This is a genomic window from Candidatus Ponderosibacter sp. Uisw_141_02, assembly GCF_048087665.1.
In the GTDB taxonomy this organism is placed as follows: Bacteria; Pseudomonadota; Alphaproteobacteria; order Puniceispirillales; family Puniceispirillaceae; genus UBA3439.
This window is the reverse complement of the sequence record NZ_CP159807.1, coordinates 1,091,565-1,206,907: the sequence shown is the minus strand read 5'-3', so window position 1 is coordinate 1,206,907 and position 115,343 is coordinate 1,091,565. Positions and strand designations below refer to the sequence as shown.

109 protein-coding genes, 5 tRNA genes and 2 pseudogenes (2 of these 116 cut by a window edge) are annotated in these 115,343 nt (G+C 49.2%); 87 read left to right on the top strand and 29 right to left on the bottom strand.

All coding sequences use genetic code 11. The features are described from left to right. Positions 1–1,411: the 3' portion of a trimethylamine methyltransferase family protein gene (locus ABXT40_RS06130; RefSeq protein WP_443644750.1), read on the top strand. 155 nt of this gene lie to the left of the window's left edge; only the last 1,411 of its 1,566 coding nucleotides appear in the window; its start codon lies beyond the left edge, outside the window; it ends in the stop codon at positions 1,409–1,411. Between the two features lie 16 nt (positions 1,412–1,427). On the opposite strand, the gene ABXT40_RS06125 is transcribed toward ABXT40_RS06130, so the two are convergent. After that, positions 1,428–2,447: a threonine ammonia-lyase gene (locus tag ABXT40_RS06125; protein WP_443644749.1), complete on the bottom strand. Its 1,020-nt coding sequence runs from the start codon at positions 2,445–2,447 to the stop codon at positions 1,428–1,430. A 243-nt stretch (positions 2,448–2,690) separates the two neighbouring features. On the opposite strand from ABXT40_RS06125, the gene dapA reads away from it, so the two are divergent. Further along, entirely contained in the window at positions 2,691–3,593 is a 903-nt protein-coding gene (gene dapA, locus ABXT40_RS06120) for a 4-hydroxy-tetrahydrodipicolinate synthase (RefSeq protein ID WP_443644748.1), read from the top strand. A 40-nt stretch (positions 3,594–3,633) separates the two neighbouring features. Then, positions 3,634–4,104 (top strand): SsrA-binding protein SmpB, encoded by a 471-nt coding sequence (smpB, locus tag ABXT40_RS06115; RefSeq protein WP_443644747.1) that lies wholly within the window; start codon positions 3,634–3,636, stop codon positions 4,102–4,104. A 53-nt stretch (positions 4,105–4,157) separates the two neighbouring features. Here smpB and ABXT40_RS06110 read toward each other — a convergent pair whose 3' ends face one another. Then, positions 4,158–4,706 (bottom strand): LabA-like NYN domain-containing protein, encoded by a 549-nt coding sequence (locus tag ABXT40_RS06110; protein WP_443644746.1) that lies wholly within the window; start codon positions 4,704–4,706, stop codon positions 4,158–4,160. A gap of 183 nt (positions 4,707–4,889) precedes the next feature. Between ABXT40_RS06110 and folK the strand changes: the two genes are divergently transcribed. The 11 genes from folK to parC all read left to right on the top strand — a co-directional run bounded on the left by folK (position 4,890) and on the right by parC (position 15,493). Then, a complete protein-coding gene (gene folK, locus ABXT40_RS06105) occupies positions 4,890–5,450 on the top strand; it encodes a 2-amino-4-hydroxy-6-hydroxymethyldihydropteridine diphosphokinase (RefSeq protein ID WP_443644745.1) in 561 nt (186 codons plus the stop codon). 188 nt (positions 5,451–5,638) lie between these two features. After that, entirely contained in the window at positions 5,639–6,049 is a 411-nt protein-coding gene (gene rpoZ, locus ABXT40_RS06100; RefSeq protein WP_443644744.1) for a DNA-directed RNA polymerase subunit omega, read from the top strand. A gap of 74 nt (positions 6,050–6,123) precedes the next feature. Then, complete coding sequence (locus ABXT40_RS06095; protein WP_443646933.1) at positions 6,124–8,268, top strand: RelA/SpoT family protein; 2,145 nt, start codon at positions 6,124–6,126, stop codon at positions 8,266–8,268. 31 nt (positions 8,269–8,299) lie between these two features. After that, a complete protein-coding gene (locus ABXT40_RS06090) occupies positions 8,300–8,923 on the top strand; it encodes a DUF2062 domain-containing protein (protein ID WP_443646932.1) in 624 nt (207 codons plus the stop codon). Positions 8,924–8,975: 52 nt separating this feature from the next. Then, the gene (locus ABXT40_RS06085; RefSeq protein ID WP_443646931.1) at positions 8,976–9,737 is read left to right on the top strand and encodes a pyridoxine 5'-phosphate synthase; all 762 of its coding nucleotides are present in this window, start codon (positions 8,976–8,978) and stop codon (positions 9,735–9,737) included. After that, positions 9,734–10,147: a holo-ACP synthase gene (acpS, locus tag ABXT40_RS06080; RefSeq protein ID WP_443646930.1), complete on the top strand. Its 414-nt coding sequence runs from the start codon at positions 9,734–9,736 to the stop codon at positions 10,145–10,147. The genes ABXT40_RS06085 and acpS overlap by 4 nt, the downstream gene beginning before the upstream one ends. Further along, positions 10,147–10,881: a signal peptidase I gene (lepB, locus tag ABXT40_RS06075; RefSeq protein ID WP_443646929.1), complete on the top strand. Its 735-nt coding sequence runs from the start codon at positions 10,147–10,149 to the stop codon at positions 10,879–10,881. Before acpS ends, lepB begins: the two co-directional genes overlap by 1 nt. Then, entirely contained in the window at positions 10,881–11,561 is a 681-nt protein-coding gene (rnc, locus tag ABXT40_RS06070) for a ribonuclease III (protein WP_443646928.1), read from the top strand. Before lepB ends, rnc begins: the two co-directional genes overlap by 1 nt. Further along, entirely contained in the window at positions 11,558–12,517 is a 960-nt protein-coding gene (era, locus tag ABXT40_RS06065; protein WP_443646927.1) for a GTPase Era, read from the top strand. Before rnc ends, era begins: the two co-directional genes overlap by 4 nt. Next, positions 12,510–13,250 carry a DNA repair protein RecO gene (gene recO, locus ABXT40_RS06060; protein ID WP_443646926.1) on the top strand — a complete coding sequence of 247 codons (741 nt, stop codon included), beginning with the start codon at positions 12,510–12,512 and terminating at the stop codon, positions 13,248–13,250. The genes era and recO overlap by 8 nt, the downstream gene beginning before the upstream one ends. Before the next feature lie 20 nt (positions 13,251–13,270). Continuing rightward, positions 13,271–15,493, top strand: a complete 2,223-nt coding sequence (gene parC, locus ABXT40_RS06055) for a DNA topoisomerase IV subunit A (RefSeq protein WP_443646925.1) — start codon at positions 13,271–13,273, stop codon at positions 15,491–15,493. 92 nt (positions 15,494–15,585) lie between these two features. Here the strand turns inward: parC and ABXT40_RS06050 are convergent, their stop codons facing one another. From ABXT40_RS06050 to hemB, 4 genes are all read right to left on the bottom strand, one after another. After that, positions 15,586–16,404: a putative hydro-lyase gene (locus ABXT40_RS06050; protein ID WP_443646924.1), complete on the bottom strand. Its 819-nt coding sequence runs from the start codon at positions 16,402–16,404 to the stop codon at positions 15,586–15,588. Positions 16,405–16,433: 29 nt separating this feature from the next. Continuing rightward, positions 16,434–17,174 (bottom strand): arginyltransferase, encoded by a 741-nt coding sequence (locus ABXT40_RS06045; protein WP_443646923.1) that lies wholly within the window; start codon positions 17,172–17,174, stop codon positions 16,434–16,436. Positions 17,175–17,241: 67 nt separating this feature from the next. Beyond that, on the bottom strand, positions 17,242–18,459 hold the full coding sequence (locus tag ABXT40_RS06040; RefSeq protein ID WP_443646922.1) for a threonine ammonia-lyase: 1,218 nt from the start codon (positions 18,457–18,459) through the stop codon (positions 17,242–17,244). Between the two features lie 249 nt (positions 18,460–18,708). Beyond that, entirely contained in the window at positions 18,709–19,704 is a 996-nt protein-coding gene (gene hemB, locus ABXT40_RS06035; RefSeq protein ID WP_443646921.1) for a porphobilinogen synthase, read from the bottom strand. A 66-nt stretch (positions 19,705–19,770) separates the two neighbouring features. Here hemB and ABXT40_RS06030 point away from each other — a divergent pair, with 66 nt between their 5' ends. The 21 genes from ABXT40_RS06030 to ABXT40_RS05930 all read left to right on the top strand — a co-directional run bounded on the left by ABXT40_RS06030 (position 19,771) and on the right by ABXT40_RS05930 (position 42,537). After that, entirely contained in the window at positions 19,771–20,832 is a 1,062-nt protein-coding gene (locus ABXT40_RS06030; RefSeq protein ID WP_443646920.1) for an enoyl-CoA hydratase/isomerase family protein, read from the top strand. Positions 20,833–20,933: 101 nt separating this feature from the next. After that, complete coding sequence (proS, locus tag ABXT40_RS06025; protein WP_443646919.1) at positions 20,934–22,250, top strand: proline--tRNA ligase; 1,317 nt, start codon at positions 20,934–20,936, stop codon at positions 22,248–22,250. A gap of 57 nt (positions 22,251–22,307) precedes the next feature. Next, positions 22,308–23,564: a lipoprotein-releasing ABC transporter permease subunit gene (locus ABXT40_RS06020; RefSeq protein ID WP_443646918.1), complete on the top strand. Its 1,257-nt coding sequence runs from the start codon at positions 22,308–22,310 to the stop codon at positions 23,562–23,564. Beyond that, a complete protein-coding gene (locus tag ABXT40_RS06015) occupies positions 23,557–24,264 on the top strand; it encodes an ABC transporter ATP-binding protein (protein ID WP_443646917.1) in 708 nt (235 codons plus the stop codon). The genes ABXT40_RS06020 and ABXT40_RS06015 overlap by 8 nt, the downstream gene beginning before the upstream one ends. A 61-nt stretch (positions 24,265–24,325) precedes the next feature. Continuing rightward, positions 24,326–27,781 carry a DNA polymerase III subunit alpha gene (gene dnaE / locus ABXT40_RS06010; RefSeq protein ID WP_443646916.1) on the top strand — a complete coding sequence of 1,152 codons (3,456 nt, stop codon included), beginning with the start codon at positions 24,326–24,328 and terminating at the stop codon, positions 27,779–27,781. Positions 27,782–27,965: 184 nt separating this feature from the next. Continuing rightward, positions 27,966–28,784 (top strand): 30S ribosomal protein S2, encoded by an 819-nt coding sequence (gene rpsB / locus ABXT40_RS06005; protein WP_443646915.1) that lies wholly within the window; start codon positions 27,966–27,968, stop codon positions 28,782–28,784. 105 nt (positions 28,785–28,889) lie between these two features. After that, a complete protein-coding gene (gene tsf / locus ABXT40_RS06000) occupies positions 28,890–29,807 on the top strand; it encodes a translation elongation factor Ts (RefSeq protein WP_443646914.1) in 918 nt (305 codons plus the stop codon). A 90-nt stretch (positions 29,808–29,897) separates the two neighbouring features. Next, on the top strand, positions 29,898–30,584 hold the full coding sequence (pyrH, locus tag ABXT40_RS05995) for a UMP kinase (RefSeq protein WP_443646969.1): 687 nt from the start codon (positions 29,898–29,900) through the stop codon (positions 30,582–30,584). 56 nt (positions 30,585–30,640) lie between these two features. Next, positions 30,641–31,198 (top strand): ribosome recycling factor, encoded by a 558-nt coding sequence (gene frr / locus ABXT40_RS05990; RefSeq protein WP_443646913.1) that lies wholly within the window; start codon positions 30,641–30,643, stop codon positions 31,196–31,198. Positions 31,199–31,232: 34 nt separating this feature from the next. After that, on the top strand, positions 31,233–31,979 hold the full coding sequence (gene uppS, locus ABXT40_RS05985; protein WP_443646912.1) for a polyprenyl diphosphate synthase: 747 nt from the start codon (positions 31,233–31,235) through the stop codon (positions 31,977–31,979). Further along, positions 31,976–32,761 (top strand): phosphatidate cytidylyltransferase, encoded by a 786-nt coding sequence (locus tag ABXT40_RS05980; protein ID WP_443646911.1) that lies wholly within the window; start codon positions 31,976–31,978, stop codon positions 32,759–32,761. Before uppS ends, ABXT40_RS05980 begins: the two co-directional genes overlap by 4 nt. Positions 32,762–32,773: 12 nt before the next feature. After that, entirely contained in the window at positions 32,774–33,985 is a 1,212-nt protein-coding gene (dxr, locus tag ABXT40_RS05975) for a 1-deoxy-D-xylulose-5-phosphate reductoisomerase (protein WP_443646910.1), read from the top strand. A 66-nt stretch (positions 33,986–34,051) separates the two neighbouring features. Then, the gene (rseP, locus tag ABXT40_RS05970; protein ID WP_443646909.1) at positions 34,052–35,134 is read left to right on the top strand and encodes an RIP metalloprotease RseP; all 1,083 of its coding nucleotides are present in this window, start codon (positions 34,052–34,054) and stop codon (positions 35,132–35,134) included. Between the two features lie 142 nt (positions 35,135–35,276). Beyond that, positions 35,277–37,556 (top strand): outer membrane protein assembly factor BamA, encoded by a 2,280-nt coding sequence (gene bamA / locus ABXT40_RS05965; RefSeq protein WP_443646908.1) that lies wholly within the window; start codon positions 35,277–35,279, stop codon positions 37,554–37,556. 2 nt (positions 37,557–37,558) lie between these two features. Then, entirely contained in the window at positions 37,559–38,170 is a 612-nt protein-coding gene (locus tag ABXT40_RS05960) for an OmpH family outer membrane protein (RefSeq protein ID WP_443646907.1), read from the top strand. 9 nt (positions 38,171–38,179) lie between these two features. Beyond that, complete coding sequence (gene lpxD, locus ABXT40_RS05955) at positions 38,180–39,196, top strand: UDP-3-O-(3-hydroxymyristoyl)glucosamine N-acyltransferase (protein ID WP_443646906.1); 1,017 nt, start codon at positions 38,180–38,182, stop codon at positions 39,194–39,196. 67 nt (positions 39,197–39,263) lie between these two features. Then, on the top strand, positions 39,264–39,722 hold the full coding sequence (gene fabZ, locus ABXT40_RS05950) for a 3-hydroxyacyl-ACP dehydratase FabZ (protein WP_443646905.1): 459 nt from the start codon (positions 39,264–39,266) through the stop codon (positions 39,720–39,722). Between the two features lie 3 nt (positions 39,723–39,725). Further along, on the top strand, positions 39,726–40,520 hold the full coding sequence (lpxA, locus tag ABXT40_RS05945) for an acyl-ACP--UDP-N-acetylglucosamine O-acyltransferase (RefSeq protein ID WP_443646904.1): 795 nt from the start codon (positions 39,726–39,728) through the stop codon (positions 40,518–40,520). 46 nt (positions 40,521–40,566) lie between these two features. Further along, positions 40,567–41,388: an LpxI family protein gene (locus ABXT40_RS05940; protein WP_443646903.1), complete on the top strand. Its 822-nt coding sequence runs from the start codon at positions 40,567–40,569 to the stop codon at positions 41,386–41,388. Further along, on the top strand, positions 41,385–41,540 hold the full coding sequence (locus ABXT40_RS05935; protein ID WP_443646902.1) for a hypothetical protein: 156 nt from the start codon (positions 41,385–41,387) through the stop codon (positions 41,538–41,540). The genes ABXT40_RS05940 and ABXT40_RS05935 overlap by 4 nt, the downstream gene beginning before the upstream one ends. After that, on the top strand, positions 41,524–42,537 hold the full coding sequence (locus ABXT40_RS05930) for a lipid-A-disaccharide synthase (RefSeq protein ID WP_443646901.1): 1,014 nt from the start codon (positions 41,524–41,526) through the stop codon (positions 42,535–42,537). Before ABXT40_RS05935 ends, ABXT40_RS05930 begins: the two co-directional genes overlap by 17 nt. Positions 42,538–42,580: 43 nt before the next feature. Here the strand turns inward: ABXT40_RS05930 and ABXT40_RS05925 are convergent, their stop codons facing one another. Both ABXT40_RS05925 and gltX read right to left on the bottom strand, forming a co-directional pair. Further along, positions 42,581–43,888: a citrate synthase gene (locus tag ABXT40_RS05925; RefSeq protein ID WP_443646900.1), complete on the bottom strand. Its 1,308-nt coding sequence runs from the start codon at positions 43,886–43,888 to the stop codon at positions 42,581–42,583. A gap of 101 nt (positions 43,889–43,989) precedes the next feature. Then, the gene (gene gltX, locus ABXT40_RS05920; RefSeq protein ID WP_443646899.1) at positions 43,990–45,381 is read right to left on the bottom strand and encodes a glutamate--tRNA ligase; all 1,392 of its coding nucleotides are present in this window, start codon (positions 45,379–45,381) and stop codon (positions 43,990–43,992) included. Positions 45,382–45,443: 62 nt separating this feature from the next. Here gltX and ABXT40_RS05915 point away from each other — a divergent pair, with 62 nt between their 5' ends. Then, positions 45,444–45,719, top strand: coding sequence for a hypothetical protein (locus ABXT40_RS05915; protein WP_443646898.1), 276 nt, complete (start codon positions 45,444–45,446; stop codon positions 45,717–45,719). 329 nt (positions 45,720–46,048) lie between these two features. On the opposite strand, the gene lexA is transcribed toward ABXT40_RS05915, so the two are convergent. The 5 genes from lexA to trpD form a co-directional block, all read right to left on the bottom strand. Continuing rightward, positions 46,049–46,690: a transcriptional repressor LexA gene (gene lexA, locus ABXT40_RS05910; RefSeq protein WP_443646897.1), complete on the bottom strand. Its 642-nt coding sequence runs from the start codon at positions 46,688–46,690 to the stop codon at positions 46,049–46,051. Between the two features lie 137 nt (positions 46,691–46,827). Then, entirely contained in the window at positions 46,828–48,087 is a 1,260-nt protein-coding gene (locus ABXT40_RS05905) for a molybdopterin molybdotransferase MoeA (RefSeq protein ID WP_443646896.1), read from the bottom strand. Then, complete coding sequence (gene moaC / locus ABXT40_RS05900) at positions 48,077–48,553, bottom strand: cyclic pyranopterin monophosphate synthase MoaC (RefSeq protein ID WP_443646895.1); 477 nt, start codon at positions 48,551–48,553, stop codon at positions 48,077–48,079. The genes ABXT40_RS05905 and moaC overlap by 11 nt, the downstream gene beginning before the upstream one ends. 32 nt (positions 48,554–48,585) lie before the next feature. After that, positions 48,586–49,386, bottom strand: a complete 801-nt coding sequence (trpC, locus tag ABXT40_RS05895; protein ID WP_443646894.1) for an indole-3-glycerol phosphate synthase TrpC — start codon at positions 49,384–49,386, stop codon at positions 48,586–48,588. A gap of 4 nt (positions 49,387–49,390) precedes the next feature. Beyond that, positions 49,391–50,413: an anthranilate phosphoribosyltransferase gene (gene trpD / locus ABXT40_RS05890; RefSeq protein ID WP_443646893.1), complete on the bottom strand. Its 1,023-nt coding sequence runs from the start codon at positions 50,411–50,413 to the stop codon at positions 49,391–49,393. Positions 50,414–50,802: 389 nt separating this feature from the next. Between trpD and ABXT40_RS05885 the strand changes: the two genes are divergently transcribed. Further along, the gene (locus ABXT40_RS05885) at positions 50,803–51,144 is read left to right on the top strand and encodes a cupin domain-containing protein (protein ID WP_443646892.1); all 342 of its coding nucleotides are present in this window, start codon (positions 50,803–50,805) and stop codon (positions 51,142–51,144) included. Between the two features lie 40 nt (positions 51,145–51,184). On the opposite strand, the gene ABXT40_RS05880 is transcribed toward ABXT40_RS05885, so the two are convergent. Further along, on the bottom strand, positions 51,185–51,859 hold the full coding sequence (locus ABXT40_RS05880) for an anthranilate synthase component II (protein WP_443646891.1): 675 nt from the start codon (positions 51,857–51,859) through the stop codon (positions 51,185–51,187). A gap of 351 nt (positions 51,860–52,210) precedes the next feature. Here ABXT40_RS05880 and rplM point away from each other — a divergent pair, with 351 nt between their 5' ends. The 3 genes and pseudogenes from rplM to ABXT40_RS05865 form a co-directional block, all read left to right on the top strand. Next, positions 52,211–52,678 carry a 50S ribosomal protein L13 gene (gene rplM / locus ABXT40_RS05875; RefSeq protein WP_443646890.1) on the top strand — a complete coding sequence of 156 codons (468 nt, stop codon included), beginning with the start codon at positions 52,211–52,213 and terminating at the stop codon, positions 52,676–52,678. Positions 52,679–52,680: 2 nt separating this feature from the next. Beyond that, positions 52,681–53,190, top strand: coding sequence for a 30S ribosomal protein S9 (rpsI, locus tag ABXT40_RS05870; RefSeq protein ID WP_443646889.1), 510 nt, complete (start codon positions 52,681–52,683; stop codon positions 53,188–53,190). A 1,080-nt stretch (positions 53,191–54,270) separates the two neighbouring features. Beyond that, positions 54,271–54,933 (top strand): annotated as a pseudogene (locus ABXT40_RS05865) (SDR family oxidoreductase); the annotation flags it as partial. A gap of 490 nt (positions 54,934–55,423) precedes the next feature. On the opposite strand, the gene ABXT40_RS05860 reads toward ABXT40_RS05865, so the two are convergent. Then, positions 55,424–56,485 carry an FkbM family methyltransferase gene (locus ABXT40_RS05860; RefSeq protein ID WP_443646888.1) on the bottom strand — a complete coding sequence of 354 codons (1,062 nt, stop codon included), beginning with the start codon at positions 56,483–56,485 and terminating at the stop codon, positions 55,424–55,426. A gap of 301 nt (positions 56,486–56,786) precedes the next feature. Between ABXT40_RS05860 and ABXT40_RS05855 the strand changes: the two genes are divergently transcribed. The 9 genes from ABXT40_RS05855 (at position 56,787) to ABXT40_RS05815 (ending at position 67,387) form a co-directional block, all read left to right on the top strand. Beyond that, on the top strand, positions 56,787–57,047 hold the full coding sequence (locus tag ABXT40_RS05855) for a hypothetical protein (RefSeq protein ID WP_443646887.1): 261 nt from the start codon (positions 56,787–56,789) through the stop codon (positions 57,045–57,047). 14 nt (positions 57,048–57,061) lie between these two features. Next, on the top strand, positions 57,062–57,751 hold the full coding sequence (locus tag ABXT40_RS05850; RefSeq protein WP_443646886.1) for a WbqC family protein: 690 nt from the start codon (positions 57,062–57,064) through the stop codon (positions 57,749–57,751). A gap of 240 nt (positions 57,752–57,991) precedes the next feature. Beyond that, complete coding sequence (locus tag ABXT40_RS05845) at positions 57,992–58,471, top strand: hypothetical protein (protein ID WP_443646885.1); 480 nt, start codon at positions 57,992–57,994, stop codon at positions 58,469–58,471. A 918-nt stretch (positions 58,472–59,389) separates the two neighbouring features. Next, positions 59,390–59,608 carry a hypothetical protein gene (locus ABXT40_RS05840; RefSeq protein ID WP_443646884.1) on the top strand — a complete coding sequence of 73 codons (219 nt, stop codon included), beginning with the start codon at positions 59,390–59,392 and terminating at the stop codon, positions 59,606–59,608. A gap of 74 nt (positions 59,609–59,682) precedes the next feature. Continuing rightward, a complete protein-coding gene (locus tag ABXT40_RS05835) occupies positions 59,683–63,339 on the top strand; it encodes a hydantoinase B/oxoprolinase family protein (RefSeq protein ID WP_443646883.1) in 3,657 nt (1,218 codons plus the stop codon). A gap of 41 nt (positions 63,340–63,380) precedes the next feature. Beyond that, a complete protein-coding gene (locus ABXT40_RS05830; RefSeq protein WP_443646882.1) occupies positions 63,381–63,941 on the top strand; it encodes a winged helix DNA-binding protein in 561 nt (186 codons plus the stop codon). Between the two features lie 130 nt (positions 63,942–64,071). Further along, positions 64,072–65,379 carry a homoserine dehydrogenase gene (locus ABXT40_RS05825; protein WP_443646881.1) on the top strand — a complete coding sequence of 436 codons (1,308 nt, stop codon included), beginning with the start codon at positions 64,072–64,074 and terminating at the stop codon, positions 65,377–65,379. Beyond that, positions 65,379–67,190, top strand: coding sequence for a single-stranded-DNA-specific exonuclease RecJ (recJ, locus tag ABXT40_RS05820; protein ID WP_443646880.1), 1,812 nt, complete (start codon positions 65,379–65,381; stop codon positions 67,188–67,190). The genes ABXT40_RS05825 and recJ overlap by 1 nt, the downstream gene beginning before the upstream one ends. Before the next feature lie 121 nt (positions 67,191–67,311). Continuing rightward, a tRNA-Glu gene (locus ABXT40_RS05815) sits at positions 67,312–67,387 on the top strand. A gap of 655 nt (positions 67,388–68,042) precedes the next feature. Here the strand turns inward: ABXT40_RS05815 and ABXT40_RS05810 are convergent. Further along, positions 68,043–68,453: an iron-sulfur cluster assembly scaffold protein gene (locus ABXT40_RS05810; protein ID WP_443646879.1), complete on the bottom strand. Its 411-nt coding sequence runs from the start codon at positions 68,451–68,453 to the stop codon at positions 68,043–68,045. Between the two features lie 28 nt (positions 68,454–68,481). After that, positions 68,482–68,670, bottom strand: coding sequence for a hypothetical protein (locus ABXT40_RS05805; RefSeq protein WP_443646878.1), 189 nt, complete (start codon positions 68,668–68,670; stop codon positions 68,482–68,484). 228 nt (positions 68,671–68,898) lie between these two features. Between ABXT40_RS05805 and ABXT40_RS05800 the strand changes: the two genes are divergently transcribed. From ABXT40_RS05800 to ABXT40_RS05725, 16 genes are all read left to right on the top strand, one after another. Beyond that, positions 68,899–69,360 carry a Na+/H+ antiporter subunit E gene (locus ABXT40_RS05800; protein ID WP_443646877.1) on the top strand — a complete coding sequence of 154 codons (462 nt, stop codon included), beginning with the start codon at positions 68,899–68,901 and terminating at the stop codon, positions 69,358–69,360. Continuing rightward, positions 69,357–69,635 (top strand): monovalent cation/H+ antiporter complex subunit F, encoded by a 279-nt coding sequence (locus ABXT40_RS05795; RefSeq protein WP_443646876.1) that lies wholly within the window; start codon positions 69,357–69,359, stop codon positions 69,633–69,635. Before ABXT40_RS05800 ends, ABXT40_RS05795 begins: the two co-directional genes overlap by 4 nt. Then, the gene (gene mnhG / locus ABXT40_RS05790; protein WP_443646875.1) at positions 69,632–70,012 is read left to right on the top strand and encodes a monovalent cation/H(+) antiporter subunit G; all 381 of its coding nucleotides are present in this window, start codon (positions 69,632–69,634) and stop codon (positions 70,010–70,012) included. The genes ABXT40_RS05795 and mnhG overlap by 4 nt, the downstream gene beginning before the upstream one ends. After that, positions 70,012–70,656, top strand: a complete 645-nt coding sequence (locus ABXT40_RS05785; RefSeq protein ID WP_443646874.1) for a DUF4040 domain-containing protein — start codon at positions 70,012–70,014, stop codon at positions 70,654–70,656. The genes mnhG and ABXT40_RS05785 overlap by 1 nt, the downstream gene beginning before the upstream one ends. Continuing rightward, entirely contained in the window at positions 70,653–71,081 is a 429-nt protein-coding gene (locus ABXT40_RS05780) for a Na(+)/H(+) antiporter subunit B (RefSeq protein ID WP_443646873.1), read from the top strand. Before ABXT40_RS05785 ends, ABXT40_RS05780 begins: the two co-directional genes overlap by 4 nt. After that, a complete protein-coding gene (locus ABXT40_RS05775; protein ID WP_443646872.1) occupies positions 71,078–71,482 on the top strand; it encodes a cation:proton antiporter subunit C in 405 nt (134 codons plus the stop codon). Before ABXT40_RS05780 ends, ABXT40_RS05775 begins: the two co-directional genes overlap by 4 nt. Further along, positions 71,479–72,978, top strand: coding sequence for a monovalent cation/H+ antiporter subunit D family protein (locus ABXT40_RS05770; protein ID WP_443646871.1), 1,500 nt, complete (start codon positions 71,479–71,481; stop codon positions 72,976–72,978). Before ABXT40_RS05775 ends, ABXT40_RS05770 begins: the two co-directional genes overlap by 4 nt. Next, positions 72,975–74,429 carry a proton-conducting transporter transmembrane domain-containing protein gene (locus ABXT40_RS05765; protein ID WP_443646870.1) on the top strand — a complete coding sequence of 485 codons (1,455 nt, stop codon included), beginning with the start codon at positions 72,975–72,977 and terminating at the stop codon, positions 74,427–74,429. Before ABXT40_RS05770 ends, ABXT40_RS05765 begins: the two co-directional genes overlap by 4 nt. Next, on the top strand, positions 74,426–74,674 hold the full coding sequence (locus ABXT40_RS05760) for a hypothetical protein (RefSeq protein ID WP_443646869.1): 249 nt from the start codon (positions 74,426–74,428) through the stop codon (positions 74,672–74,674). Before ABXT40_RS05765 ends, ABXT40_RS05760 begins: the two co-directional genes overlap by 4 nt. Further along, positions 74,667–76,358, top strand: coding sequence for a Na(+)/H(+) antiporter subunit D (locus ABXT40_RS05755; RefSeq protein WP_443646868.1), 1,692 nt, complete (start codon positions 74,667–74,669; stop codon positions 76,356–76,358). The genes ABXT40_RS05760 and ABXT40_RS05755 overlap by 8 nt, the downstream gene beginning before the upstream one ends. A gap of 19 nt (positions 76,359–76,377) precedes the next feature. Continuing rightward, complete coding sequence (locus tag ABXT40_RS05750) at positions 76,378–76,875, top strand: DUF192 domain-containing protein (RefSeq protein ID WP_443646867.1); 498 nt, start codon at positions 76,378–76,380, stop codon at positions 76,873–76,875. A 67-nt stretch (positions 76,876–76,942) separates the two neighbouring features. After that, positions 76,943–77,019 (top strand) — tRNA-Pro (locus ABXT40_RS05745). Positions 77,020–77,221: 202 nt separating this feature from the next. Then, on the top strand, positions 77,222–78,052 hold the full coding sequence (locus ABXT40_RS05740) for an ATP-binding cassette domain-containing protein (RefSeq protein ID WP_443646866.1): 831 nt from the start codon (positions 77,222–77,224) through the stop codon (positions 78,050–78,052). Between the two features lie 131 nt (positions 78,053–78,183). Next, entirely contained in the window at positions 78,184–78,906 is a 723-nt protein-coding gene (locus ABXT40_RS05735) for a transporter substrate-binding domain-containing protein (protein WP_443646865.1), read from the top strand. Positions 78,907–79,031: 125 nt separating this feature from the next. Further along, the gene (locus ABXT40_RS05730; RefSeq protein WP_443646864.1) at positions 79,032–79,919 is read left to right on the top strand and encodes an ABC transporter permease; all 888 of its coding nucleotides are present in this window, start codon (positions 79,032–79,034) and stop codon (positions 79,917–79,919) included. A 4-nt stretch (positions 79,920–79,923) separates the two neighbouring features. Beyond that, on the top strand, positions 79,924–80,766 hold the full coding sequence (locus ABXT40_RS05725) for an ABC transporter permease subunit (protein ID WP_443646863.1): 843 nt from the start codon (positions 79,924–79,926) through the stop codon (positions 80,764–80,766). 41 nt (positions 80,767–80,807) lie between these two features. On the opposite strand, the gene ABXT40_RS05720 is transcribed toward ABXT40_RS05725, so the two are convergent. Then, positions 80,808–81,437, bottom strand: a complete 630-nt coding sequence (locus tag ABXT40_RS05720; RefSeq protein WP_443646862.1) for an FkbM family methyltransferase — start codon at positions 81,435–81,437, stop codon at positions 80,808–80,810. Between the two features lie 327 nt (positions 81,438–81,764). Between ABXT40_RS05720 and ABXT40_RS05715 the strand changes: the two genes are divergently transcribed. The 8 genes and pseudogenes from ABXT40_RS05715 (at position 81,765) to ltnD (ending at position 90,765) form a co-directional block, all read left to right on the top strand. Continuing rightward, positions 81,765–82,082 carry an ETC complex I subunit gene (locus tag ABXT40_RS05715; protein WP_443646861.1) on the top strand — a complete coding sequence of 106 codons (318 nt, stop codon included), beginning with the start codon at positions 81,765–81,767 and terminating at the stop codon, positions 82,080–82,082. Between the two features lie 174 nt (positions 82,083–82,256). Further along, positions 82,257–82,333: transfer RNA gene (locus tag ABXT40_RS05710), tRNA-Arg, on the top strand. 743 nt (positions 82,334–83,076) lie between these two features. Further along, positions 83,077–84,722 (top strand): annotated as a pseudogene (locus ABXT40_RS05705) (acetolactate synthase large subunit). Positions 84,723–84,733: 11 nt separating this feature from the next. After that, complete coding sequence (locus ABXT40_RS05700) at positions 84,734–86,119, top strand: aldehyde dehydrogenase family protein (RefSeq protein ID WP_443646860.1); 1,386 nt, start codon at positions 84,734–84,736, stop codon at positions 86,117–86,119. Between the two features lie 252 nt (positions 86,120–86,371). Next, positions 86,372–87,955: a cation:proton antiporter domain-containing protein gene (locus ABXT40_RS05695; RefSeq protein WP_443646859.1), complete on the top strand. Its 1,584-nt coding sequence runs from the start codon at positions 86,372–86,374 to the stop codon at positions 87,953–87,955. Between the two features lie 450 nt (positions 87,956–88,405). Beyond that, entirely contained in the window at positions 88,406–89,320 is a 915-nt protein-coding gene (locus tag ABXT40_RS05690; RefSeq protein WP_443646858.1) for a heme-dependent oxidative N-demethylase family protein, read from the top strand. Further along, positions 89,292–89,546: a hypothetical protein gene (locus ABXT40_RS05685; protein WP_443646857.1), complete on the top strand. Its 255-nt coding sequence runs from the start codon at positions 89,292–89,294 to the stop codon at positions 89,544–89,546. Before ABXT40_RS05690 ends, ABXT40_RS05685 begins: the two co-directional genes overlap by 29 nt. A gap of 319 nt (positions 89,547–89,865) precedes the next feature. After that, the gene (gene ltnD / locus ABXT40_RS05680) at positions 89,866–90,765 is read left to right on the top strand and encodes an L-threonate dehydrogenase (RefSeq protein ID WP_443646856.1); all 900 of its coding nucleotides are present in this window, start codon (positions 89,866–89,868) and stop codon (positions 90,763–90,765) included. Between the two features lie 56 nt (positions 90,766–90,821). Here ltnD and ABXT40_RS05675 read toward each other — a convergent pair whose 3' ends face one another. Next, positions 90,822–91,700: a sulfurtransferase gene (locus tag ABXT40_RS05675; RefSeq protein ID WP_443646855.1), complete on the bottom strand. Its 879-nt coding sequence runs from the start codon at positions 91,698–91,700 to the stop codon at positions 90,822–90,824. A 45-nt stretch (positions 91,701–91,745) separates the two neighbouring features. Beyond that, positions 91,746–92,750: a cysteine synthase A gene (locus ABXT40_RS05670; protein ID WP_443646854.1), complete on the bottom strand. Its 1,005-nt coding sequence runs from the start codon at positions 92,748–92,750 to the stop codon at positions 91,746–91,748. A 265-nt stretch (positions 92,751–93,015) separates the two neighbouring features. Between ABXT40_RS05670 and ABXT40_RS05665 the strand changes: the two genes are divergently transcribed. The 8 genes from ABXT40_RS05665 (at position 93,016) to hisIE (ending at position 99,244) form a co-directional block, all read left to right on the top strand. After that, positions 93,016–93,519 (top strand): SixA phosphatase family protein, encoded by a 504-nt coding sequence (locus tag ABXT40_RS05665; protein WP_443646853.1) that lies wholly within the window; start codon positions 93,016–93,018, stop codon positions 93,517–93,519. Between the two features lie 149 nt (positions 93,520–93,668). After that, the gene (locus ABXT40_RS05660; RefSeq protein ID WP_443646852.1) at positions 93,669–93,962 is read left to right on the top strand and encodes a YerC/YecD family TrpR-related protein; all 294 of its coding nucleotides are present in this window, start codon (positions 93,669–93,671) and stop codon (positions 93,960–93,962) included. Next, entirely contained in the window at positions 93,959–94,849 is an 891-nt protein-coding gene (gene hisG, locus ABXT40_RS05655; RefSeq protein ID WP_443646851.1) for an ATP phosphoribosyltransferase, read from the top strand. The genes ABXT40_RS05660 and hisG overlap by 4 nt, the downstream gene beginning before the upstream one ends. Before the next feature lie 4 nt (positions 94,850–94,853). Continuing rightward, positions 94,854–96,530, top strand: a complete 1,677-nt coding sequence (gene hisC / locus ABXT40_RS05650) for a histidinol-phosphate transaminase (RefSeq protein ID WP_443646850.1) — start codon at positions 94,854–94,856, stop codon at positions 96,528–96,530. Beyond that, the gene (hisH, locus tag ABXT40_RS05645) at positions 96,527–97,120 is read left to right on the top strand and encodes an imidazole glycerol phosphate synthase subunit HisH (RefSeq protein ID WP_443646849.1); all 594 of its coding nucleotides are present in this window, start codon (positions 96,527–96,529) and stop codon (positions 97,118–97,120) included. Before hisC ends, hisH begins: the two co-directional genes overlap by 4 nt. Then, positions 97,120–97,842 (top strand): 1-(5-phosphoribosyl)-5-[(5-phosphoribosylamino)methylideneamino]imidazole-4-carboxamide isomerase, encoded by a 723-nt coding sequence (gene hisA, locus ABXT40_RS05640; RefSeq protein ID WP_443646968.1) that lies wholly within the window; start codon positions 97,120–97,122, stop codon positions 97,840–97,842. Before hisH ends, hisA begins: the two co-directional genes overlap by 1 nt. Beyond that, on the top strand, positions 97,836–98,603 hold the full coding sequence (gene hisF, locus ABXT40_RS05635; RefSeq protein WP_443646848.1) for an imidazole glycerol phosphate synthase subunit HisF: 768 nt from the start codon (positions 97,836–97,838) through the stop codon (positions 98,601–98,603). The genes hisA and hisF overlap by 7 nt, the downstream gene beginning before the upstream one ends. Positions 98,604–98,605: 2 nt before the next feature. Further along, a complete protein-coding gene (gene hisIE / locus ABXT40_RS05630; protein ID WP_443646847.1) occupies positions 98,606–99,244 on the top strand; it encodes a bifunctional phosphoribosyl-AMP cyclohydrolase/phosphoribosyl-ATP diphosphatase HisIE in 639 nt (212 codons plus the stop codon). Between the two features lie 311 nt (positions 99,245–99,555). Here the strand turns inward: hisIE and ABXT40_RS05625 are convergent, their stop codons facing one another. From ABXT40_RS05625 to ABXT40_RS05595, 7 genes are all read right to left on the bottom strand, one after another. Further along, complete coding sequence (locus ABXT40_RS05625; RefSeq protein ID WP_443646846.1) at positions 99,556–100,020, bottom strand: hypothetical protein; 465 nt, start codon at positions 100,018–100,020, stop codon at positions 99,556–99,558. A gap of 203 nt (positions 100,021–100,223) precedes the next feature. Beyond that, positions 100,224–100,298 (bottom strand) — tRNA-Asn (locus ABXT40_RS05620). Between the two features lie 122 nt (positions 100,299–100,420). After that, positions 100,421–101,494 (bottom strand): tRNA 2-selenouridine(34) synthase MnmH, encoded by a 1,074-nt coding sequence (gene mnmH / locus ABXT40_RS05615; RefSeq protein ID WP_443646845.1) that lies wholly within the window; start codon positions 101,492–101,494, stop codon positions 100,421–100,423. 63 nt (positions 101,495–101,557) lie between these two features. Next, entirely contained in the window at positions 101,558–103,849 is a 2,292-nt protein-coding gene (selD, locus tag ABXT40_RS05610; protein ID WP_443646844.1) for a selenide, water dikinase SelD, read from the bottom strand. Between the two features lie 45 nt (positions 103,850–103,894). Next, the gene (locus ABXT40_RS05605) at positions 103,895–104,401 is read right to left on the bottom strand and encodes a flavin reductase family protein (protein ID WP_443646843.1); all 507 of its coding nucleotides are present in this window, start codon (positions 104,399–104,401) and stop codon (positions 103,895–103,897) included. Positions 104,402–104,529: 128 nt separating this feature from the next. Further along, positions 104,530–105,444 carry a DMT family transporter gene (locus ABXT40_RS05600; RefSeq protein ID WP_443646842.1) on the bottom strand — a complete coding sequence of 305 codons (915 nt, stop codon included), beginning with the start codon at positions 105,442–105,444 and terminating at the stop codon, positions 104,530–104,532. Positions 105,445–105,585: 141 nt separating this feature from the next. Continuing rightward, positions 105,586–105,659 (bottom strand) — tRNA-Cys (locus ABXT40_RS05595). 727 nt (positions 105,660–106,386) lie between these two features. Between ABXT40_RS05595 and ABXT40_RS05590 the strand changes: the two genes are divergently transcribed. The 5 genes from ABXT40_RS05590 to ilvD all read left to right on the top strand — a co-directional run bounded on the left by ABXT40_RS05590 (position 106,387) and on the right by ilvD (position 113,532). Then, positions 106,387–107,052 (top strand): protein-L-isoaspartate O-methyltransferase family protein, encoded by a 666-nt coding sequence (locus tag ABXT40_RS05590; RefSeq protein ID WP_443646841.1) that lies wholly within the window; start codon positions 106,387–106,389, stop codon positions 107,050–107,052. Positions 107,053–107,070: 18 nt separating this feature from the next. Beyond that, positions 107,071–108,450: a TolC family protein gene (locus ABXT40_RS05585; protein ID WP_443646840.1), complete on the top strand. Its 1,380-nt coding sequence runs from the start codon at positions 107,071–107,073 to the stop codon at positions 108,448–108,450. A gap of 27 nt (positions 108,451–108,477) precedes the next feature. Beyond that, positions 108,478–108,981, top strand: a complete 504-nt coding sequence (locus ABXT40_RS05580; RefSeq protein WP_443646839.1) for a hypothetical protein — start codon at positions 108,478–108,480, stop codon at positions 108,979–108,981. Between the two features lie 102 nt (positions 108,982–109,083). Further along, the gene (locus ABXT40_RS05575; RefSeq protein ID WP_443646838.1) at positions 109,084–111,741 is read left to right on the top strand and encodes a valine--tRNA ligase; all 2,658 of its coding nucleotides are present in this window, start codon (positions 109,084–109,086) and stop codon (positions 111,739–111,741) included. A gap of 60 nt (positions 111,742–111,801) precedes the next feature. After that, entirely contained in the window at positions 111,802–113,532 is a 1,731-nt protein-coding gene (ilvD, locus tag ABXT40_RS05570; RefSeq protein ID WP_443646837.1) for a dihydroxy-acid dehydratase, read from the top strand. A gap of 75 nt (positions 113,533–113,607) precedes the next feature. On the opposite strand, the gene xth is transcribed toward ilvD, so the two are convergent. Both xth and erpA read right to left on the bottom strand, forming a co-directional pair. After that, on the bottom strand, positions 113,608–114,378 hold the full coding sequence (xth, locus tag ABXT40_RS05565) for an exodeoxyribonuclease III (RefSeq protein WP_443646836.1): 771 nt from the start codon (positions 114,376–114,378) through the stop codon (positions 113,608–113,610). Positions 114,379–114,383: 5 nt separating this feature from the next. Next, the gene (gene erpA, locus ABXT40_RS05560; protein ID WP_443646835.1) at positions 114,384–114,764 is read right to left on the bottom strand and encodes an iron-sulfur cluster insertion protein ErpA; all 381 of its coding nucleotides are present in this window, start codon (positions 114,762–114,764) and stop codon (positions 114,384–114,386) included. A gap of 238 nt (positions 114,765–115,002) precedes the next feature. On the opposite strand from erpA, the gene ABXT40_RS05555 reads away from it, so the two are divergent. Further along, positions 115,003–115,343, top strand: the 5' end (the start) of a protein-coding gene (locus tag ABXT40_RS05555; protein ID WP_443646834.1) for a deoxyguanosinetriphosphate triphosphohydrolase. 862 nt of this gene lie beyond the right edge of the window; the window shows 341 of its 1,203 coding nt (coding positions 1–341); its start codon is at positions 115,003–115,005; the stop codon falls past the right edge of the window.

Genomic DNA, 115,343 nt, shown 5'->3' with positions numbered 1-115,343 from the left:
TACCGCGATTCACAATGCCAGCATGCGCGTTCTCGAAGACATTGGTATTTTGTTTTTGAATGATGCGGCGCTTGATGTGTTTACCAAACAAGGCTGCATTGTCGATTACGATACAAAATCGGTTCGTATGGATCGGCATTGGGTGATGCAGCAAGTGGCAAAAGCGCCGTCACACGTCACGATTACGCCGCGTAACCCTGATCGCACAATTACCTTTGGCGGCCGGCATTTTAATTTTGGTCAGGTGGCATCACCGCCAAATGTGATGGATCTTGATCAAGGGCGACGCGCTGGAACCCGCGTTGATTTTCAAAATTTTGTCAAGCTGGCTCAAAGCTATAATTGTATTCATTTCAGCTGTGGCTATCCGGTTGAACCTTTGGATATGCACCCTTCAATGCGGCATCTTGATTGCCTTTATGACAAATTAATTCTGACTGACAAGGTTATTCATGCCTATTCGCTTGGCACTGAACGAATCGAAGACGCAATGGAAATGGTGCGCATCGCTGGTGGGTTAAGCCATGATGAATTTGAAGCAAAACCGCGCATGTTCACCAATATCAATTCAACATCACCGCTCAAACATGACTGGCCAATGCTTGATGGTGCCATGCGCATGGCAGCACGCAATCAAATGGTGGTGATATCGCCCTTTACCCTTGCCGGTGCGATGGCACCGGTCACCATTATTGGTGCGATTGTCCAGCAAAATGCCGAAGCGCTTGCCGCGATTGCCCTGTTGCAATCGGTGCGTGAGGGAGCGCCGGTAATGTATGGCGCCTTTACCAGCAATGTTGATATGAAAACCGGCGCACCAGCCTTTGGCACGCCCGAATTTGTCAGGGCAATGCAGATATCGGGGCAGATGGCACGCCATTACAATTTGCCGTTTCGGGCGTCAAACGCGAATGCGGCCAATGTCCCTGACGCACAGGCGGTGTGGGAATTGGCCTTTTCACTCCAGGGTAGCTGTTCAGGTGGGGCAAACCTGATCTATCACGCTGCCGGATGGATGGAAGGTGGCCTATCTGCCAGTTTTGAGAAATTTGTCATTGATTGCGAAATGCTGCAACAGATCATCTATGCACAACGCCCGATTATTGTTGATGAGGCGTCGCTGGCGGTTTCGGCAATCGAAGAGGTTGGGCCGCATGGTCACTTTTTTGGGTGTGACCATACCCAAGAACGTTATCGTGACGCGTTTTACACGCCGCTTTTGTCAGATTGGCGGAATTTTGAAAATTGGGAAGATGCCGGTGGATTATGGGCGCATCAGCGCGCCAACACCCATTTCAAACAGGTTTTGGCTGAATATATGCCGCCGCCAATGGATAGCGGCATACATGATGAATTGCTGGATTTAGTCAATCGGCGCAAAGCCGAAGGTGGCGCGCCAACCGATTTCTAGAAAACTTACGCCATCTCTAGAAAAATGGCTCTTCATCAAGCGCGCGTTTAAACATATCACGATCAATATTGCCGCCTGATGCCACGGCAATGATAGTACCGGCACCGACGGGAACCTGTCCAGTCAAAACCGCAGCAACAGCAACCGCACCGCCCGGTTCGACAATGATTTTTAGATGTTTGAACAGCGTTGCAATGGTTTTAAGCACTTGCTGATCGCTGACAACGGCACCGCCTGATAGATGTTGGCGATTCACCGGAAAGGTCAATTGCCCGGGTTCCGGCGTTACAATTGCATCACAAATGGAAGATTTGTCGGTTTGCGCCCGTTCAATCATTCCGGTTTCTAATGACCGTTTTGTATCATCGTAAAATTCGGGTTCGGCGCACCAGATTTTGGTTTCGGGAAAATGCGCATGGAGCGCGATGCTGGTGCCTGCAATTAGGCCACCGCCGCCACAACAACAGATCAACGCATCGGGAACAACGCCCATCACGCTTGCCTGTCGGGCGATTTCAAGTCCAACCGTGCCTTGTCCGGCAATCACCCGAACATCATCATAGGGTTTGATCAAATTGGCATTATATTTCCGGCTTAGCGCCTCGCCAATTGCTTCGCGTGATTCCGTATAGCGATCATAGGTCACAACATCGGCACCACAGGCCCTGGTGCCTTCGATTTTGGTCGCTGGCGTGTCTTCGGGCATGATGATGGTGGCTTTTAGGCCGCGTGTGGTAACGGCGCGGGCAACGCCTTGGGCGTGATTACCGCTGGAAAAGGCCACAACATGGCGAACATGATCGTCAAGGCTCCAAACGGCATTGGTTGCGCCGCGCAATTTGAACGATCCCGTATGTTGCAAAGCTTCGGCTTTCACCAGAAGGCGGCGCCCCAAGAAATCATTTAGCCGCGGGGACTCCAAAAGCGGCGTTTTGAAAATATGTGGCCGTATCCGGTCGGCAGCGGCTTCGATTGTGGCAAGGTCAATTTGAAGCGCGCCATCAGCGGTTTGCGGCAGGGGTGCTGAATTTGTCATTTGTGATGTTTCCAAACAAAGATTAAGTAGCGCAAAACTAAATCCTTTCGGAAATAAGGTCAATCAAGCTGGGATATGTTGTTTGGACATGTTGTTGGGCATGTTGGTGGGCGGCATGGGGGCAGGGTGCGGCCATAAGCCTGCCGCATGCAAATGACAATAATTGTTGGCTTGTGTTTATCTTGCGGCATGCCTATTTTACCGCAATATGGTTATCGGCTTTGTGCCGTAAGGAGATGAACAATGTCACCAGCATCAACAAACGCTGTTTTTTCCGGTTCTTGCACCGCTCTCGTCACGCCTTTTAAAAATGGGCATATTGACAAGGACGCGTTTTGCAAACTGGTTGATTGGCAAATTGAAAATGGTACTGCCGCGCTGATCCCTGTTGGGACAACCGGCGAGTCACCGACATTGTCACATGAAGAACATGATTTTGTTGTCGAGCTATGTATCAAACAGACCGCTGGCCGTGTGCCGGTTATTGCCGGCGCCGGATCAAACAGCACCGCCGAAGCGGTGCGGCTTGCCAAAACTGGCGCAGCGGCTGGCGCGGATGCGGTTCTGATCGTCAGCCCCTATTATAACAAACCAACCCAAGAAGGGCTGTATCAGCATTTTTCAGCCGTTGCCAAAGCCGTTTCCTTGTCAGTTATCGTCTATGATATTCCGGGCCGGTCAATTGTGAAGGTTGATGATGCGACCATGGCGCGCCTTGCTGCTGACCATGCCAATATCACGGGGATCAAGGATGCCACTGCCGATGTTGGGCGTCCAACACGGCTTCGCAATCTTCTTGGGGCTGATTTTGCACAATTATCTGGCGAAGATGCAACTGCCCTTCCATATCTGGCGGCTGGTGGGCATGGCTGTATTTCGGTTACGGCGAATATCGCGCCAAAATTATTGAGTAAAATGCATGCCGCTTGGGCGACTGGTGACATTGCCACCGCGCAAAGCATCAATGAACGCTTGATGCCGCTTCATGATTCGATGTTCTGCGAAGCAAGTCCAGGCCCGGTGAAATATGCGGCTGAATTGCTTGGAATTTGCAGTGCCGAAACGCGTTTACCGCTATGCGAGATTGCACCGGCAAGCAAAGCCCGTGTTAAAGCCGCCCTGCGCAGTGCGGGTTTGCTAAATTAGGGGTATTGCTGGCGCTCACGCCAGCTTGAACGGATAAATCATGGCCAAAGGCACGATCTCGACTGGACGAATTGCGGAAAACCGCAAGGCGCGGCATGAATATCAAATCGAAGAAAAAATCGAAGCTGGCCTGATTTTGCAAGGCAGTGAGGTCAAATCACTGCGAAGCGGACGTGCCAGCATTGCCGAGTCCTATGCTGGTGAGGATAATGGCCGTCTAGTGCTGTTCAACGCCAATATTCCAATTTATGAGCCTGCCCGCGTGAATCACGAACCAAAACGGCCGCGCGAATTATTGGTGAAGGTGCGCGATCGGAACCGTATGCTTGGTCTGATCCGGCGCGAAGGCATGACGTTGGTACCATTAGCCATGTATTTTAATGATCGTGGTGTTGCCAAAATTCAGATTGGCCTCGCCAAAGGGCGTAAAAAGCAAGACAAGCGTCAGGCCGATAAAGACCGGACATGGAGCCGTGACAAGGCGCGTTTGCTTCGCAGCCGTAATAGCTAGCATTTACCCTATCATTCTCGGCAGGCACAGTCGTTTAGACTGGCTTGATCAATTTAGACTGGTAAAGTCTCGGCGTGGCGTAATGGCCGTGCAATCTGATTGCGAAGGTGATCCATCTCGATAAAAATATCGGCCATCCGGCGCAATGAGTCGGCCGCCATTGGCGGCGACGTTTTGGTTGTTGATACCACCGACACCCGAACCCCCATGCCCTGCACATCTTCAAGAAGGCGGCAAAAATCACCATCGCCCGAAAATAAGATGGCGTGATCAATATGTGGTGCCAGTTTCAACATATCGAGGGCAAGTTCCATATCCATATTGCCCTTGGTGCGTTTTTTGCCGGTTTCAGGATCGGTGAATTCACGGGTTAATTTGCTGACAACGGCAAATCCATTGTAATCCAGCCAGTCGATCAATGGCCTTAGCGGCGAAAATTCCTGATCTTCGGGAAGGGCGGTGTAGTAATAGGCGCGGATCAAATTTGCGTTTTGGCTAAAATGGGCATGAAGCTTGGCATAGTCGACATCCATATTTAGCAATCGTGTTGCAGCATAAAAATTCGAACCATCAATAAAAAGTGCTGTTTTTTCGGGTCTCATAGGAAATGTCCAAAAGATATAAATTACAAAATTTAACTTAACTTAATTGTTTTATCGAATAGAACCGATTGGCATTTTTCAAGATGAAACCGCATTAAAATGCTGCTTTTTTCAAAATTTGTCGCCAAATGACAGGTCAAGATATGTTTTTCAAGCGGCAGCATGTTTGTTTGGCTGATAATCATGGCAAATTATGCTACCACCCGTTCCGGTGATAACGACGGCATGGATATGGACAAAATCATGAATTCCCGACTTTTTATCGGACTTGGTGCAAACCTAACACCGGATGGCTATGCAAGCCGACGCGAAGGCTGCGTTGCAGCCGTATCAGCGCTTGCTGACGAGGGGGTGCATTTGTCGGCGCTGTCACGTTGGTATGAATCCGCGCCGGTGCCGATTTCTGACCAGCCTTGGTATCTGAACGCTGTTGCCGAGGCGACAACCGAACTGGACGCTGCATCGACTTTGGCGGCGTTACACAATATTGAACGGCGCTTTGGTCGTGTCAGGACAGAACGCAACGCGGCGCGGGTCCTTGATCTCGATTTGCTTGATTTTGCGGGCATGATTAATGATGCCGGTGACCTGGCGCTGCCGCATCCGCGGTTGCATGAGCGCGCCTTTGTTTTATTGCCGCTAGGTGAATTATGCCCTGATTGGGTGCATCCGCTTAGTGGCATTGCGATTCAAGATTTGATTGCTATGATTCCCGCTGACCAGCAAATCAGGCTTGCCGGATAAATCGAGCCCGTTTAACCGCCGCTTTTTGCTTGTTCAGATCTCGAATTTAGGGTAAACCCCGCTTAGTTTTTGCGCATTTTAGGATTGAACGGTAAGCGCCTGCTAGTGTATCTGGTGTCGCTTTGCCGGAATATGGCTTCATCTTTCGATGAATTTGCCATTTGGTCAATCAGGACAAGGAGATAATCATGGCACGCGTTACCGTTGAAGATTGCATCGAAAAAATCCCAAACCGGTTTGACCTTGTGTTAACAGCTGGCCAGCGCGCACGCGGAATTCTAAAAGGCGATTTGCCGACAATCGATCGTGATAATGACAAAAATCCGGTTGTTGCGCTTCGTGAGATTGCTGCCGAAACGGTTGATCTTGGCGTTCTTGGCGAAGGTTTGATCAAAAAGCTGCAGCGCGTTGCAATCCGTGAAGAGCAAGAAATCCGCGATGATGTAGCGATTGCTGTCGAGGTTGATCTGTCCGAAATGGTTGGCGATTACAGCGATGATGAAGGCGAAACCAGCGGCATGCAGATTGCCAGCCCTGAAGAATTAGAGCCATCAGGCTTTGAAGATGTTGACCTGTCTGAAATGCAGGGTGAAGATTAGACAAAGCGCCAGCACGACACGATATCCGTTCAGGGATCTGCCGGCTGGAATTGGCTAATCGGCTTGGCGGCGAGATGATTGAAGCAGCGGACGCACTCTTTACCAAAATACATGCTTATGATCCGTCTGTAGACGGTGATAAGCTTAAGCGCGCTTTCATCTTCGGCATGGAAGCACATGACGGCCAGACCCGCGCCTCTGGCGAACCCTATTACATTCATCCGATTGCGGTGGCCAATATGCTTGCTGATATGCGGCTTGACCTTGATACGGTGATCACGGCGCTATTGCATGACACGGTCGAAGATTGTGACGTAACACTTGATGCGCTTGACGCGGCCTTTGGCTCAGGCATTGCCCAGCTTGTTGATGGGGTCACAAAACTTAGCCGAATTGGGTTGCAGGCGGGGCAAAACAGCCTTCAGGCCGAAAATTTCCGCAAATTATTGCTGGCAATGAGCGAAGATGTTCGGGTGTTGTTGGTCAAGCTTGCTGACCGCACGCATAACATGAACACGATTGACCATATTCCAAAGCCGGAAAAACGGACCCGCATTGCCCGTGAAACGCTGGAAATCTATGCGCCGCTTGCCGAACGGATCGGTGTGACCAATTTGCAGCATGCGCTCGAAAATGCCGCCTTTGGCGTTTTGCAGGATGAAATGGCGCAAACCATTACCGCAAGACTGGATTACATGGTTAATGAATCCGAAATCATCATTCCGATGATTAGCGTTGAATTGCAGGATGTTGTTGAACGCGGCGGGGTTGAGTGCAGCGTCAGCGGACGGTTGAAATCGTCCTATTCAATCTGGCGGAAAATGCAGCGCAAAAAAGTCACCATGGATCAGCTATCAGATATCATGGCATTTCGTATTTTGGTGCCGTCAACAGCCGATTGCTATCAGGCGCTGGGTAGTCTCCATGCAGCCTATCCCAATGTGATGGGGCGGTTTAAAGATTACATTTCGACCCCAAAGCGCAACGGTTATCAATCGCTTCATACAGGGGTTATCGGGCCGGAAAACCACAAGATTGAAATTCAGGTTCGCACCCCGGAAATGCATACAATTGCCGAATATGGTGTGGCGGCACATTGGAATTATAAAGACCCTTCATCAGATAAAAAACTTCGTAAATTCAAGTGGATTCAAGAATTAGTTGGAATTCTTGATGAAGAAGCTGGGGCTGAAGAATTCCTCGAACATACCAAAATGGACCTTTATCATGATCAGGTGTTTTGCTTTACCCCACGCGGGGATTTGATTGCTTTGCCAAAGGGCGCAACGGCGGTCGATTTTGCCTATGCGGTTCATTCCAAAATTGGCCAGAAATGTTGCGGCGTGCGGATTAATGGCAAAAACCGCCAATTGGCGACCGAGCTGGAAAATGGTGACCAGATTGACATCATCACCAAGGCAACGGCGCGCCCGCTTGCCGAATGGGAAAATTTTGTCAAAACGGGGCGCGCAAAATCGGGCATCAGGCGAGCAGTGCGCGCCGAACGCGCAGTTGAATTTAGCCGGGTTGGCAAATCGATTTTACAAAAGGCATTTTTAGAAGTGAATAAACCGCTGAAAAAGCGGGCAATGGAAAAGATACCGCAGATTTTTGGCGTGCTGAAACCGGAAGATCTCTTTGCGCTTGTCGGTGAGGGGCGCATGCAGCCCGAATTGGTGATCGAAAAAATGTTTCCCGATTTGGCGAAAAGTAAAAAACGCGTTAGGCCAACCGGAGAAACCGACCGGGACCGGTCTAAATCGCGCAAGCCATTGTTGAAAATTCAAGGGGTTAACCCGGGTGTTGCAATTACGATGGCGCGTTGCTGTCATCCTTTGCCGGGTGAAGAAATTGTTGGCATCTTCACCACTGGCAAGGGGGTTACGGTTCATCGCGCCGAATGCGCCACGCTTGTTGATTTTAATGATATGCCTGAATTATGGATGGATGTTGGCTGGGAACACGAAGGGCCAAAACGGGTTATGGGGCGTTTGAATACGGTTCTGTCCAATGAACCTGGTGCCTTGGCCGCGGTTGCCACCATAATCGGCCAGCAAGGTGGCAACATTTCCAATATTCATTTAACTGACCGCAATGCTGATTTTTTCAGTTTTCAGCTTGATCTTGAGGTCAAGGATGTTGAGCATATGCGGACTGTTATCGCTGTGCTTCAAGCCAATAATTTCGTGGAACGTGTCGAGCGGACAAGCAATATTTAGGCTTGGGCTTGCTAATTTATAGGTAGCTAAGATGTTTCGACGTCGTAAACCATTGAGTGTTTTAAAGCAAATGCGCGCTGTGATTTGGCCAGAGCGTGGGTTTCGGCGGCTCTTTTCCTATCTTTTTCAGCGGATTATCAGGCTACCCGGAACACCGGCTTCGATTGCTAGCGGTTTTGCCAGCGGTGTTGCCGCGTCTTTCACGCCGTTTTTGGGGCTGCATTTCATTGTTGCTGGCGCGCTTGCATTGTTGTTTCGCGGCAATGTTTTGGCCTCGGCGATTGGTACTTTTTTCGGCAATCCATGGACTTTTATTCTGATCTGGCTTGCTGATTATGAGGTTGGTTTGTGGGTTATCCATGCCTTTGGCCATGGGGCTGATCTGCATGTTCTGTCGATTGACGAGCTTGGTGCCATCATGGGCAATATCATGCGGTTTCTGTCCTTTACTGGACATATCTCTTGGGCGGATTTATCGCGCGATATTGAACAAGTGTTCATGCCAATGCTGATTGGTGGTACGGTTCTTGGCGCGATTGCTTGGGTCGGCTCGTTTATACTGACCTTATGGGCGGTAAAGGGCTGGCGGCTACATCGGGCAAAACGGTTATTGAAAGCGGCGCAACGGGCAGCAGGTGCTAAAAAAAGCGGCTGATCCAAACCGCTAAATGCGATTATTTATGTGATTTGGGAATGATGAGGATATTTTGTCAAACAATTTAAAGCCATTACGCCTTGGCGTGAATATTGATCACGTTGCAACTTTGCGCAATGCGCGGGGCGGGACGCATCCTAATCCGGTTGCCGCAGCAGAATTAGCCATCAAGGCGGGCGCTGACGGCATTACGGCGCATCTTCGCGAGGATCGCCGTCACATCCGTGATGAAGATATTGCTGCCATCCACAAGGCAATTGATGTGCCATTGAATTTTGAAATGGCAGCAACAATCGAAATGGTGGCCATCGCCCTGAAAACAAAACCAAACGCCGCTTGTATTGTTCCCGAACGCCGCACCGAAGTGACCACCGAAGGCGGACTGTCCGTTGTCGGGCAGGAAGACCGGCTTGCCGATATGTTGGCACCGTTGAAGGCAGCGGGCATTCGCCTGTCGCTATTCATTGAAGCGAACCAGGCTGATATTGACGCGGCAAAACAGATTGGCGCAGATATTGTCGAGCTTCACACAGGCCGTTATTGCCATGATGTCGCTGGCCGCGAAGCTGAATTAAATCGGATTCAACTTGCCGCACGCCATAGTGCCAGCCTTGGCATCGAAACCCATGCTGGTCATGGTCTTGGCTTTGACACGGTTGGGCCGATTGCGGCAATTGCGGAAATGGAAGAATTGAATATCGGCCATTTTTTGATTGGCGAGAGTGTTTTTTGCGGGTTAGAGGCCGCGATCGTCAAAATGCGCCATTTGATGGATGCTGCCCGCAATAATGATCGTCACCGGAAAAACGCATGATCCTTGGAATTGGCACTGATATTGTTGATGCGCGGCGTATCCAAGCCGTGATGGATCGGTATCCTGATAAATTTGCCAAACGCATTTTTTCCGATGCCGAAATGACAGCCGCCAAAAAAGCCAGTAATCAAGCTAGCTATTTTGCCAAGCGTTTTGCGGTGAAAGAAGCGGTGTATAAAGCGCTTAGCGTTTCAGGTGTGTCTGGCTGTGGCTGGCGTGAGGCAGAAACCCTGTCGGCACCAAATGGGGCGCCAATGGTCAATTTGACCGGTCGTTGCAAAACGGCGCTTGAGACAATGACGCCGGATGGGTATAAGGCAGATCTGTCAGTGTCGCTAAGCGACGAGCCTCCCTATGCTTTGGCATTTATCGTGATTAGCGCCGTACCGGCTGAATGGATTAAACCCTAATGGCTAAAAAGCAAAAAGAAAGCAAGTTTGAGCTTGTGAAAACCGTTCTGATCGCTGGCCTGATTGCGCTTGGCTTTCGGTCATTCCTTTTCGAGCCGTTTAATATCCCTTCAGGGTCAATGGTACCAACCTTGCTTGTTGGCGATTATTTGTTTGTCTCGAAATTTTCCTATGGCTATTCGCGCTATTCCTTTCCATTTGGGATTGCGCCTTTTTCCGGCCGGATTTTTGAAGATAAGCCAAAACGCGGTGATGTTGCGGTATTCCGCCAGCCGATGGATCCATCAATCGCCTTTATCAAGCGCGTTGTTGGCCTTCCCGGTGATCAGATTCAGGTTCAGGGCGGCATTCTGCATATCAATGGCGTGCAAGTCGAGCGCACCTATCTTGGCCAAGCAACCGCAACTGACGGCTATTCAATGATGAATTTCAAGGTTTATGAAGAAACCTTGCCAAACGGATCGCGGCATTTAATTCAAGAACGTTCAGATAGCGATTCTTACGATAACACCGCCGTTTATCAGGTGCCTGACGGGCATTATTTCATGATGGGCGATAATCGTGACAATTCGCGTGATAGCCGCACAACCTCGGTTGGGATGGTGCCTGCTGAAAATATGGTCGGTCGAGCCGATCGTCTGTTTTTCAGCCATAATGGCAATGCCCGACTCTGGGAAATCTGGAAATGGCCTTTGGCAATTCGTTATGGCCGCATTGGAGATGGCATCATTTAATGGCTGTTGACCCGCTTGCAACGCTTGAAACATCGATAGGTCATCAATTTGCCGACCGCAATATCCTGCATGAAGCATTAAGCCATTCAAGTCACATTGAGTCCGAGCATAGCTATGAACGTCTCGAATTTCTGGGCGATCGCGTGCTAGGGCTTTTGCTGGCAGATCATTTCTATGCCGCTTTTCCGCAAGATGATGAAGGCGCGTTATCCTTGCGGCTTCACGGCGAGGCGCGGATGTCAACTTTGGCGGTGATTGCCAAGAATTTACAGCTTGCCGAATATATAAAATCGCAAAGCGGGCTGGATATTGCTGGCAATGATGGCGTGATGGCTGATGTTGTCGAAAGCCTGATGGCGGCAATCTATCTTGATGCGGGATTAGAGGCGGCGCGAGAGTTTTTGAACCGGCATTGGCCGTTAAACAGTCGCGCCGATGCTCAAAATGAAAAAGATGCCAAATCGAAATTGCAGGAATGGAGCCTGCAACATGGCCTGGGATTGCCTGCCTATCGCCAATTGGCGAAATCTGGCCCTGATCACGCACCACAAATGACATATGAAGTGAAAATCGAGGGTTATGACGCGGTTGTGGCCACCGCTGGCAGCCGTAAAATTGCCGAACAAACCGCAGCAGCATCCTTGCTGGAATGGCTGCAAGAAAGGACTTCGGGTTCATGACCGATCATAATGAAACTAACGAAACGAACGAAACCACGCCGGCAATCGATTTTACAAACAGCAAAACCAAAGCCGGATTCGTTGCTTTGATCGGCGCGCCTAACGCGGGGAAATCAACTTTGATGAATTCGATGGTCGGTCATAAAGTGTCGATCGTAACGCCAAAGGTGCAAACCACCCGAAGCCGTATTCGGGGCATTGCCATGCATCAGAATGTGCAGATAATTTTTGTCGATACGCCGGGCATTTTTACACCAAAACGGCGGCTTGATCGGGCAATGGTGCAGGCCGCATGGCAAGGTGCGGAAGATGGTGATGTATTGCTGTTGTTGCATGATTGTGCACGGCGGTTGATCGATGAGGATACAAGTAATATCCTGACCAAGCTTGCCGCATCAGGACGGCGGGCGTCGCTGGTTTTGAACAAAATTGATCTGGCACCGCAGGAACGGTTGCTGGAACGCGCCGATGAAATGTCCAAAATCTATGAATTTGAACGTATCTTCATGGTATCGGCCGAAACCGGTAATGGCGTTGCTGATCTGAAATCATGGCTTGCTGGCAAAATGCCTAAAAGCCCGTTTCTGTTTGATCCTGATGATTTGTCGGATATGCCGCTACGGCTTTTGGCGGCGGAAACCTTGCGCGAAAAATTGTTTTTGAATCTTCATCAAGAATTGCCCTATCAACTGACTGTTGAAACCGAAGATTGGCAGGATCGCGACGATGGCAGTGCTGAAGTGCATCTTTCCATATATGTTGCGCGCGAGGGGCATCGCGGCATCATCCTTGGCAAGGGTGGGCAAACCATGCGCCGCATCGGCACCGCAGCGCGTAAAGAGCTGGAAGAAGCGCTTGACCGCCGCGTGCATCTGTTCGCGCATGTGAAATATCGCAAAGATTGGATGGATGATTCGGCGCGCTATAATCTGTGGGATCTTGATTATAATGCCTGATTGGCAAGCCGAAGCCATCATTCTGTCGGTTCGCCCGCATGGCGAGGGTAGTGCCGTTATATCGGTTCTGACCGCCGATTATGGGCGGCATGCCGGATTGGTTCGTGGCGGCGCGTCATCGAAGATGCGTGGCATTATCCAGCCAGGTAATCGAGTTCGGGTTAGCTGGCGGGCGCGGTTAAGCGAGCAACTTGGCCAAATGCAGATTGAATTGGTTCAGTCCGTGCCAGCTTTGTTGCTGGACTCGCCTTTGCGATTATCCGGCGTGGCGTCAATGTGTGCCTTGCTTGATGGGGCGCTTCCCGAACGTGAGGCGCAGCCTGGGCTTTTTGAGGGCAGTGCGGCACTTTTGGATGTGATTGTGCTGGATGATGATAATGCCGGCTGGGTCGAAGGCTATGTTCGCTGGGAATTGGGGCTATTGGCGGCGGTCGGATACCGGCTTGATCTTGCCAGATGCGTTGCCAGCGGCCAGACCAGTGATCTGGCGTTTGTCAGCCCGAAATCAGGTGGTGCGGTGGCGCGTCATCAAGCTGGCAGCTTTGCTAGCCGGATGCTGGCTTTGCCGATGTTCCTGGGCGGCGTTTCCTGCGGTAAACATGATTGGATTGCTGGTTTGGATTTGACCGGCCATTTTCTGTCCAAACGCGTTTTCGCCGCGCATAATTTAGACCTGCCCGCCCAGCGTAAACGTCTAGCCGATATGGTTGATAGTCGCTATAACGGCAAATGATGAAGTGATGAGGCTGTTTTATGCATGATGATGTTGAAATTCCCGCAGGCGGGCGTATTGAACCGACCGCGTTTTCCGACGCCTTATCGGAACGCTATCTTGCCTATGCGCTGTCGACCATCACATCGCGGTCGCTTCCCGATGTCAGGGACGGGTTAAAGCCGGTTCACCGCCGCCTGTTATTTGCGATGCGCCAGCTAAAGCTTGATCCGGGTCAGGGTTTTAAGAAATCAGCGCGTGTTGTTGGTGATGTGATGGGTAAATTCCATCCGCATGGCGATGCAGCGATTTATGATGCGATGGTGCGGTTGGCACAGGAATTTGCCATGCGCTATTGTCTTGTCGAAGGGCAGGGGAATTTCGGCAATATTGATGGCGATAACGCCGCAGCGATGCGCTATACCGAGGCACGCATGACCGAAGTTGCGCGTCTGTTGCTAGATGGTATTGATGAAGATGCGGTTGATTTCCGGCCAACTTATGATGGCGAGTCCGAAGAACCAACCTTGCTTCCTGCGGGCATTCCAAATCTTCTTGCCAATGGCGCGCAGGGGATTGCGGTTGGAATGGCAACATCAATTCCGCCGCATAATATTATCGAACTTGCCGATGCTTCATTGCATCTTATCAAACATCCCAACGCATCAATTGAAACCTTGCTGAATTATGTGAAAGGTCCCGATTTTCCGACTGGTGGCCTGTTAATTGAACCTGCGGATTCGATCAAAGACGCCTATTCAACGGGGCGTGGCGGCTTTCGGGTGCGGGCGAAATGGGAGGTTGAAACCGAAAAGGGCGGGGCATGGCAAATTGTCGTAACCGAAATTCCCTATCAGGTTCAAAAATCACGCCTGATCGAACGTCTTGCCGAAATGTTACAGGCGAAACGCCTGCCAGTGCTAGCCGATATTCGTGACGAGTCGGCTGAAGATATCCGCATTGTTCTTGAGCCAAAATCGCGTCGGCTCGAAGCCGAAGTGGTGATGGAAAGCCTGTTCAAACTTACCGATTTTGAAGTGCGGGTTCCGCTGAACCTCAATGTTCTGGACGCAGATGGCCGTCCGGTGGTGATGAATTTGCGTGAGGCGTTGAACGCATGGCTCGCGCATCGCCGTGTTGTTTTGCAGCGCAGATCGCATCATCGTCTTGGAAAGATCGCCAGCCGGCTTGAAGTGCTTGACGGCTATTTGATCGTCTTTTTAAATATTGACGAAGTGATTGCGATTATTCGTGAGGCCGATCATCCGCGTGATGAATTGATGCGCCGGTTTGGTTTGAATGAAAATCAGGCCAATGCCGTTCTTGATATGCGGCTTCGTTCTTTGCGGCGGCTTGAAGAAATGGCGCTTCGCACCGAGCGTGACAAGCTGGCGGCTGAACAGGATGATTTGAACGCGCTTCTTGGTGATGAGGCACGGCAATGGTCATTCATTGCCAGCCAGATCAAAGATATGAAAGATACCTTTATCAAGGCTGATCATCGCAAGACCATTCTTGCCGAGGCACCTAAGATTGATTTTGACCCAACCGAAATTCTGGTTGAGCGTGAAGCAATTACGGTGATTTGTTCGGCAAATGGCTGGATTAGAGCCATGCGCGGCCATCAGGATCTCGATAGCGATTTCAAATATAAAGAAGGCGATTCAGCAGGCCATGTTCTGCATGCTGAAACGACTGATAAAATCCTGCTTTTTGCTGATAATGGCCGGTTTTACACGCTGTCAGGCGATAAATTACCGCGGGGGCGCGGATTTGGCGAGCCGGTCAGTTTGATGGTCGATCTTCCGGCAGATAGCGATATCGTCAAGCTGGTTCGTGCTGGTGATGGCAAAATGCTTGTCGCGGCAAGCACCGGCCATGGTCTTGTTGTTGATATGCAAGGGGCATTGGCGCAAACGCGAAATGGCAAACAGGTGCTAAATCTTGCCGGATCAGCCCGGGCTGTTGCTTGTGCCATCGTTGCTGGTGATATGGTGGCGTCGGTTGGGGTGAACCGGAAATTGATTGTTTTCGATCTTGAAGACGTGCCGGAAATGGGACGCGGCAAAGGCGTTATTCTGCAGCGGTTCAAAGATGGTGGTCTTGCCGATGTTACGGTGTTTGATAAAGCCAAAGGTCTTAGCTGGCAGGCTGGTGGCGGGCGTGTTCGCACCGAACCTGATTTGTCGACATGGCTGGCACGGCGTGGCGGTTCGGGCAAATTGCCGCCAAATGGCTTTCCGCGCCCAGCTAAATTCACCTAAAGCTAAATTCACCTAGGATAACATTCATCTAAGTAGCTGAAAATTAACGCCAGAAATTAACTAAAAACAGGGCATGCCAATGTCTTTGCTGGTTAATTTGCCGGATTTATAATCGGAATTTCGGCATCTTCAGCAACATCGGTGATCAGCATCTGACCAGGCTTATGCGTTATGGAAATTGGCGGCTTCGCATGAAGAATCGCCGCTTGCGGTGTCACGCCACAAGCCCAGAAAACCGCAATTTCACCATCATCAACCGGCGATGCGTCACCCCAATCGGGTGCATTGAGATCGGCAATGCCAATTTTGGCAGGATCGCCCCAATGAACCGGTGCGCCATGTGCCATTGGAAAATTGGCCGAAATGGCGCGAACCATATCCAGCTTATCAATCGGGATGGCGCGCATGCTGACCACCATTGGCCCTGAAAAAGGGCCGGATTCAATGGTTTTGATGTTGGTTTTAAACATCGGCACCGTTTGATCATGATCAATATGCCAAACCGGAATTCCGGCGCGGATTAGGGCATGTTCAAAGGTGAATGAGCATCCAAGCGCAAAACCAACCATCTGGTCATTCCACAAATCGGTAATATCGCCGACGGTGCCATCCAGAACGCCATGACGATAAATATGATATGATGGCACATCTGACCTGATATCAATATCGGCACCTAATGTTCGCATAAAGGGCGATCCGGTATCGGTAACGCCAACAAGCGGGCAGGGCTTTGGGTTACGCTGGCAAAACCGCATGAAATCAAGCGCATATGATTGCTCTAGAATGACAAGATTTGCCTGCAAAAAGCCATTGGCAAGCCCTGATGTATGATCGCAATAGGCACCTGACCGGATTTTGGCGCGAACGGCAAGCTGGTCGTCTTGGCGCAATTGTTCAAAAGATGTCGCCACAATGCTCTCCTATGGGTGGGTGCTGTTATTCATGAGCGGCGAATAACATCATCGGCAGGTTTCCAGATGCCAGCATCAAAAATTTCAGCAGGCTTGAAACGTTCTTTATAGGCCATTTTCCGGCTTCCCTGCACAAAATAGCCAAGGTATAGCCAATCAAGAGATAATTCCTTGGCAATCGCGAAAAGATCAAGAACCATATAGGTTCCCAATGATCGTTCGGCCTGTTCGGTATCAAAAAAACTGTAAACGGCGCTCAATCCGTCAGATTGGAAATCGGCCAGAACGCTGCCGACAAGACGGTCGTTTTTATCATAATGGCTTACCAGAACCGTCTCGATCGGGCTGTTGTTAATCATGCTGGTAAAATCATCATGATCCATACGCGCCATCTGGCCATCATCATGCCGGCTGGTGACATAGGCCTTGAATAGCCGGTAATGCGCGTTGGTTGGATCGGGTCTTGTGATGCTGCGGGTCAGATCGCTGTTTTTCTTGAGAATGCGCGTCATGTTCCGGCTGGCTTTAAAGGCTGCAACATTCACGCGCCACGGCAAACAGGCATTGCAATTCGGGCAGGCCGGTCGATAAACCCAATTTTCAACACGGCGGAACCCGGCGCGGGCAAGCCCATCATGGCAATGTGGATCAAGGGAAATATCAACAGCAATACGCTGTTCGGTCTGCCCCGCAATATAGGGGCAGTCACTGCGCATGCTAAGGCGCATGGGCAGCGGAATTTTGCGATGAAGCCGTTTGTCCTGATCCATCTTTATAGATTGCCCAAAAGGCAAAGCCCAAATCAAGGTCAATCATATGCAAATCAGGTAATTTTTCCTAACTGGCGCTATCGTCGAGTTGGCGAACCTGAAAATGCGCGGCCCGAAGCGCCGCGATAATTTCGTCAACATGATCTGGCCCTCGCGTTTCGATCACCGCATCAATCTTGGCCAGCTTGGCCGGTACGTCATAGAAAAGGCGCTGATGATAGATTTCGACAATATTGCCACCACATTTGCCAATCGTTGTTGAAATCGCCGCCAACATCCCTGGTTCATCGGAAATATCGATACGCAACCGCGCAATCCGGCCATCGACGGCCATGTTGCGATTCAAGATCGACGCCAGCAGGCGCGGGTCAATATTACCGCCGCAAATCACCACGCCAACCTTTTTACCGGCAAATAGAGCCGGATTTGCATGAATGGCGGCAATGCCCGCAGCACCAGCACCTTCAGACACGACACGTTGCTGTTCAATCAGGGCACCAACAGCCCATTCAAGGTCGCGTTCATCGACCAGTAAAATCTCGTCAACCAATGCGTCAACCACTGGAAGCGTAACACCGCCTGGTTTTTTCACGGCAATGCCTTCAGCCAGGGTTTCACCACCACAGGTGATCTCCTTGCCTTCGACTGCCAGCTTCATGCTTGGGTATAGTTCGGTCTGCACACCGTAAATCTTGATATTAGGGCGCATATCGCGGGCGATTGTGGCAATACCGCCCATCAGGCCGCCACCGCCAATTGGCACAACAAGAATATCAAGATCGGGCTGGTCAATCAGCATTTCCAGACCGGCCGTGCCTTGCCCCATCATCACCAATTCATTGTCATAGGGATGGATCAGCGTTAGGCCATGTTCCTGAATAAGCGCATTTACCGTGCCTTCGCATTCATTGAGGTTGCGTCCCTCAAGAACAACCTTGGCACCAAAGGCGCGGGTGCGCGCCACTTTGGCAAAGGGAGTTTGGGCTGGCATGACAATGGTTGCCGGAATGCCCATATGTTCGGCGTGATAGGCCACCGCTTGGGCATGATTGCCTGCCGACATGGCAATGACGCCAAGCTGGCGTTGTTTATCGTTCAAGCCAAGCATTGCATTCAGCGCACCACGCGCCTTGAATGATGATGTATGCTGTAAACATTCCAGTTTCAAAAACAGGTCGCAGCCCAAATTGCGCGATAACATTGGCGCTTCAAGCATTGGTGTGCGGATGATTTGCCCGTCCAGCCGGACGGCTGTGTCTCTGATTTGATCGGCTGTTACCGCCATAATGTAATCCCCCTTATGGCAATCCTATTCGCGTCATGCGTTTTCACGCATTGTTCGATTGGCCACTGCCACCTTTATAAGCTGCCAATATTATGACCTTCATTTGCGTCTTTATACCAGTAAAACTGGATGATTGCCGTTATCTATCTGCATAGGTGACGCGGCGATGGCCTGACAACGACCGATTATAAACAAGCTTTGCCATGGTCTGTTCCGGCACTGCGGTCTGATGGGGAAAACTACGCGCAACTAGCGCCGAATCATCATTGCAATTTCAGGCGCAAAATAGGTCAAAACAGCATCGGCACCCGCGCGTTTGAAACAGGTCGTGGCTTCAAGAATGGTGCGTTCGCGATCAAGCCAGCCCTTTTCGAATGACGCGCATAGCATCGAATATTCGCCCGATACCTGATAGGCAATGCATGGCACGCCAAATTCGGCCTTGGCGCGTGCCAGAATATCCAGATAGGGCATCCCCGGTTTGACAATGACCATGTCGGCACCTTCGGCAAGATCAAGCGCAATTTCATGCATCGCTTCATCGCTATTGGCCGGATCCATTTGATAGGTCAATTTGCCTGCCTTGCCAAGCGATGCACCAGCTCGCACCGCATCGCGGAACGGCCCGTAAAATCCAGATGCATATTTCGCCGCATAGGCCATGATTTGCACATTGTGATGCCCAGAAGCATCAAGCGCAGCGCGAATTTCGCCAACGCGGCCATCCATCATATCTGAAGGGGCGATGATATCGCATCCGGCATTGGCCTGATGCACTGCCTGTTCGCACAAAACCGTAATGGTTTCGTCATTTAAAATTTCGTCCCCATCCAGCAAACCGTCATGCCCATGCGCGGTAAAGGGGTCAAGCGCAACGTCACAGATGATGCCAAGATCGGGAAAGGCGGCTTTGACCGCGCTGACCGCACGGCACACAAGATTGTCACCATCGCGGGCAAGGCTGCCTGACGCGTCCTTTAATGCGGCGTCGATTGACGGGAAAATGGCAATTGCGGGAATTGTTAATTCAACCGCTTTGGCCGCCTGTTGCAAAAGCTGATCAATCGAGTAGCGGAAAACACCGGGCATGGCATCAATTGGCTCGGCCATGTTCTGTCCCTCAATCACAAAAAGAGGCCAGATAAGATCGGCAGTATCAAGGCGGGTTTCGGCAACAAGCCGACGCGAAAATGCCGTCATCCGGTTGCGCCGCATCCTTGTGGAAGGGTATTGACCTCGGCTCATGGGCTGTTTAATCCGTAATTGATATGAAAAACCACCTATTCATAACGATCTGGGAAGATTTCCGCAATGCCACAGGCGCATATTCATTTTGACGTTATTAATGGTGCCGGTCTTGTCACGCTTGATCGACCAAAGGCGTTGAATGCGCTAACCGTCGAGATGGTCACTGATTTACGGCAGGTTCTGCTTGGCTGGCGTGATGATCCAGCGATCAGCCATGTGGTGATCGCCAGCAGTGCGCCACGCGCCTTTTGCGCTGGTGGTGATATCCGGCAGGCGCGCGAAACCATCATCGCCAACGGTTTTGACGAGGCAGATACCTTTTTTCGAGGTGAATATCTGGTTGATTTGGCGATTGCCGAATTTGGCAAACCGATTATCGCGCTGTGTGATGGTGTTGTTATGGGTGGCGGTGCTGGTCTTGCCGAACATTGCACCCATATCATCATGAGTGAAACGACACGCTTTGCGATGCCGGAAACCAGCATTGGCCTGTTTCCTGATGTTGGGGCAAGCCTGTTTCTTGGCCGCTGCCCTATGCCAGTTGCCCGATTGCTTGGCATGACCGGATATATCATTCATGGTGCTGATTGCATGATGCTTGGCCTTGCCACATCAATGGCTGCTTCTGAACAGATGGTAGGATTGAAACAATCACTTCTTGATTGCACCGCATCTGAAATTGATCAGGTTATTGCTGACTTTAAAATGGATCCGGGGGTGCCAGCCCTAAACCATCATATGCCGGTAATTGACCGTATTTTTGGGGGGGATGTGACCCCTGAACAGATGCAGGAACGCGCCGAAGATATGGCGTTGATGCGGCCGAATGATAAATTGGTTAGCCATGTTGTAACGGCCTTTGCCACGCGTTGTCCGGTCTCGATCAAGCTGTTTTGGCGTTTGTTGCAAATGGCCGATGACATTACCGATATTGGCGCGGTGCTAACACTTGATTACCATCTTGCGATGCGCATGATTCGGCGTGGCGATTATATCGAAGGCGTTCGTGCTGTTCTGGTTGATCGGGATAATGCGCCAAAATGGTCGCCAAACAGCCTTGCGCTTGTTGATAAGGCTTTGTTGGATGAGCTTTTTGACGAAGACGGCTTGCCGCCCTTGTGTTAAAGATATTCTCATCCTAACTTGACCCGTCTATGTCATCATCAGGATATCGGTTAGGCCAAACCGTTACATGTGATTGTGCCATCTTCATTAAAGGAAACCCGATGCGTTTAAGTCAGTATTTTTTGCCGGTTCTAAAAGAAACCCCGAAAGAGGCACAGATTGCCTCGCATCGTCTGATGCTGCGTGCGGGGATGATTCAGCAATCGAGTGCCGGAATCTATTCATGGTTGCCACTTGGCAAGCGCGTTCTTGACAAGATTGCTACGATCGTTCGCGAAGAACAGGATCGTTCCGGCGCATTGGAAATTTTGATGCCGACCCTGCAACCAGCCGAAATCTGGCAGGAATCGGGGCGTTATGACGATTATGGTGCGGAAATGCTTCGCGTCAAAGACCGACATGATCGCGATATGCTTTATGGGCCAACCAATGAAGAACAGGTTACCGATATTTTCCGGTCACATGTCCGAAGCTATAAGGCGCTGCCGCTGAATCTGTATCATATCCAGTGGAAATTCCGCGATGAGGTTCGGCCGCGTTTTGGCATTATGCGTGGCCGTGAATTTTTGATGAAAGATGCTTATTCTTTTGATCTTGATGCTGATGGCGCACGCACAGCCTACAATAAAATGTTTGTTTCCTATCTGAAAACCTTTGAGCGGATGGGGCTGACGGCGATTCCGATGGAGGCCGACACTGGTCCAATTGGTGGCGATATGAGTCATGAATTCATCATTCTGGCCGAAACTGGCGAAAGTGATGTTTATTTCCATAAAGATTGGTTAAAGGCCGATTTGCTCGCCGAAATCGACTATGACGCCGATTTGCAGCCCTTTGTCGATAAATTCACATCAATCTATGCGCGGGCCGATGAAAAGCATGATCCGGCAACCTGTCCGGTAGATGATGCTGATTTGATGACCCTGCGCGGCATTGAAATTGGCCATATCTTTTATTTTGGCACCAAATATTCGGCGGCAATGGGCGCGGTGGTCTCGGGGCCTGATGGCAAAAACGTTCCGGTTCATATGGGGTCTTACGGCATTGGCGTTTCGCGCCTTGTTGGTGGCATTATCGAAGCGAGTCACGATGATAAAGGCATTATCTGGCCTGATTCGGTTGCACCATTCGGCGTTGCCGTGGTGAATCTAAAGCCGGGCGATGCGGTTTGTGATTCCGCCAGCCAGTCATTATATGACCAGCTTGCCGCGGCAGGATGTGATCCGCTGATTGATGATCGTGATGAACGGCCAGGGGCAAAGCTTGCAGCCATGGATTTGATTGGTATTCCGTGGCAGATTGTTGTTGGGCCACGCGGTATGGATAATGGCGTGGTTGAGGTGAAGCGGCGTAAAACTGGTGAAACCAGGGAGGTGTCTACTGAAGCTGCCTTGACCATGGTTTGTGCCAAATCATAGGCCAAGCTGGAAAGCCATAATTGGCAGGAACCTGATAAAGGCGAAAAGGGCGGTTTAATGCGGTATTTTTTCTCTCCGGTTGAACGGATGCTGGCGTTTCGCTATATGCGATCGCGCCGCGCCGACGGGTTTATTTCGGTCATTGCCTGGTTTTCACTGGCCGGTATCACGCTTGGCGTTGCCACATTGATTGTTGTCATGTCAGTGATGAACGGGTTTCGCGCTGAATTGGTTGGCCGTATTTTAGGGCTGAATGGTCATGTTGCGGTTTATTCGAAACAGGCAGGCGGCATTGCTGATTTTGATCAGCTTGCCCTTAAAATCACCGATATGCCTGATGTGATTGCGGTCACGCCGCAGATCGAAGGCCAGGTCATGGCAACCCAGAACCGGGTTAGCATTGGCGCGGTGGTGCGCGGCGTGCGCTGGTCAGATTTGGCGGTTCGCAAACCGCTATGGGATTCGCTTGATGAAGGTGATATCAACCGGTTTCGCAATGAAACTGGTGTTTTAATTGGTCGTGAGATGGCGTTTAAGCTTGGCGTGAAGGCAGGCGATAGCGTCACGCTGACAACCGCCAAAGGCAAAGCCACGGCTTTTGGCACGGTGCCAACAAGGCGCAAATTCAAAATCGCCGGCGTGTTTCATGTTGGCATGTATGAATATGATTCCAGCTTTGTGTTTATGCCACTTGATCTGTCAGCGACTTTTCTTGGCTATGAAAAAAGCGTATCCGGTCTTGAAATCTATGTGTCAGCGCCAGAACAGATTGCAACGCTTCGTCAATCGGTTGCACAAACAGTCGGGCCTGATTTGCGGGTTTTTGACTGGATTGACCGAAATCGCAGTTTCTTGAATGCGCTTCGGGTTGAACGTAATGTGATGTTTTTGATTTTGACGCTGATTATCCTTGTTGCCGCCTTTAACATTATTTCATCCATGATCATGCTTGTGCGGTCAAAAAATGCCGATATTGCGGTTTTGCGCACAATGGGCGCCAGCGGTGGCAGTATTATCCGAATCTTTTTGATGACAGGGGCAAGTATTGGCATTGTCGGTACGTTTGCCGGCACCGTCGTTGGCATATTGTTTTGTTGGAATATTGATACGATTAAACAGGCTATTGAAAGCCTGTCAGGAGCCGAATTATTTGCTGCTGAAATCTATTTCCTGTCGAATTTGCCAGCCAAGGTCGATCCGCAAGAAGTATTGATGGTGGTGTTGATGGCACTTGGTCTATCTTTCCTTGCCAGCCTATATCCGGCGTGGCGGGCATCGCGGATCGCACCGGCCGAGGCATTGCGTTATGAATAATCCATCAGAGATGAAAACACCTGCGCCATTATTGGAATTGCGCAATGTGCAGCGAAGCTATCTTCAAGGCTCGGTCAAGCTGGATGTGCTGAATAGTGCAAGCCTTTCGGTTCGTGCTGGCGAAATGAAAGCGCTGGTTGGGCCGTCAGGTTCGGGAAAATCAACGCTGTTGAATATTGCGGGTCTTTTGGAACGTCCTGATGCCGGTGAAGTTTTGATTGATGGTGTTGATGCTAGCAAGCTTGGCCGCGGTAAGCGGGGCAATCTGCGCCAAAGCCATATTGGGTTTGTGTTTCAATTTCACCGTCTTTTGCCGGAATTTTCGGCGCTTGAAAATGTGATGATTCCGCAAATGCTGAACGGGCTTGATCGGAATGAGGCGGCAACACGCGCTGAACAGTTATTGGTCATGGTTGGATTGCAAGCGCGCGCCGATCACCGGCCTGGGCTGTTATCGGGTGGTGAGCAGCAACGTGTTGCGATTGCCCGATCAGTGGCAAATGCGCCGCGGGTATTGCTGGCTGACGAGCCAACCGGCAATCTAGACCCTGACACGGCAAAAGACGTATTTCATCATTTGGCAATGATTACGCGGGCAACCGGCACGGCGGCATTGGTGGTAACGCATAACCAGCAATTGGCCCTTAATATGGATTCAATTCTGACCATTAGTGACGGTAAAATCATCTCAATTGGCTAGCTTTCACTGCAGCGTTTAGGGTAGTGTTTGGGAGCGCCTTATTCATTGCTGAAAGCCCGTGATGCCAGCCAATTTTGTCCATCTTAGACTGCATAGCGCCTATTCGCTGGCCGAATCGACATTGCGAATCAAAAGTCTGTCGGGGCTGATTGCCGATGATCGCCAACCCGCCGCAGCGATTACCGATACCAATAATATGTTTGGTGCGTTGGAATTTGCCCAAACGCTAATCGGTGCCGGCATCCAGCCGATTATGGGAACCCAGCTCAATCTGGAAGATGCGCAGGGGCAGGGCGAAATTGTGCTTCTGGCTCAAACCGACCTTGGCTATACTAATCTTTCAAAATTATTATCCAAAACATTGCTTGACGCTGATTCGGTTCATGACCCGTCATGTTCGCTTAACGATCTCGAAGCGCATGCCGAAGGGCTCATTCTTTTAAGCGGCGGCGCCTTGGCCGGTTTTGTTGGTGCGCCTGCCGGTGATGGCAAGCCAACATTGGCGGCGGCACGCGCTGACCGGCTTGTGGCGATCTTTGGTGATCGGTTCTATATTGAGTTACAGCGTCACGGCCTTGGCATTGAACGCACAGCCGAGCCGCATCTTCTGGAAATTGCCGATCGGTTACATCTGCCATTAGTGGCGACAAATGATTGCCGGTTTGAAAATGCAGCGATGAGCCAGCCACATGATACGCTTGTTTGTATTGGCACTGGCCATAAATTTTCTGAAACAAATAGACCGCGCTTCTCGCCCGAGCATTACTTTAAAACAGCTGCCCAAATGTCTGAATTATTTGAAGATATTCCTGAGGCAATTTCAAACACATTGGTGATAGCCAAACGCTGTAGTACAATGGTAAGGCAGCGCGATCCGATCTTGCCGCCTTTTGAGTCAGCCGATGGGCGCAATGAAGAAGATGAACTAACCGTGCAGGCGGAAGCAGGATTGCAAAGCCGCATGCAGCGCCATGTTTATGACGACACCATGGATGAGGCGGCGCGCGCGGTGATCGCAAAGCCCTATTTTGACCGCTTGGCCTTTGAGTTGAATGTGATCAAACAAATGGGCTTTCCGGGTTATTTTCTGATCGTTGCCGATTTTATCCAATGGGCAAAGGCGCAGAATATTCCGGTAGGGCCCGGTCGTGGTTCAGGTGCGGGGTCGGTGGTGGCATGGGCGTTGTTGATTACCGATCTTGACCCATTGAAATGGGGCTTGCTGTTTGAACGGTTTTTGAACCCTGAGCGTGTTTCAATGCCTGATTTTGATATTGATTTTTGTCAGGATCGGCGCGACGAGGTGATTAGCTACGTTCAAGAGAAATACGGACATGACAAGGTTGCGCAAATCATCACCTTTGGGTCTTTGCAGGCGCGTGCCGCACTTCGTGATGTTGGGCGTGTTTTTGAAATGCCCTATGGTCAGGTTGACCGGATTGCAAAGCTGATTCCCAATAACCCCGCTAAACCAACGACGATTGCGCAAGCGGTTGCCTCCGAAGAGGAATTGCGCAAACAACGCCGTGAAGATGAGCAGGTTGCTGAAATGATTGATGTGTCAATGAAGCTTGAAGGGCTTTATCGGCACGCCTCGACGCATGCGGCGGGTTTGGTGATCGGTGACCGGCCTCTTGCCGAGCTGGTGCCGCTTTATCGCGACCCGCGATCGGATATGCCGGTAACGCAATTCAATATGAAGTGGGTTGAAAAGGCGGGGCTTGTCAAATTTGACTTTCTGGGTTTGAAAACCCTGACCGTTTTACAACGAGCTGTTGAATTTATTGGCAAGCGGGGCATTGAACTTGATCTTGGCGCAATCCCACTTGATGACAAGCTAACCTTTGACATGCTGTCGAATGGTGACACGGTTGGCGTGTTCCAGTTGGAATCCAGCGGCATGCGCGACGTTCTTCGCGGGCTAAAGCCTGACCGTTTTGAAGATATTATTGCGGTTGTGGCACTTTATCGTCCGGGACCGATGGAAAATATCAAAGATTATGTTGCGCGAAAGCATGATCCATCACAAATCACCTACATGCATCCCGATCTCGAACCGGTTCTGGCCGAAACCTATGGCATCATGATCTATCAGGAACAGGTGCAGCAGGCGGCGCGTGTACTTGCCGATTACACGCTTGGTGCAGCCGATATTCTGCGCCGTGCGATGGGAAAAAAGATCAAAGAAGAAATGGAAGAGCAGCGCCAGATTTTCATCACTGGCGCAACAAAACATGGCTTGTCCAAACAATTGGCATCGGATGTGTTTGAACAGATCGCGGCCTTTGCTGGTTATGGCTTTAACAAATCGCACGCGGCGGCCTATGCGCTGGTGTCCTATCAAACAGCCTATCTGAAGGCGAATTACCCTGTGGAGTTCCTGGCTGCCTCGATGGCGCTTGATGCGGGTCATACTGAAAAACTTGCGGTGTTCCGGCAAGAATGTCAGCAAAAAAACATTGGCGTTCTGCCGCCTGATATCAATAAATCATCATCAGGATTTGCGGTTGAAGAGGTTGCTTCGGTCAGCGGCACGCCGGAATTAGCGGTTCGCTACGCCTTGTCGGCGATTAAAAATGTTGGCGCTGAGGCGATGCGCCGTCTAACCGAAATCCGAAAGGCCGATGGTGCTTTCACCTCATTGAAAGATCTTTTGCAAAGATTGCCGCGCGAGGTGATTAATCGTCGCCAGATGGAAAATCTTGTGCGGGCAGGGGCGCTTGATAAAATTCACGGCAACCGCCGCGAATTGATCGAAAACATGGATTTAATCCTATCGCATGCCGATGCGATGCGCCGCGAAGCCGAATCAAATCAGGTTAGCCTGTTTGGTGGTGATTCGGATATAATTGATGACAGTATCCGCCTGCGCGAAACCAACGATTGGGCGGGTATGGATCGCCTGAAAGAAGAATTTGACGCGCTTGGTCTCTATTTGTCGGCTCACCCGCTTGATAGCTATGCCAGTCAGCTTGGACGGCTTCGAGTTACATCACATGCAGCGTTAAATGATTTGGTGACGGCAGGACAGGCACCGCAACGCGTTAACCTTGCCGGTTCGGTGACGGCAAAACAGGTGCGTGTCTCGCAACGCGGTAATCGATTTGCCTTTATTCAATTTACCGATCAGACCGGCGTTTTTGAAGTGACCTTCTTTTCAGATGTTCTTGCCGAAGCAAATGATCTTCTTGATTCGGAAAAGCCATTGCTGATTTCGGCCAATTTGAAGGTCGAAGATAACGGGCCGCGCCTGCTGGCAGCGCGGGTTCAACTGCTTGATGATGCTATTGCCGCGTGGCATGGCGGTGTGGCTTTGTGGGTGCAGGATGAAAAGCCGTTAAAATCACTGAAAGAAGCCCTGAAATCAGACGGGCCTGGTAAGGCTGAGGTCAAGATCCAGCTAATCGTAAAAGGACAAGAAGTTTGTATTGGGCTTCCGGGTCGTTTCAAGCTAAGCGGCGATTTGCGGCAGGAATTGCGGCGCATGCCCGGAATTTTGAATGTTCGTGAATTATAATGACCTTTTGTTGGCATTTGGCGGGTAAGGCTTGATTTTTCGGCAGGTTGATAGTATCACCTATCCAAATTCACACGTGGGGGCGGCCCCCGCGCAGCAAACTCTGCGTGATGGGCCATCCGGTGAGGGCATAAGCCTTTCATTTCCCTCATGGAGGTTCAACCGGAGAACAGGAGTAAATTTAATGGCTCTCCCTACATTTACTATGCGCCAAATGCTTGAAGCAGGCGTTCATTTTGGTCACAGCACACGTCGTTGGAACCCGAAGATGGAAACATTTATCTTTGGCGAGCGTAACAAGACGCATATCCTCGATCTTCAGCAAACCCAGCCAATGTTGCATGCGGCATTGAAAGCCTTGAGTGATGTCACATCACGCGGTGGCCGGGTATTGTTTGTCGGAACAAAACGTGCGGCTGCTGAAAAAATTGCTGAAACAGCTCAGAATTGTGGCCAGTATTTCGTCAATCATCGCTGGCTTGGCGGTATGTTGACCAACTGGACAACAGTATCACAATCAATTCGCCGTTTGCGTGAGCTTGAAAGCCGCTTTGAAAGCGGTGAAATCAACCAGCTGACCAAAAAAGAGGCGCTGCAAATTACTCGTGAGCAGGAAAAGCTTGAGCGTACGCTTGGCGGGATCAAGGAAATGGGCGGCATTCCTGATATGCTGTTTATCCTCGACACTAATAAAGAAGCCATTGCTGTTCAAGAAGCCAATCGTCTTGGCATTCCTGTTGTGGCGGTTGTTGATAGCAACGCCAACCCTGATGGGGTTGATTATCTGATTCCGGGCAATGATGACGCGATGCGCGCCATTACGTTTTATTGTGAACTTGTTCAGGCTGCGGTTTTGGATGGTTTGCAAACCGAATTGATGAAAACAGGCGGTGACGCTGGTGAAGCCCTTGAGGCACCAGTTGAGCCTGCGCTTGAAGCTGCACCAGCCGAAGCTGCCCCAGCCGAAGCTGCCCCAGCCGACGACGCGCCAGCGAGCGCCTAAATCACAATCCAGCCAGCAGGGCATGCGCTCTGTTGGCCGGGTTTGAAACTTGCGACATGGCGGTCAAACGCCATCAATTTTGTCTTTGATATAAGGAACGATGAGATGAGTGTAACTGCTGCTCTGGTAAAAGAACTGCGCGAGAAATCTGGCGCGGGCATGATGGATTGCAAAAAAGCCCTTGGTGAGACTGGTGGCGATATGGATGCGGCGGTTGATTGGCTGCGCACAAAAGGCCTCGCCGCTGCTGCCAAGAAGTCAGGCCGTGTTGCTGCTGAAGGCCTTGTCGGTATTTCAGTTGCTGGCACCAAAGGTGCGGTTGTTGAATTGAACGCCGAAACTGATTTTGTTGCGCGGAACAGTGAATTTCAGGGATTTGTATCAGCTCTTGCCAAATTGGCGCTAAGCGCGACTGATATCGATCAATTGAAAACACATGATTTTCCGGGGACCGGCCGTAATGTTGCTGATGAATTGACGCAAAAGATCGCCACCATTGGCGAAAACATGTCTTTGCGCCGGATGCAGCTTCTGGAAGTAAGCAATGGCGCGGTTGTGCCTTACATGCATAATGCAACCGCAGATGGCCTTGGCCGAATTGGCGTTCTTGTTGCGTTGGAATCAACCGCTGATGAGGCGGTTCTTATCGCCCTTGGCAAACAGATTGCGATGCATATTGCGGCGACGTCACCTGCCAGCTTGTCAGTTGAAGATTTGGATGCCGATTCTGTCGCGCGCGAACGCGATGTGTTGATCGAGCAGGCCAAAGCATCTGGCAAGCCACAAGAAATTGCTGAAAAGATGGTCGAAGGCCGGATGAAGAAATATTACCAGGAAGTTGTGCTTCTTGAGCAGACTTCAGTGATCGATGGCGAAACACGCATTGCCGACGTGATTGCAAACGCTGGAAAAGATGCAGGCGCTGATATTGCGCTAAAGGCATTTGTCCGGTTTAATCTTGGTGAAGGTGTTGAGCGTGAAGACTCTGATTTTGCTGCCGAGGTTGCTGCGCAGCTTTCATAGATCAGGTTAGGGTACCAACCTACCAAAGGGAGTAATCTGCCAGTGACAAAACCGTCCAAACCTGCGTCACCACATGTCTACAGCAGGGTGATGCTAAAAATTTCCGGTGAATCGCTTATGGGAAAGCTTCCCTACGGTATTGATCCCGAAATGGTCGGAACCGTTGCACAGCAGGTCAAAGACGTTGTCGCCACAGGTGTCGAGGTATGTCTCGTTATTGGTGGCGGCAATATTTTCCGTGGCATGTCAGGTGCCGCTGCCGGTATGGAACGCGCCACTGGCGATTATATGGGCATGCTGGCAACCGTGATGAATGCACTTGCCATGCAAAATGCGCTTGAACAGATTGATGTTCCAGTGCGCGTCCAATCTGCCCTGACGATTAGTGCTGTATGTGAGCCGTATATCCGCCGCCGTGCCACCCGCCATCTTGAAAAGGGACGGGTGGTTATTTTTGCGGCAGGAACTGGCAATCCATTTTTCACCACCGACACGGCAGCGGCATTGCGCGCATCTGAGATGAATTGTCAGGCCTTGTTGAAAGGCACCAGAGTCGATGGTGTTTATTCCGATGATCCGGAAAAGAACAAAGACGCCAAACGTTTTGATCGGGTTAGCTATATGCAGGTACTAACCGATGATTTGCGCGTGATGGACGCATCAGCCATTGCCTTGTCACGCGAAAATAATATCCCCATTCTGGTGTTTTCCATTGAAACGCCCGGTGAATTTGAGCGGGTTGTTAAACATGAAGGACGATTCACTATCGTTTTTTGAGCTAAATCATTGATTAACGCGGGTAAGCCCACCCGACTAAGAAAGAGGATATAACCATGGCAGAACTTGATATTGATGATATTCAGCGCCGCATGGACGCAAGTCTTGCAAGCCTTCACACCGAATTTATGGGGCTTAGGGCTGGCCGTGCGTCAACCGGAATGCTTGAGCCAATCATGGTTGATGCCTACGGGTCAAAGATGCCAATGAATCAGGTTGGCAATATTTCAGCACCTGAGCCACGGCTTTTGACGGTTTCGGTTTGGGATGCTGGGATGGCATCGTCGGTTGAAAAGGCGATCCGCGATTCTGATCTGGGCCTCAACCCGTCAACCGAAGGCAATCTTATCCGGGTGCCGATCCCTGATCTGTCAGAAGAACGCCGCAAAGATATGGTGAAAGTTGCCGGTCGCTATGCCGAGGCGTGTCGTGTCGCCATTCGCAACATTCGCCGCGATGGTATTGAAACTGCGCGCAAGGCCGAAAAAGAAGGTCTGATTTCCGAGGATGATCGACATACGCAGGAAAATCAGGTTCAAAAATTAACCGATGAATTCGTCAAAAAAGTCGATGATGCCCTTTCCCATAAGGAAAAAGAAATAACGCAAGTATAAGTTGCGCGTTGTTTCATTTTTGAGGGGTGAGAAGATGCCAAAAAATATACATCATCTGGCAATCATAATGGATGGCAATCGCCGCTGGGCGCATTCGCATGGGTTTGAGGTGCTGAAAGGCCATCATCAGGGCGCGGATACGCTTGAGGCCATCAGCCGTGCCGCCATTGACCAAAAAGTTGATTGGTTGACGGTATTTGCTTTCTCATCGGAAAATTGGCAGCGTCCGGCCGCCGAGGTCAAAGGGCTTATGTCTTTGATGAAACGATTTATCCTTACCCGGTCAAAAGAGCTGATTGATAACAATATCCGGCTTCGAACAATTGGGCGGCGCGACCGGTTCTCGGATGACCTTCAAGTTGCTATTGATGATGTTGAAAAATCTTCGGCAATGAATACAGGGCTGAACCTGACCGTTGCGCTTGATTATGGTGGGTGTCAAGATCTGACGGCGGCGGCCGCACAAATTGCATGTGAGGTCGAGTCTGGTTTGCTAAAAGCCAGTCAGGTGAATGATGATTTGCTGAAATCACGCCTTTCGACACGAGTGTTGCCGCCAGTTGACCTGTTGATCCGAACCGGGGGCGAGCAGCGCATTTCGAATTTTCTTTTGTGGGATTTGTCATACGCCGAGTTGCATTTCAGCGATCGATATTGGCCGGAATTTACTGCACAGGATTTGGCCATGGCGATTAGTGATTACACCAAGCGCGAACGCCGTTTTGGCGGAGATTCAGGCGAAATTCATCAGCTTCATATGGTGAAAAGTGATCTAGCTTGACTGATTTAGCCAAATCATCAGGAACGCTGCGTCGGGTTTATGGGGCGTTTATACTGGTTCCTGTTGTCGCGCTGGTTTGGTTCGATCAGATGACTGCTGGTGTTATCTTTGTCTGTCTTGGCTGTTTGATGGGGCTTGAGGTAAAACGCATTACCGGCCTGCCATTTTTTGCTGGTTTGGTTGTTCTGGCTTTGATTGCCGTTCAATCCTTTCCTCATTGGATGCTCGGCATTTCTTTAACCATGAATGTTGGTTTGATTCTTTTGATTGCTGGCCTTTTGGCGGTATTCATCGTTGGTGTTATTAGCAATCGTCTAGCAGGTCTGTTTGTTGGTTTGCTATGTCTTTGCCTTGCCAGTGGTGGTTTATTGTTATCCCAACCATCGGGTCATATTATGCTGGTCGCGCTTGCGGCCATCATTGCCGCTTGTGACAGTGCTGCCTATTTTGTTGGCCGCCGCCTTGGCGGGCCTAAATTATGGCCGCGTGTTAGCCCTAATAAAACCATTTCGGGCGGTGTTGGCGGGCTTGTTGCGGCAATGGCAGTGACAGCTTTGGTCGCATCGATATTTGGTCTTGATGATTTGACAGATGCTTTGATTTTGGGGCTATTGATTGGCGGGCTCTCGCAGGCGGGCGACTTGATGGAATCGGCGGTAAAACGCCAGCTTGATGTCAAGGATAGCGGGTCTATTCTGCCCGGTCATGGCGGCTTGCTTGACCGTTTTGATGGCTATATTTTTGTTATTCCTGCAGTCTATCTTTATATTTTTGGTTTTTAATTGGTTTTGAATATGGCTGGCGTAAAACAAATCACGGTTTTGGGGGCAACAGGGTCAATTGGTCAAAGCAGCCTTTCCTTGGTGCGTCAGCACCCTGAGCGGTTTGTGGTTCACGGATTGGTCGCTGGCAAGGATTTTAATCGTCTGGCTACTTTGGCGCATGAATTCAAACCCAAAATCATTGGTATCCATGACCAGACAAATCTGCCAGTCCTGAAAGAATTGGTTTCAACGCTTGATTGCCAGTTGGTGGCTGGCGCGGCGGCCTGTAGCGAGATTGCGGCGATGCCTGTTGATCTGGTTATTGCCGGAATCAGTGGTCTTGCCGGATTGCCGTCGGTGATGGCGGCGGTTCGTGCTGGTCAGACAGTTGCGATTGCCAACAAGGAATCGTTGGTTTCGGCAGGCGCGGTTGTTTCCCGCCAAGCCATCCTGTCAGGCGCGCATATTTTACCGATTGATAGTGAGCATAACGCTGTTTTCCAATGCTGGAATGGCTGGAAGGGGCATCAATCAACCGACAAGACAAATGGCAAGATGACCGAATTAAGTCATATTTGCCTTACCGCATCAGGCGGACCATTTTTGACCTTGCCGATTGGTGAATTTGCCGCAATCACACCGGCGGCGGCGGTAAAACATCCAAATTTTGAAATGGGACGAAAAATTTCGGTTGATAGCGCCACAATGATGAATAAAGGGCTAGAGGTTATTGAGGCGCGTTGGCTTTTTGACCTGAAGCCAAGCCAAATTGACGTTTTAATCCATCCCCAGCAAGCGGTTCATGGGCTTGTTTATTTTCGTGATGGATCAATCATTGCGCAAATGGGCGGTGCCGATATGCGAACGCCGATTTCCTATGCTATGGCGTGGCCCGACCGGCTTGATTGGGGGCCAGAACCGCTTGATCTGGCGGCGATTGCCAATTTGACCTTCGCGCAGGTTGATCCTGACCGGTTTCCCTGTTTCATGCTGGCGCGTCAGGCGCTTGAGGCAGGGGGGATTGCTCCCGCTGTTCTAAACGCCGCAAATGAAGTGGCGGTTGATGCCTTTTTGACTGGAAAGATTGGGTTTTTGGATATTGCCAGCATTGTTGATTCCTGCCTTTCCAAAGATTTGGATGGGGATTTGACAATGATCGACGCGGTTTGCGCTATTGATCAAACCGCCCGCGAACATGCGCGGCAAATTGTGGCATCGCGTTACGTTTTCAAAAATGACTAAACTGGGATAGGATAATTCTAACACGTCACATATGCAGTTTTGCAATCGCTCACGACAGGATATTTTATGCCCGAACTTGGCTTTACTGATCTTATTCTTGGCTTTTTATTGTTAATCACGCCAGTGGTCTATTTCCATGAGCTTGGTCACTATTGGGTGGCGAGAAAAGCTGGTGTCGTGGTTGATGTGTTTTCGATTGGCTTTGGCCCTGAAATTTACGGCTGGACGGCCAAAACCGGAACAAGATGGCGCATTTCAGCCATTCCACTTGGTGGTTATGTCAAAATGCGCGGGGATGATGATGCCGCCAGCACGCCATCTGCTGATGGTAAAGCTATCGAGGGTAGTTTTGGCAATGCTGGACTTTACTGGCGCATGGCGATTGTCGCGGCGGGGCCGATTGCCAATTTCATTCTTGGCATTTTCCTTTTTGCTGTAGTCTATATGGCGGTTGGCAAACAAATTCTGCCAGCGGTGATTGGCGATGTGATGCCAAATATGCCGGCTGCCAGCGCGGGTCTAAAGCCGGGCGATAAAGTGATCGAAATCGACGGTGTTGGTGTTCGGGATTTTAATGATATGCGCGGGCTTGTTGTTGAAAGCCCGAATAAGGATCTACGGTTTGTCATTCTTCGTGACGGTCGTGAACTCAATTTAAACATCACACCTGCCGCGCAATTTAATGAACAATTGCAGATTGATATTGGCGTTTTGGGGGTGAAATCACCGCCGGTTGGTGAAATTCAAAAACTCGGCCCGTCAGCGGCGGTGGTAGCCGCATCGTCTGACGCATTTCATATGTCGGTGGTGATTTTGCGCAGCCTTGGCCGCGCTGTCACCGGCAATATGCAGCAGGGTGAGGTTGGTGGCCCTGTTCGGATTGCCGAAATTTCGGGCGCGGTTTTAAATCAGGGGCTTGTTCCCTTTATTCTACTAACAGCGGTTATTTCAATCAATCTTGGATTGATTAATCTGTTGCCTGTTCCGGCACTTGATGGCGGTCATCTTACCTTCTTTTTCCTCGAAGCGCTTCGTGGGAAGCCGTTGCCGATCTGGTTTCAGGCGGTATTGATGCGAGGCGGGATCGCCATTTTGATGGTGTTAACGCTGTTTCTTGTCATTACCGATGTGATACGCCTTTTTCAATAATGCTGGTAAAGGGCGCGTTTCTCTTTGGTTTAAAAAGTAAAATCGGCGATTAAATTTACAATTAGGGCATTGTTAGGCTTTCGCTAAGCCGTCAGGCTGTCTATAGTTTTACCGCTTGTCTTGCTTGTGATCGGAAAATTCAATGCGTCGTCATGATCTATTTGGTTTTATTCTGGGATTATTCCTCGTTTTCACAACAATCCAATCCAGTGTGGCGCAGGTGTCGCAAGACCCTGTTCGCATCTCTGAGATACGGGTAGATGGAAACCGCCGTGTTGCGGCTGGTACCGTTAAATCTTATTTACCGGTTCGCGTTGGTGATCTGGCATCGCCGGGATCGTTGAGCAATGCGCTCGCTCGGCTTTATGACACCAATTTATTTCAAGATATCAAAATGGATATGGACGGCAGCGTTCTTATTGTCCGCGTTGTTGAAAACCCGATTATCAATCGGGTGAATATTGAGGGCAATGACGCAATTTCAGATGAACGATTGCTTGAAATCATCGATGTACAGCCGCGACGCGTCTATAACCGAAAAGTGGCCATTGATGCGACGCGTCAGCTGATTGACGTTTATCGCGCTGGTGGACGTTTTGCTGCTGTGATTGAACCCAAAATTATTCAGCTTGATGAAAACCGTGTTGATCTGGTTTTTGAGGTTAAAGAGGGCCCGCTAATTAAAATCAACTCAATCGCATTCTCGGGCAATCAATCTTTTAGCGACACGGCATTGCGTCAGGCAATTGCCAGCCGCGAAGCACGTTGGTGGGCATTTCTTGCGTCCAATGACAAATATGATGAGGGGCGGCTCGATTATGATGTTCGCCTTTTGCGGCAATTCTATTTAGCGCGTGGCTATGCCGATATTACCGTTGATCGTGTTCGCGGCGGTTTATTGCCCGACCGCAGCAGTTTTGCTATCACCTTTCTTGTGAATGAGGGTATACGCTATCAGGTTGGGACGGTCAGCGTTGCCAGTGAAATTACTGGTGTTGATACAGATGAATTGCAGCAAATAATCAAATTTGGTGATGATAAATGGTATGATGTTCGGGAACTTGAGCAGGGGCTTCTTGATATTTCAAACCGGTTGGGGTCTTTCGGCTATGCATTTGTGAATGTAACGCCTGAAATCAAGATGGACCCGGAAACAGCGACATTAGACATTGCCATCACTATTGATAAGGCACGTCGTAATTTCGTCGAGCGGATCGAATTTGTCGATAATGCACGCACCAAGGATCGTGTAATTAGGCGCGAATTTGAAATTGTCGAGGGTGACGCCTATAACCAACTGAAAATTGATCGGTCTGTCCGAAATGTCAGAAATCTTGGATATTTTAGAGATGTTAAAATTGCCACCCTTCAAGGGTCGAGCCCCGAACAAACGATTACAAGAGTTACTGTCGAGGAACAGTCAACCGGTGATTTTTCAATTGGCCTTGGCTATTCGTCATTGGACAACTCGAGTGTGTCATTAGGCATTAACGAACGTAATTTCCTTGGCACAGGCCGCAGGGCCAGCGCGTCTATTTCAACATCGGGAACTGAAACCAATTTTAATTTAGGGCTAACTGAGCCTTATCTACTTGGACGGGATTTAACCGGCAGTTTTGATGTTTTTAAAACAAAGACCAAATCGGATGAGACGACCATCAATCGAACAGGCTTTTCGTTTGGGGTTGGCTTTTCAGCGGCACACGATGTGTTTCACCGCTTAAACTATGAGCTTAGCCAGTCCAAAACAACGGTTGCGTCAACCACAGCCACATCGATTACCGGCGAGGAGGGAGAAACCCTTCTTCGCTCGTCGCTAAAATATGTTCTGTCGAAGGACACAAGAGACAGCCGTTTTGATCCGAATGAGGGCTATTACTTAGAAATGGACGAAAAATTGGCTGGCTTTGGCGGTGATGTTAAGTTTTTGCAGACAAAACTGTCGGCTGCCTATTACAAACCGTTATTGTTCAAATCGGTTATTCTTGGGATGTCTGGCAAGATCGGCTACGTCACTGGTCTTGGTGACAAGGTAACGCAATCGCAACGTTTCAATCTTGGTGGACGGGATGTTCGAGGTTTTGGGTCTGGTGGTATCGGACCGCGTGACGCGGGATCGTCTGACGCTGTTGGCGGCAACAAGATGTATGCTGGTTCTTTTGAGGTGGTTTCAAACCTTGGCCTTGACAAGGATACGGGCGTTCGCTGGACGGTCTTTACCGATTTTGGATCATTGTGGGGCACCGACTATCCATCAAACGTAACCAAGCCAAATGCGGCGAATATGCGAGTCAGTGCGGGTGTTGGCTTTTTCTGGAATACAGCCATCGGTCCACTGTCGTTTTCTTGGGCAAAGCCGCTATCAAAAATGGCGCATGACACGCCAAAGACCTTCCAGTTCAATATTGGAACCAGGTTGTAGGCATGATGAAAAAAACACGCGTAACCCCGTTCAAACTATTGATTTGTATAATGGCTTTTGTTGGTTTTGCGCCTGCTAGCTTTGCCCAGACCGGCGCAACCCCGCCGGCAGCAGAAAAATCGATGGAGGTAAAACGCATTGCCCTTGTTGACCTAGGTGGTATTTTGCGCGCCGCTGATGCCAATAACCGTGTTCGTGAATTGCTTGATGGTCAGCGTGCAAAATTTCAAGAAGAATTTCGGGTGATTGAGGTAAATTTGCAGCAAAGCGAACGTGATCTTCTAGCCAAGCGCGAGCTGATGGCAAAAGACGAATATGACAAGCTTGTTGCCGCGTTTCAGGCGCGTGTCTCGTCAGTGCAAAAGGAAATCCAATATAAAAGACAGTCGATTGATAATGCTTATCAAAAAGCACTGAGCAATATCCGTAAGCTGGCGATCGAAGTGATTACAAAAATTGCCAGTGAACGCGAGATCGACCTAATCTTAAATCGTGATTCGAGTGTGATTTTCTTACCGCATCTGAATATTTCAGATGAGGTGTTATCGCGCTTGAATGAACGCACCAAAAACGCCCGCATCGAAGTTGAAATCAAGAAGCCAGTCGCGCAATAGGATATTTTCATGTCCATCAACACTGCATTTTACCAAATTGCCAAAAATGTGACGGCTGCCAATCTTGCCAAAATCATCGGCGCGACTGATCTATGTGGGCCAGATCAGATTGTGATCAGTGATATTGAACCTTTTGACACAGCAAAACCATTTTCATTGATCTATCAATCCGATCCAGATCTGGCCAAAACACTGGCAGTCGAATCAGCTATTTTGATTACGAATGAAGCCTGTTTGCCATTTATTGATCGGGCCAATTGCTGTTTAGTCGTGGCATCACCGCGGGTTGGATTTGCCCATGCTTTGGCGCATCTTGTCTCGGCCGCGCCGGTTGATCATGGCACTGCAGGTATCGCACCAACAGCCAAAATTGCCAATACTTCCATCATTCACCCGTCAGCGACCATCATGCCGCAAGTTGTGATCGGGGCGGGAACCGTGATCGAAGCTGGTGCTGTCTTGCATGCCGGGGTTACGGTTGGTGATAATTGTAATATCCGGTCAAACAGCGTTCTGTCGCATTGTCTGATTGGTAATGGGGTTGATATTGGTGCTGGCAGCGTTCTTGGCGCGGCCGGTTTTGGCTTTGAAATGACCGATGATGGGGTTGTTAAATTGCCGCATATCGGCCTTGTTGTGATTGATGATTTTGTGTCAATTGGCAGCGGTTGCGCGATTGACCGCGGCAGCCTTGGCAATACCCATATCGGCGCGCATGTGATGATGGATAATCTGTGTCACATCGCCCATAACGTAATCATTGGTGCAAGATCGATCATTGCGGGTCAATGCGGCATTTCGGGAAGTGTTACCGTTGGACAAGGCGTCGCAATGGGTGGTCAGGTTGGCATTGCCCCGCATGTGAAGATTGGTGATGGTGCCGTTTTAACAGCGCGAAGCGGCGTCACAAAAGACATCGAATGCGGTGATCAGGTCGCCGGCTTTCCAGCCATGTCAAAACGCCAGTTCTGGCGCGAGCAGGCAGCATTAAGACGGCTTGCCACGCCGAAGGCGTCAAAATCATAATAAGCAGTGAAGTTAAACATTATTTATACTATGTATAGATCATTAAAGATCGCAAAAGGACAGGGTAATGGCGGAAACGATTGATGTTTTGAATATTGATGAGATCAAAAAACTGATTCCGCATCGAGCGCCAATTTTGTTGATTGATCGGGTTGAAAACATCATCCCCGATACCGAGGCGACAGGAGTCAAAGCGGTTAGTGGCAATGAGCCTTATTTTGCTGGTCATTTCCCGGATTTTCCAGTTATGCCCGGCGTGTTAATTGTTGAAGCCATCGCGCAAACAGCATCGGTTATGGTGGCCGCAACAATGCCTGATTTCACCGCGGGCAAATTGGTGTTTTTTACAACCATTGAAAAAGCCCGTTTTCGCCAGCCGGTGAGACCTGGTGATGTTATCGAAATGCGTGTTGTTAAAACTGCAGCCAAAGGCCCGCTGTGGAAATTTACCGGCACGGCTAAAGTGGCTGGCAAGCTTGTTGCCGAAGCCGAATTTGGCGCGATGGTCGTTGATCCGGATCGCTAGGCAATGACGCAAATAATTCATTCAACTGCAATCATCGCTGCAAAGGCCAAGATTGGCGCCAATGTTAAGATTGGGCCTTATTGTGTAATTGGTGATGACGCTGTTATTGGTGATGGTGCGCATCTTCACAGCCATGTTGTGATCGAGGGTCATACATCGCTTGGGGCAGGCTGCGAGGTTTACCCTTTTGCCGCCCTTGGTTGTGCGCCGCAACATACGCGTTATAAAAATGAGCCTTCACAATTGGTTATTGGTAAAAATTGCGTGATTCGCGAACATGTGACCATGCATCCGGGAACGGCCATTGATGCCATGGAAACAATTGTTGGTGATCACAGTTTATTTTTTGCGGGAGCGCATGTGGCGCATGATTGTGTTGTTGGCAATCATGTTATTTTTGCCAATAACGCTTCGCTCGGCGGGCATGTAAAGATTGGCGATCATGTCATGCTTGGCGGTTTTGCAGCGGTTCAGCAATGGTGCCGTGTTGGTCCACATGTGATGGTTGGTGCGCATAGTCTCGTTGACGCCGATATTATTCCCTATTGCATCGCTTCTGGAAATCGGGCGCGGCTTAGCGGTATAAATGTCATTGGTTTGGATCGGCGCGGCTTTGCCCCATCAACCGTCACTGCATTGCGCGATCTTTTCCGCCAATTGATTCGGGGAAATGGGCTTTTTGCCAGCCGGTTACAGGAGGTAAAGGCGCATTTCGCTGGCCAACCAGAAATTGATCTTTTGTTTGATTTTATTGACAATGCTGGCCGCAATGGTGTTTGCCAGTCATTCAAACGCTAAAAGGGCATAAACGCGGCAGGATTGCCAAAAGGGTTTTATCAAGGACATGACACGGCTTGCTATTATCGCCGGAAAGGGCCAATTGCCGGTTGATGTTGCCGCGGCGGCAACTGCTGATGGTTTTGACGTTCTGATCCTGGCGATAAAAGCACAAGCCGACGCTGATTTCACCGCCTATCAAACCATGCCAATCCGGCTTGGTGCGATTGGCGAAACCCGCGCCATTATGGTTCAGCATAAGATCGAAAAACTGGTCATGGTTGGCAAGGTGTCTTGGCCGTCAATGGCCGCGTTAAGACCCGATTTTAACGGGGTGAAACTGCTTGGTAAGATGATGACCAAGGGTGATGATAATGCGCTTCGCCATGTGGCGGCGTTTTTTGCCGAAAAAGGGATTGAAACCATGGCGGTTGACGCCTTTCTGCCAGATCGCAAAATGCCGTTGGGTCTTGTCGCTGGTGACAAGCCTGATGCGCGATCAATGGATACAATCGCGCTTGGTGCCACCGTTCTTGCCGCATTGGGAGCGCATGATGTTGGACAGTCAGTAATTGTCCAAAATGGCCGTGTGATCGCAATCGAAGCGGCGGAGGGCAGTGATGCCATGATTGCGCGTGCCGGCGCGCTTCTTGATCCAACTGGCGGCATTGCCTGCCTTGTGAAAATGCGTAAAAGCGCACAAGATTCCCGCCTTGATATGCCGGTGATTGGCTGCAACACCATTTTGTCGGCGGCAAATGCTGGCTTGTCACTTATGGCGATTGAGGCAGACTCGGTGCTGCTCGCTGATGATATTACGGTAATCAAAGCGCTATGCAAGACACATGGCGTTACCTTGATCGGCATTGATAGCCGCATGACATCATGACAGCGCCGATTTTCATCCTTGCAGGTGAGGCGTCGGGCGATCAATTGGCGGCTCATCTCATGCGGGCGGTGAATAACGCTTATGAAAAACCCAATTGGATTGGGGTTGGTGGCAGATTGATGCAGGCCGAAGAGCTTGAAATCTTGGATTGATATTGAAACGCTATCGGTTATGGGGTTTGGCGGCGCGTTAAAGGCTTATAGGCGGCTATCCAGCCTTGCTGATGATCTTGTTGAACAGGTGATCAAGGCACGGCCGCGTCTGGTTCTCACCGTTGATAACAAAGGCTTTGCTGTTCGGTTCGCATCGCGGTTAAAACGCCGTATGAAGGCCGTTGGCTGGTCAGTGCCGGTCATTCATTGTGTTGCCCCGACGGTATGGGCCTGGGGTAGGTGGCGGGCGAAAAAATTTGCCACGGTTATGGATGGTCTTTTATGTCTGTTTCCATTTGAACCTGATTATTTCAAACCATTTGGGCTTGATGCGCATTTTATTGGACATCCCGAAGCCTTTGGTGATTTCTTGCCCGCCAAGCCAGCGAATAAATCCGTTGAAGAAGAAAAGATAAAATCAAATAAAATCATATTATTACCCGGAAGTCGGCTAAGCGAAATCAGCCTCATTCTGCCAGAGATGCTTGCCGCAACAGCGATCATCAAACGGCATGACCCAAATTTGAACTTTGTATTGCCAGCGGTGCCGCATCTTTTGCCTCTGATTCAGAGTCTTATTGCGGAAAGTGGCGTCACAATTCTTGACCAACCAAAAGATTTGATCCCTGCATTGCAAACAAGTGACGCGATGATAGCAACATCAGGAACGATCACCTTGCAGGCGGCTTTATGTGGCACTGTTGGCGTGACCTGTTACCGTACCAGCGCATTCAGTGGCTTTATCGGCCGCCGGCTGGTTGATCTGGATAAGGTGATTTTGCCAAATGCCATACTTGGCCGTCCGCTTTACCCTTTTTACTTCCAAGAGGCGGCAACTGGTAAAACCCTTGCTGCCGCGACATTGGACTGTCTTTATGACGCCAACGCAAAATCCAGTGCAAGACAGGCCGCGATCGAACTGAAAAGCCTGCTGACCGGCGGGGCGCAATCATTTGATGAATTGGTAATTAGCGCGTTAAAAAACTGGCTTGATTAAACACCAAGCCAGTTTGAATTATGCGGTAAAATTTGATTAAAGCCTAACGCGATTGTAGGTCTTTGTAAGGACGCTCGGTAGGCCCTGTATAGAGCTGGCGAGGGCGGCCAATCCGCTGGGTCGGGTCGGTAATCATTTCATTCCATTGTGCAATCCAGCCGGTTGTCCTCGCAACGGCAAACAGCACAGTGAACATTGACGTTGGGAAACCCATCGCTTTCAAAATGATACCTGAATAGAAATCCACATTCGGATAAAGCTTCTTTTCGATGAAATAGCTGTCATTGACGGCCAGTTCTTCAAGCTCCATCGCTAATTCGAGAAGCGGATCATTGATTCCAAGCTTGCCAAGAACATGATGGCAGGCGTTGCGCAGAACCTTAGCGCGCGGATCAAAATTCTTATAAACCCGATGCCCAAAGCCGAACAACCGGAACGGATCGTCCTTGTCGCGGGCTTTGTTGATGAATTCTGGAATGTTTTTCTTATGGCCAATCTGGTTCAGCATATTCAAAACGGCTTCGTTCGCACCGCCATGCGCAGGTCCCCATAAAGACGCAATCCCCGCGGCAATACAGGCAAATGGGTTTGCCCCTGATGAACCAGCAAGACGGACGGTCGAGGTTGACGCATTCTGTTCATGGTCGGCATGAAGAATAAAGATTTTATTCATCGCATCAGCCAGAATAGGGTCGACATGATAATCTTCGGCTGGCACGGCAAAGCACATATGCAGGAAGTTTTCCGCATATTTCAGATTGTTGCGTGGGTAGTTAAATGGCTGTCCAAGCGAATATTTGTAGGCCATTGATGCCAAGGTCGGCATTTTGGCGATTAAACGCCGTGATGCAATCATGCGCTGTAACGGGTCATGTATATCGGTCGAATCATGGTAAAAAGCCGAAAGCGCGCCGGTAACACCACAAAGAATAGCCATTGGATGCGCGTCACGACGAAAGCCACGAAGAAAGATCGATAGCTGTTCATGCACCATTGTGTGGCGTGTGATTGCAGTATCAAAAGCTTCTTTCTCGTCAGGTTTTGGCAATTCGCCTTCAAGAAGCAAATAGGCCAACTCTAGAAAATCGGCTTTTTCAGCAAGGTCTTCGATCGCATAGCCGCGATGCAGCAAAACGCCCTCATCACCATCAATATAGGTCAGTCCTGAAACACAAGATCCCGTTGCCCCATAACCCGGGTCATAGGTGAACATGCCGGTTTCGGCATAGAGTTTGCGGATGTCAATAACACCTGGCCCAATGGTCCCCGAAGTAACCGGAAGAATTGTTGATTTTCCTGATGCGTTGTCAGTGACTGTCACTGATTTTTCGGAAGGCGAATTTTCTGCCATCTGCGGACCTCATGGTAAAAGTTATTTGACGGATACAGCTCGGCGCGGCCGGAGACTGTCTCAGCAGCAAAGAGATGACTTATTTTTAGCACAGATTACAGTTATTTGCAAGCGATCTGCAATCGCACGCTTGTTTCAGATTGTCCCAAAGCAACCATGATATCGGTAATAGACGGGGTTTGTTTCATCCCTGTGACAGCGGCGCGCAATGGCAGGCCAATATCGCGCATTTTCAGGTTTTTTTCGGCAAGATAGCCGTTGATAGCCGCCTTTAACCCGTCCAGATCCCAAGTCGCACTCGCCAATGAAATGTCCAAATCACGTAAAACTGCCTTGGCGTCATCAGTCAGAAGTGCAGCGACATCATCGTCGATATCAATCGCACCATCGCCGAGCAGATAGCCAATTGATCCAGCGATATCAAGATGGGTTTTGGCGCGTTCCTTTAACAATGGTAGCAATGTGATAATCCGCGATTTTGCCGCACTGCTTTTTGGTGTGTTGCCCGATTGTGCAAGCGCGGTTGCAATCAATTCATACAGCGCATCATCATCCATGATTTTTATGAAATAGGCGTTCACATCGCGTAATTTATCGCTGTCAAAGCGGGCAGGTGATTTGCCAATACGGCCAAGATCAAACAAACCAATCGCTTCATCGCGGGGAATGATATCCATATCGCCATGGCTCCAGCCAAGCCGCAGCAAGTAGCTGAACATGGCATCGGGTAAAAACCCCATATCGCGATAGGCATCAACGCCAAGCGCCCCATGCCGTTTGGATAGTTTTGCGCCGTCACTGCCATGAATAAGCGGGATATGGGCAAAAACCGGAACATCCCATCCCATGCCTTTATAAACCATATATTGCCGAAAAGCGTTATTCAGATGGTCATCACCGCGGATAACATGCGTGATGCCCATATCATGATCATCAACAACAACCGCAAGCATATAGGTTGGTGATCCGTCAGCGCGCAAAATCACCATATCATCCAAAACATGGTTCTGCACGGTAACCGAACCTTGAACGGCATCTGCAATTGTTGTGCTGCCGCTATCAGGCATTTTCATTCGGACAACAAAGGGCGCATCTGATGGCGCTTCTGCCGGATCGCGGTCGCGCCATGGCGAACGCACCGCGTCACCGGTTTTTTTGCTGTCTTCACGGATCGTGGTTAATTCATTATCGGTTAGATAACATTGATAGGCAGCGCCAGCGGCAATCAGCGCATAGGCGATTTCTTGGTGGCGTTCGCTTTGCGCTGACTGGCTGACCGCGGGCTTGTCACCGCCAAGCCCAAGCCAGTCAAGCCCATTATGGATTGCCGCAATCGCGGCATCGGTTGAACGCGCCTTATCGGTATCTTCAATCCGCAAAAGGTAAGTGCCGCCATGATGGCGTGCAAACAGCCAGTTGAAAAGGGCGGTTCTTGCCCCGCCAATATGAAGATAACCGGTTGGTGACGGCGCAAATCTTGTGACGACATTCATAATTTCTTAAGCCCTTCCTGATAGGCTGACAGCGGATTACCTATAACGCGCATGCTACACTAGTGGCTTTGCAAATTGCACCCCTCATCGTTGCCGAACTCCGGATATTGATTTCGCTTTATCTTTTTATGGCGGGAATCATCCTGTTTCATCTGCTGCCATCAATCTTGCATAGCGGTGAATATCTAAATTGGCTTTTGGGCGGGTCCTTACTGGTCTCGATTACGGGGCTGGGGGCGGCAATCTATGCCCGGCATTCTGCCGGACATGATCGAGGGTTATTTATACTGGTTGCATTCATCGTTGGTTTTGCTTTGGCAAGCCTGCAATTTACCTAACATGATCAACCCAGAATCAACATGGCGTTACCGCTGATATCCAAGGAACCCTGATCAAGATTGATGGCAATGCTGATGCCCGAAGCCGCTTATGGATTAGGCTTGATGCCACTTCAGATATTGTGCAAAGCGGCATTTTGCCAGCAGGCGGCATTGTTTTGAGGGCAAAAGGCATGACAGCAGCGTGCAAGGATTTAGAAACAGCGTTTGTTATGACGAGCATAACGTCGCGCTATCCATGCTGTAGCGGAAAACTAATTGATGATATCAGTCAAAAAAAACAGGATAAAATTACCTGATCTTTATTAATAAAAATAAAATACGGCTGATTAATAATTTCGGATCAAGCCAGCAAGCTTGCCCTGCACTTCAACCTCGTCCGTGCTGAAATAACGCGTTTCGTAACGCGGGTTAGCCGCTTCCAATCCAACACGTCCCGGTTCTTTTAACAAGGTTTTGAGCGTTGCTTCTTGTTGATTGATCAGGGCCACGACAATTTCGCCATGCCGTGCGGTTTCGGCGCGTTGGATCACCACAGTGTCACCATCTAAAATACCCGCGCCAACCATTGAGTCGCCGACAATTTCAAGCGCAAAATGTTCGCCACTGCCAACCATGCTTGCCGGAATTTCTAAATGATTTGTCGGGTCACTTAGCGCTTCAATCGGTGTGCCAGCCGCAATCCGCCCTAAAAGAGGAAGGCTAACCAGATTAGACGCTGTTTCAACGGCACGCGTAACAACACCGCCAGCCGCCGCCGTTACCGGCTTTAAAATTTCAATAGCACGCGCCCGATTGGCAAGCCGTCTTATGTAGCCGCGTTCTTCAAGGCCAGAGACAAGGCGATGAACCCCTGATTTTGATGCAAGGCCAAGCGCGTCACGCATTTCGTCAAAAGACGGTGGCACATCATGCTGTTGCATATGATCGCTAAGATAGGTCAAAAGCTCACTTTGTTTGCGTGTAAGCATCTTAATAATCCGCCTGTTCTATTTCGTTCTGTTTATGTTCTACCAATGTTCTGGTGCTGGCGCAAGCTCCAATTGAACGAAACAAATGATGGCCGGAATGATTGGGTTTGGATCGAAACCTTGTCAGCGCAAAAGCATTAACCTAAATCGGGTAAAGGAATGACCGATACAAATTCACCTGCAGCTTTGGCCGGATCAAAAGGTGGACGGACAATTAGCGCATTCGCCGTTGCCAGAACCGACATCATTGAACTGTCTTGACGTGGCGCTGGCACAATCACCTGAATGCCATCTTTGGTGGTGATTTGTGCGCGAATATAGTCTTGGCGCTGATCATTGACGTCAAGATCAACAGCAAGCGGCATTAAAAACTGTAATGACGATGCAGTACCGCCAGCCATATGAGCAATGGCTGGCCGTAAAAACACTAAGGCGCAGACGGCAGTTGATACCGGATTGCCGGGTAAACCAATATGCGGGATGCCGTTAATATTACCCGAAATAAGCGGCTTTCCCGGGCGCATAGCTATTTTCCAGAAATGAAGCGCATTTTGCCCGCTGCTTCCCAGATCTGACACGATATGGTCATGCGTGCCAACCGACGCGCCGCCAGTGGTCACAAAAAGATCAAGGTTGCTGGCGCGCCGCACTGCATCAAGCATGGCTCCGGGCACATCACGGGCGATGCCAAGATCGACCGCTTCGGCACCGCAGGCACTTACAAAATTGGCAAGAAAGCTGGCATTTGAGCTGATGATCTGACCGGGGCCTGGCAATTCACCGGGGGAAACCAACTCATCACCCGTCGACAAAACCCCAACACGCGGGCGCAATCGAACCGAAGCTTGGGTAAGACCGGCGGCAATGGCCAATCCAATTGCCCGTGCCGACATTAATGTTCCAGCGGGTAAAATCACCTGACCTGCGGAAATATCAAGACCGGCAGGGCGAATATAGCGACCGGCAATTTCCGCACTGCGAACGGTAATTTCAACATTGTCCTGTTCGGCGACTGGATCGACATCTTCTTGAATGACAATCGTATCGGCGCCATCAGGTATCGCCGCGCCGGTAAAAACCCGAACCGCCTGTCCAGCACCGATTTTACCGGTCCAAGGGTGACCGGCAGCTGATTCGCCAATGCGGGTTAATTTACAAGGTAATGACGTCACATCGGCAGCTCGAACCGCATAGCCGTCCATTGCCGATACCGCCTGTGGCGGCAGAGTAAGAACCGCAACAAGGTCTTCGGCAAGGGTGAAGCCAAGTGCCTTATCCAGCGGTTTTGTGACGGTGTTCGTTTGCGGTAATAACGCTAAAATGGCGGCGAGGGCCTGATCAACCGGCAGAAGAAGCGGTTTTTTCTCTGATCTTGCTTCGTCTGGCCTATTCGGCATCATAAACGCCTGATTTACCGCCTGATTTATGGGTCAGCCGAATATTGCCAATTTCCATACCGCGATCAACCGCCTTGCACATGTCATAAACGGTCAGCGCGGCTGTCGAAACAGCGGTCATCGCCTCCATTTCGACACCGGTTGGCCCAGAAACGGCGCAGGTTGCGGTGATTTGCACGCCGGGCAAGGCCGCGTCTGGCATCAGATCAAGATGAACATGATCAAGCCCAAGTGGGTGGCATAGCGGGATCAGATTTGAGGTTTGTTTTGCCCCCATGATGCCAGCCAGCCGCGCCACCCCCAGAACATCGCCCTTTTTGGCGGTTCCATCGGTGATCATGGCCAAAGTTTCAGGATGCATGCGAATATGCCCTTTTACAATAGCAATGCGTTTGGTGTCGGCTTTGCTGCCAACATCAACCATATGTGCGTTACCGTCATTGTCGAAATGGGTAAATTCAGCCATAGCCATTATCTTCCTTCGCATCAAAGCATGTTTTAACCGGCAACAGGATTGGCCAGAATGGTTTTTGTTGCCGCGGCAACATCATCGGCACGCATTAAAGATTCGCCAATCAAGAAACAGCGTGCGCCAGCAGCCGCCATCCTTGCAAGATCTGCCGGTGTGAACAAGCCACTTTCAGCAATTGCAATACGGTCTTTTGGTAAGTCAGGAAGCATCGCTGCGCCAACATCAAGCGATATGTCCATGGTTTTTAGATTGCGGTTATTAATTCCCATCAAAGGTGAGCGTAATTTCGCCGCCCGCGCCAGTTCAGTCGAATCATGACATTCGATCAAAACATCCATTCCATAATCAAAGGCAACCGATTCCAACTCGGCCGCCAGCGCATCATCAAGCGCGGCCATGATCAGCAAAATGCAATCAGCACCCAAAGCGCGTGATTCAACGATCTGCAAAGGATCAATCATAAAATCTTTGCGCAGAACGGGAAGGGTGACAGCATCGCGCGCCGCAACCAGAAATTCGGGAGCGCCCTGAAACCATTTGCGGTCGGTCAAAACCGAAAGACAGCTTGCGCCGCCACCTTCATAAGCCTTTGCCAGACTTGCCGGATCGAAATCGGCGCGGATCAACCCTTTTGATGGTGATGCTTTTTTCAGCTCGGCAATCAACCCATAGCCATCGGCACTGTCGTGTGCCAAAGCCGCGGCAAAGCCACGAACCGGCGATGCTGCCTTGGCCGCCTGATCCAGCGTGGCAAAGCTGGTCGCGGCGGCAAGGGCGCAAACTTCATTATGTTTTTCATCAATGATGGTGGCCAAAACATTTTCCATTAGATCAGGCCTTTCCATTGGTGATAGAGATCAAACCATCAAGCGCGGCAAGCGCCTTGCCCGAAACAATTGACGCCTTGGCCATTTTTGCCCCCTGCTGTAAATCAGCAACATGGCCGCCAGCAACCAACGCTGCGGCGGCGTTAAATAAAACAATATCGTGATAAGGGCCGGTTTCGCCCTCAAGAAGGGCGCGGAGATAGCGCGCATTATGTTCGCCATCACCGCCGCGAAGTTGGTCAAGTCGGGCGGTTGGCAGGCCGATATCTTCGGGCGAAATGGTGAATTCGTTTACCTTGCCATCGACAAGGGCGGCAACATGCGTTTTGCCGGTTGTGCTAATCTCATCAAGCCCGTCGGCGCCATGAACCACCCAGGCATGATTGGTGCCAAGACGCGCCAGAACATGCGCAAAGGGCGCGCAATAGCTTTGGTCAAAAACACCAACCATGATGCGTTTGACAAGTGCTGGATTGGATAGGGGGCCCAAAAGATTGAAAATGGTTCGCACGCCAAGCGCGGCTCGAACAGGCCCAACATGACGCATCGCCGCGTGATGGCGCGGTGCCATCAAAAAAGCAATATTGGCCTTGGCCAACGCGCGTTCAACAAGCGCCATATCGCAATCAAGCTTGATCCCGAGCGCTGATAAAACATCGGCTGCACCGCTTTTTGACGACACGGCCTTATTGCCATGTTTGGCAACTGGAATACCGCATCCTGCAACAACAAAGGCGCTTGCTGTCGAAATATTATAAGTGCCAAAACCATCGCCGCCAGTGCCAACAATATCCATCGCATCGTCGCTTGCCTGAATCGTCAGCGCCTTGTCGCGCATAACACTTGCCGCCGCGGCGATATCATCAACCTGTTCACCGCGCATTTTCAGCGCGATCAAAAAGGCCGCCATCTGCGCTTCGCCAACATCACCATCCATAATTGCGGTAAAACAGGCCTGAATCGCGCTTGGGCTTGGCCGTTCGCCAGCGATCAGCGCTGTTAAAGATGATTTCACAATGTCAGACATGACCCATAATTTCCTTTATCGGGGATTTTCTATATCGGGGCAGTTTGTGCCAGCCTTGCCGCCTTGCGGCCTTATAGTCTTGGGCAAAACGCCAATTTCTTGAGCCAGACTATATTGTTCAAGGCCGCGCAATGCAAGGCATGGCTGCCAATTCGGCATGGCTGATTATCAAATGGCAAAGCTGGCTGATATGCAGCCGCGCCGTGAAAACCCTTAAACATGTTAAATTATTCAGATGAGTTCCACGAGGAGACGGGATCATGACACGAAAACAACTTGTCACAAGAACCGAAATTGCCAAAATGGCCGGTTAGGACAAACGGCATTTTTTAAATCGTGACGCGCGACATCTGCAAAAACCGCTTGGTGACATTGCCGGATTAACCAAATTGGGTTTTCACCTGATCGAGGTGCCAATCGGGTTGGCGACTTGTGCCTTTCACCGGCATCTCTGCGAAGAAGAATGTATCTATATTCTCGAAGGTACCGGAACAGCGCGCATTGGCGCTACGGTTTTGCAGGTTGAAGCTGGTGATTTTATTGCCTATCCGGCTGGGGGCCAGGCGCATGACCTTCGCAATACGCGATCATCCATTTTGAAGTGCATCATCGTTGGCCAGCGGCTGGATTTCGATATTGTCGATTATCCTGAACATGCACGGCAGCTCTATCGTGCCAATGGCGAAAAGGGTGATCTGCTCGATATGGCGATGATTGTTCCCTGTCAATAACAGGCCATAAAACGTAAGCCGCAAATCTTGGGTGAAAAATTTAAGCGTGCATCTGATCAGGAAAGCGCTGGTCAAGCCGAAGAATTTGCGCCTCAAGCCGGTCAAGCGTTTCGCCCGACGTAATGCCATGACCGCAGATGTCAAGAAATTGCGCTAAAATCCGGTAACCTGCCACCGAGGCGATTGATTCTGGATGAAATTGAACGCCGTGAAGTTCGGTAGTATTATGCGAAATCCCCATGATCGCACCGGCTTTGGTGCGGGCGGTTACGGTCAATTCGGCGGGAAGGGTGGCTTCGTCAACCACCAGCGAATGATAGCGCGTCACCGGAAACGCATCAGGGCATAACGCCAGAACATCGCTTTTCACAGCATTACTTCGGGTTTTTTCGACCATTGATAATTTGCCATGTACCGGCGGATCAAACCGTTTGATTTCGGCACCAAAGGCCGCGGCAAGCGCCTGATGACCAAGGCAAACCCCAAGAAGCGGCGTTCCGGCATCTTTGGCGGCGCGGATCAAATCCATTGTAATGCCGGCATTTTGCGGCGTTCCCGGGCCGGGTGAAATGATTATCCCGTCCAAATCGCGGGCAATCACGTCATTAGCCGGCATCGCGTCATTGCGCAGAATCTCAACCTCAGCGCCAAGATCAGACAGGAAATGCCATAAATTCCATGTGAAGCTGTCGTAGTTATCGATCAGAACGAACAAGATATTGCCCTTTTGCCAGCAGGTTAGTGATTAAGACGCCTTATATTGCGTTTATATTTTTATCACTTTATTACAGGCTTTTGCCAAAGCTGCCAAGCGCGCTATCATCTCAATGAAACCTACACGGCAAATGCGATGGGTGAGAAGCGGTAAAACTTGAAAAAACAACGAAAAAAATGTGGTAAAATAATACCGCATAAATAAGCCTTTGTAAAAATTCAGTAATTCTATTTTTCACGCGAAAATAATATTTGACGCTATCGCCGAAACTGCCTATAACCTGCGGCAGGACAGCTTGTGATGCATGGCGTGCCATGTCTTGCAGGCTCATTTTTTTCTGGAGATGATAACATGCCTTTGCCAAGGACCTATGTTGCAACACCAAAAGACATCGAGAAAAACTGGTTCGTCATTGACGCAGCTGATCTCGTTCTTGGGCGTCTTGCTTCGCTTGTTGCCATGCGCGTACGCGGAAAGCACAAGCCAACCTACACGCCAAATATGGATTGCGGTGATCACATCATCATCGTCAATGCCGAAAAGGTGCATTTGACCGGTAACAAGCGTAGCGCAAAGACCTATTATTGGCATACAGGCCATCCGGGCGGCATTAAAGAGCGGACTGCCGACAAGATTCTTGACGGCCGCTTTCCAACCCGTGTGATTGAAAAAGCTGTTGAGCGTATGATCCCGCGCGGACCGCTTGGCCGTCAGGCAATGCGTAACCTGCATATCTATGCAGGCCCAAGCCACCCGCATGAAGCACAACAGCCAGTCGCGCTGGATATTGCTAGCATGAACTCAAAGAATGTGAGGTAGTCATGGCCGAAGATACACAAAACACAGATACACAGGCCGAAGGTTTGGCAGCATTAGGCGCAATCAGTGCAGACGCACCTGTTGCCGAGGCTCCAGCAGCACCGGCTGAACCGAAAATCGACAACCTTGGCCGTTCATATGCAACAGGTCGCCGCAAAGATGCCGCTGCCCGCGTATGGGTAAAGCGCGGCACAGGTCAGGTTACAATCAATGGCCGCAAGCTTGAGGTTTATTTTGCCCGCCCTGTTTTGCAGATGATTTTGGCACAGCCGTTTGATGCGACCGAGCGCACAGGCGAATTTGACGTGATTGCAACGGTTCGCGGTGGTGGTTTGTCTGGTCAGGCCGGTGCGGTTCGTCATGGCATCAGCCGCGCGCTGACCCTGTTTGAGCCGGGTCTTCGTCCAGTTTTGAAAGCTGGCGGGTTCCTGACACGCGACTCACGCGTTGTTGAGCGTAAGAAATATGGTAAGGCGAAAGCCCGTCGTAGCTTCCAGTTCTCAAAGCGTTGATGCAGAAGCTACTACATATTCAATAAAATCTAAGGCAGTGTCGCAAGATACTGTCTTTTTTTGTTGTGTACGTTTAGTGTACGAGATAACGAAAATGATTGCTTTATGGGTAGTTTAGCGTTTGTAAACGTAAGTAATACAAACAGTTTACAGGTAACAACACATGGCACACTTTAACGACAAGCGGGAATACGACGTATATGGAGGCAAGGTTGTCATATACAAACGTGGTGACATCGTTAGTGATAACTGGTGGTACAGACTTAAAATTGACAATATGCGAGGCTACGTAAGGCGTAGCTGTAAGACGCAGAACGCTGGAATAGCGATGCGCAAAGTAGCATGAAGAAGGCGTTTGGCAAGCAGTAATACTTCACTGCCAAAATAATCCGTTGGACAACTTATATGAAGCAACTGCGACAGTTTGGGCTGAAATAATGAAACGGCAATAAGACTACTTATAGGTAGCGATTTACTGTGCTGACTTTACAATATCTGTATGCACAGAAAGCGGCAGCGCACACTCCAAAAGATCACTAAAGAACTTAGACGAGAAGTGCGATACAGAGCTTGGGTAGAGCAGAACATCAAACGAAGTAATTTACCACGAAACAGCAGGAAACAGTTGTTAAAATTGCATACAGAGCAGGCGTGTAAGAAAACTACAAACTTTGTAGTTTTGGTTGTTGCTAACTGTGTAACCATAATCCAAAATATCTGCAGAAAACGTAGGCTTTTCGTAAGTCACGCAGCCAGTAAACACTCTGTAAAATTTACATAAAAGTTGCATAAATTTCAAATAATATAACAATATCAATCATTTGTAATGCCGAAACTATCGAGTGGGAATGAAGATAGCATCTTAAATATCTGTTATTATTATATATTATTAATTTACGCTAATAAAATACAAGAACTAAGTAACTGTTTTTAAATAAGAAATAATATTAACTTGCAAACGTTTATACAAAATAATGGCACTATTACATTTCATAGATTAGGGATGAATTTAAGAGTGAGGAGCATCATGAAATGAAGACAGTTTTTATTACAGGAACCAATAAATGATTAGGACTTGAGTTTACAAAGCAGTACTTAAATGAAGGCTGGAACGTAATTGCTACTTGCCGTTCACCTACTACGGCTACAGATTTATTATCGCTTAGCAAGAAGCATCCAAATAGCCTGACAATTTTGAGCATGGATTTAACAAACGAGGCGTCGATTGAACAAATTAGCGAAGAAATTAAAGAACGCCCCATCGATATATTTATAAGTAATGCGGGAACAGCAACAGGTTATACATCTGGAGCGAATTTAAATGATTTTGGAAATGTTCAATCTGAGCCATGGGTAAATATTTTCCGCACAAATTGCGTTGCACCTTTGCTTTTAGCACAGGTTGCTCACCCAAATATTTTATTGGGCTCAGACAAGAAGTTAATTTTCATCACGTCTAAGCCAGATTCCATAACTGAGAATACGGGCGGCGCACTTTATATGAACCGCTCAAGCAGAACGGCGCTTAACCAAGTAATAAAATCACTGTCTATAGATTTATACGAAGAAGGAATCGCTGTTGCATCAGTTAGTCCAGGTTGGGTGAAAACAGACTCTGGCGGTGACGGTGCTTTAATCGATGCTGAGACTAGTGTGAGCGGTATTAAAAAGGTGATTGAAGAACTTGATATGAGCCAAACAGCTCTGTACTGCGATTACAAGGGTGAAGCAATCTCTTGGTGAGTACGTTAAAAGTTTTCGTTTACTTAAAACTTTTAACTCTCAATCTTGCACAGAATGTAAGATGAGTGAACCTAACCGCTTGTTATTATAGCATTGTAATAGTTGCAGGCTTCACCTTAAACTTGCATAATGTTGCATAAACCTTACATAGGCTCAAAATATTATAATAATATCAATAACTTACATTATTGGCACTATTGAGTGGGAATAACTTAGAATATTGAAATAAAACAATAAAATCAATTGCCTATCCGATACGCACTATTCAGTTGGAGTAGCTATTATAGTTGAAGCCATGAAGAACGAACGTGCTAACGCACTGAAAGTAGTAAAGCAGCTTTGCAAAGATGCGCTAGAGATACTGCAAAAAATTCTGCACCATGACAGCAGTCTTCGTGTTTGGTTTGATAGAGATATTAGGCTTAGTATCAATATGTTGTTGAGAAGATAATTGGGACTGTTGGATCAAAAATTAACCTGGGCATTGATTTTACGAGCAATAAAGCACAGTCTCTTCGCTGTGAATGGTATGATGTTCGATGACCATGTTCTGGTAAATGTTTAGGCTGGCAACTTGGTTAATTATAGACTGAAAGTCATCAAAATGATGATAAATTGAGATCGCTAATTTTGGTTTAAATTTTTTGATTGTTCGCATTGCGCCCTGCAATGCGCTTAGTTCTGCCCCTTCAATATCCATTTTGATAAAATCAACCTTATCCAGGTTATTGTCCTCAACGAAGTGATCAATTGTTGTAGTTGGAATATCATATTGCCCAAATGCGTTAAATCCAGGGTTGATAGTGTCTAATGCGACAGGCTTTCCTTCATTAAATTTGTTTGAAACACCGCATGGGACTTTTGTAATGTTCAAATTTGGATTTTGTTCTATATTGTGCTCCAGGATGTCCAAATGATCCTGAACAGGATCAAACGCATAAACATGACCGTGATCTCCGACCGTATTTCCAAAAACCACGGCCGTATCACCTGTGCAAGCCCCGCAATCCAAAACGACATCACCATCGGCAGGCGATATGGTTAAGCCCCCTTCATCATAGAAATACTGTTTTCTATGAAGATAATATTTCAATGAAAAACAGTCACAAATGAAATGCTTTCCATCAAACTCAAAGTCAAAATGGCGGATCCCCGGAAACTTACACTCAAATTTGGAGGCGACTGAGGTAGCTGCAGTGTTGAACTCTACCCAGTCATGATCCAATTCGTACTCAGAAAAATTCACTGGTATTTTGAAAGATAGATGTCCTCCAATTCGATGGGCTAGTACAGATAAATATAGTGATTTTGACCTTTCATTGGTCAAATTTGAATGCGCTTTGTAGACGTTCTCAATATTTTGAAAATACCAGTGAAGGTTTTTTGCTGCATCCAATGGCTCAAATGTCAATGGCGTCTTGCCATTTACGCCCTCTGGATGCCTTTCGTGATCAAAGTTTTCAACATAACGATTTAGTTTGATGCCTGATAGAACACGCGACAAAAAATTAAAGTGTAAATTTGTAATATTTTGTGTGGGTTCATCTAACATGAATACGCCTTTCGCCTAAGTTTTGTTAGGGATGAGCAAATTCTATGCCATTAGAATTTGAAATGGGCGTTTACATAAAAATTTTACCTACAACAGGCTTCGTGATGGCTTCAGCAGGTTGCTTCAGAGCAGGAGTGGCTTAACTTAGTTTAAGTCATTGATATAAAATGATTAATGAACTACACTTTTGTTTAACACTCGCAATTTATCCATTGATTTTCTTAGACCTTTTTCTTATAATTAGTTCGGATGTTTCAAAACCGTGTGACTACAGAAAATCACAGTAACTCAGAGACTAATTTTGGCACTTAAGAAACAGCAGTTTGCTGAAGGCGAAATAGCAATATTTGACGAAGCTTGTATCTTCAAGCGAGGTGAGTATTGGCAGTTTCGTATGTGGTTGCCAAAAGAAAACAATTACGCGCGTAAAAGCCTATTTACACGTAGTAAAGCGACTGTAATTGAAAAGGGTAAAGCTGCGTACTTGGAGATTTCCGCTAAACTACAACAAGGCAAAAGCTACTTTTCAATAACCATAAAAAAGCGTGTTGAGAAGTGGTGAAAACGTTAGGCATAATGCAGCCCTATTTCCTTCCGTACCTCGGATATTATCATCTAATTAATGCTGTAGATGTATTTGTAATTTACGATGATATTCAATACACAAAAAAGGGCTGGATTAATCGAAATAGACTAATTTTCAATGAAAAAGTAGATTATTTTACAATCTCACTTGTAAAAGATAGTGACTTCCTGAACGTTAACCAACGAAAAATTTCACAAGGATGGGAGAAAGATAAGAGTAAACTCCTACGCAAGCTTGAGCAATCTTATCGAAAGAGGAAGAATTTCGAGCGAGGCTTTTCCTTGACTGAAAAAATACTTAACTACGATGATGATAATTTGTTTAATTACATTAACCATAGTGTGAAGTTAATTTGTCAATGCTTAGGTGTTAAAACAGAGATTGTAACTTCTTCTTCATTAGGTGATTTCAGTGAGTACAAAGGAAAGGATAAAGTTATTGCTATATGTAATCGGCTTAACGGCGAGAGATATATTAATGTAATAGGTGGAATGAGTTTGTATGACAAAGAAGAGTTCCAAAATTCTGGACTGGATTTAAAATTTGTCAAATCAAAGCTTCAACCATACGACCAAAATAGTGATATATTTGTACCTGGATTATCGATTATTGATATGATCTTTTCCATCGCGGAAGAAGCATCAATGCTAGAGCAAATGGAAAGCTACGAACTTATTTGATTGTGCGTAAAGTTGCGGCAAGAAACAATCAGTGAGTGGGTGGTATGACAACCAAAAGAAATCAAGCGGTAACTTTCGTAAGCTGTTATATGAACGAATTGATAATGCAAATTCACGTCGCAAACTAACTGTTCGAGAGGCGTGTAATGATTTTATTTTCAGAGTTCCAAAAAATTAATTCTATTTGGGTTTATTTGCTTTGCACTTTCAAGCTGTGGGGGGCTCAAACAAAACGTGCACGTGGAAAATGTAACTGGGCAAATTTCTGATAACAAATCTGACTATTACAACGGCACCCCGCAACATTACACGTCAGTTTTGAGAGATATTCACAAAGATGGTTTGCTCATAGTTAATGAACAAACGGATGCCTTTGCTGGTAGATTTAACTTTGCAGAGCCGTCAGACAAGGCGTCAACATTTTTTAATGGTGAAACAACCATTTTAACTAAAGTTGAAAAATCTATGGTGCTTAAAACTCTTGCTGGATGGAATTCAAAAGATATAGCTCATTGGAGTGACGTTTACTTTTCTGAAGACAAAACAGTTTATGGCGTAGTTCAAAGAAAAAAACAGGTAGTTTTACTTGGGCATTTGAGGGATGGCACGAGAACTGACTACGCTTTTTATCTCAGTAGATACCTTGCTTGTAAAAAATTGGCTTTGATGAAGCAAACACAAGACGCAGCAGTTATGGCAAGTTTGGTAAAACTGCTTTAGTCGCTGGCGTTCAAAGCTACACTAGCTACTCAGCGTCTAGTTCGCAGGGGAAGATAAACAGCCAGTATGGTAATTTTGGTTACACGGGAAACCCAGCTTCAAGAGGCTAAAGCTGGGCAGGTGATAGAGCTTCAGATGCGTTAGGAACTGTTTTCTCAGGTAGTACAGATGCTCAATCGTTAAATGCAGCTTGGAACTCAATGAATTGCTGGTGAGTTGTAGAACGGTAGCAAAATCTTCTGATACTTAGAAACCGGTAGCGATTTACTGTGCTGACTTTACAATATGTGTGTGCACAAAAAGCAGCAGCGCACACTCCATAATATTACCAAACAACTTGAACGAGAAGTGCGACACTGTGCTTGGTTAGAGCACAACATCAAACGCAGTAATTTAGTGCGGGACAGCAGGAAACAGGTGTTAAAATTGCGGACAGAGCAGGCGTATAAGAAACTACAAAGTTTGTAGTTTTGATGGTTGCCAAAATAATACAACAAAGAACGAAGTTGAAAAGAAACCTCAGAAATGCATCAATCTTTACTGCTTGTATTTTACCTTTTGTGTACATGGTAAACTTATATGTTTTTAGTTATTGAATTAAAAATAATAAAATAGATTTCAGTGTTCCAAGCGTAAATTGCGTCTTCTAAATATAACCTGCTAAAAAAGGGTTGCGTATTTCGCAGCCCTTTTTATTGCCTATCGAAGGGTTTGCTTACGAGTTGCTTTCCCAAAAATACGAAATATGCCGCTCATAAAATTGGTCTTTGATTCTTGGATGCGCGATTGTGCTAGCGATTGTTCTCGTATTTGTTTTATCTAATTGGCGTTTGCAAGTATTGGTATCGCCAAGACGTTCAAAGAAGACAAGAATGTCGTTGGAGCTTTGCGCTATCCAAGAGATAGAAGACTTATTTGATGAGTTATTTTATCTTCCAAGAAGCATTAGCGGTGATTGCCAAACATTATTTCTGCAAGATTCGTTGGATTTACACGCATCGTGTCCGGCGAAGTGATCCAAGCGTTTATAGGGTTAATATTGGCTGTTTCGATGAAATTAATATTCGTGACTATCTGATGACGGATATTAATGACGGGGTCAGCATGAGCCTTATCGCCGATCATGCAGATTGCTGATCATTCTAACATTGACATTTTGTTGATAATTTATAAACGTTGCCTCATCACTCTTGTTTCACGGATGACGTCAAATGGCCAAGCCCGACCTCAATAAAAACAGCAAAACTAATGATAAATCAGGATGGCAATTCTGGGTTGATCGGGGCGGCACCTTTACTGATCTTGTCGCGCGGACGCCCGATGGTGATTTGCTAACGCATAAATTACTGTCCGAAAATCCCGAAGCCTATGAAGATGCCGCTTTGCAGGGCATGCGCGATCTGATGCATATCGCCAAAGATGCGCCTTTGCCAGCTGATGCCATTGATGCGGTAAAAATGGGAACAACCGTGGCGACAAACGCGCTTCTCGAGCGCAAGGGCGATAAAACCCTGCTTGTTGTGACAAAAGGGTTTCGTGACCAGCTTCGCATCGCCTATCAGGCGCGGCCAAGGCTGTTTGACAAGGAAATCATCCTTCCTGAAATGCTGTATGACCGTATTGAAGAGGTGATCGAACGCGTTGATGCGCGTGACCAGATTATTACGCCGCTTGATCTTGATGATTTAACGTCGCGGTTGGAGGCTGCTTTTGATGATGGCATCCGCGCCATTGCCATTGTTTTGATGCATGGCTACCGCGTGCCAGCGCATGAATTGGCAATTGCCGAATGTGCCCGTGAAATTGGCTTTACGCAAATTTCAACAAGCCATGGCACCAGCCCAATGATTAAATTTGTCGGGCGCGGCGATACCACGGTTGCTGATGCTTATCTTTCGCCTATTTTGCGGCGTTATATCGACCGTCTTGCCCGCGATGTTGATCAATCCAAAGGCACCAAGCTGCAATTGATGCAATCAAATGGCGGCCTGACCGATGCCAGCCTGTTTCAGGGCAAGGATGCCATTCTTTCAGGTCCTGCTGGCGGCATTGTTGGCGCGGTGAAAACTGCCAAACAGGCCGGATTTGGCAAGGTTATCACCTTTGATATGGGCGGCACCTCAACCGATGTTGCGCATTATGAAAATGCGTATGAACGCGTGTTTGATACGGTTGTTGCTGGCGTGCGGATCCACGCGCCAATGCTACTGATTCATACGGTTGCTGCCGGTGGCGGGTCAATTTGCCGGTTTGAACATGGCCGGTTCCAAGTCGGGCCGGAAAGCGCCGGTGCCAATCCGGGGCCTGCTTGTTATCGCCGGGGTGGTCCGCTTGCCGTGACCGATTGCAACGCCATGCTTGGCAAGCTACAGCCACAATATTTCCCGCATGTTTTCGGACCCAATCAGGATGAGGCGCTGGACGTGGCATCGGTACGCGCTGGTTTTGCCGCGCTGGCGGCACAGGTTGAAGCGGAAACTGGTATCAAACGAAGCGAAGAAGAAATTGCCAGTGGCTTTTTGCGTATCGCGGTTGAAAATATGGCAAATGCGATCAAGAAAATTTCGGTTCAGCGCGGTTATGATGTCACTGAATATGCGCTTCAATGTTTTGGTGGGGCAGGCGGCCAGCATGCCTGTTTGATTGCCGATGTTCTGGGCATGAAAACGGTTTTGATTCATCCTTTTGCTGGTGTTTTATCGGCCTATGGCATGGGTCTGGCCGATGTGACGGCGCTTCGCGAACGCACGCTGGAAGCCGGGTTCCATGAAAATCTGACGCCAAGGCTGCAAGGCGAGCTGGATGATCTTGCCACGCAAAGCGAGGCTGAACTTGCGGGTCAGGATATTGCCAGCGCGCGCATTGAAACAAATCGTTATGTCCATCTTCGCTATGACGGGTCGGATACCGCGCTTGCCGTTCCGTTTGGTTCGATTGCCGGGATGACGGCAGATTTTGAGGCTGCCTACCAATCACGCTTTGGCTTTTTAATGCTGGATAAGGCACTTGTTGCCGCCACGATTTCGGTCGAGTCAATTGGCCGGAATTTTGATGTTGAGACCAGTGTTACCGCCGCTCCTGCCGCGCCGCTGGATATTCTGGATCAGGTTCAATGCTATATGGATGATCAATTTGTGACGGCACCGGTTTATGCCCGCAGCACAATTGCCGCAGGGCAACGGATTATGGGGCCAGCTCTGATCACCGAAGCCACCGGAACCAATGTGATCGAACCTGGTTGGCAGGCCGAAATGACCGCGATTGGCAATCTTGTCGTTCGGCGTGTTGTGGCTGTTGCACCGCGGGTGGCGATTGGCACAAATTGCGACCCAGTGATGCTGGAAGTGTTCAATAATTTGTTTATGTCGATTGCCGAACAAATGGGCTATACGCTGCAAAACACCGCGCTTTCGGTCAATGTTAAAGAAAGGCTAGATTTTTCTTGCGCCATTTTTGATCCGGCGGGTGCGTTGATCGCCAATGCCCCACATATGCCGGTTCATCTTGGGTCAATGGGTGAATCAGTTCGCGCCGTTATCCGCGGTAATCAGAGCAATATTAATGCTGGCGACGCCTTTGTTCTGAACAATCCCTATAATGGCGGAACGCATCTTCCCGATATCACCGTCATCACGCCGGTTTTTGATGATGCTGGCAAGGATATCCTGTTCTTTGTTGCCTCGCGTGGGCATCACCCCGATGTTGGCGGCCGCACGCCGGGTTCGGCACCGCCAGATTCAAGACATATCGAAGAAGAAGGCGTTTTGATTGATAATTTCAAGCTTGTCGATGGCGGAAACTATCGTGAAACAGAAATGCGCGCCATTTTGGATTCGGCAAAATATCCAGCGCGCAATACGGGTCAAAATATCGCCGATCTTCGCGCCCAGCTAGCGGCCAATGAAAAGGGCGTTCGTGAACTTCACAAAATGCTCACGAATTACGGGCTGGCAACGGTTATCGCCTATATGGGCCATGTTCAGGATAATGCTGAAGAATCGGTTCGCCGCGTCATTGATGTTCTTAAAGATGGCAGCTTTACCTATCCAATGGATAATGGACAGCAGGTCAAGGTCACGATTTCAATCAATAAAGCCGACCGGTCAGCAATTGTTGATTTTACCGGCACAAGCAAGCAGGGTGCGAATAATTTCAACGCGCCTGCTGCTGTTTGTCGTGCTGCAGTTCTGTATGTTTTCAGAACCTTAGTGGCCGATGATATTCCTATGAATGAAGGCTGTTTGAAACCTGTTCAGATAATTCTTCCCGATGATTGCATGTTAAAAGCGCAATATCCTGCGGCGGTCATTGCTGGCAATGTTGAAACCTCACAGATTGTCACTGACACGCTGTATGGCGCGCTTGGTGTCATGGCCGCAGCGCAAGGCACGATGAATAATTTCTTTTATGGGAACGCAACCTATCAATATTACGAAACCTTGTGCGGTGGATCAGGCGCAGGGCCATATTTTGACGGAACCGACGCGGTTCATACCCATATGACCAACAGCCGCTTGACCGATCCCGAGATTTTGGAATGGCGTTATCCGGTTTTGCTGGAAAGTTTTGAGATCAGGCATGGGTCGGGCGGCATTGGCCGGCATAATGGCGGCAATGGCGTTCGCCGCCGGTTGCGCTTTCTCGAGGAAATGGAAGCGGTGATCCTTGCCAATCACCGTATTATCCCGCCCTACGGCATGGATGGTGGCGGTGTGGCGGCGCTTGGGCGCAATTGGGTTGAACGCACCGATGGCACGACCGAAACCTTAACCGCAACCGATATTCGTAAAATGGGGGTTGGCGATGTTTTCGTGATCGAAACGCCTGGCGGTGGCGGTTTTGGCAAAGATGACAAGCCGGCAGAATAACCGCTTTTGCAACCAAACCGCACATGACGAAAGGAGATTTGATGGCACAAGAAAAGTCTAAAACCCCTGATGCCAAAAGAATTGTTTCGTCATCGCATTTGGTTTCGGAAAACGCGGCTGAATTAAGCGAGGTTGAATATGGCCTGATTGTCGCGTGGAACGCCTTTGGCAAATGGATGGTGAAAGCAATGGCAACCGCCGTTGCCGAAGCTGGCATAAGCGTTAGCGGTGGCACTGATCTTAATGTTCTCGATATTTTATGTCTTCATTCGGTCAATCACCGGGCGCGTCCAAAAAAGCTGGCCGATATTTGTTTCAAATTGAATGTCGATGACAGCCATACGGTCAATTATGCGCTGAAAAAATTGATCAAGGCTGGTCTTGTCAGCAGCGAAAAACATGGCAAGGAAGTGCTTTACGCCACAACCGATATGGGCATTGAATTATGCCTTCGTTATCGCGCGGTTCGCGAGGCCTGTCTTGTCGATGGCTTTATGCCTTTTGACGGCGGCAGTGGCGCCGAGCTTGGTGAGGTCGCGCGTCAATTACGGCTGTTATCGGGTCTTTATGATCAGGCCGCACGAAGCGCCACCAATCTGTAAGCCAAAAAAACATGGTAAAACTGCCTGAATGACCGGTAGGAGCCTTGCCAGAAATCGGGCAAATGGTTACACCATTGCAAAGCCGCTTATTGCTGGCAGAAATAAAAATTTGTGAAAAAGTGAATCTGTGATGACAAAAGCAAAGTCCGGTTTAAAAATTGCGATCGCTGGCCTTGGGGTCGTTGGATCTGAAGTTGCCCGCCAGCTCATCAATCGGCATAGTGATTTGGCGACTGCCGCAGGGCAATCGCTTGATATTGTCGCCGTTAGTGCGCGCGACCGGTCGGCTGACCGCGCCTTTTCGCTTGACGGCATTGACTGGTATGATGATGCAGCGCAGCTTGCCACACGTGACGATGTTGACATTATCGTTGAAATGATTGGCGGCAGCGAAGGTGTGGCATTGGATCTAGCCCGCGCGTCACTGTCATCAGGAAAGCATTTTGTCACGGCCAATAAAGCGATGATCGCGCATCACGGAACCGAACTGGCCACGCTTGCCGAGGCCAATAACGCGCATCTTATGTTTGAAGCGGCGGTTGCTGGCGGCATTCCGGCGGTAAAAACGCTTCGCGAAGGGCTTGCCGGAAACCAGATTAACCGCGTTGCCGGTATTTTAAACGGGACGTGCAATTATATTCTATCAACGATGGAAACCACGGGGCGCGATTTTGACGAAGTGCTGGCTGACGCGCAACGTCTTGGCTATGCCGAAGCCGAGCCAAGCTTTGATGTTGATGGCATTGATGCCGCGCATAAATTGACCATTTTGGCCGCCATTGCGTTTGGACATCAGCCTGATTTTAACGCAGTGTCGATCCAAGGTATCCGTGATGTGTCATCGGTTGATTTTGCCTATGCCAATCAATTGGGCTTTCGCATTAAGCTTGTTGGTGTTGCCGAACCCGGCTTAATGCCGCGCATGCAAACCTGTTTACTGCCCCTTAGCAGCCAGCTTGCCAAGGTCAATGGTGTTTTGAATGCTGTTGAATTTCATGGCACGCCGGTTGGCAGCGTTCTGGCCGTGGGGCCGGGGGCAGGGGGCGGTGCAACCTCATCGGCGGTTTTGTCTGATTTAATTGATATTGCCGCTGGTCGTGGCGGGCTTGCTTTTGGCAAGCCGATAAACCAGCTTGCCGATTTCAGCACGGTGAAAAATGGAGCAGGGCCAGATAAACCATTTTATGTGCGTTTGATGGTTGTTGATCAGCCGGGCGTTTTGGCGACTGTAACTGCGATTTTGCAAAAGCATGATATTTCGATTGAAGGCTTGCTGCAACAAGGACGCGCACCGGGCGATGTAGTAGCCCTTGTCATGACAACGCATGAAACCCCCGTTGCCAGCTTGAAAAAAGCTTTGGACGAGATGGAAGATTTGCCGATTGTCAAAGTCAAGCCGGTTGCCATGCCAATCTTGCTGGCAGATTTGGAGGGGTAATGGCTGAGGACGCTTTCCTTGGCATAACCCATTCGACAAGCGGCGCCCGTTGGATCGAGGCGTCAACGCAATTATCAGGGCCAAATCAGGATCGACTTGCCGCCGCCTTGATGGATGTGTTTGACGATCTACCCATTCCCTTGGCACGCATCATGGCTGGTATGGGCTTAACAACCGAAACTGCACCGCATTATATTGAGCCGAAAATCCGTGATTTATTGCCCAACCCGTCAAGATTCGTAGATCTTGACAAGGCGGCCAAGCGACTAGCCGATGCGGTTATGAGCAAAACCTCGATCGGCGTTTTTGGTGATTATGATGTTGATGGTGCGGCGGCGGCGGCGCTGCTAATTTCGACGATGCGCGATCTTGATGTGGCTTGTGATGTCCATATTCCTGACCGCTTTACCGAGGGCTATGGCCCGAATAAGTCCGCTTTGTTTGCCTTAAAGGAAAAAGGCGCACAGCTGTTGGTGACGGTCGATTGCGGTATCACAGCGCATGCGCCATTGGCGGCAGTGGCCGAAATAGGGCTTGATGTCATTGTGATCGACCATCATATCGCCGGCCCCGAATTGCCGCGAGCGCAATCGGTGGTGAACCCCAACCGGCTGGATGAAGATGGACAATATGGCTATCTTTGCGCCGCGGGTGTTGTTTTTATCGTGCTTGTTGGCATGGTTCGTGAATTGCGTGGACGCGGCCATTTTGCCGAAGGCCGCACCCCGCCTGATTTGATGGCATGTCTTGATATTGTTGCGTTGGCCACGGTTTGTGATGTGGTGCCGCTGGTTGGGTTAAACCGCGCTTTTGTCCGCCAAGGGTTAAAGGTGATGGCCGAGCGTCGTCATCCTGGGTTGACCAAGCTTGCCGATGTTGCCGGCATGAACGCAGCACCTAATGTTTATGCTTTTGGCTTTTTGCTTGGCCCACGAATCAATGCCGCTGGCCGGATTGGCGGATCTGGCCTTGGGGTGAAGCTGCTTGCATGCAATAATAGTGATGAGGCGGCTGGTCTGGCGCTTCGGCTTGATGAAATGAACCGCGAGCGCAAGCAGATTGAAGAAGGCATCCGCATTGCCGCCATTGATCGGGCTGCCGAAATAAACCATCCAGTTTTGATCATTCATGACCCATCTTGGCATGAAGGCGTGATCGGCATTGTTGCTGGCAGGGTTCGCGAACGTTTTGGCAAGCCTGCTTTGGTGATTGCCATGAATGATGGTGGCATTGGCAAAGGATCGGGGCGCAGCATCGCTGGTTTTCGGCTTGGCAACGCCATTATCGCCGCGCATCAGGCTGGAATTCTGGAAGGTGGCGGCGGGCATGATATGGCCGCAGGCTTTACCGTCAGGGCTGATAAAATTGACGAGCTACAGCATTTTCTGAATGACCGGCTGAGGGCTGATTTAAATGGGGTTATTCCGCAAACACTGCATAAAGTAAGTGGTCTGTTGAGCGTTGCTGGATGCAAACCTGATCTTGCCGACTGGCTTGACCGGCTTGGCCCGTTTGGCAGCGGCAATCCCGAGCCGCGATTTGTCATTCCCGATTGTCGAATCAAATCAGCAAAATTTGTGGGCGAGGCGGGTGCGCATTTATCCTGCCGGTTGGATGATGGCAGCGGTACCTTAAATGCAATTGCGTTTCAGGCGGGCGGTACGCCGCTTGGGCAGGCAGTAGCCGATGCACGCGACGGCCACTATTTGCATATTCTTGGTCGGGTGCGGCGCGACCGGTTTCGTGGCGGCAATGCCATGCAGTTTGAAATTGATGATGTCGCCGTTCCGCCACTGGCATTTGCGCGCTAGGCCTCGAATTTCACTCCGGTTTTGCCTGTTTTGCGGAAAAACACATATTGATGATAAAAGCGGCTTGATTTGGTCGGCGGTTTTGACTAATACAAGCGTCATTGGCTTTGCTCTTAAAGATGTCCCGTTCGTCTAGAGGCCTAGGACACCGCCCTTTCACGGCGGCAACAGGGGTTCGAATCCCCTACGGGATGCCAAAGCTTTTTCTATCATTCTGGATCATGCTTTAGATGCGCGTCATCGCGCGTCAATCAGGCTGCTATTCGTCTTGGCTTTGGCAAGGCGGGTGCTATTTGGCTGGGTTTGGTCTTGCATCGATTGGCATTTTGCGGAATCATTTGACTTAACATTGCCACTCCAACCAAGAGCCGGATGACCGATTTGTCCCAGATAAACCAGCCCCAGATAAAACAGCAATCGCCAGACTCCGCTGACGCCAAGCCAAAGCCAATCTTGCAGCCGCAATGTCCATCTTGTGGGCGGCCTGAAAATATTGTGTGGGTTCATGGTCATGGGCAATGTGCGCATTGCCGCATGAATGTAATGCCATGTTGTGACGGCGAAACCTGCGAGGCGTCATAGGCGCATTTCGCTACACAGGCGGGTTCAGCCAAACCCATCCGCGACAAACTTGCTTAGGGACGAATTGACCCTTGCCATCATTGGCAGAACCGCCTAAACAACGACCATTATTTTGATTGGGAGATCATAACCATGAATGCGAATATTGGTGTTTTACTCGTCATCGGCTTTCCACTTGCGCTTCTTGCCTGCCTTTGGGTGTTTGGCAAAGTTTCAGTGCGGCCTGAATAAGCCCTTATTTCGCCTGTGATTTCGGGCAAAGGCGCGTCATCATGATTGATCGAGCGCCTGCATGGCTGCATGAAATGCCAGAAGAACGCATTTGTGCCGGTTGCGGATATCACGCACCGGCATAAATTTTGCCATTTCCTCATTTGGGGCTTGGTCTTTTTCTTTGGCGATCCATGTGGCGAATTGCGCTGTCATTTGGCGGGCTGTGTCTTGTTTCACACCCTCAAATTGCGCCACAACCAGACCCGCACCGGCCTCGCATAATGCGCAGCCGCGAACCTTGATCCCAATATTATTGATGGCGTCGTCTTTCAGCGCAAAGGATATATCCACCCGATCACCGCAGGTCGGGTTATCACAGCTCGCTTGAAGCGGGGCGTTTATGTCCAGTTCATGCGTGCGGGATTGTTTGGCCAACTCGAGGATCTGTTTCTGATAGAGCGCATCCAAGAATATGGTTCCCGCCTGAGTGACTAAATTATCCGGCGCTTTTGATCAGCAGAAACAAACCCACGGCTGAAGCAGCATAGGCAGCGACTATTAACCAGTGAAGTGATGCATAGACATTTTCTTCTGGAACATGGGCTGGACGTTGTTTGTTTGTTGTTGAAGCCATTGGTTTATCCCCCAAATTCGTTTCAAAGCAAAATGTAACTGATGAACTCATAGCCTGAGGCCTTGTCAAAAACAAGCCATTTGCTGGCAATTTTTGGAAAAACACTCACGGCTGAAAACCAAAAAATTATGTGACTCAAAGAATATTTTTACCGAAATGGCATTGAAGCCAAGGAAAAAGCCATCTAATATTTGTCACTGGTATACACAATACAGAGTTTTTCGAATCCAAATGCATTTCCTGATTTTATTTACGACCTTGATGGCTGGCTGGTTGCTGATGTCAGGCATTTATAATGGTCTGCTGATTGGTTTTGGTATTGCCAGTTGTTTGCTTTGCACCTGGCTTAGTCTTCGCATTGGCGCGACTGATCGCGAAGGCCTGCCAACGCATCTTTTTGCGCGGTTGCCAGCCTATTTGGTTTGGCTGATTGGCGAGATCATCTCATCCAATATCGCAACAGCCAAAATCATTCTTCGTGGAACATCTGATCCTGAAATCTTTGAAGTTCCTGCCAATCAATCAACCGCGGCTGGCCTTGCCAATTATGCCAATTCGATCACCTTGACCCCGGGAACCGTCACCGTTGATATTGATGAAGCCAAAACAGGCTCAAGCCGATTTTTGGTTCACGCACTTCACCCGCAATTCGGCGATGATGTGCGAAGCGGCGAAATGGATGGACGTAATTGCGCCCTTGAAGGGGTCATATCAGGACATTTGGAGAAATCTGGCAAATGATGATGATTGTTGCAATCACCGCCTGTGCGGTTTGCCTTGTAATGGGGCTTGTCCGTACCGCACTTGGCCCAACCGCGTTTGACCGTGTTCTGGCGGTCAATGCAATTGGTACTTTGGTCATTTTGGGGATTGCACTTCATGGCTTTATTATGGAGCGCCCTGAATTTGTCGATATCGCGCTGCTTTATGCCATTTTGAACTTTATTGGCACTTTTGCTGTCCTGAAAATTTTCAGCACCGGTTCGCTTGGCGATCATTCAACGGGGGCAAAATGATGGATATGCTTGTGCTTATTCTATCTGGACTGTCAATTGCGATTGGCGTGATTGCGCTTTTGATCGGCAGCCTTGGCCTAATCAAATTGCCTGACGTCTATTGCCGGATTCATGCGGTTGGCATGATTGATACGGCTGGTGCCAGCTTCATCATCCTTGGCATGATCATTCATCAAGGGTTTAGCCTTGTCAGCTTTAAACTAGCTTTAATTGGCGTGTTTTTGTTTTTTACCAGCCCGATTGCAACCCATGCGGTGGCGCAGGTGGCGCATAAAATGGGCGTAAAGCCGGTCGGGCGGAATTTGGTTAACGCTACGCCCACGAAGACAGCAAAACCCCAGAAATCGAATGCCAAAACCGTTAAGGGAAAATCGTGATGGTTAGTCTAGTCATTGATGTTTTTCTGCTAGCTTTGCTGGTGCTGATCGCGGTGATGGTGGTTCGCACTGGACGCCTTTATGCCGTGATCGTCATGTCAGGTGCCTATTCACTGACCTCAGCGGCAATTTTCGTCAATCTGGATGCGGTTGATGTTGCTTTTACCGAGGCGGCGGTTGGCGCTGGCATTTCAACAGTGCTGTTTCTTGCCGCAATGGCCTATATTCCGGCCGACGAAAAACCAAGCCAGAATCGTAATTTTCTGGCAGGGGTTATTTGTTTTGGCGCAGGGGCGTTATTGCTTCTTGCCGTTATGGATTTGCCATCGCTTGGTGATGCTATGGCACCGGTACATCAGCATGTTGCCCCGCGCTATCTTGCCGAAAGTGGCAGTGCGCTTCACATTCCGAATGTTGTGACAACGGTTTTGGCAAGCTATCGCGGCTTTGACACGCTTGGCGAGACGATTGTTGTCTTTACCGCCGGTCTTGGGGTTTTGATGTTGCTTGCGGGTGCCACCCGAACAAAGCGTGTCAAAGCGGATAACCGCACGATGGCGGCAAAAACAGCCAGGCCCAAAGCAAACAAGCCCAAAACAGCCGAGCCAAAGTCGGCAACCAAGATAGCGAGGACAAAGGCATGAACCAAAATCCTGTCTTTCGTGTTGTGGCCAAAATCCTGTTTGCCCCAATCATCATGTTTGGCCTTTACGTCCAATTCCATGGCGATTTTGGTCCTGGTGGCGGGTTTCAGGCGGGCGTGATCATCGCCGCTGCCTTTATTTTGCATGCGCTTGTCTTTGGCTTGCAAGCTGGGCGTCAAATCATTTCGGCGCGGGTTAATCTTTGGATGATGGTGCTTGGTGTCGCAATCTATGGCGCTGTTGGCATTGTCTCGATGGCCAAGGGTGGCCTGTTTTTGGATTATACCGCGCTAACCGGATCGGTTGGTTCGGGGCAGCATATTGGCATTTTAGTTGTCGAATTTGGCGTTGGCCTGACAGTAACAAGTGTCATGCTGGCATTGTTTCATGCCTTTGCCGGTTTTGTTGAGGATCGCGACAAATGATTGAGCAACTCGCAGGCAGCTGGAACTATATCATTGTTGTCATTTTGATGATGACAGGGCTTTTCATAGTGATTGCCCGTGCGAATCTGGTGAAAAAAATGATCGGGCTGTCAATTTTCCAGACCTCGGTTTTTATCTTTTACATTTCGCTTGGCAAGATGGCAAACGGTACCGCGCCGATTCTTGATGGTAACCCCGACACGCTTTATTCAAACCCCTTGCCGCATGTTTTGATTTTGACAGCGATTGTTGTTGGGGTGGCGACAACGGCGCTTGGCTTGGCCTTGATCCTGCGGATTAACGAAGCCTTTGGCAGTGTCGAAGAAGATGAAATCATTGCCGCCAAAGCTAGCCAATCACTGGCTCGTCCGCAACGTCCGACAAGTGAGGCAGCAGAATGATGGGCACCGCTATTTTGACTAATTTACCAGCATTGCTTGTCGTGGTTCCGTTGCTTTTGGCACCATTTAGTGCGGTTTTGCCGATTGCCGGTTTGGCATGGGTTTTGGCGCTTGTTGGAACTGGCATCTCATTTCTTGCCGCGTTGATGCTTCAATCCGTGACCGAAAATGGCGTTCGCATTAGCTATCATCTTGGCAATTGGGAGCCGCCTTGGGGCATTGAATTTGTCGTTGATTCGGCATCCAGCCTTACATTGGTGGTGATGTCAGGCCTTGGGTTTCTGGCAACGCTTGCCGCACGGCGTCTTGTTGCCATTGAAATTGCCGATAAGGACAGCGGTAAATTCTATGCGGCATGGCTTCTTGTCGTTGGTGGGCTTTTTGGCCTTGTGATGACAGCTGATGCTTTCAATTTGTTTGTTTTCCTTGAAATTTCGGCCTTGGCTTCGGTCATTCTGATTGGCATGGGGGCGGGTACTGACCGGCGGGCGCTTGTTGCGGGCTATCACTATCTTGTCATTGGCGCGGTTGGCGCGACCTTTTATGTGATTGGCGTCGGGTTTATTTATGCCATCACTGGCACATTGAATATGGGCGATATGGCAAGCCGCCTGCCTGATGCCGCTGGCGGGGCCGCGCTTTATGTCGGTTTTGGCTTTATGGTTGCAGGTATGCTGGTCAAGGCAGCTATTTTCCCCGTCCATATATGGTTGCCTGCGGCCTATGGCTATGCGCCATCGGCGGTGTCAACCCTGCTGGCGGCGATTGCGACCAAAGCGGCGCTTTATGTTTTGGCGCGGATCTTTTTCACCATTTTTGCCGGAACGCCCGAAATTGTTGATATTGCCTTGTCGAATATCATCGTGCCTTTGGCGGTTGGCGGCATTTTCGTTGGCACGATCATGGCTATTTACGAAGCCGATATCAAAAAGATGTTTGCCCATTCTTCGGTGGCGCAAATTGGCTATATCGCGCTTGGGCTTGCTCTGGCGACACCAGCAGGAATCAGCGCCGGATTTATCCATATCGGCAATCATGCGCTAATCAAAGGCGGCATATTTATGGCGATTGGCGGTTTTGTCGCTGCTCTTGGCACGCGTGCCAGCCTTGAAACCATCACCGGTATCGGGCGGCGGATGCCAATAACGGCAACGGCCTTTTTGATTTGCGGCCTTAGCCTTGCTGGTTTGCCGCTGACCGCTGGTTTTATTTCAAAGTTGTATTTGGTGCGTGCCATTCTTGAGACCAATTCATATGTCATTCTGGCGCTTGTTCTGATCAGCAGCGCCTTGTCGGTTGTTTACCTTTGGAAAGTGATGGAAGTCATGTGGATGCAACCTGCACCGGCACGATCACCAAAACTGGTTGAAAACCCTGCGATCTATTTGCCGCTGTGGATGGTTGCTCTTGGCAATATCTGGTTTGGCATTGACGCTGGCTGGATTGTTGGCGCGGCGCGCCTTGCCGCCACAGCATTGTTGGGAGGCGGGGCATGATGTCACTTCATACCGCAATGCTTGTCGGGCTATTAGCGCCGCTTTTTGTCGCGATTTTAACGCCGGTTCTGGCGGTTAGGCATGTTTGGCGTGATGCTGCAGGGCCAATTGGTGGGGTCATCACCTTTATTGCCGCAGTTCATGTTGCGCTAGCGGTTCTGGATGGTGAAACGCCACGGCTGTTTGTGGCGCAGATTGCCGAAGGACTGGCGCTTGAATTCGCTGTCACACCGCTTGGTGCCATTTTCGGTTTGGTTGCGTCGGGTCTTTGGATTTTGGCAGCGCTTTACTCGGTTGGCTATATGCGCGGTAACCATGAAAAGCATCAAACGCGCTTTGCCGCCTTTTATGCGGTCGCGGTTCATGCGGCAATGGCGGTTGCATGGTCGGGCAATCTACTGGTTCTTTTTGTGTTCTACGAAATTCTGACCTTTTCCACCTATCCACTTGTAACACATAAAGAAAGCGCCCTTGCACGCAACGCAGGACGGCTTTATATGAGCATCCTTGTTGGAACGTCAGTTGTATTGTTGTTACCCGCTGTTGTGTGGGTTTGGCTTAGCACCGGAACGCTGGATTTCCGGCCGGGTGGTTATCTTGCTGGGCAGATTGATCCGGCAATGGCACCAATCCTGCTTGCGCTATTCGCCTTTGGCGTTGGCAAGGCGGCATTGATGCCGATCCATCGCTGGCTACCTGCGGCGATGGTGGCACCAACACCGGTTTCGGCCTTGCTTCACGCGGTTGCGGTTGTCAAGGCGGGGGTCTTTACGATCTTGACCGTTGTTGTTTATGTGTTTGGCATTGATTTTCTGGCTGAAACTGGGGCGGCGGATTGGCTTGTCTGGCTGTCGGCCTTTACCATTCTGGCGTCAAGCATGGTTGCCATCACCAAAGATGATATCAAGGCTCGTCTAGCCTATTCAACGATCAGCCAGCTATCCTATATTGTTTTGGGGGCGGCGATTGCGTCATCAATTGCCGTTCAGGGCGCAACTTTGCATATTGTCATGCATGCGGCGGGCAAAATCACGTTGTTTTTCTGTGCTGGTGCGATCTATGTGCAGGCGCATCTGACCAAAATTTCCGAACTTGACGGGCAGGGGCGGGAAATGCCATGGGTCTTTGTTGCATTTTTCATTGGTGCCTTGTCGATCATAGGCATTCCGCCTTTGGGGGGCAGCTGGTCGAAATTCATGCTGATGGTTGGCGCGGTTGACTCGGGCTATCTGGTCATTCTTGGCGTGCTTGGATTGTCATCCTTGTTGAATATTTATTATCTGTTAGAGCCGGTTTCGCGCGGATTTTTCCGACCCAAGGTGAAAACGGTTGAGGTGACATCGCATCCGCTGGTTGTGATTCCGCCGGTTTTAACTGCCATTTTGTCACTTCTTTTGTTCTTCTATGTCGATTTCTTCGCCGCTTTGGCCAAATTAATGGTGATTTCATGAGTACGCCATCTTCAAAATCGCCGTCAGATTTACAGCGCCTTGGTGGAAGCTTCACCAAGGCCCTGCTTGGCATTGCCATTGTTCTGTTCGGATTAGAATTTTTCATTCACCGGCATGGCGTGGTATCTGCCGAGGAAAGCTTTATGTTTCCGGCTCTGTACGGGTTTTTGGCATTTCTGTTCATTGTTCAGGTCGGCAAATGGTTGCGGCTTATGATCATGCGGAAGGAGGATTATTATGATTAGTCATATGCCTCCGGGCCTGATCATGATTCTGGCAGCGTTTCTACTGCCCGTCATCCCGCATGTTTGGCGTCAAATCTATATGCTTGGCGCGATTGCGCTGTCGGCTTATGGCCTATTCCTTGGTGCAGGAACGCATCTTGTTTGGACGGTGTTGGGGCTTGACCTGATTCTATATCAAGCTGATACGTTAAGCCTTCCCTTTGCGATTATCTTTCATTTAGCTGCGGCGCTGAATGTGATTTACAGCTGGCATGACCGCGACTGGCAACAGCATTGTGCGTCCTTATCTTATGCTGGTGCTGCGATTGCGGCGCTTCATGCTGGCGATTTGGTCAGTTTGTTCGTATGGTGGGAAGCCACTGCGGTAACGTCGGTTTTCCTTATCCTTGCCAGCGGCACTGAACGTGCGCGCCAGGCGGCAATGCGTTATTTACTGTTCCAAGTGACAAGCGGTGTGCTGCTTTTAGCTGGTGCGGCGATTTTGGCCTCTACTAGCGGCGATATCCGCTTTACCAAGATGGATCTTGGCGATGCGGCAACATGGCTAATATTTATTGCTTTTGGCATTAAGGCGGCATTCCCGTTCTTGAATGGCTGGTTGCAGGATGCCTATCCCGAAGCCACACCAACTGGAACAGTGGCTTTGTCTGCCTTTACCACCAAGCTTGCAATCTATGCACTTGCGCGCGGCTTTCCGGGAACCGATATCCTGATCTGGATTGGCGCGGCAATGACGGCCTTGCCAGTGTTCTTTGCCGTTATCGAAAATGATTTGCGGCGGGTTCTGGCCTTTAGTTTGAATAACCAGCTTGGCTTCATGGTTGTTGCCGTTGGTATTGGCACCGAATTGGCACTGAATGGTGCGGTCGCCCATGCCTTTGTTCACATCATCTATAAAGCCTTGCTGTTTATGAGCATGGGCGCGGTATTGCATCAGGTAGGCACGATAAAAGCATCCGAACTTGGTGGGCTTTACAAGAAAATGCCCTTTACCATGGTTTGTTGTATCATCGGAGCCATGTCGATTTCGGCCTTTCCGTTATTCAGCGGCTTTGTCGCCAAATCACTGACCATGTCAGCGCTTGGCGATGCAGGCATTATTTGGGCTTATTTTGTCCTGCTATTTGCCTCTGCTGGCGTGCTTGAACATTCAGGCATCAAGATTCCTTATTTTGCCTTTTTTGCGCATGACAACAAAATTGAATCTGGCGAAGCACCAATTGGTATGCGCGTGGCTATGGGCATTGCTGCCTTCTTATGTATTGGCATTGGTGTGTTTCCGTCACTGCTTTACAGCATTTTGCCCTATGCGGTTGATTACCACCCCTATGATGCGGGTCATGTGACAAGCCAGATGCAATTGCTGATCTTTGCAATGCTAGCATTCGTTGTGCTGGTGCGGTTAAAGCTATATCCACCAGAAATCCCATCAGTTGTGCTGAATTCCGATTGGTTCTATAGGCGTTTGGCACCGATGGTCGGCTTACCCTTGCTGCGTATGATTATGCTTGTCTGGTCAGGCCTCTTGCACCAAACACGCGGCTTGGTTAACGCGATCTGGGATAGGCTTGACCGGATCATGCATAGCCCGCTTGCTGGCCCTACCGTTAGTGGTCGTGCGGTTCTTGTTCAGGCCGGATTACTGACATTGCTGCTTTTGATTGCTTATGCCGCAGCAGGCTAACCAACGGCGGTTAAATCATATGTGGCGGCTGCTGGCGGCGGTGGTGGTGGTGATGTTAGCATCATTGCCGGTTGCCGCCGAAAAAGCTATCCGGTCGCCAGATTATGCGGCAACCAAAATTAAGCTTTTGCCAGCACCCGACCGCCAGCCAATCAATTTTGACGTTCGGCTTGCCAAAACGCCGGCCGAGCAAGCCTATGGGTTGATGTTCAGCCCGCCCTTGGCGGCAAGAACCGGAATGCTATTCATATTTGCCAAGGACGGGCCGCGTTCATTCTGGATGAAAAACACTCCCATCAGCCTTGATATGCTGTTTTTTGCCAGTGATGGCAGGCTTGTAAGCATAATTGCCAATACTGAACCTTTTAGTCTGACAGCCCGCAAATCGCAGAAAGCGGCGCAATATGTTCTGGAAATTGGCGGCGGCGAAGCAGCGCGACTTGGGCTTGGGCCGCAGACGCGGCTACATCTACCAGTTGGAGCGGCGGTAAATTCGGCCGGTTCGCAAGAAAAGTAAAATAAATCGTATTTTGCACAAGATGAATGCTTGAAATTCCGTAACAGGGGGGATATGACATCATCGTCGGAGTGTAGCGCAGCCTGGTAGCGCATCTGGTTTGGGACCAGAGGGCCGGGAGTTCGAATCTCTCCACTCCGACCATTTCCCCATAAACGATCGTTCTGGACGTAACCACTGTGTTTTCACGGTTGGTTCGGCTTGTCTTATTGTCGCTATGGCGCTCCCCCTGCGCCTGCAATTGATTGGCAAGTCGCTGCATCAAAACCCAATATCGCAAGAATCAGCCTTGCCAAATGCGGGTGAATATGGCTTTTGAGAAAGGCAGCATTGTTAAGACCAGCATTTGTCGTCTCAAAATAAAGAGGTGTTTGTGAGCAGCCCAAACCGAAATAATGATATTCTTGAGCTTCGAAATATTCACAAAAGTTATGATGGGCTGGCCGTTTTGCGCGGCGTCAGCCTGTCGGCAAAGCCCGGGACGGTAACCTCGATTATCGGATCATCGGGTTCTGGTAAATCGACGTGGCTTCGTTGTGCCAATCTTCTTGAAACCTTTCAAGCTGGTGACATTGTTTTTGGTGGTGAGTCATTACGCTGGCATGGCGAAGCCGAAGAAAGACGCCCCGCAGACAATGCGCAGGTAAGGGCGCTTCGCCAACGTATCGCAATGGTGTTTCAGCAATTTAACCTTTGGACACATATGACGATCCTCGATAATGTCATCGAAGCACCAGTGACCGTTCTTGGCAAAAACCGTAACCAGATGCGTGAGATCGGACGCGCATTGCTGGCCAAGGTTGGGATTGAAGATAAAGCAGATGCGTGGCCGGCAATGTTGTCAGGTGGGCAGCAGCAGCGCGCCGCCATTGCGCGGGCATTAGCCATGGAACCCGATGTGATCTTGTTGGACGAACCAACATCAGCGCTCGATCCAGAACTTGAGGCCGAAGTTGTTGAGGTGATTTTGCAGCTGGCGCGGGATGGCCGTACGATGATTATGGTGACGCATGATATGCAGCTTGTTCGTGATATTTCGGATCAAGTGATTTTTCTGCATGACGGACAAATTGAAGAACAGGGCGAGAGCGCACAATTATTTGATGCGCCGAAATCGTCAAGATTAAAGCAGTTTTTACGTTCATCTATTACAATTGCCAATAAATCTGCTAGATAGATTATTAGTGATGGTCACGTATTGCTTAATGTGGTTATCAGTTAGGCTATCAGGAAATTTAATCATTGTTGTAAAGCAATTGATTCGTTTGGGACTTTTACGGAATAAAAAACCTATTCAGGAGTATAAAAATGAAATCACTTTTAATCGCCGGATTGCTGACCGCCCTCAGCATTAATATTGCAACTGCCGATACGGTTCGTATGGGTACCGAAGGCGCTTACCCTCCTTATAATTTTATCAATGATAAAAAAGAGGTTGATGGATTTGAACGTCATCTTGGTGACGAACTTTGCAAGCGGGCAAATCTAACCTGTGTTTGGGTGGTAAATGAGTGGGACTCAATCATTCCAAACCTGTTGGCAGGCAATTATGACACCATCATTGCTGGCATGTCGATTACCGAAGAACGCGACAAGGTTATTGATTTTACCCAAGCCTATTATCCACCAGCCCCGTCTTTTTATGTTGCGCTGGATGGTGCGAATGCCAATTTGAAAAGCGGCGTGATTGCTGCGCAAACTGGCACCATTCAGGCCGGCCATATCGCCGCGACTGGGGCAACGCTTGTTGAGTTTGCAACGCCCGATGAAACCATCGCCGCCGTTCGCAATGGTGAGGCTGATGCGGTTCTTGCCGACAGCGATTATCTTGCGCCAATCATCAAGGAGTCTGGTGGCAAGCTGGTTCAGGTTGGCGAGGTTTACCTTGGCGACGGGATTGGGTTGGGCGTTCGTGAAACCGACAATGCGCTAAAAGAAAAAATGAACAAGGCCATCACATCAATGAAACAAGACGGCTCGTTGAACAAATTGCTGGTCAAATGGTTCGGTGCTGACGTCAAGACCTATTAATGGCCGCTCTATCCATCATCATGAAACCGGCCGGCAAAATTTTGTCGGCCGTTTTTTCAGTTGGGCATATTTTTGGCTGGCAACGGCCATTCATCGCCACAACACTGATCTGGTAATGCGCGGCTATGTTTCCTGTCTGCGCTGATCCATCGCTTCTTTCCGGTTTAGACTGGTTTAGCTGTTATCTGACCACGCCAAAGCATCTTGCCTTTTTCGGATCTTTTGGTTTGGTGATGCTGTTGATTGCGGTTGTTGCGCCGGTTGCGCTTGCAGTTGGGTTTGCCGGTGCGGTGGCCAGCCGGTCAGCATCGCCTTTATTATCACTTCCCGGGCGCGGCTATATCGCGCTTGCCAGAGGTGTTCCCGATATTGTGTTTTTTCTTTTCGTTCCCATTGCACTAGATCAGGGGTTTGAATATCTGCGTTACCTCATGATCTGTCCGGATCAGCCGGATGGTGTCTGGCAGGGCAATAATTTTTTGGTCTGTAGCGCCGCCAAACTGCCGCTTTCAACCGCGGCACCAATATGGCATAGCATCTATGGGTTCGGGCTTGCTGTTATTTCCTTTGGTCTTGTTTTTGGGGCATTTGCTGGCAATGTTCTGGCTGGGTCTTTCAGGGCCGTGCCGATTGCCCAAATTCAAACTGGTGCCAGTTTCGGCATGACTAAATCCCAGATTTTCCGCCGAATTCTCGTGCCGCAAATGTGGGTTTTTGCTTTGCCGGGTCTGTCTAATCTTTGGCAGATCCTGATCAAGGCAACGCCACTTTTGTTTTTATTGGGCTTGCAGGATATTGTCTATTGGGCGCGCGAACTTGGCAGCTCCAAGACTGGTATTTATGCCTATCCGCATCCGGATTGGCGGTTATATTATTTTGGGTTTCTGTTGATTTTCTATCTTGGGCTCACCGCCATCAGCGAGGTCGCCTATAAGCGGATCATGGCACGTCTAAGCCGAGGACAGGCCACACTTGCCGGTTCGGGCAAGACGGGGCTGCGGGGTGGTGTTTAACGGGATGAACGCATGTTTTGACACCATGCAGGCCTATGGGCTTCGTGCAATTGGCATCGGTGAGCGGCTATTGCCAAAGACTGATATCACTTTATGTGAACAAATGGTGCTAATCGGTTCGGGGCTGATATGGAATGTCTATTTTGGCGTTCTGGCCATAGGTTTCGGCTTTTGGTTTGCTGTCTGTTTGTCGCTTGGTCGGCAAAGCCGGTTTGCGGCTTTGCGCTTGGCTGCATCCGGATTTGTTTTCCTTTTTCGCGGCTCACCTTTGTTTATCCAGTTTTTCTTTGCCTATGAAGCCTTTGTTCTATTGCCAAAAATAGGAATAACAATCGATCTTGGTTTGGTTGTTATTGACGCCAGCACAGGCTGGTTTACAAAAGCATGGGCAGGAGCGCTTTTTGTGCTGTTTTGCAATACTGCTGCCTATTCAAGCGAGATCTTTTCAGGAGCTTTGCAATCGGTACCAAATGGACAAATCGAAGCCGCCCGTGCAAGCGGCATGACCCGCTTCCAAATATTCCGCCGTGTCATGTTTCCGAATATGCTTCGTCTTGCTTGGCCGGCTTATATGAATGAAGCCATTTTCCTGTTTCATTCGACAACATTGGTGTTTTTTTCCGGCTTTCCGGCATGGCGTCAGGAAGGTGACGCGCTTTATTACGCGTCATATTTTGCGGAAAAGACCTTTAACCCCTTTGTGCCTTATCCGATTGTTGCGGGCTATTTCATTTTGCTGACGCTGGTTATTATCAGTGTGTTCACCATTACCGGCGGCCATTTGAATCGCTCGCTCCCAAAAGAACGGCGTGTCAGGCCGCGTTTTCGGCTATTGTTGTGGCGATAGATGATGCGCCGCAAGGCAGAGGTTCTGACGGTCAAAAACTTTTAAGCGGTAGCGACCGGAACAAAAAGATAATCGGTGGCATCGCTAATGGATGTTACCTGATCCCAGCCATAATCATCATTCAAAATAAAGGCCTGATAGCCAGCATCGATAAATTGCTGAAAAATGTCACTTGCCGATCCATTGAAATTATCGGCGCGGCCTTGCACAAGCTCGATAAACCAGATTGGCTTTGTTTTGTTGATTAAATTTTGCGCGCCATTAATCACATGCTGCTCGGCGCCTTCAACATCAATTTTGACAATATCAACTTGGGGTATCGATTCGGCGGTCAAAAGATCGTCAAGACGTTTAGTTTGAACAGTCTCTACAAAGGCTGTCATTTTATCACCATCACCAATATGTGACAGCCCAACGCGCAATGCCCCTGATTTTTTAATTGGCGTTTTTAATTGAACCTCGCCGCTTTCATGGCTAAGCGCCAGTTTGCGGCAACGAACCCTGTCGAGTTTTGCAGTAACGATTTTTAGTATGGCAAAGACGTAATTTGATGGTTCGATTGCCAGAACGAGTTTTGGTGGCCTTGCCGCCGCCATGAACGCCGTGGTGAACAGCCCGACATTTGCGCCGATATCAATGATGACAGGTTGGGCCGCGTTGCTTTTTGCCATGATGGCAGCCGCTAGCCGCATCATGCGGTGGTTTCGTCTGGTTTTGGCAAGCAAACCAAGCCATCTGATTTTTTGGCCAAACGAATAGGATTTATTGAAAAGAACTGAACCGGAAATCACGAACACAAAAACCTAAAATAATTCAAAATAAATAATTAGCGATAGCTATAATACAGATTGCCCAAAGTCGAAAGGCAATTATGATTTTTTTCAACCATGCAAGGCCAGCCGCTAATTGTGAAAATTAGGCTTTTCGGGACGGCTTTTTCTACCTATAACTAGTGGCAGAGAGCCGCATCGGCAGTATTTTTTTACATTGAGGCTGTAATGACCGCAAAAATCTATAAACCCAGCAAAACGGCGATGCAGTCGGGGCGTAAAACCAAAATCAGCCGTGGATGTGAATGGGTTTTGGCCTATATGCGCAAAAGCGCTGCCAAGCCTGATCAATTGATGGGGTGGCAGTCTTCGTCAGATACGGCGCGTCAAGTAAAGATGTATTTTCCTGATCTGGAGTCGGCTGTTGCTTATGCCGAGGCCAATGACATTGATTATGTTGTTCAACAGCCGAAATCACGGCGCGTCAAGCCGCGCGCCTATGCTGATAATTTTGCCTTTACCCGCAATGGTGCCTGGACTCATTGATCGCAGGCAAAGCCTGCAGCCGTTTTCGTGACCATTATGCAAATTCGCATCTTTGACGTGATTTTGATTGGTGGCTTTAGATTGGCGCTTTGACTGGGTTAGCCTTGCGTCACGGGCAAAAGGCATCTGGACAAATCGGGTAAAAACCGGCACAACCTGTCGCATCACCAAAATGGTTCCGTAGCTCAACTGGATAGAGCAGCTGACTTCTAATCAGCAGGTTGGGGGTTCGAGTCCTCCCGGAATCGCCATTTTGTCTGTATTTGTCTATGTATACCATTGATTACAGCCTGTGTCTGTTGTTGCCGTATATGACGACAACGAGGACAAAATGGGCCTTTTGTCACCCTAAAAGTGACCAAAGAGTGACCGAAAGTGTTTCCTGTACTCGAAGGTTGATCTGATTTTTGTCTGTGTTGACCATGGTTTCTTTTAAGCAAAGATTGGGTCTTAAGCGATCAAGACTATTTGCGCATGTGCGCACGTTGCGCATGAGTTTCTATGGAAGTTCCTGTGATATGCAATATTGCGCATGAGTACAAACACTCTGCAATTCATACTAAACAATCTATATATTACATATACTTAACTATACCTCTCAAGACTCCTAAGAAAACTCATGCGCATCATGCGCAATCTTAATTGTCAGAAGCAATCACGCTCATGCGCATTGTATCCTTGAAAGGTTTTCTCAGCCTCCTTAATAACCCTAGCCTGATTACGCTGGGAATCTGAGATAAACTTGCCAACCTCACGACAGTTAGCCATCTGGAGGCACTGTGACATCTAGTCGTTTAGCAAGAATTTGGTTTTGTCTTAGGGCATCAAGAAAGTGCCTGGTCCACAATGCAAGCAGGATGCGGGGCTTGGGATAATTACTCAGCCATTTGAGCATCGAAAGACCTATTGACCCCAGACAAGGTTGACTTTTGGATATGAAATGCTTGGCGTTTGTTTTAGAGTTCTCTACTTGAGCGGTGTTATGGGGGTTATCATGAAAGCGTCAGATTTATTTATCCAAGCTCTGGAGAATGAAGGGGTAGAGTATATTTTTGGAATTCCCGGAGAAGAAAACCTGGACCTTCTGGAGTCCCTTAGAAAATCAAAACAAATCAAACTTGTCCTGACGAGGCATGAACAGGGAGCAGCTTTCATGGCGGCAACCTATGGTAGGCTTACCGGTAAGGCCGGCGTATGCCTCGCGACGCTTGGGCCCGGTGCAACAAATTTTACAACTCCTGCAGCCTATGGTTTTCTCGGGGGCTTTCCACTTGTCATGATCACGGGGCAAAAGCCCATCAAGAAGTCCAAGCAGGGCCAATTTCAGATAATCGACGTTGTTCAGTTGTTTGCGCCGATTTGCAAAATGACCAAACAAATTGTCAACGCAAACACGATCCCGTCGCTTGTCAGAGAAGCCTTTCGTGTTGCAGAAGAGGAAAAGCCCGGTCCCGTATTACTTGAGTTGCCCGAGGACATCGCAGAGGAGCCGGCGGATATGGTGGATTTGATCCCACCAGGAGAACGGCATTATGCAATCGCAGGCGCAAACATTATCCGCACTGCCGCTGAAGCAATCAAAAATGCAAAACGCCCACTGCTTTTGATCGGTGCTGGAGCAAATCGCAAGGAAGCCCGCCGCGCGATATCTGAATTTATTGTTATGATTGGGGTGCCATTCTGCAACACGCAGATGGGAAAGGGCGTCGTTGATGAGAGCTCCAGCTATTTCCTCGGGACCGCTGCTCTTTCAGATAAAGATTACCTACATGACTATATCAAGATATCTGACTTGATCGTGAACATTGGTCATGATGTTGTCGAAAAGCCGCCATTTTTTATGGAGCATGGCGGCACAAAGGTAATCCATATCAATTACAAATCGGCTCAGGTGGATCAGGTTTATTTTCCACAAATAGAGGTAGTCGGTGACATTGCCATGTCTGTTGACGCATTGGCCTCGGCCCTTGGATCAAAACTTGACATAAACCTGAGTGATTTTGAGAAAGTTAGGGACAATGTGAAAGGGAAGATCTTCCAACTTGTCGAAGAGCCAACTTTCCCGATGCGGCCACAAGAGATTGTATCAGAAATTAGGAACCTGATGGGGTATCACGATATTATTGCGCTTGATAATGGTGTTTACAAAATTTGGTTTGCAAGAAATTATTTAGCATTCCAGCCGAATACAATTCTTCTCGACAATGCCCTAGCCACGATGGGGGCGGGCTGCCATCTGCAATGCTAGCCGCCCTGATTCACCCAAACCGCAAAGTTATGTCAATTTGTGGCGACGGTGGCTTCATGATGAATAGTCAGGAGATTGAAACAGCTGTCAGGTTGAATTTGGATCTGGTCGTTCTGATACTCAACGACAACTCCTATGGAATGATTCGCTGGAAACAGGCTGGCTCAGGATTCGAGGATTGGGGTTTGGAGTATAACAATCCAGATTTCGTCAAATATGCGGAGTCCTATGGCGCGCATGGACACCGCATTACCAGCGTAACCGGGTTTATTGAGACGGTCGACAGAGCTTACAGACAAGGTGGTGTCCATCTTATAGATTTGCCAGTCGATTATTCACAAAATGTTAAAGAATTGATTACTGATCTCAAAGATCACCAATCAGTCGTGTGAGGTTTCGCGCTATGGGCCAATTAAATGTAACCAATCCTTTTGACGGCTCTCATGTGGGTGAGGTGCAACTTTCCTCCGTGAGCGACGTAGATCTGGCATTAACCATTGCCGACAAGACACACAGGGCCAACAGAAAGGGGCTTCCAAGACATGAAAGAGCCACCATTCTGAAAAGAGCAGCTGTGATCATGAAAGGCAGAACTGATGAACTTGCTTTACTTATTGCATCAGAAGGGGGAAAGCCACTTATTGATGCAAGAGTTGAGGTGGAACGGGCAATTGATGGCGTTGAAACCTGTGCTGCAGATATTGCGAACAATGCCGGCTATGAAATACCGATGGATCTGACGCCAGCCGGTGATGGAAAAATGGCTTTTACCATCAAGGAACCGATTGGTCCTGTGGTTGCCATTTCGGCCTTCAATCATCCGTTAAATCTGATTGTCCATCAGGTTGCGCCAGCTGTTGCTGCAGGAAATCCTGTCATTGTCAAGCCCGCTGATGACACTCCCCTCAGCTGTAAAATTTTTATAGACATACTGCATCAGGCAGGGCTAGCGCCAGAATGGGCACAATTAATCTGCTGCGACGTGGAAGTGGCACAAAAACTCGTTACTGATGAAAGGGTTGCATTTTTCAGCTTTATCGGCTCGGCAGCTGTTGGGTGGAAACTGCGCTCGTTGGTAGCGCCTGGAACAAGGGTTGCGCTAGAGCATGGTGGCGTTGCGCCAGTCATTGTCTGTCCGTCTGCCAAAAAAGAACTTTTCATTCCAAGCCTTGTGAAGGGAGGCTTCTATCACTCAGGGCAGGTCTGTGTATCTGTTCAACGTGTGTTTTCCTTTGGCTCTTCAGCACGGGGACTTGCTGAAAATATCGCGGATCATGCCTCAAAATTGATTGTTGGCAACGCCATTGATGCCGAAACGCAATGTGGGCCGCTGATTAGGAACAGAGAAGTCGACAGGGTAGAGGAATGGGTTAAAGAAGCTGTTGATGCGGGTGCCGAGGTTATCTGCGGTGGTAAGAGGCTTTCTGCTTCCTGCTACGCTCCCACAGTGCTGCTAAACCCGCCGGAGACCTGTCGGGTGTCAAGCCAAGAGATTTTTGGGCCTGTGATTTCCGTATATGACAAAAATAGCCTCAATGATGCAATAGAGCAGGCAAACAGCCTCCCCTTCGCGTTCCAAGCATCGGTGTTCTCAAATGATTACACTGAGATTATGGACGCTGTGAACAGGATCGACGGATCAGCCATAATGGTGAATGAACATTCGGCATTCAGGGTTGATTGGATGCCGTTTGCTGGTAGGAAGCGGTCTGGTCTTGGCGTTGGTGGGATTTCCCATACGCTTGAGGAAATGTCGCAATCAAAGATGGCCGTCTTTTCGTCTCAGTAGCGCAATCCGGCGGCGCAATAAAAACACTAAATTTAATCAATATCCTATCAACAAAGTGAGCATTTGCCTCTCGCAACCGAGGGTACCTTCACCCAAAGCACCAGACCCACGTGATTAACTCTGTTTAAACGCCGTCTGTCTGAGGTTTTTGTGACATTTGCAAGCGGTCGATCTTGTGTTTTATGAAGTTTAGACACAAACTCAACCATTAGAACCTTTTTTAAACACCTTTTAAATCGGAATAGCTTAACAATGGCAATAACACTGATCAGCTTTGCGTTCTTTTTTGGTATCGCTCTTAGCCGTGTGGGCCTACCTCCCATGGTAGGGTTCTTGTTAGCAGGCTTCGCTTATAATTTTATGGGTTTCGAAGCGCCGGATAGTTTGCAAGCCGTTGCTGACCTTGGTGTGACACTTTTACTTTTCACTATTGGCCTAAAGTTAAAAATTAAAGACTTAGCAACGGCAGAGGTTTGGGGTACCTCTGTGATCCACCTCATTTGCTCAACAGCTTTCTTCACGTTCACCATTCTCGCGGGTCAATTACTTTTTGATTTAAGCGTACTAAACCTCACGCCATTTGCAGCAATAGTTATTGCATTTGGTTTATCATTCTCAAGCACAGTATACGCCGTTAAGGTGCTTGAAGACAAAGGCGATATGGGCGCCCTATATGGAAAAATCGCAATTGGCATCTTGGTCATGCAAGACATCTTTGCAGTTTTATTCCTCGCAGTCGGTGAAGGAAAATACCCAAGTTTGTGGGCGCTAGCGGTTTTCCTTTTATTCTTACCGCCAGTTCGAAAATTGATGTTCAAACTAATTGATTATGCAGGCCACGGTGAACTTCTGGTTGTGAGTGGATTGTTTTTTGCGTTAGGTGCAGGTTACGAATTCTTCTATTCGGTTGATTTAAAAGGAGACCTTGGCGCTTTAATTTTAGGCGTATTAATCTCTAATCACCCAAAATCGAAGTCGTTGGCCAAATCATTATTCAGCTTCAAAGAGTTAATGCTAGTTGGTTTCTTTTTGTCTGTTGGCATGCAAGGGCTGCCAAATTGGACCATTTTCGCCACTGCAATGGCATTGGTTGCTTTGTTGCCAATCAAGACCCTTTTATACTTTTACATAGCCACTTGGTTTGGCCTCAGGGCAAGGACCAGCTTATTTAATGCGATAGCACTTGGCAACTATTCAGAGTTTGGCCTTATCGTTGCGGCCCTTGGAGTCTCACAGGGGTTTTTAGACGTGGACTGGTTGCTAATTTTTGCAATTGCGGTGAGCTTAAGCTTCGCCGCAGCAGCACCGTTCAGCAAATATTCAGAGCAGACTTACCAAAGGTATAAAAACCGCCTTCACAGATTCCAAAAAAGCACATTACACCCTAAAGATAAAATCCTAGATACTGGTCAGGCAAAAATCTTAATTATTGGGATGGGGCGTGTTGGAGCCGGCGCTTATAAGGTGTTGGCAGATGAGAGGCCCGGGGAGGTTTTGGGCATTGAGTTAAATGAAGACCGAGCTGAACAATTAAGGTCAGAGGGTTTGTTTGTTGAGGTAGCGGATGCAACAGACACCGATTTTTGGAATCAAGTCCATTTATCGAAGCCTGTTGAGGAAATGATCTTGTTAGCAATGCCAAATCACATGAGTAATATCTTCGCTGCTGAGCGTATCAATGCAAGTGGCCTTGATTGCAAGGTTTTTGCGGTTGCTAAACATGAGACCGAGGTGAAAGAGTTAAGCAAAATGGGAGTACCGTCATTCAACTTGTATTCTGAGGCAGGCGAAAGCTTTGGTCGAGAGGCATTGGGTACTTTGGCGCAAAAACCTTGAGCTGCGCCTTTGCTCAATTCAAAAGCAGGCTTGTGGTAGCAGCTCCCCTTTCTACTAATATATTCAGATAGGCACCAGTTTAGGGTATCAATCTGTTCTCTGAGAACTTCAGATTTGACCCAGTAAAAGGTCAAATCCATGGATTGTGTGCGTAGAAGAGGTAAGTCTTGGAATGCTCAAATGGAAATTGCTGGATAGAGAAGTGTTACCAAATCATTCAAATCAAAATCAAATGCTGAATAAATCCGTTCGGGCCATTTTGCTGATTGCGTTCGTGTCAGGGGTTACTGCCTGCAGCGGCGTTCCGCTGATCCCAGGAATATAGATAGTTTCCAGCCTTTTTATCTGAATGTCTTTTCATCGGATTATCTTTTCAGTGGATTATCCTGCGATAGGCAGGCCTTGCCATTTCATTGCCTTGCCATATGATTATGCGAATGATCTCGCTAGATGGGGTTCATGATGATCGATGAGCGCGCACCATGGCAGAGGCTTGGTTTCAAGCTTAAACTCGGCTTGCGGGCGCGATCTGAGGCGGAATGGCTGCCGTCAAATGATTTATTTGGTAATCAGGCTGCCCGTGCTGAACAGATCGCTCTAAAGACACAATTACTGGCCAAACATCACCAAGATGTGTTTTCCGCAATGCCAAATACCAATGTGGCTGGCGATGAAGTTCTGGCAATGGTTCGGCAGCATTTAATAACATATCATGATCATCACGCTCATAATGAACACCCGCATGATAATTATAGGCATGATGATCGCATGGCATCGGCAGATGCTGGCCTTCATCCGTTGGATAGGGCGGCGCGGCTGGTTCCCGAAGATTTATTGTTGCTTGCACCTTTTCCCGAATCTACGGCGGATGATGCGACAGCGGTAAAATGGCATCTTGTGGCGGCGTCGCTTTGTTTTCCGGCACATTGGGTTTTGGCCGAAAAGATCGGCAAGCCCTTGGCCGCGATTCATGAACCAGTTCCGCATTATGATGAAAGGCTGGCCGGTCCGGTTGACCGATTTTTCAATAAAATGACAATTGGCCCGATCAGTGCCCGCATGAACTGGTCTTTGCAGGTTGGTAGCGATTTATTCACCCCGCATCGCGCGCAAAGACAGGCCGCAGAAGGTGACCTTGATAATCACCAGCTATGTTTGCGTCTTGAAAACCAGACCTTGCGCAAATTGCCACAAACCGGTTTTGTACTGTTTACAATCCGAACGCATATCGAACCGGTTTCACGCTGGAAACATACCCCCAATGCGATTGATGATTTGGCGAAGATGCTCAACGACATGTCGGTCGAGTCCCAATCCTATAAAGGCGCATCGCTTTATGCTGGCGCGCTGGCAAAACCAACTTAACAGCAATGTTGGTATCGGCGCGGCTTGCGCGGTGTGCAGGGTGAAGGGCCGTGATGGCGGCATTGAACAAAACATTCTGATTAAAAATCCAAACAATCATAATGCTTTGCAATTGTTCAGGCGCTCCAAGATTAAAAGCGACCAAGGCCAAACCATAAACACGACCAACCCAAAAAATCGCGGTATCTTTACTGTTCAAGCCTTGACTTTACCCCCCTATTTGTGACCTTATTGCTATCTATATTTTATCTTTATTAGGGGTTAATTATGAAGAAAAAAGCAGTGACGATTGTTCTTTTGGCAAGCTGTCTCGCCTTTGGCGCATGTTCTAGCTATCCAACTTGGGTTCCAGACTGGGCACAGGTCGGCGCCGAGTAACGCGTTAACCCCAATTTGTGCCAACATGAGACCGCTGTTACCAAACGCGGTAATGTTGGCAGGTGGCGTTAAAAATGATTTCAATAGCACAGCATTATGTCTGTGCTATTGTTGTTTCAAACTGCCATTAACTGGTCGCAACGTCTTGCCTCACAAGGAAAAATATCATGTCAAAACAAACCATCTCGGTATTTGGGCTAGGCTCAATGGGGTTTGGCGTGGCTTGTTCAGCGCTTGCCGCAGGCCATCATGTCTTTGGTTTTGATGTGAATATCGCCAGCCAAGACCGGTTTCTGGACAAAGGTGGCGATCGGGCGGAGATTGCTGAGGCTGGCGCCGTGTCGGATGTGGTAATTTCGGTGGTGCTAAATGGCGCGCAAACGACTGATATTCTGTTTGGCGAGGCGGGCATTGTGCCGCATATGCGCCCGGGAAGTGTGGTTATTTCCTGCGCCACGGTTGCGCCTGATCTGGCGCGCGAATTAGCGGCGAAATGCGATGTGTTTCAGGTGCTGTATCTTGATGCCCCCATTTCGGGCGGGTCGGTCAAGGCGGCCGAAGGCGCGCTAACAATGATGGCATCGGGAAGCGCAGACGCCTTTGCCGCAGCCAAACCAGCGCTTGATGCTATCACTCAGACGGTTTACCAGCTTGGTGACGCGGCTGGCCCAGGTTCGGCGATGAAAGCGGTCAATCAGCTATTGGCGGGAGTGCATATCGCCGCGATGGGTGAGGCGTTGACTTTCGGCATCAGTCAGGGCGTCGATGCGGCACGCATTGTCGAGGTGATTTCCAAATGTGCCGGCACAAGCTGGATGTTCGAAAATCGGGCGCCGCATGTTGTTGATGGTGATTACACGCCACATTCGGCAATCAATATCTGGCTAAAAGATCTTGGTATTGTTCTTGATGTGGCCAAGGGATCGCATTTTTCAGCGCCGCTTGCCACCGCTGCCCTACAGCAATTTGTTGCGGCCGCAGGCCAGGGGCTTGGCGGCGAAGATGATGCGGCTGTTGCCAAGGTTTATGCAAAAAATGCAGGTCTGGCCCTGCCGAAGGCAAAATAGGTAGGGCCATCGGCAAAATAGCTAGGGCCAGATAGATCGGTGTTTCGCTAACCTAATTAGGCAGGTGAGGGCGTGCTGGTCTCGATTGGCGCGTCCGAGGCACCCCATTCGCTCCATGATCCGTCATAGACAAACACATTCTCATTGCCAAGAAGCGCCAGTCCAAGCGCAAGGCCGCATGCCGTAACGCCCGAACCGCAGGTAGTGATCACGGGACGGTCAGTCTGGATACCGCCAGCGGCAAAGGCCGCCGCAATTTCGTCAAGGGAGCGCAGCCGGCCATCTTGATTGATAAGGCTGGCAATTGGCACATTTGACGCGCCAGGCATATGCCCGCGGCGCAATCCTGCTCTTGGTTCGGGGTCGACACCGGCAAACCGGCCAGCCGACCGCGCATCGGCAATCTGTCCGGCAACGCCAAGCTCGACAAGCTGGCGAAGGCTGTCCACCGGAATCATTTGCGCGCCAATCGGGGCTCGAACGGTAAAGCCGCCTTTGGGCGCATCAATCGTGGGGCCGTTTTCAGTCGCGCCTGACCGTGCAAGCCATGATTTCAACCCACCATCAAGAACGCTGACTTTTTCATGACCGAATAAACGAAGCATCCACCATGCGCGGGCTGAACTCAAAAATACTGAATCACAATAGACAATCACATGATCATCATTCTCAAGACCAAGATCTTGCATTTGTGATTGAAATTGATCAGCCGCAGGCAGGGTATGGGGCAAGGGTGATGATTTATCGGCAATCTTATCAATATCAAACCGCAATGATCCGGCGATGCGGCAGGCCAAATGTTCGGCATTGGCATCGCGCCCCAATGTTGGCAAATGCGATGTTGCATCAAAAACTTTAAGCCGCAGATTGCCTAAATTGCTGGCAAGCCATTCGGCGTTAACAATAAGCGGCGTTGATGATGCGGTGGATGACATTGAAACCTCAGATCTTTGGTCATGTTTTGACAAAAGGGAAATAGCCTAGAGCCAGCTTGGAACTGGCAGGTTTTTTGAGCGTAGAAATTCTGGGTTCCAAACCTTGGATTGATAGCGCTGGCCCGAATCACATAAAATCGTCACAATGCTATGTCCCGGCCCCATTTCACGCGCCATTGCGACCGCGCCTGCCACATTGATGGCGGTCGATCCGCCAAGATAAAGCCCTTCATTCTGCATAAGGTCATAAATCAATGGTAACGCATCACTGTCGGCAAGGCAGAACGCCATGTCAACCGGCGCTTCGGCTAGATTGGCGGTAATGCGGCCTTGGCCGATGCCTTCGGAAATCGAATTGCCGTCCGATTTCAATTCGCCATGGCGGTAATAATTGAAAAGTGCCGACCCTTCGGGATCAGCAAGGCCGATTTTAACATCTTTATTTTGTTCTTTCAGAAATTGACCGACACCGGCAAGCGTTCCCCCCGATCCGACAGCGCAAATAAACCCATCAATTTGTCCATTTGTCTGATTCCAGATTTCAGGGCCAGTGGTCTGGTAATGGCCTTTCATATTGGCCGTATTGTCAAATTGGTTTGCCCAGATCACACCGCCATTATGTGTTGACGCCAATTCTTTTGCCAAAGCTTCGGAATAGCGAACATAATTATTTGGGTTTTTGTAGGGGGCAGCAGGCACAAGGCGTAAATCAGCACCACAAACCCGCAAAACATCTTTTTTCTCTTCGCTTTGCGTTTCAGGCATTACAATGACCGATTTATAGCCTTTGGCATTACCAACCATCGTCAAGCCAATACCGGTATTACCAGCAGTGCCCTCAACAATGATGCCACCGGGGCCGATCAAACCACGCGCTTCGGCATCTTCGATAATTGCCTTGGCTGCACGATCTTTGACCGATCCACCAGGGTTCATGAATTCTGCCTTGCCGTAAATATCACATCCGGTCAGTTCGGAAACGGTTTTGAGGCGAATTAGCGGCGTGTTGCCAATGGCAGCGACAAATCCGGGAACATTGTTTTGCGACATGAATTCACCCTGTGAATTTGAAAGTAAAACCGGCGAGTTTGGCAACATCAAATTATGTTTGTCAAAGAGAGGCGGTGCAAACCCAATGTAAAACCCTCGTATAATTTGTAAATCGAAAATTTCATTGGCTAGCTTTTAACAAAGACGGGGGGTGCAACATAAATTCCATTCTTGGCAAGGGGCGTTGTTCATGGCAGGGTTTTTGGGCAGCATAAAGCAAATACAATGATTTGGGATATCCGGTTTAACCGGCATAAAGGTGATAATGGCGCGCGTGACTCTCATTCGGCACGGCAAGGCTGAAACATCCAAGCTTGGGGTGCAGGATTTTGACCGTCCCCTGATTTCAAGAGGACAGATCAACGCGTCGGCGGTTGGCGCATTTTTGGCCACGCACCGCATGCTGCCCCAGCTTGTTCTGGTGTCGCCTTCGGCACGAACCCGCGAAACCTATGAATTTATCAAACCTCACTGGCCTGACGAAATTGCGGTTCAATTTGTTGATCAACTTTATGAGGCCTCGGCAAGCACTCTTTTACAGGCAATCATTGATTATGGTGGTGATTTCTCGGATATTGCCGTTATCGGCCATAATCCCAGCCTTGTTGTGTTATTGAATCATATGGTTGGTGATGGTCATGCTGAACAGAATCTTGGCTATTTCCCGACATGCTGCATGGCCGATATTGGGTTTGTTGCGCCAAAAATCCGCGATTTGATCTCGGATGGGGGAAGATTGCTGTCGATCAAACGCGCCCGTGATCTCTAGGCAATTTAGCCCGGCATTTTATGATCCAATTTTATCTGTAAAAAACTGATTTTCCGGCAAATCATTTATCTTTGACGCTTGACAGCAATGTTTTAGCGTATTAAACCGCTACCACATTGTAACGGGACTGCAAAAGAGGTAAATGGCCTTTGAAACGTGACCAGATAGACACAACGCATGAAGACGATCTTTTCGACGCTATTCTGGCGTTGGACAGCCCAAGTGAAGCGCGCAATTTCTTTTATGATCTTTGCACGCCAGCCGAGCTTGAAGGGCTGGTTGACCGTTGGCGCGTTGCACAAATGCTGGTGAAAAAAGTGCCGTACCGCAGAATTGCCGAAGAAACCAATGTCAGCACGGCGACCATCGTTCGCGTCGCACGGTTTTTGAATAATGGATTTGATGGCTATAAATCAATCATGCAAAGACAGGGTAAGTTATGAGGGAAGAAAAGCGGCTTAAAATAGCCATCCAGAAATCTGGCAGGCTTGCCGATATGTCGATTCAATTGTTGGAAAAATGCGGCATTTCGCTGGCGAAAAGCCGTGATCAGCTTTTATGTCGTGCACAAAATTTCCCGCTTGATATCTTTTTGGTTCGTGATGACGATATTCCGGCTTTTCTGGCAACGGATGTTTGCCAGCTTGGCATTCTTGGCGAGAACGGCCTTCTTGAAAAACAGGCACTTGGCAATGGCAAATTTGCCGGGCTTCGCCAGCTATTACCGCTTGGCTATGGCAGATGCCGCCTATCGATCGCCGTACCGCATGATTTTGATTATCAATCAATCGACTCGTTAAATGGCAAGGTCATCGCAACATCTTACAAGGGCTTGCTGGCACAATATCTTGCTGATCATAAAATTGATGCTGATATCGTCACGATGGAAGGCGCGGTCGAGGTTGCGCCAAGAACGCATCTTGCCGATGTGATTTGCGATCTTGTCTCGACTGGCAGCACGCTTGTGTCAAACGGGCTTGTGGAAAAAGATATTATTTTGCAATCACAGGCGGTTCTGGTTACCAACCAGATTGATGATCCTGAAATTGCTGCTTTAGCGGAAAAGGTGACATCACGCATCAAAGCGGTTTTGCGCGCTGAAAACAGCCGCTATATTATGCTGAACAGCCCAATTGATAGTCTGGAGGCAATCAAGGCCGTTTTGCCCGGTTCGCAATCACCAACCGTTATGCCGCTTCAGGGGCGTGATGATATGGTTGCCGTTCATGCGGTTTGCGAAGAAGGCGTATTTTGGGACACGATGGAAGATCTGAAAGCCAACGGTGCCAATTCAATTCTTGTTGTTCCCATCGAAAAAATGCTGGATTAAAGCCATGGCTTCATCTTCATCATCTGACATGACAGCGATCTGTCAACGTGCGCGCCCTGAAATTCTGGCAATGGCGGGTTATGTTTCGGCGCGGTCGCTACAGTTACCCGGCAGTGAGACAGTTTTTCTAGACGCCAATGAATGCGCCTTTGAGCCTTTTGTTGGTGCCAGTGGTTTGTCGCGCTATCCAACCCAGCAGCCAGCCCAGCTTGTCGATTCTTTTTGTCGCTGGCTTGATGTGTCATCGCGTAATCTAACAATCACCCGCGGCGCGGATGAGGCGATTGATTGCCTGATGCGCGCCTTTTGCATTCCGGCGGTTGATAATGTGGTCATTTGCCCGCCAACATTCGCCATGTATGCGCAATCGGCCATGTTGCAAGGGGTGGCGGCGCGTTCGGCAATGCTGGACAGCAATTTCGGGCTGGATCTTGCCGCCATTGAGAAAGCGGTTGATGCCAATACCAAAATGATTTTTGTCTGTTCGCCGAACAATCCAACAGCCAATATTATGGATGCTGGCGCGATTCAAAAGCTATGCGAAACCTATGCTGATACCGCACTTATTATTGTTGATGAGACCTATATCGAATTTAGCGATCAACCAAGTTCGATCGCCAAGCTTGATCAATTTGCCAATCTGGTGGTTTTGCGGACATTGTCTAAATCACATGCCGCGGCGGGCTTGCGATGCGGGGCGGCGGTGGCACGCGGTGACGTGACCAGCCTTTTGCAAAAAGTCTTGGCACCTTATCCGCTGGCAGCGCCCGTTATGCAGGCAGCCCTGACCATTCTCAAACCGGAAAATACGGCCAAACTTGCTGAAAAACGCGCCGATATCGTGACGCGCCGCAATGGCTATGCTAAAGAATTTGCCAAACTTGACGATGTTCAATCGGTTCTGCCATCAGATGCCAATTACCTGCTTTTGCTGGTTCGTGATGCCGCAGACCTATGCGAAAAAGCTCGAAAATCAGGCATTATCCTTCGTGATCAATCACATCAACCCGGGCTTGAAAATGCGGTTCGTATTGCCATTGGCAGTGCCGAGGAGATGCAGCAATTGCTGTCGGTGCTGGCGGGAGAAAACCCACCCGCGCTTCCAGCTCAACGCCGCTTTAGCGTGACGCGCAAGACCAGCGAAACTGCCATTTCAGTCACCGTTAATCTTGATAAAACAGCGCCGATTAAAATCAATACAGGTGTTGGCTTTTATGATCACATGCTGGATCAGATTGCCAAACATGGCGGTTTTTCACTTGAGCTTGAATGTGATGGTGATCTGCATATTGATCCGCATCATTCGGTTGAGGATTGCGCGATTGCGCTTGGACAGGCTATTCGCGGTGCGCTTGGCGACAAACGCGGCATTGGCCGATATGGATTTTTCCTGCCAATGGATGAATCACTGGTTCAGGTGGCGCTTGATTTTGGTGGTCGGTTTTACCTCGATTTCAAGGCTGATTTCCCCGAAAGCCATGTTGGTGATTTGCCATGCGATATGGTGCCACATGTATTTTATTCGCTTGCCGAGCATATGCAGGCCAATCTTCACATCGCGGTAACGGGTGAAAATACGCATCACATGGTCGAGGCTTGTTTCAAAGGGTTTGGCCGCGCCTTCCGTCAAGCCATTCGCATTGAGGGCACTGAAATGCCAAGCACAAAGGGAACGCTATGATTGCCATCATTGATAGCGGCGGTGCCAATATAGCCTCGGTTCAATTTGCCTTGGAACGGCTTGGGGCGGAATCGGTTTTGACCAAAGATGTCAAAATGATTCAATCTGCCGACAAAGTTTTGCTTCCCGGGGTTGGTGCCGCTCCGATCGCCATGCAAAATCTAGCTGAATATGAGCTGATTGACTGCATCCGCGGTTTGACCCAGCCAGTGATGGGCATTTGCCTTGGTATGCAGCTATTATTTGCAGTTTCGCCCGAGGGCAATACTCCGCTTTTAGGCATTTTTGATGCTGATTGCGAAACCTTTGCCCCCACGCAAGGCAGGTCTGTGCCGCATATGGGTTGGAACCGGCTGGCAAAACAGCAAGACCACCCGTTATTGGCTGGGGTTGACGAGGGGGCGCATGTCTATTTCGTGCATAGCTATTTTGCTCCTGTAACAGCACAAACAATTGCCGCAACAAACTATGGTGATGATTTCACCGCGATTGTTGCCGAAAATAATTTTATGGGCTGTCAGTTTCATCCCGAAAGATCGGGGCCGGTTGGCGCGCAAATTCTACGTAATTTTCTGGAGATGCCATCATGATCATTTATCCAGCGATTGACCTTATTGGCGGTGCTGTTGTGAGGTTGCATAAAGGTAATTTTGACCAATTGACGACATATGGCGATGATCCAGTTTCGGTTGCGCAATCCTATGCTGATGCCGGCGCAACATGGCTTCACCTGGTTGATCTTGATGGTGCCAAAAACCCGGATAACCGCCAGATTTATCTGATTGCCAAAATCATCAGCAGCACCGGCCTAAAGGTTCAAACAGGCGGCGGTATTCGCTCATTTGCCGATGTTCAGGCCTTGGTTGATGCTGGCGCAAGCCGAATTGTCATTGGCAGTCTTGCGGTTCGTGACTCTGAAGCAACCAAAGCAATTTTCCAAGCCTTTGGGCCAGAAAAAATCTGTCTTGCGGCCGATGTGATATGGCAAAATGGCGGATTTTATATTGCGGTATCTGGATGGCAAGAAGCAAGCCGCTTGTCACTTTTCGATTTTATCGAAACCTATCAGCAAGATGGGCTTTTGCACGCGCTTTGTACCGATATTGATCGCGACGGCACCTTAACCGGCTGTAACCGTGATCTGTATCAAGAGGTGAAACAGACATATCCGAAACTGCAATTGCAAGCCTCTGGCGGGGTTAGCATGCTTGCCGATCTTGACGGATTGACCGCCGATGGCGTGATCATTGGCAAAGCATTATATGAGGGGCGCTTTACCGTTGCACAGGCGTTGGAGGCGGTCGCATGCTAACCAAACGGATTATCGCTTGTCTTGATGTCAAAGATGGCCGTGTTGTCAAAGGCGTTCAATTTCGCAATCATGTCGATATGGGCGATATTCTTGAGCTTAGCCAACGTTATGCCGATGAAGGCGTCGACGAGCTGGTTTTTTATGACATAACTGCCAGCAGCGATGGCCGTGTTGTCGATAAAAGCTGGGTTAATCAGATTGCCCGGCGGATCAATATTCCGTTTTGCGTTGCTGGCGGCATTCGCACCATTGCTGATGCCAAGGCAATTTTGAATGATGGCGCGGATAAAATTTCGGTGAATTCACCTGCTTTGGAACGACCTGAATTTATCTCCGAACTTGCCGCGACATTCGGCACCCAATGTGTTGTTGCCGGCATTGATAGCCGCCGTGAAGGCGATAAATTGCATGTTTATCAATATACTGGCGATGAAGCCAAAACCATTAAATCAAAGCGTGATACCGTGTCTTGGGCGCGTGAAGTCACCCGTCTTGGTGCTGGCGAAATCGTGCTGAACTGCATGAATAATGATGGCGTTCGCCAAGGCTATGATATCGACCAACTTGCTGCGGTTCAGGCTGCTGTCACGGTGCCTGTTATCGCATCAGGCGGGGCAGGCGATTATGTGCATTTTGCCGATCTATTCCGGCATAGTGATATTGATGGAGCCTTGGCAGCATCGGTTTTTCACAGCGGAAAAATTCCAATCCCGACATTAAAAGCCTATCTGAAATCTAAATCAATCGAAGTACGAGTTTAGCCATGCCAGATATTAATCTTGATAAAATTAACTGGGATAAAGGCGACGGGTTAGTGCCTGCCATCGTTCAAAACAGTGATAACGGCCAGGTTCTGATGCTTGCCTATATGGATCGTGCAGCCTTGGCGCAAACGATCAGCAGCAAAAAAGTGACCTTTTTCAGTCGGTCGAAAAACCGGCTTTGGACCAAGGGCGAAACATCAGGCAATTGGCTTGATTACATTAGCGGCGAAATGGATTGTGACGCTGACACGCTTTTGATTCAAGCCCGCCCGCAAGGTCCGTCTTGCCACACTGGCAGCGTGACCTGTTTTAATGATCAGAAGCCAAGTAATATCAGTTTTCTTGATCAGCTAGTCACGCTGATTGCCGAACGCCGAAAAACGATGCCTGAAGGCAGCTATACGACAAGCCTATTTTCCGAAGGCAAGGCGCGCATCGCACAAAAAGTTGGCGAAGAGGGCGTCGAGTTGGCCTTGGCGCGGATGAAGGGTGACAGCGAAGAAATGGCGAATGAAGCCGCCGATTTGCTGTTTCACATGATTGTTCTTCTTGAAGATGCCGGACTAAGCCTAGCCGATGCCATCAGCGTACTGCAAAACCGCCATACACAAAGGCGTATATCCCCCTTTAATGCCTAATATCTTTTGCAGCACTCGGGTCAGTGCCAAGCTATTTGGATCAATGCTTGATGTGATGCATCCGACTGATTGAACTAAACCAAATGCTAATCACTGCCGCAACGATTGACAAACAGAAAGCCTGTCATCTTAAGCTCACGGCAGCCGATTTATTAAACTTTACATTAGAGAGTAGGCTATTAGTCAAAGAATATTCATGAGACTATAAATAACATTTTTTCAATCACATCGCTTGTTGTTGTGCTTGCTCAACTTTTGCTGTTTAAAAGCTGAATGGCTTCAACAGGTAATTAAATGTTTTTATAGCGAGTTCATGACCTTTTCAATTTAAGGTGATTGAGTACACGTTTCACCCTGTTTTTAGCTTCAATTTTTCTCGTGTGTTGATTAAAGCGCCCAATCAAACCCATTATAAGAGTTTTTGATTTTTCAAAATCAGAGCCAACGACACGCTGATTGTGATCAAACTCAATCATCAATATTTTTCGTGTAACTGGCATTCCTATTGTTAGGGCTGGTAAAATATGCAAAGGGTTTGAGCTCGCCTCATCAACCTCGTAGATCCACGTCATCGGCTCATATTTGTCAAAGATGATATCCGTTGGCTCTCCAAGTTGGGCTATAACCCGTCTATAATCTTTACCCAATAATGAGTGTTTTTCTCCATCTTCAAATTCTGCTATGGAAATTGCGCCGTAATAAACAGGCCGACACCCAGCCAGCAAAACTAACGCCAGCAGCATTTGACACATTAGGTTAACGAGACCAGCCGGCATTATTTTTTAATCCTTGAAATAGAAATGATTAATTGCTGAGGTCGAACTAATTCACACGCCAATAAAACGAATGGCAACGTCCTGTCGTTGCGGTTTCACGCAATCAATAACTCTTGTCCTTCAAAACACACTATTATTTACTGAGGGCAATTAATCAACCTCCAGCCTAAATTTTCTTAATGTTTTGATTTCAATAAAATAATTGGCTCCCCGGGACGGATTCGAACCGCCGGCCAAGCGATTAACAGTCGCTTGCTCTACCGCTGAGCTACCGGGGAATAGTGCCCTGCCAAGCGTTATATAGAACAAAAATTGATATGCAAGCCCGTTTTCAAGCAAAATCACTCATTGCCAACAAAAATGGAAATCCAGCTTGTGAAACCGGCTTTGCGCGTGGGTATTACCGATCAAGAGCGCCAAGAGCCTTCGCAAGCCGCCCAATATCATTGTCATCAAGTGTAGTTGCGCGAAGCGTTTGTATCTCGATCAAAGGGCGCGACGCGCTTGATCGCGCATAAGCGGGGTCATAATGCGTTTCCAGAAGATTGTGAACAAAGCCGCGCCAGTCGCCTGCCTTGATTGCCGATTCCCATACATCAAATGTGGCGGTGCTGTAACGCTGGCGAAGCCCTTCCAGCAATTTGATAAGATGTTCAGGCTGTTCGATGATATGGCGATAATCACGCTGTAAAAAAGCAGTGCGGGCGTCAATTGGGGCGGTTAGGCTCACGCGGCTTGCCTGTCGCATTGATGCCCACAGTGCCGAGGGAACATGGATTTGCCCGATTTTATTACTCTCAGCCTCGATAAAGACAGGCCGGTCAGGGCTGAAATTCTGCAAAGCGGCGCATAGACGCGATTCAAACAAACGCTGGGCGGGTTGCGGTGATCCGGGTTCACTGCCAAGAAGCGAGCCTCGATGGTTTGCCAGACCTTCGAGATCAAGCACCTGTAGACCATTTTGAGCCGCCGCACGCAAAATATGGGTTTTTGCCGTACCGGTTGGCCCGGATAAAACGATCAGTCGAAATTTAGCAGGCAGATGATCAAGATCATCAAGAACCGCCTTCCGATAGGATTTGTACCCACCTTCAATCACGGCGCTATGCCAACCGATATCGCTAAATATCTTTGCCATCGCGCCGCTTCGCTGGCCGCCACGCCAGCAATAGATCAACGGCCGCCAATCCCGATCTTTTTTGGCAAGATCGGTTTGAAGATGAACAGCTATGTTCTGCGCCACCAACGCCGCACCTGACCGTTTTGCCTCAAATGGATTGATTTGCTTGTAGATTGTGCCAATTTCGGCGCGCTGCGCATCATCCAAAACCGGCAGATTAATCGCCCCTGGCATATGGTCATCCAGAAATTCGGATGCCGAGCGCACATCAATAATGTTGTCAAATCCGGTTTTCTTGAGCAAAGCAAAATCAGGCGCAATGCGGGTGATTGGTGCCGTCATTTGCTGCGCCATTCTGCGGCACCTATTGCGGTGTAAATTCCCATTTTTGGTAAATTTGCTGTCATCATGATGTTTTTACATATTTCCGGTTAGATGAACACCGGCATTGGTAAAATCAAGCGTGCCAATGATGGCGGCCATCTGCCCATCTTTATGCAGGTTTACAACAAGCTGGTTAGCGGCACCCCGGGGAAACACGCCAAGTAAGCCACCACTGGTTTGCGGGTCAAACAACGTTTCAATATGGGAATCAATCTGCGCGCTCGAATCACCTCTCAACCCGCTTGTGTCAATTTGCACGGCGGCGCGGTTCTGATCATGCAAGCTTGATTTTATGCCCGACGATAACAGCGCCAAAGCGCCATTAAGCAATGGCAGTGATGACAGATCAAGGCGGCAACCGCTGGCACCAAGGCGAAGGCTTAAATTCTGCGCATGGCGTGCCAGACCAAAACCAGTAATGTCGGTGGCACCCAAAACCCCTTTTTTCAAAAAATGCTTTGCCGCTTGCTGGTTTGACACGGCCATCTGCCGGATCGCGGCATCGACCCATTGCGCCTCGGCAACAAGCTGCATATGGCCTGCCATAATCACGCCAGTACCAAGCGGTTTGGTGAGAACAAGAACAAGATCATAGCCGGAACCAGCAGTCACAGACGTGGCTGGCCGCTTTTTCTTGCTATGACCAGTGACCGAAAACCCAACCGATAGAGCGCCGCCTTCGCTTGTATGGCCGCCAGTGAGCTTTACACCGGCCTCGCTAAGCGCAAATAGCCCGCCAGCTAGAATCTGCGTTAATTGGTTGGTTTGGATTGATAGATTAGCCTCGGGAAGATTGATAATGGCCAAGGCCGATGTGGGGGTGGCTAGGGCGGCGTAAAGATCGCTTAGCGCATGAACCGCGGCAATACGCCCAAGCATAAAGGGATCTGAAACAATTTCAGATAGAACATCGACCGATTGAACGAGTTGATGACCGGCTGGTGGCAACGCCATGATCGCCGCGTCAGTTTCAATGCCCGCCTCAGGCATTAAGGCTGGGTCAGCCCCATTTGAGACAGCCAGACCAACCGCATCTTCAAGCGCATCTGCCAAAACGTTATGGCTGGCCTTGGCGGCGCAACCAAGACAGCGCATTGTTGCAAAAACAGGGTCACGGTGACTCTGAGTTGAACCACCGTCAGGGCCCGAACCAAGACCGGCATCAAGACCGGCAAAAGGCTGGGGCGCTGGCGGGGTTGGCATGGTCAATTGCTGATATTTAGCCATGAACCGGCGATCAATCCAGTATTTGAGGGCTAAAAGCCCATTAGCCTTAACGCCAAATTGCCCCCAAGACGCAATGGCTCCATTATCTGCCGTGCCAATAATCGCAAGATAGCGCCTTTGCGCCGACCAACGTTTCAACGAATGACCATGCAGATATTTGCGAAGGTTTTTGGCCAGAACAGGCCCGGCGCGAACCGCAAAGACACCCGCCCTTGGCCGCGGGCTGCCGCTGATTGTGGCAACATCGCCTGCGGCAAAGATATTGTCATGGCTTTTTGATTGAAGCGTTGGGTGAACAGCAATAAATCCTTGATCATCCAGCGCTAGGCCGGTTGTGCTTAGCCAGCGCGGTGGGCGCACGGCCGAGACCAGAAAACAAGCGTCAAACGCTTCACTGGTATTGTCACCAAACCGGATTGTACCAGCGTCAATCTTATCAACGGCGCGGCCAAGCTGAAGCTTTATCCCGGCATCAAGAAGCGCACCAAACATCAAATGACTGGCACGCAGAGCCATTTGCGGCATCAGCCTTGTTGACCGGCTATAGAGCGTCAATTCCGGTGACGCTCCATGATCGCGCCAACGTTTGTTGAGCGCCAAGACCAATTCACATCCCGCCGCACCACCGCCAATAACGGCAAGCTTTTTTGGTAAGCCAGCGGCAAGAAGATCATCAAAGGCTTTTTGAAATTCGGCGATTGGTTTAACCGGAATCACGTGATCAGCCGCGCCTTTGATAGCACCAAGGTCGGGCTGGCCACCAATATTGATCGACAAGATATCGAAATGCAGCGGTGGCCGATCATCAAACAGCAATTTATGCCCATCCGCATCAATGCCGGTACAAGGCGCAATGATCAGGCGCGCGCCGGCAAATTGGGCGAGATGCGCCAGATCAACGTGAAGATCATCATCATCCCAGACGCCCTCAACATAGGCGGGAAGCATGCCGGAATAGGGGGTACGGATATTTGCGGTGACAATCGTGAGGCGCAATCCGGGAACTGGATTCATCGCAAAGCTTTTGATTGCCGCAATTTGGGCATGGCCACCACCAAGAAAAACCAGATCGGCCAGAATTGGGGGTTCACGTTTCATCAGCAATTTGCCTTTGACCCGATGGGGTGCGCTTGGTGTTTGCCGTTATTGATCGCCATATTGGCCAAGTTTCCCTTTGAAAAAGGCAGCTGCATTGCCATCAGCCTCAGTAATTGACATAACCTCACCAACAAAAATCGTATGATCACCGCCATCATATTCGGCCCATGGCCGACATTCCAGACTGGCAAGTGAATTGGCCAAAAGTGGCTGTCCATAGCTGCCAAAATGCCAAGCAGATTTGGCAAAACGATCATTTTCAGCCGCAGCAAATGTCTGACAAATACCAAGCTGGTCAGCCGCCATGATATTGACCGCAAAGCCAGGACAGCTTTGAAACAATGATAATTTATCATTCCTGTTATCAAGTGACCATAAAATCAATGGCGGTGTCAAAGATACCGAATTGAAGGAATTTACCGTCAATCCATAAGGAATGTTATCAGGGCCGGTAACCGTTACAATGGTTACGCCAGTCAAATATTGGCCCATGACAGCACGCAAGGCAGCACTTGCAACAGGTTGGTCATCAGAGATGGCAGAGTTTGTCATGAACGCCTCGAAAAAGAAAATGATCAATTGATCTTGTCTATGCTGGCAATTTCAAAACATCAGAATTCAAGCACAGCATAATTATCCTAGGTTTTTATAGGTCTAGCACGGTCGGGCTAGTGCCGTCATCACGGCTTGTGAAAGATTTTTACAATTGTCTTTATCTGGCGTTCCGACACCACTTCGGCAAGGATCACCGCGATAAAAATCAGAACACAACCAATAATAGCCATAAAAACAAGCCCTTCACCAAGCAACCACCAGCCAAAAAAGGCGGCAAAGACCGATTCAAGCGACAGAATCAACGCGGCTGCCGGTGCCGTTGTATGGCGCTGCGCCACAAGTTGAATGGTGAAACCCAGTCCCACCGCGACAATACCGGCAAAGGCAAGCTGGGGCAGCATCGGCACAAAATCACCAGGCGACGGTGATTCAAGTGGCAGCATGATGATCCCTGCAATCACGGCTGTCACAATCGATTGCAACGCCGAAAGCTGAAACGGCGCATTAATCTGTGTCATTATTTTTTGGATAAGCAAAATATGAGCCGCCCAGAAAAAGGCCCCGCCAACAATCAATAAATCGCCAAATTGCGCTTCAAGACTTGATGTCCCCGACAGCATAAAACTGCCAAGCAAGGAAATGACAACAGCCGGCCAAATATTTAGCGCAACGTGACGGCGTAAAAACAAAGCGGCAATCAACGGCACCAAAGGCACATAAAGCGCGGTTAAAAACGCCGCATTGGCAACATTAGTATAAACAAGTGCGGTTTGCTGAAGCCCGATCCCGCCAAACATGAAAACACCAAGCCCAAGTGCCCCAAGGCATATTTGCCGGTTCTGGCGCATGGCGGTAAACAGATTGACCTTTTTCATTTCAAAAATGGCAAGCGGCAATAATATTGCCGCGCCAATGACATAACGGCCAAAGGTAAAGCCCATCGGCCCGATAGTTTCCATGCCGGTCTTTTGTGCAATGAAGGTCGCGCCCCAAAAAAGCGCAGCGCAACACATCAGAAAATTTGCCATTGTCCGTGACATAACGTCTCCAATTCAGCCAAAAAGCGCAAGCACATTGCGCCATTCACAACGGTCACCGGTTTTTACCGATTTGACGTGCTGCAAGGGTGCCTAACAAATGCCGTAATAAGCAAATGGAAACGCGTTCACAAGATGTAATGATGGAGGCCCGGACCGGAATTGAACCGATGTACACGGTTTTGCAAACCGCTGCATAACCACTCTGCCACCGGGCCGCAAGAAGCTATTTGCCGGTGATATACGATGATTTTGATAAGGTCAACGATCTAAACCGACTGTGTCACGCAATTCCTCATGAAATTAGAAACCTCTAATGTAAAAGTTAATGCTAACAATTTCAGGGCGTCTATTAGCACTCACCAAATGCGAGATAGAGTATCGTGACAAGCAAATTAGCCAAGCCGAGCGAACCAGCCAATCTCAAAGTTCAAGTTGGCATGGTGGAATCTGAAAAAGCGAACCCCCTCTATTCGAGAGTTTTTGACATTGCGGCCTTTAGGCGCAAAGCCAATGTCTGGCCAAATAATAGCCAAAAATTCCCCTAAACGAATTTTTCCCTCGGCCTTGAGGGGCGAGCTGATTGCTATAACCAAAACGGACATAAAAATTGCCAGCCATGGCAACCCGCGAAAAACACGCGTATCGCCGCTTATGGTGGGCCAGGACACGGGTTATGGTTTACCGTGATGGATAATCTTCATTTATGCAGAGGCACCCAGATTGAGAGTATTTGCGGTCATTATGTTGATTGGGGCGGGCAGTCATCTGACCCCGCGGTTTCACTTACCCACCGATCTCAAATTGATGTCGGCAAACATCGTGAATATTGTCAGCTTGAATAGCTGTCGTTCTAGGATTATAAGAAATGATGAGCGCAGAGTTTCACAATTAGAACGTTGCCGAAACCGCATGGCCTATCAAAAATAAAAAGAGTAACCACACATGAACCAAAGCCCGTTTGAAATTGCCCGCAAAACGATGGTGGATTGCCAAATTCGTCCGTCAAAGGTCACTGATCAGAATGTTCTTGATGCGTTTTTGACGGTTCCGCGCGAAGCTTTTGTTAGCAAACATCAGCAAGCTGTTGCCTACATCGACGAAGACCTTCCGCTGTCAAACGGGCGCAATCTGATGGAACCCATGGTTCTGGCACGGCTTGTTCAGGCGCTTGAAATTCGTACTGGCGACAATGTTCTTGTTGTTGGAGCGGCCAGCGGCTACGGCAGCGCCATCATCGCGCATTTGGCCGGATCGGTCATTGCGGTTGAAACCCGCGCGCAAACAGTCGAAAAAGCTCAGGAAATCCTTGTTGCACATGGCATTGACAATGCTGCTGTCGTCAAATCGCGGCTTGTTGACGGCTATGCAGATGAAGGTCCTTATGACCAAATTTTGGTTGAGGGCGGCGTTGAAGCAATGCCCGAATCACTGCTACAACAATTGGCGCCAAAGGGACGCTTGGCAGCGGTTTACCGGCCACATGGCGCGCCGGTTGGCGTTGCCAGCCTATGGACACGGTCAGGAAAAGATTTCACCCGTAAATCACTCTTTGATGCCTGCGTTCCAAATCTGGATGAATTTAACAAAAAACCAGAATTCACCTTTTAAGTGATTGGTAAAAACGACATGTTTATGCTGAAAATTCACCGCACCGTCAGAGCAGCGGTTCTCATGGGGTGCATCGGGATAACTTCATCACCAGCATTAGCCATATCACTTGACGAGGCGCTGCGCGCCAGTCTGGAAAATTCTTCAGCGATTGCTGCGGCACGGCAAAGCTGGCTTGCAACGCGTGAAGCCATTGGCACGAACACATCAACCACTGATCTAACAGCGCGGTTAAACGCCACAGGTTCGGTTGGTCAAATAGACAGCAACGCTGGTCAAGGCTTTACCAAATCGCAATATGTATCAACTGGCGTGACCTTGTCAAAAAACCTTTATGATGGTGGTCAAACCAAAGAAAATACGCGTCTTGCCGAAATCAATCTTCAGCAAGCGTCAGCAATCTACGCCAAAACCGAGCAGGGGGTTATTCTTGGCACGATCGAAGCCTATCTTAATGTTTTGAAGGCAGGACGTGAGGTCAAGCTGCACGCCCGTAATCTTACCCGGCTTGAGGCGCATGTAAATGCAGCCAAAATTCGAGTTGATGCAGGCGCTGCCACACCAACAAGGCTGGCTGAAGCCCGCGCCAGATATGCCCGCGCCCAATCAGACTCAATCCTTGCCGAAACAAGATTGACCAATGCCGAAGACAGCTTTCGGTCACTAACGGGCAAAGATGCAAGCGACTTCATCGAACCGTCAGTCACGGGTAATTTGCCAATTAATCTTCTTGATGCCGAAACAAAAGCGCAAGAAGCCCATCCTGATATTTTGGCCGCGATTGCAGCTGAACGCGCTGCCAATCAGGCCTTCAACACATTACAAGCCGCGGTTCGCCCGACTTTGGCCTTTAGCCTTTCTGCCAATACAAAAGCCGGAACGGGCACAACACTCGACCGCGATGAAGTTGCCGCGCAAATGGTGTTTTCATCTCCGCTCATATCAACCAATGCCACCAGTTCAACATCGCGCCGGATCGCCGCCAGTTCCAAACAAGCAAAATTGAACCGTGTCGAGGCAACGCGAAAAACCGAAGTTGCTGCACGCGAAGCCTTTCGCAATTGGCAATCAACCGGCATTCGTGTTGATGCGGTCACGAGCGAGATTGAGGCATTTCGCCTTGTCGCCAAAGGAATCGCGAGCGAAGCGCAATTCGGTCAAAAGACCACGCTTGACCTGCTTGATGCCGAAAAAGATGTCAATGACGCTGAATTAAGTCTTGTTTCGGCTGAACATAACCAGCTTCTTGCCGCCTTTCGCCTTAAAGCAGCGATAGGCAGCCTAACCGCCGAACAGATGGGGCTTGGCGATGTTTTGGGGCAATTGTCCGATATGCCGCAGACACCATCGCCGTTCTATGACTCATTCCCATTTGGTCGCAAACCGATCACCGACTAGATGGGCATTTTCAGCTGCCTATCTGTAATGATTGGAACCGTATGGGTCAAAGCCGCACCGCATAATGCGTCGTCGTCTTCGCGCAAATTGATCCCGCTTGAAAATGTGGTATGGCGCTCGCCTGACCTATCATTTGCCGCAATCGTTTCTTTGCCCCGTCACCTTCGAAATGGTGATAATGTTGGCAATCTTTCGGATATCATCGACCTTAGCGAAGGTGTGATGAATCCAAGCGTGGTGCCTTCTAAAGTGTATTGGCAAAATATTGACCGGTCAGATCAGGCTGAAAAATCCGCTAAAACACCGGCATCGCCGCAACAATCACCGCAGCCAACGCCGAGCAGTGAAACCATTCAATCAAACCAAAATCCGCCATCTTCACAACCGCATGATGACCTGAAATCCAGTCTTCGCCAACAGCTTTATGCCAGGATTGATCATTGGCTTAACGAGAATATGGCTAATTTGGTTGAAGATGCGTTGCAAGCCACCCCACAAAGTCGTACAAAACCAGTCGATAAACCGGAATAAACCTGTCATCAGACGTTGATGGCAAAGACCTTTTAATATGACGATTGTTGGGCATGCCTGATATTTTATCGTCCAACCACTAATAATGACCAATCTGGAACCATGACCGAGCCAACTTTAGCCAAAACCTACGATCCGAAATCCATTGAAGCAAACTGGTATGAAACATGGCTAGATAGCGGTCATTTCGCCTGTACGCCTGAATCATCGGCAACGCCTTATACCATTATGATGCCGCCGCCAAATGTGACTGGCAGCCTGCACATGGGGCATGCGCTGACTTTCACTTTGCAAGATTTGCTGATCCGCTATCATCGCATGGCTGGACGTGATGCCTTATGGCAGCCGGGAACCGATCATGCTGGCATTGCAACGCAAATGGTTGTTGAACGTCAACTTGCCGAAAAGAACATTAACCGCCGTGATCTTGGGCGGGAGGGTTTTATTGAAAAAATTTGGGAATGGAAGGCCGAATCTGGCGGCATGATCCATAAACAACTTCGCCGCCTCGGGGCGTCGGCTGACTGGCAGCGCGAACGTTTTACCATGGATGACGGGCTGTCGGCGGCGGTGATCAAAACCTTTGTGCAAATGCATCGTGAAGGGCTGATTTACCGTGACAAGCGTTTGGTGAATTGGGATCCAAAGCTAATGACGGCAATTTCCGACCTTGAGGTTGAACAGATTGAACAGAAAAGTTCAATGTGGCACATTAGGTATCGCATTAAAGGCACTGAAAACGAATATATTTCTATCGCCACAACACGTCCCGAAACAATGCTCGGCGATGGCGCTGTTGCGGTTAATCCCGAAGACGAGCGCTATCAGCATCTGATTGGCAAAATGGCCATTCTGCCATTATCAAACCGGCCAATCCCAATCATTGCTGATGAATATGCCAAAATGGATAAGGGCTCAGGCGCGGTGAAAATCACACCAGCGCATGATTTCAACGATTTTGAGGTTGGCCGCCGGCATGATTTGCCGTTAATCAATCTGATGACCGCAACCGCCGCGATGGAATCGATTCCAGAAATTCCGACAAAATATCAAGGGCTTGACCGGTATGATGCGCGGCGTCTGATTTTGGCAGATCTTGAGGCTGAGGGGATGTTGGTTCGAGAAGAAATCCTCGACAATGTGGTGCCGCATGGTGACCGTTCCGGCGTTGTGATCGAACCATGGCTGATGGATCAGTGGTATGTGAATGCCGAAAAGCTGGCGCAACCAGCGATCAAAGCCGTTGAGGAAGGGCGCACCAAATTTGTGCCAGAGCGTTGGAACAAGACCTATTTTGAATGGATGCGCAATATCCAGCCTTGGTGTATTTCGCGCCAGCTTTGGTGGGGTCACCGGATCCCAGCATGGTATGGGCCAGACGGGCAGGTTTTTGTCGAAGCGAATAAAGATGACGCTTTGGCTTCGGCAACCAAACATTATGGCAAGGCGGTTGAACTGACCCGCGATAATGATGTTTTGGACACATGGTTTTCAAGCGGGTTATGGCCGTTTTCAACGCTTGGCTGGCCAGATAACACGGCTGAATTAAAACGCTATTATCCAGGCGATGTTCTAGTAACCGGTTTTGATATTATCTTTTTCTGGGTTGCCCGCATGATGATGATGGGCATGCATTTCATGGATGGCGGAGTGCCGTTCCGTGAGGTCTATATTCATGCGCTGGTTCGCGATGAAAAAGGCCAAAAAATGTCGAAATCCAAAGGCAATGTTCTCAATCCTTTGGAACTTATCGATCAATATGGCGCTGATTCTTTGCGTTTCACTTTGGCGGCGATGGCAGCGCAAGGCCGTGACATCAAAATGTCGACAACACGGCTTGAGGGCTACCGCAACTTCACCACCAAAATCTGGAATGCCTGCCGCTTTTTGCAGATGAATTGCTGCACCAGATCGGCGGCAATCGACCTGTCGAATGTAAAAGAGCCAATCAATAAATGGATCGTATCTGAATATAGTGATGCGATTGAAAAAACCACCAAGGCGATCGAACTTTACCGGTTTAATGAAGCTGCTGACGCGCTTTATCACTTTATCTGGAATTCCTACTGCAATTGGTATGTTGAGCTTATCAAACCAAGCCTGAACGATGATGATGTCGATGCCGCAGCTGAAACGCGCGCCACTGCCAGCACCATTTTAGAAGGCACTTTGCGCCTGCTTCACCCGTTCATGCCGTTCCTGACCGAGGAACTGAACCGTGAAATTTTTGCAAGCGATGATCTGTTGATTGCCGCAAGCTGGCCTGAGCCGGTGACAGCAGATGAGGGAAGTGCGGTTATTGAATTGCGTTTCTTGATCCAACTTATCACCGAAATCCGCTATATTCGCGCTGAAATGAATGTTCCTTTATCGGCCAAACCGACCTTGCATTTGCGCGGGATAACCGACCTTCAGCAACGCGCGATCGACAACCAGCAGGCCGCCCTGTTACGTTTGGCGCGGCTTGACGGCATTGCCCCTGTCGACAGCTTTGCCAAAGGCAGCGCACGCGGCAGTGTTGATGGCATGGAAATTGGTCTTCCGCTTGCCGATATTCTGGATTTGACCGCCGAGGCAGCGCGCCTCAATAAGGAAATTGGAGGCGTTACCGCCGAAATTGAAAAAATTTCAAGAAAGCTCAATAATCCGGGCTTTATTGCCAAAGCCCCCGAAGATGTCGTGGATGAAAACCGCCGCCGTCTTGACGAGGAAAATACACGCCTAGATGGCCTAACCGCTGCGTTGAAACGGCTTGGTTAGGCCAAAGACAGCCATTTGATCGGGTCCTTTGCGACCCGTGACGTTAAAGGAGAGTTTAAAATGCCTGACAGCATCAAGCCAATTGATAAAAGCAATTTGCCAAGCCGCCATGTTTCAATTGGCCCTGAAAAAGCGCCACATCGGTCTTATTACTACGCGATGGGCATGACCGAAGAAGAAATCAACCAACCGCTTGTTGGCGTTGTTTCCACTTGGAATGAGGCCGCGCCTTGTAACATTGCGCTTGCGCGTCAGGCACAGGCTGCCAAACGCGGTGTTCGCGAACATGCAGGCACTCCGCGCGAATTTACCACCATTACCGTCACCGATGGTATCGCTATGGGGCATGCCGGGATGAAATCATCACTTGTCAGCCGTGAAGTGATCGCCGATTCGATTGAATTGACCGTTCGTGGCCATTGCTATGACGCTGTTGTTGGCCTTGCTGGTTGTGACAAATCGCTTCCCGGCGTGATGATGGCGATGGCGCGGTTGAATGTCCCATCAGTCTTTATGTATGGCGGGTCAATCCTGCCCGGCCGGTTCAAAGACAAAGACGTCACTGTTCAGGATGTTTTCGAAGCTGTTGGCGCGCATGCTGCTGGCAATATGTCTGACGAAGATTTGCACGAGCTGGAATGCGTTGCCTGCCCGAGTGCGGGGTCATGTGGCGGCCAGTTTACCGCCAATACAATGGCGTGTGTATCCGAGGCGATTGGCCTTGCCATCCCAGGTTCAGCAGGCGCACCAGCACCTTATGAATCGCGTGATGAATATGCCTATCATTCAGGCCGTATCGTGATGGATCTTGTGCGTGCCAATCTTCGCCCGCGGGATATCCTAACCCGCAAAGCCTTTGAAAATGCCGCAACTGTTGTTGCAGCCTCTGGCGGATCAACCAATGCCGGTTTGCATTTACCTGCACTGGCATCGGAATGTGGTATTGATTTCGACCTTCATGATGTTGCCGAAATCTTTAAGAAAACCCCCTATATTGCCGATCTAAAACCGGGTGGGCGTTATGTGGCGCGTGACATGTTTGAAATTGGCGGCGTTCCGGTTTTGATGAAGACCCTTCTTGATGGTGGGTTCCTGCATGGTGATTGCATCACTGTTACCGGCAAAACCATTGCCGAAAATCTTGCCGATGTGACATTCCCGACCAATCAGGACGTAGTTCGGACAACCGATGCACCATTGTCACCGACAGGCGGCGTTGTTGGCCTTCGCGGCAATCTTGCCCCTGAAGGTGCCATCGTTAAGGTTGCTGGCATGAAAAACCTGAAATTCACCGGCAAAGCCCGCTGTTTTGATTGTGAAGAAGACGCTTTTGCTGCGGTTGAACGCCGTGACTATCAAGAAGGCGATGTTTTGGTTATTCGCTATGAAGGGCCAAAAGGCGGTCCGGGCATGCGCGAAATGCTGGCCACCACTGCGGCGCTTTATGGACAGGGCGCTGGTGATACGGTTGCTTTGATCACTGATGGTCGTTTTTCTGGTGCAACGCGGGGCTTTTGTGTTGGCCATGTTGGGCCTGAGGCGGCCGTAGGCGGACCGATCGGCCTGTTGCAAAATGGCGACACCATCATTATCGACGCAGAAACAGGAACAATTGAAGTTGATCTTGATGAGGCCGAATTCGCAAAAAGACGCGAAGCATGGAAACCGCGTGGTACCGATTACAATGCTGGTGCCATCTGGAAATATGCACAAACCGTTGGGTCAGCCGAGAAGGGCGCTTTAACCCATCCAGGCGGCAAGGCCGAAACCCATATGTATGCTGATATCTAAAGCCAAACTAGAAATGCAAAAGCCGGATCACTTTGATCCGGCTTTTTTACTTCGGGCAATTGAAAATCTTCGTGGCTAGGCGCGAAGCTGGCACCAAATCGGGGTATGGTCAGATGGTTTTTCCAACCCGCGCGGTGCCCGATCAATCCCAACATCTTCGAGCCGATCAAGCGCTTCGGGCGATAGCAATAAATGGTCAATCCGTACGCCATGATCGCGCTGCCATGCGCCAGCTTGATAATCCCAGTAACTATAGAAAACACCCGTCGGATTCAGGCTGCGAAGCGCATCGGCATAACCTTTGTGTAGAAGGCTACGAAACGCGCCCCGGCTTTCGGGTCTTGTTAGGGCATCGCCAGCCCAGCCTGCAGGATCATAGCAATCGATATCATCGGGAATGACGTTAAAATCACCACCAAGAATTACCGGCTTTTCATCATTTAGCAAAGCGAGGGCGCGGGCTTCAAGACGCGCCATCCAGCCAAGTTTATAGTCAAATTTGGAGCCCGGTGCCGGATTGCCATTCGGCAGATAAATTGTTGCCACCCGAAAGCCATTAATGGTGGCCTCCATATAGCGTGCCTGTTCGTCTTCAACATCGCCTTCCAGCCCCATAACAACATCTTCAATCGGAAACCGGCTTGCAATCGCCACCCCATTGTAACTTTTCTGGCCATGAAAGGCGACATGCCACCCCATTGCCTGAAACGCATCAATTGGAAAATTTACATCCTGCGATTTTGTTTCTTGAATCAGCAAGACATCGCAAGGATCAGTGGCAAGCCAACCGGTTACAATATCCAGCCGAGCCTTGATTGAATTCACATTCCAGCTGGCAATTCGCATGATGGTTAAACAGAAAAAGACGTGCCGCAGCCGCAAGATGCGGTTGCGTTCGGATTGGTTACGGCAAAATATGATCCCATCAAATCCTGCACATAATCCAGTTCGGCATGGTCAATCAGCTCGATCGACATATCATCAACAACCACATTCACCCCATGAGCGGTGAATACTATATCATCATCATTGCGCTTTTGATCAATGCTGAAATCATACTGAAAGCCCGAACAGCCTCCACCAAGCACCGCAACGCGGAAAAAGCTGCCCTCAGGCTCGCCACTCAGCATATGCTGAATTCGTTCCGCGGCTGACAAGCTTAGGCCGAATACGCCAGCATTTGGCTGTATCGCGGCTGGTGCGCTGGTTTCCAGATTGCTTTGATCGCTCATTTGACTGCCTGTTGCTAATTGCCAATCGCTTATTTTAATATGGCCCCAGATTGCCTGCAAATCAAGGTTAACAGGCAAGCCAAGGTAGAAAGCCAATTGATTGCCCTGCGCAACGATTGCGGTTTTTTGCGGCAACGCCTACATTGGTTCGTAAATCTGGGCAATATTATCCACGAATGGCATCGCCAGCCATCGGTTTTGCTGGGGTTGCCAAGACACATGATTGAACAGGTGTAATTTGACTGCAAATACCGAACATCGTACCCTAGAGGTCTATGCCAGTCATGGACCGGCAAGCCGTGGCCGTTTTTTGGATGAGCAGGAACATCAATCCCCAACCAGCCGCACACCATTTCAGCGTGACCGTGACCGCATCATCCATTCAGGCGCATTTCGGCGGCTGAAACATAAAACACAAGTCTTTGTCTATCATGAGGGCGATTATTTCCGGACGCGCCTTACTCATTCACTCGAAGTTGCGCAGATCGCACGATCGATGGCGCGGGCGCTTGGGCTGAATGATGATCTGGCCGAAGCCGTGGCGCTTGCGCATGATCTGGGTCATACGCCTTTTGGCCA

Coding starts and splice junctions, on each gene's coding strand:
- ABXT40_RS05575 (WP_443646838.1), top strand. CDS start 109,084: ATGACCGAGCCAACTTTAGCCAAAACCTACGATCCGAAATCCATTGAA.
- ABXT40_RS05765 (WP_443646870.1), top strand. CDS start 72,975: ATGATGTCACTTCATACCGCAATGCTTGTCGGGCTATTAGCGCCGCTT.
- uppS (WP_443646912.1), top strand. CDS start 31,233: ATGCCAAAAAATATACATCATCTGGCAATCATAATGGATGGCAATCGC.
- rpsI (WP_443646889.1), top strand. CDS start 52,681: ATGGCCGAAGATACACAAAACACAGATACACAGGCCGAAGGTTTGGCA.
- ABXT40_RS05850 (WP_443646886.1), top strand. CDS start 57,062: ATGCAGCCCTATTTCCTTCCGTACCTCGGATATTATCATCTAATTAAT.
- ABXT40_RS06030 (WP_443646920.1), top strand. CDS start 19,771: ATGCCACAGGCGCATATTCATTTTGACGTTATTAATGGTGCCGGTCTT.
- ABXT40_RS05840 (WP_443646884.1), top strand. CDS start 59,390: ATGAGTTATTTTATCTTCCAAGAAGCATTAGCGGTGATTGCCAAACAT.
- dapA (WP_443644748.1), top strand. CDS start 2,691: ATGTCACCAGCATCAACAAACGCTGTTTTTTCCGGTTCTTGCACCGCT.
- ABXT40_RS05695 (WP_443646859.1), top strand. CDS start 86,372: ATGGCAATAACACTGATCAGCTTTGCGTTCTTTTTTGGTATCGCTCTT.
- ABXT40_RS05805 (WP_443646878.1), bottom strand. CDS start 68,670: ATGAGTTCATCAGTTACATTTTGCTTTGAAACGAATTTGGGGGATAAA.
- ABXT40_RS06015 (WP_443646917.1), top strand. CDS start 23,557: ATGAATAATCCATCAGAGATGAAAACACCTGCGCCATTATTGGAATTG.
- ABXT40_RS05830 (WP_443646882.1), top strand. CDS start 63,381: ATGGCACAAGAAAAGTCTAAAACCCCTGATGCCAAAAGAATTGTTTCG.
- ABXT40_RS05770 (WP_443646871.1), top strand. CDS start 71,479: ATGATGGGCACCGCTATTTTGACTAATTTACCAGCATTGCTTGTCGTG.
- ABXT40_RS05725 (WP_443646863.1), top strand. CDS start 79,924: ATGAACGCATGTTTTGACACCATGCAGGCCTATGGGCTTCGTGCAATT.
- ABXT40_RS06095 (WP_443646933.1), top strand. CDS start 6,124: ATGATTGAAGCAGCGGACGCACTCTTTACCAAAATACATGCTTATGAT.
- lpxA (WP_443646904.1), top strand. CDS start 39,726: ATGACGCAAATAATTCATTCAACTGCAATCATCGCTGCAAAGGCCAAG.
- ABXT40_RS05825 (WP_443646881.1), top strand. CDS start 64,072: ATGACAAAAGCAAAGTCCGGTTTAAAAATTGCGATCGCTGGCCTTGGG.
- ABXT40_RS05690 (WP_443646858.1), top strand. CDS start 88,406: ATGGGGTTCATGATGATCGATGAGCGCGCACCATGGCAGAGGCTTGGT.
- ABXT40_RS06020 (WP_443646918.1), top strand. CDS start 22,308: ATGCGGTATTTTTTCTCTCCGGTTGAACGGATGCTGGCGTTTCGCTAT.
- ABXT40_RS05585 (WP_443646840.1), top strand. CDS start 107,071: ATGTTTATGCTGAAAATTCACCGCACCGTCAGAGCAGCGGTTCTCATG.
- dnaE (WP_443646916.1), top strand. CDS start 24,326: ATGCCAGCCAATTTTGTCCATCTTAGACTGCATAGCGCCTATTCGCTG.
- ABXT40_RS05785 (WP_443646874.1), top strand. CDS start 70,012: ATGGTTAGTCTAGTCATTGATGTTTTTCTGCTAGCTTTGCTGGTGCTG.
- rpsB (WP_443646915.1), top strand. CDS start 27,966: ATGGCTCTCCCTACATTTACTATGCGCCAAATGCTTGAAGCAGGCGTT.
- ABXT40_RS05775 (WP_443646872.1), top strand. CDS start 71,078: ATGATTGAGCAACTCGCAGGCAGCTGGAACTATATCATTGTTGTCATT.
- rnc (WP_443646928.1), top strand. CDS start 10,881: ATGGCTGTTGACCCGCTTGCAACGCTTGAAACATCGATAGGTCATCAA.
- trpC (WP_443646894.1), bottom strand. CDS start 49,386: ATGGAAAATGTTTTGGCCACCATCATTGATGAAAAACATAATGAAGTT.
- moaC (WP_443646895.1), bottom strand. CDS start 48,553: ATGGCTGAATTTACCCATTTCGACAATGACGGTAACGCACATATGGTT.
- ABXT40_RS05755 (WP_443646868.1), top strand. CDS start 74,667: ATGATTAGTCATATGCCTCCGGGCCTGATCATGATTCTGGCAGCGTTT.
- hisG (WP_443646851.1), top strand. CDS start 93,959: ATGAGGGAAGAAAAGCGGCTTAAAATAGCCATCCAGAAATCTGGCAGG.
- ABXT40_RS05600 (WP_443646842.1), bottom strand. CDS start 105,444: ATGTCACGGACAATGGCAAATTTTCTGATGTGTTGCGCTGCGCTTTTT.
- ABXT40_RS05800 (WP_443646877.1), top strand. CDS start 68,899: ATGTCAGGCATTTATAATGGTCTGCTGATTGGTTTTGGTATTGCCAGT.
- recO (WP_443646926.1), top strand. CDS start 12,510: ATGCCTGATTGGCAAGCCGAAGCCATCATTCTGTCGGTTCGCCCGCAT.
- ABXT40_RS05760 (WP_443646869.1), top strand. CDS start 74,426: ATGAGTACGCCATCTTCAAAATCGCCGTCAGATTTACAGCGCCTTGGT.
- ABXT40_RS06110 (WP_443644746.1), bottom strand. CDS start 4,706: ATGAGACCCGAAAAAACAGCACTTTTTATTGATGGTTCGAATTTTTAT.
- ABXT40_RS05625 (WP_443646846.1), bottom strand. CDS start 100,020: ATGCCGGCTGGTCTCGTTAACCTAATGTGTCAAATGCTGCTGGCGTTA.
- ABXT40_RS05700 (WP_443646860.1), top strand. CDS start 84,734: ATGGGCCAATTAAATGTAACCAATCCTTTTGACGGCTCTCATGTGGGT.
- fabZ (WP_443646905.1), top strand. CDS start 39,264: ATGGCGGAAACGATTGATGTTTTGAATATTGATGAGATCAAAAAACTG.
- ABXT40_RS05590 (WP_443646841.1), top strand. CDS start 106,387: ATGAACCAAAGCCCGTTTGAAATTGCCCGCAAAACGATGGTGGATTGC.
- rseP (WP_443646909.1), top strand. CDS start 34,052: ATGCCCGAACTTGGCTTTACTGATCTTATTCTTGGCTTTTTATTGTTA.
- rplM (WP_443646890.1), top strand. CDS start 52,211: ATGCCTTTGCCAAGGACCTATGTTGCAACACCAAAAGACATCGAGAAA.
- acpS (WP_443646930.1), top strand. CDS start 9,734: ATGATCCTTGGAATTGGCACTGATATTGTTGATGCGCGGCGTATCCAA.
- hemB (WP_443646921.1), bottom strand. CDS start 19,704: ATGAGCCGAGGTCAATACCCTTCCACAAGGATGCGGCGCAACCGGATG.
- ABXT40_RS05735 (WP_443646865.1), top strand. CDS start 78,184: ATGAAATCACTTTTAATCGCCGGATTGCTGACCGCCCTCAGCATTAAT.
- hisH (WP_443646849.1), top strand. CDS start 96,527: ATGATTGCCATCATTGATAGCGGCGGTGCCAATATAGCCTCGGTTCAA.
- hisIE (WP_443646847.1), top strand. CDS start 98,606: ATGCCAGATATTAATCTTGATAAAATTAACTGGGATAAAGGCGACGGG.
- mnmH (WP_443646845.1), bottom strand. CDS start 101,494: ATGGCGCAGCAAATGACGGCACCAATCACCCGCATTGCGCCTGATTTT.
- hisC (WP_443646850.1), top strand. CDS start 94,854: ATGGCTTCATCTTCATCATCTGACATGACAGCGATCTGTCAACGTGCG.
- lexA (WP_443646897.1), bottom strand. CDS start 46,690: ATGCTTACACGCAAACAAAGTGAGCTTTTGACCTATCTTAGCGATCAT.
- erpA (WP_443646835.1), bottom strand. CDS start 114,764: ATGAGCGATCAAAGCAATCTGGAAACCAGCGCACCAGCCGCGATACAG.
- ltnD (WP_443646856.1), top strand. CDS start 89,866: ATGTCAAAACAAACCATCTCGGTATTTGGGCTAGGCTCAATGGGGTTT.
- ABXT40_RS06045 (WP_443646923.1), bottom strand. CDS start 17,174: ATGGATCAGGACAAACGGCTTCATCGCAAAATTCCGCTGCCCATGCGC.
- mnhG (WP_443646875.1), top strand. CDS start 69,632: ATGATGGATATGCTTGTGCTTATTCTATCTGGACTGTCAATTGCGATT.
- parC (WP_443646925.1), top strand. CDS start 13,271: ATGCATGATGATGTTGAAATTCCCGCAGGCGGGCGTATTGAACCGACC.
- ABXT40_RS05605 (WP_443646843.1), bottom strand. CDS start 104,401: ATGACAAACTCTGCCATCTCTGATGACCAACCTGTTGCAAGTGCTGCC.
- proS (WP_443646919.1), top strand. CDS start 20,934: ATGCGTTTAAGTCAGTATTTTTTGCCGGTTCTAAAAGAAACCCCGAAA.
- smpB (WP_443644747.1), top strand. CDS start 3,634: ATGGCCAAAGGCACGATCTCGACTGGACGAATTGCGGAAAACCGCAAG.
- folK (WP_443644745.1), top strand. CDS start 4,890: ATGGCAAATTATGCTACCACCCGTTCCGGTGATAACGACGGCATGGAT.
- bamA (WP_443646908.1), top strand. CDS start 35,277: ATGCGTCGTCATGATCTATTTGGTTTTATTCTGGGATTATTCCTCGTT.
- ABXT40_RS05935 (WP_443646902.1), top strand. CDS start 41,385: ATGACAGCGCCGATTTTCATCCTTGCAGGTGAGGCGTCGGGCGATCAA.
- ABXT40_RS05780 (WP_443646873.1), top strand. CDS start 70,653: ATGAACCAAAATCCTGTCTTTCGTGTTGTGGCCAAAATCCTGTTTGCC.
- ABXT40_RS05580 (WP_443646839.1), top strand. CDS start 108,478: ATGATTGGAACCGTATGGGTCAAAGCCGCACCGCATAATGCGTCGTCG.
- ABXT40_RS05835 (WP_443646883.1), top strand. CDS start 59,683: ATGGCCAAGCCCGACCTCAATAAAAACAGCAAAACTAATGATAAATCA.
- lepB (WP_443646929.1), top strand. CDS start 10,147: ATGGCTAAAAAGCAAAAAGAAAGCAAGTTTGAGCTTGTGAAAACCGTT.
- ilvD (WP_443646837.1), top strand. CDS start 111,802: ATGCCTGACAGCATCAAGCCAATTGATAAAAGCAATTTGCCAAGCCGC.
- trpD (WP_443646893.1), bottom strand. CDS start 50,413: ATGTCTGACATTGTGAAATCATCTTTAACAGCGCTGATCGCTGGCGAA.
- ABXT40_RS05670 (WP_443646854.1), bottom strand. CDS start 92,750: ATGTCGCAAAACAATGTTCCCGGATTTGTCGCTGCCATTGGCAACACG.
- gltX (WP_443646899.1), bottom strand. CDS start 45,381: ATGAATGTCGTCACAAGATTTGCGCCGTCACCAACCGGTTATCTTCAT.
- ABXT40_RS06040 (WP_443646922.1), bottom strand. CDS start 18,459: ATGGCGGTAACAGCCGATCAAATCAGAGACACAGCCGTCCGGCTGGAC.
- ABXT40_RS05675 (WP_443646855.1), bottom strand. CDS start 91,700: ATGTCATCCACCGCATCATCAACGCCGCTTATTGTTAACGCCGAATGG.
- ABXT40_RS05730 (WP_443646864.1), top strand. CDS start 79,032: ATGTTTCCTGTCTGCGCTGATCCATCGCTTCTTTCCGGTTTAGACTGG.
- dxr (WP_443646910.1), top strand. CDS start 32,774: ATGGCTGGCGTAAAACAAATCACGGTTTTGGGGGCAACAGGGTCAATT.
- ABXT40_RS05685 (WP_443646857.1), top strand. CDS start 89,292: ATGCTGGCGCGCTGGCAAAACCAACTTAACAGCAATGTTGGTATCGGC.
- recJ (WP_443646880.1), top strand. CDS start 65,379: ATGGCTGAGGACGCTTTCCTTGGCATAACCCATTCGACAAGCGGCGCC.
- ABXT40_RS06090 (WP_443646932.1), top strand. CDS start 8,300: ATGTTTCGACGTCGTAAACCATTGAGTGTTTTAAAGCAAATGCGCGCT.
- selD (WP_443646844.1), bottom strand. CDS start 103,849: ATGAAACGTGAACCCCCAATTCTGGCCGATCTGGTTTTTCTTGGTGGT.
- ABXT40_RS05940 (WP_443646903.1), top strand. CDS start 40,567: ATGACACGGCTTGCTATTATCGCCGGAAAGGGCCAATTGCCGGTTGAT.
- xth (WP_443646836.1), bottom strand. CDS start 114,378: ATGCGAATTGCCAGCTGGAATGTGAATTCAATCAAGGCTCGGCTGGAT.
- frr (WP_443646913.1), top strand. CDS start 30,641: ATGGCAGAACTTGATATTGATGATATTCAGCGCCGCATGGACGCAAGT.
- lpxD (WP_443646906.1), top strand. CDS start 38,180: ATGTCCATCAACACTGCATTTTACCAAATTGCCAAAAATGTGACGGCT.
- ABXT40_RS05960 (WP_443646907.1), top strand. CDS start 37,559: ATGATGAAAAAAACACGCGTAACCCCGTTCAAACTATTGATTTGTATA.
- ABXT40_RS05860 (WP_443646888.1), bottom strand. CDS start 56,485: ATGTTAGATGAACCCACACAAAATATTACAAATTTACACTTTAATTTT.
- ABXT40_RS05715 (WP_443646861.1), top strand. CDS start 81,765: ATGACCGCAAAAATCTATAAACCCAGCAAAACGGCGATGCAGTCGGGG.
- ABXT40_RS06125 (WP_443644749.1), bottom strand. CDS start 2,447: ATGACAAATTCAGCACCCCTGCCGCAAACCGCTGATGGCGCGCTTCAA.
- ABXT40_RS05795 (WP_443646876.1), top strand. CDS start 69,357: ATGATGATGATTGTTGCAATCACCGCCTGTGCGGTTTGCCTTGTAATG.
- ABXT40_RS05925 (WP_443646900.1), bottom strand. CDS start 43,888: ATGGCAGAAAATTCGCCTTCCGAAAAATCAGTGACAGTCACTGACAAC.
- pyrH (WP_443646969.1), top strand. CDS start 29,898: ATGCTAAAAATTTCCGGTGAATCGCTTATGGGAAAGCTTCCCTACGGT.
- rpoZ (WP_443644744.1), top strand. CDS start 5,639: ATGGCACGCGTTACCGTTGAAGATTGCATCGAAAAAATCCCAAACCGG.
- ABXT40_RS05905 (WP_443646896.1), bottom strand. CDS start 48,087: ATGCCGAATAGGCCAGACGAAGCAAGATCAGAGAAAAAACCGCTTCTT.
- hisF (WP_443646848.1), top strand. CDS start 97,836: ATGCTAACCAAACGGATTATCGCTTGTCTTGATGTCAAAGATGGCCGT.
- ABXT40_RS05720 (WP_443646862.1), bottom strand. CDS start 81,437: ATGGCAAAAAGCAACGCGGCCCAACCTGTCATCATTGATATCGGCGCA.
- ABXT40_RS05750 (WP_443646867.1), top strand. CDS start 76,378: ATGTGGCGGCTGCTGGCGGCGGTGGTGGTGGTGATGTTAGCATCATTG.
- ABXT40_RS05665 (WP_443646853.1), top strand. CDS start 93,016: ATGGCGCGCGTGACTCTCATTCGGCACGGCAAGGCTGAAACATCCAAG.
- era (WP_443646927.1), top strand. CDS start 11,558: ATGACCGATCATAATGAAACTAACGAAACGAACGAAACCACGCCGGCA.
- tsf (WP_443646914.1), top strand. CDS start 28,890: ATGAGTGTAACTGCTGCTCTGGTAAAAGAACTGCGCGAGAAATCTGGC.